The organism is Pseudomonas sp. 1176_21 (assembly GCF_052850635.1).
The window spans coordinates 1-89,208 of sequence record NZ_VXCV01000017.1 but is presented as its reverse complement, the minus strand read 5'-3'; the positions used below and the strand labels follow the sequence as shown (position 1 = coordinate 89,208).

Sequence of the window (89,208 nt, the reverse complement as noted above, 5' to 3'; positions counted from 1 at the left end):
TTGCAGGTAGGGGTTTTGTCTTTGTGGGCCGAAAAGCTGCAGGCCCTCGGTCTGTACGCAGACCGTGATAAGGTTCCCCCCAAAATCCGCACAGCCCAAGGGATGCCCCATGCCGCATGCAAGCACGCTTCAACCGGGATTCATGGTCGTTCACGGCAACCACCTGGATGAACTGCGTGGCCTGGTGGTGAGCCTGATGCGGCGTTATCCGCTGGCACCCCTGGAAAACGAGATGGTGCTGGTGCAGAGCAACGGTATCGCCCAGTGGCTCAAGCTGGCCCTGGCCGAAGACCCGCAGGACGATGACCAGGGCGGTTGCGGCATCGCGGCCGCCATCGATGTGCAATTGCCTGGTAGCTTCATGTGGCAGCTGTACCGCCGGGTACTTGGCCGCGAAGAGATTCCTGAAACCTCCCCGCTCGACAAGGCGCCCTTGACCTGGCGCCTGATGCGCCTGCTGCCGGAAGTGATCAATCAGCCGCATTTCGAGCCGTTGCAGCGCTTTCTTACCGATGACAGCGACCTGCGCAAGCGCTACCAGCTGGCCGAGCGCCTTGCCGACCTGTTCGACCAATACCAGGTGTACCGTGCCGATTGGCTGAAGGACTGGGCAGCCGGACGTCACGTGCTGAGCAACGCTCGTGGCGACTCCCGTGCGCTGGCCCCCGCCAACTGCTGGCAGGCAGAGCTGTGGCGTGCCTTGCTGCTCGATGTGGGAGAGGAAGGCATGGCCCAGAGCCGTGCCGGCGTGCACCAGCGTTTCGTCGAGCGCATCAATGCACTGGAACAAGCCCCCAAGGGCCTGCCATCGCGTGTCATCGTGTTCGGCATTTCTTCGTTGCCGGCCCAGGCCCTTGAAGCGCTGGCAGGCCTGGCACGTTTCAGCCAGGTGCTGCTATGCGTGCACAACCCCTGCCGTCACCACTGGGCCGATATCGTCGCCGACAAGGACCTGCTGCGCCATCAGTACAAGCGCCAGCAGCGCAAGCAAGGCATGCCCAGCCTGATCGACGCCGACACCCTGCACCAGCATGCCCATCCGCTGCTTGCGGCCTGGGGCAAGCAGGGCCGGGACTACATCAACCTGCTCGACAGCTACGATGACCCGGGCAGCTATCGCAATGTGTTCAGTGACGGGCGCATCGACCTGTTCACCGAAAACGGGCAGGCCACTCTGCTCAACCAGTTGCAGGACGACATTCTCGAACTGCGCCCATTGGCCGAGACCCGCGCCTTGTGGCCCGCCGTCGACCCGGCCAAGGACCGCTCGGTGCGTTTTCATGTGGCCCACAGCGCGCAGCGCGAGGTCGAGATCCTGCACGACCAGTTGCTCGCCCGCTTCAGCGCCGACCCCGGTCTGCGCCCGCGCGACGTGATCGTGATGCTGCCGGACATCAACACCTATGCGCCCCACATCCGCGCCGTGTTCGGCCAGCTTGGGCGCAACGACCCGCGCTACATTCCCTTCACCCTGACCGACCAGGGCCAGCGCGGCCGCGACCCGCTGCTGATTGCCCTGGAGCACCTGCTCAAGTTGCCGGACAGCCGCTTCCCGGTGAGCGAGATTCTCGATCTGCTGGATGTTCCCGCCCTGCGTGCCCGCTTCGCGATCAAGGAAAGCGACCTGCCCACGCTGCACCGCTGGATCGAAGGGGCCGGCGTGCGCTGGGGCCTCAATGCACAGCAGCGTGCCGGCCTGGGCCTGCCCGATGACCTCGAGCAGAATAGCTGGCGATTCGGCCTGCGCCGCATGCTGCTGGGCTATGCGGTGGGCACGGGCGACAGCTGCGACGACATCGAACCCTATGATGAAATCGGCGGCCTCGATGCTGCCCTGATCGGCCCGCTGGTGGCCCTGCTCGATGCGCTCGAGGTGGCCCATGCCGAGCTCTCGCAGCCAGCACCGGCGGCGCAATGGGGCACGCGCCTGCATGCCCTGCTGCAGGTGTTCTTCCTGGCCGAAACCGAACACGATGACTACCTGCTGGTGCAACTGCAGGGCCTGTGCGAAACCTGGCTGCAAACCTGCGAGTCGGTCGGGCTCGAGGACGCCTTGCCGTTGACGGTGGTGCGCGAAGCCTGGCTCGCCGGCCTGGACCAGGGGCGCTTGTCCCAGCGCTTTCTGGCCGGCTCGGTGAACTTCTGCACCCTGATGCCCATGCGTGCCATCCCCTTCAAGGTGGTGTGCCTGCTGGGCATGAACGATGGTGACTACCCGCGTGCGCAGCCGCCGCTGGACTTCGACCTGATGGGCAGCGACTACCGCCCCGGCGACCGCTCTCGACGCGAGGACGACCGTTACCTGCTGCTCGAAGCGTTGCTTTCGGCGCGTGAGCAGTTGTACGTCAGCTGGGTGGGCCGCAGCATTCGCGATAACAGCGAGCGGCCGGCGTCGGTGCTAATCGGCCAGTTGCGCGATCACCTCGCCGCCGGCTGGCGCAGCCCCAAGGCCAAGGCCGACGACCCTGTGGAGGGCGGTCTGCAACTGTTGCACGCCTTGACGCAGGAACACCCCCTGCAACCGTTCAGCGCCCGCTACTTCCACAAGCACAGCAACCTGTTCAGCTATGCCAGCGAATGGCGCGCCCTGCACCTGCCGCCAACGCAGCTGCCGACCGAGGCCGACCAACTGGAGCCTTTCGTGCCCGAAGAACCCCTGAGCCTGACCTTGCTCCAGGACTTCATGCGCCACCCCGTTCGGCACTTCTTCAGCCAGCGCCTGAAGGTGTTCTTCGAAGCCGCCGAAGCCCCCCTGGCCGACGAAGAGCCCTTCGTGCTCGACGCCCTGCAGCGCTACAGCCTGAGCGAAAGCTTGCTGGGCGCAGCCCTGGCCGACCCCACCAACAGCACCGACGCCCTGCAGGCCCAGGCCCGTCGCCTGCAACGCAGCGGCATGCTGCCGCTGGCCGGCTTCGGTGAATGCCTGCAGGCCGAACTGATCGAGCCATTGCCCGACCTGCTGTTGCGACACGCTCAACTGCTCGGCCAATGGCCAACTCTGATCGACAGTGCGCTGCCGATCAGCTTCGAGTATCGCCAGCTGCGGCTCGAAGGCTGGCTGGGGCGGGTGTACCAGCGTGACGACCAGGCGCTGCTGAGCATCACCACCTTGCCCAACGGCATCAGCAGCGGCAAATCGCTCAAGTGGCACCGACTGGTGGCGACCTGGGTCATGCACCTGGCAGCGTGTGCCGTGGGGCACCGGTTGAGCAGCGCAGTGGTCGCCACCGACGTGACCCTGTTGCTCGACCCGCTGGAGCAACCGCGTGCCGCGGAACTGCTCGGCGATCTGCTGGTGGCCCGGCAGGCCGGCATGAATGCGCCGCTGCCGGTGGCGATCAAGACCGCCTTCACCTGGCTCGGCCAGAGTGACCCTGAAAAAGCCCTGGCGGCCGCAGCCAAGGCCTACGACGGCGACGGCCAGAACACCCGCGGCGAGCGCAGCGAGAGCACCGCACTGGCCCGACAGTTCAGTGATTTCGCGGCGCTGACCGCGAGTGAAGAATTCGAGGGCTGGTGCGAGGCACTGTACCGGCCGATGTTCGAAGCCGCCTGGCAACGCCTGGGCAGTGAAGAGGCGCATCCATGACTGTCCACGCACACCAGCCGCCGCTGGCACTGACCTTCCCGCTGCACGGCAGCCAACTGATCGAAGCCAGTGCCGGTACCGGCAAGACCTTCACCATCTCTGCCTTGTACCTGCGCCTGGTGCTCGGCCATGGCGGCGAGCAGGGCTTCGGGCGCGAGCTGCTGCCGCCACAGATCCTGGTGGTGACCTTCACCGATGCGGCCACCAAAGAGCTGCGCGAGCGCATTCGCACCCGCCTGGCCGAAGCGGCGCGGTTCTTCCGTGGCGAACTGCCCGAAGCCGACCCCTTGCTGGTGCAACTGCGCGAGCACTACGCCCCGGACACCTGGCCCGCCTGCGCCAACCGCCTGGACGTTGCCGCGCAGTGGATGGACGAAGCCGCCGTCTCGACCATCCACAGCTGGTGCCAGCGGATGCTGCGCGAGCACGCGTTCGACAGCGGCAGCCTGTTCACCCAGACCCTGGAGACCGACCACAGCGAGCTGCTCGGCCAGGTCATGCGCGACTACTGGCGGCGCTTCTGCTACCCCATGCACGGCGAGGCCCTGGCCTGGGTGCGCAGCCACTGGAGCAGCCCCGAGGCATTGCTGCCCAGGGTGCGCGCGCTGTTCGGCCGCACGCGGAGCGAGGAAGACAGCGCCGACCCACAGGCGCTGATCGAAGCGGTGGTGCAACAACGTGCCGAACGGCTGCGCCAGCTCAAGGCGCCCTGGGCACAGTGGGCCCAGGAACTGCTGCAACTGTGCCATGCCGCACATGCCGCCAAGCAGGTGGACGGGCGCAAGATGCAGCCGCGCTATTTCGAACCCTGGTGCGAGAAGATCGCGGCCTGGGCCCAGGACGAGCAGGCGGTGGAGCTGGATATTGGCACCGGGTTCACCCGCTTCACCCCGCAAGGCATGGCCGAAGCCTGGAAGGGCGAGCCGCCCAGCCACCCGGCGCTGGATGCCATGCCCGGCCTGCGCCTGGAGCTGCAGGCGTTACCGACCCCGGACGCCCGCCTGCTCGAACACGCCGCCAACTGGGTGTCGAAACGCTTCGAGCAGGAAAAGCGCCGCCGCGCCGAAATGGGCTTCGACGACATGCTGCTGCGTCTCGACTCGGCCTTGGGCGGGACGGCCGGCGAGCGCCTGGCCGGGCTGATCCGCGAACAGTTCCCGGTGGCCCTGATCGATGAATTCCAGGACACCGACCCGGTGCAGTACCGCATCTTCCAGCGTATCTATCGTATCGAGGAGGACGTGCGCGAAACCGGGCTGTTCATGATCGGCGACCCCAAGCAGGCCATCTATGCCTTCCGCGGCGCCGACATCTTCACCTACCTGGGCGCCCGACGCGCCACCCACGGACGGCTGCACAGCCTGGATACCAACTACCGCTCAAGCCAGCCGATGGTCGATGCGGTCAACCATGTATTCATGCGCGCCGAACAGCGCGAGGCCGGTCGCGGGGCGTTCCTGTTCCGCGACGGCGCCGAGAACCCCGTCCCCTTCGTGGCGGTCAGGGCGCAGGGGCGCAAGGAGCACCTGCAGGTCGACGGGCAGCCCCTGGCAGCGCTCAACCTGTGGCACCTGGCAAGCGACGAGCCGCTGTCCGGCGCGGTCTATCGCCAACAGGTAGCCGCCAGCTGCGCCACCCAGATCGTCAGCCTGCTCAATGGCGGCCAACTGGGCACCAGCGGCTTTGTCCAGCCAGGCCAGGCGTTGCGTGGCTGTTTGCCATCGGACATTGCGATCCTGGTTCGCGACGGTCGCGAGGCCCAGCTGATCCGCGCCGAACTGGCCGCCCGCGACGTACGCAGCGTCTACCTGTCGGACAAGGACTCGGTGTTCGCCGCCCAGGAGGCACACGACCTGCTGGCGTGGCTCAAGGCCTGCGCCGAACCCGACAGCGAGCGCCTGCTCAAGGCGGCGCTGGCCAGCGTCACCCTCGACCTGCCGCTGACCCGGCTGGCCCAGCTCAACCAGGACGAGCGGGTGTGGGAACACTGGGTCATGAAGTTCCGCGACTATCGCCACCTCTGGCGCACCCAGGGCGTGCTGCCGATGCTGCGTCACCTGCTGCACGACTTCGACCTGCCCCAGGTACTGATGCGCCGCAGCGATGGCGAACGGGTGCTGACCAACCTGCTGCACCTGGCCGAGCTGCTGCAGCAGGCGGCCACCGAGCTGGACGGCGAGCAGGCGCTGATCCGCCACCTGAGCGAACACCTGGCCAGCTCCGGCCAGGCCGGTGAAGAACAGATCCTGCGCCTGGAAAGCGACGAGCAACTGGTCAAGGTGGTGACCATCCACAAATCCAAGGGGCTGGAATACCCGCTGGTGTTCCTGCCCTTCATCAGCACCGCCAAGCCGGTGGACGGAAAGCGCCTGCCCCTGGGCTGGCACGACGCCCAGGGCAATGCCCAGCTGACCCTGACCCCTGATGCCGAGCAGATCGCCCTGGCCGATGACGAGCGCCTGGCCGAAGACCTGCGTCTGCTCTACGTGGCCCTGACCCGTGCCCAGCACGCGTGCTGGCTGGGGGTGGCGGACCTCAAGCGCGGCACCGGCAAGGAGTCGCTGCTGCACCGCTGCGCGCTCGGCTACCTGCTGGGCGGCGGCGCTGTACTGCCGGCTTCCACCGCCCTTGAGGGCTGGCTGCAGGCATTGCAGGAAGGTTGCGCGACCATCCACAGCCAGGTATTGCCGATTGCCGACACCCAGCGCTACCAGGCCCCGCGCAACACCGCCGAGCTGCTGCCGGCCCGCCAGCCGCGCCGCCGCGCCGCAGAGAACTGGTGGATCGCCTCCTACAGTGCACTGCGCATCGGCGAGGAGCTGCTCACCGCCGACAGCTCCCAGGCCCAGCAACTGCTCGATGATGAACCGGCCGATCCGCAGGCCCTGCGCGAAGTCGTGGCGACGGGCGGCGACATCCACCGCTTCCCGCGTGGCCCCAACCCCGGCACCTTCCTCCACGGGCTGCTCGAATGGGCCGGTCACGAAGGCTTCGGCCAGGTGGTCGCGGCGCCCGAGCAACTGCACAAGACCGTGGCCCAGCGCTGCAACCGGCGCGACTGGACCGGCTGGATCAACACCCTCGGCAACTGGCTCGAACACCTGCTGAACGCACCGCTGCACCTGGCACCGGACAGTGCGCCGGTTGCCCTGGGCCAGTTGAGCCAGTACCAGATCGAGATGGAGTTCTGGTTCGCCAGCCATCAGGTCGACGTGCTGGCCCTCGACCGCCTGGTATGCACCCACACCCACGACGGCGCAGCCCGACCGGCCGCGCAGTCGGCGCTGCTCAATGGCATGTTCAAGGGCTTCATCGACCTGGCATTCGAGCACGACGGGCGCTACTACGTGGCCGACTACAAGTCCAACTGGCTGGGCACCGACGACCAGGCCTACAGCGAGCTGGCGATGGAGGGCGCGATCCTCGAGCATCGCTACGACCTGCAGTACGTGCTGTACCTGCTGGCCCTGCACCGTCAGCTGCGTGCCCGCCTGCCCGACTACGACTACGACCGGCATGTGGGCGGCGCGGTGTTCCTGTTCCTGCGTGGGGTGCACGCGGCCAGCCAGGGCTCGTACTTCATCAAGCCGCCGCGCGTGCTGATCGAGCGGCTCGATGCCCTGTTCAGCGGCGCAAGCGCACCGCAGCAACCTGATCTGTTTTCCGGAGACAGCGCATGAGCCGCACGTTCGACGACCTGTTGCCCACCCCTCTGGATGCCGGGCATCTGGCGGCCCTGGCGCCGTTGACGGTGGGCGCCGACCTGCTGGCGCTGCTCGATCGATGGGTCGAGCGCGGCTGGCTGCGAGCACTGGACCGCGCCTTCGTGGCTTTCCTCGGCGAACGCGACCCGCAGGCCGACCCGCTGGTGCTGTTGGCCGCCGCACTGGCCAGCCACCAGTTGGGGCACGGGCACGTGTGCCTGGACCTGGCCGAAACCCTGGCCGAGCCTGACTTTGCCCTGTCGTTGCCACCCGAGGGCGATGCCCTGGCCGGCCCCTTGCTGCTGCCTTCGCAACTGCTGGAGCGCCTCGATCTGGCCACCTGGTGCCAGCGCCTGCAAGGCAGCGCGCTGGTTGCCCTGGGCAGCAGTGAAGCGCAGGCCTCGCGCCCCCTGGTGTTGAGTGGGCAGCGCCTGTACCTGCGCCGCTACTGGGCCTATGAACGGCGCATCGACAGTGCCCTGCGCGAACGCCTGGAACAGGCCGAACCCACGCCCGCCGATTTGCGCGCCCGCCTGGATGCGCTGTTCGAAGGCTCGGCGCTGGCCGGTCAGGTCGACTGGCAGAAGCTCGCCTGCGCGCTGGCCACCCGCAGTGCGTTCAGCATCATCACCGGCGGCCCCGGCACCGGCAAGACCACCACCGTGGTGCGTCTGCTGGCCCTGTTGCAGGCCCCGGCCGTGGAGGTCGGGCGCCCGTTGCGTATCCGCCTGGCCGCACCGACCGGCAAGGCAGCGGCGCGTCTTACCGAATCCATCGGCCAGCAGGTGGAGCGGCTGGCCGTCAGTGACGCCGTGCGCAGCAACATCCCCAGCGATGTCTCCACCGTGCACCGCCTGCTGGGCAGCCGCCCGGGCTCGCGACATTTTCGTCACCATGCCGGCAACCCGTTGCCACTGGACGTGCTGGTGGTCGACGAGGCCTCGATGATCGACCTGGAAATGATGGCCAACCTGCTGGCGGCGATGCCGGGGCATGCGCGCCTGATTCTGCTCGGGGACAAGGACCAGCTGGCGTCGGTCGAGGCCGGCGCAGTGCTGGGCGACCTGTGCCGCGATGCCGAGGCCGGGCGCTACAGCGCTGCCACCCGCAGCTGGCTGGAGCAGGTCAGTGGCGAGTCGCTGGCCGGCAGCGGCCTGGTCGAGGGCGATGCCCAGCGCGACCCCTTGCCCCAGCAAGTGGTGATGTTGCGCCATTCGCGCCGCTTTGGTGAGGGCAGCGGTATCGGCCAGCTGGCGCGCCAGGTCAACGGCCAGCAGCCGGAGCAGGCCCGTGCGCTGCTCGAGCAAGGTCTTGCCGACGTGCACAGCCTGCGCCTGAGTGGCGAGCACGACCGCAAGCTCGATACCCTGCTGCTGCAGGGGCTGGGCCGCGGTGGCGACAGCCCGCAGGGCTATCGTGAGTACCTGCACCTGATTCGCCAGACCCGCCCGGCGCCGGATACCGCCGCTGACGATCCACGCTGGGAGGCGTGGGCACTGAAGGTGCTGCGCGCCTTCGAGCGCTTCCAGCTGCTGTGCGCGGTGCGCAAGGGCCCCTGGGGTGTCGAGGGCCTGAACCAGCGGGTCGGCAAGGTGCTGACGGCGGCCGGTCTGATCGATGGCGAACAGCCCTGGTACGAAGGCCGCCCGGTGCTGATGACGCGCAACGACTATGGTCTGGGCCTGATGAACGGCGATATCGGCATTGCCTTGCGCCTGCCGGACGCCCAGGCCTCCACACCGTTGCTGCGGGTGGCGTTTCCTCGGAACGATGGCCAGGGCGGCGTCAGATTCGTCCTGCCCAGCCGGTTAAGTGAGGTTGAAACCGTGTACGCCATGACGGTGCACAAGTCCCAGGGCTCGGAGTTCTCCCACACGGTTCTGGTACTTCCCGACGCCTTGAACCCGGTGTTGACCAAGGAACTGATCTACACCGGCATCACCCGCGCCAAGGACTGCTTCAGCCTGATAGAGCCGCGCCAGGGCATTTTCGAGGGAGCGGTGCGACGCAAGGTCAAGCGTATTTCCGGGCTGATGCTGGAACAGGTGTAAGACGCCGGCGCAGCCGACGATTCGGCTGATCCGCCCTTGGAGGCGACCTCGCGGGAAAAGCAGGCGTTATGCTATCTTGCCCCCACGCAAGGCATGGTCTTAAGAGATTTCCTATATGAAGGTCGCCGCCCTTACACCGGGACGTGTAAAACGCTGGAGGCTCATGCTGCTGGCGGCGTTGGTGCTGGTACTTCCGCTGCACGGCATGGCCCAGGGCGCCGCGGCCGCCACACTGGCCGAGCAGCGGGCCAAGGCCGTGACCCAGGTGGTACTGGGTATCCTCAGTTACGCGCGCTGGCCGGTGGAACCCGAACAACTGCGCCTGTGCCTGATCGGCCCTACCGAATATGCCGACGACTTGGTCAAGGGGACCACCCAGGCCACCGGCCGGCCGCTGACCGTACGTCGCCTGCTGGCGGGGGATCCGCGTATCCTCACCCAGTGCGACGCGGTGTACATCGGCAAGCTCAGTGGCGAGGCGCGCAGCCAGCTCATCAGCGCGATCAACGGCAAGCCGGTGCTGAGCATCAGCGAAGCGGATGACCCCTGTACGGTCGGCAGCCTGTTCTGCCTGCGGGTCAAGGACACCCAGGTGGCCTTTGACGTGAACCTCGACTCGGTGGCGCGCAGCGGCGTGCGCATCCATCCCAGCGTGCTGCAATTGTCGCGGCGCCGAGCGCTGCAGCCATGATCGGCTGGCTCAAGACACGCGAACGGACCACGTTGCGCGCGGTGCTCAGCCGCGGGCACCTGGGCGTGGCGTTGCTGGCCATCGGGCTGGCCGGCATCTCGCTGACCGTGTTGGGGGTGCTGGCATTGCGCGTCTATGCCAACCACAACCTTCACCTGATTGCCCGTTCGATCAACTACACCGTCGAGGCCGCGGTGGTGTTCAACGACAGCAGCGCCGCCAACGAAGCCCTGGCGCTGATTGCTGCGGCCGAGGAAGTGGCCAACGTCAAGGTCTTCGACGATGCGGACCAGTTGCTGGCCAGTTGGGAGCGCAGTGAAGGCGGCATGCTCGACCAGCTGGAGCTCAAGATCGCCCGGACCCTGCTCGAAGAGCCGATCCGGCTGCCGGTGGTGCACCAGGGCCAGCAGGTGGGGCGCATCGAGCTGGTTGGCCAGGGCGGCAGCCTGATGCGCTTTCTGCTCAGTGGTCTGGCGGGCATTCTGCTGTGCACGGCGCTCAGCGCGGTGAGTGCCCTGTACCTGTCGCGCCGGCTGTTCGCCGATATCGTGGGGCCCCTGCGCGGGCTGGCCAGCGTGGCCCATGCGGCGCGGCGCGAACGCAGCTTCGACCGGCGCGTGCCCTCCACCCAGATCGCCGAACTCAACGAGCTGGGCAACGACTTCAATGCCCTGCTCGACGAAATGGAAGCCTGGCAAAACCACCTGCAGAGCGAGAACGAGACCCTGGCCCACCAGGCCAGCCACGACAGCCTGACCGGCCTGCCCAACCGGGCGTTCTTCGAGGGCCGCCTGAGCCGCAGCCTGCGCAACGCGATCAAGCATGGCGACGGGCTGGCGCTGCTGTTTCTGGACAGCGACCGCTTCAAGGAAATCAACGACAGCTACGGCCATGCCGCAGGCGACGAGGTGCTGGTCGCCGTGGCCAGCCGGGTGCGTGCGCAGCTGCGCGAGCACGACCTGGTGGCGCGTCTGGGGGGGGACGAATTTGCGGTGCTGCTTACCCCTCTGCATCGCTTCGAGGACGCCCAGCGTATCGCCGACAAGATAGCCGCCAGCATGAGCCTGCCTATCCGCCTGCCGGACGGCCAGTGCGTCGTTACCTCGTTGAGCGTTGGCATCGCAGTGTTTCCCGATGACGGCCGTACCCCGGCCGAGTTGCTCAATGCCGCCGATGCGGCGATGTACCAGGCCAAGCGTCACACCCGTGACGGGCCCCAGTCGGCAGAGGCGGAGTTCTCTGCGTCCAGCGCAAAAACAGGAGCTGAACCGTGATTCACCTGACTCGATACCTTCGCTTGCACCTGGCCTTTCTGGCCCTGGCCCTTTTCGCCCTCGGCGGCTGCCAGACCCCGCCGCCCAAGGGCCTGACCCCCGAGCAGATAGCCGTGCTCAAACAGGAGGGGTTCACCCCCACCGACGAGGGCTGGACCTTCGGCCTGTCCGGCAAGGTGCTGTTCGGCAGCGACCTGGATGCACTCAACACCCAGAGCCGCGAGATCGTCGAGCGTATCGGCAAGGCGCTGCTGTCGGTGCACATCGAGCGGGTGCGGGTGGATGGCCATACCGATTCATCCGGCAAGGCCAGCTACAACGAACAGCTGTCGGCGCGCAGGGCGGCCAGCGTGGCCAGGGTGCTGGTGGGCGTGGGCATGCGCCCGGAGAACGTCGAGACCCGCGGCCTTGGCAGCCGCGAGCCGGTGGCCAGCAACGACACCGCCGCCGGCCGCACCGAAAACCGCCGCGTGGCGATCGTGGTCGCCTCCGACTAGTCGGCAAAACTCATCGTGTGCGACTCGCCCATCAGCAGGGGCGCGTTGCGCTCGGTCACGTCGCGGATGTAGTCCCACAGCAGCGTGATGCGCTTGAGCTTGCGCAAGTCTTCCCGGCAGTACATCCAGAACTGCCGGGTAATCTCCACTTCCCCCGGCAGCACCGGCACCAGCCGCGGGTCCTGTGCGGCCAGAAAACACGGCAGGATGGCCAGCCCGCGACCCTGCTGGGCCGCCACGTACTGGGCGATCACGCTGGTGCTGCGCAGGTGTGCGGTAGCGGTGGGCAGCAGGTTGGCCAGGTACAGCAGCTCGGAGCTGAATGCCAGGTCGTCCACGTAGCTGATGAACGGGTGCCGGGCCAGGTCGCTGCTGCGCAGGATCGGCTCGTGGTTGTCCAGGTAGTCGCGGGTGGCGTACAGGCGCAGGCGGTAGTCGCACAGCTTGCAGCACACATAGGGCCCGTGTTCCGGGCGCTCCAGCGCGATCACGATGTCGGCCTCGCGTTTGGACAGGCTGATGAAGTGCGGCAGCGGCAGGATATCCACCGAGATCGCCGGGTAGGCATCGACGAAGTGGCTCAACTGCGGGGTGATGAAGAAGCTGCCAAAGCCTTCGGTGCAGCCCATGCGCACATGCCCCGACAGCGCCACGCCCGAGCCGGACACCTGCTCGCAGGCCATGTGCAGGGTGCTCTCGATGGCCTCGGCATAGCTGAGCAGGCGCTGCCCCTCGGCGGTGAGCACGAAGCCGCTGGTGCGCGACTTTTCGAACAGCAACGTGCCCAGCGCCACCTCCAGCGAACTGATGCGCCGCGACACCGTGGTGTAGTCCACGCCCAGGCGCTTGGCGGCGCTGCTGGCCTTGCGCGTGCGCGCCACTTCGAGGAAGAACTTGAGGTCGTCCCAGTTCAGCGACCCCAGGGATGTGATGTTTTTTTGCATGTTGGTCCGGCTTTTATGTGCGTTCTTATTAGAAGTTTGCACATCTATACTCCAATTCAGCCCAGGACCCAAGCACCGTCGCGGCTGCCGCGTCGGCGTTTCTCTCCCTAACAATAAATCCAGGAGAACCCCTCATGAACGCATCCCTCACGCCCGGCCAGACCAAGGTCGACAGCGTCAAGCTGCTGATCGACGGCCAGTGGGTCGAGTCGAAAACCACCGAATGGCGCGACGTGGTCAACCCGGCCACCCAGCAGGTGCTGGCCCGCGTACCCTTTGCCACCGCCGAAGAAGTCGATGCCGCCATCGCTGCCGGCCAGCGTGCGTTCAAGACCTGGCGCGACACCCCGATCGGCGCGCGCATGCGCATCATGCTCAAGCTGCAGGCGCTGATCCGCGAACACTCCAAGCGCATCGCCGTGACCCTGAGCGCCGAGCAGGGCAAGACCATCGCCGACGCCGAAGGCGACATCTTCCGCGGCCTTGAAGTGGTCGAGCATGCCTGCTCCATTGGCACTCTGCAGATGGGCGAGTTCGCCGAGAACGTGGCCGGCGGCGTCGATACCTACACCCTGCGCCAGCCCATCGGCGTGTGCGCCGGCATAACCCCGTTCAACTTCCCGGCAATGATTCCGCTGTGGATGTTCCCGATGGCCATCGTGTGCGGCAACACCTTCGTGCTCAAGCCGTCCGAGCAGGACCCGCTGTCGACCATGATGCTGGTGGAGCTGGCGCTGGAAGCCGGTGTGCCGGCCGGCGTGCTCAACGTGGTGCACGGCGGCAAGCAGGTGGTGGATGCGCTGTGCACCCATACCGACATCAAGGCGATCTCGTTCGTCGGCTCCACCGAGGTCGGTACCCACGTGTACAACCTGGCCGGCCAGCACGGCAAGCGCGTGCAGTCGATGATGGGCGCCAAGAACCACGCCGTGGTGCTGCCCGACGCCAACCGCACGCAAACCCTCAATGCCCTGGTAGGTGCCGGTTTCGGCGCTGCCGGCCAACGCTGCATGGCCACCTCGGTGGCGGTGCTGGTGGGCAAGGCCCGCGAATGGCTGCCGGAGCTCAAGGCCCTGGCCGCCAAGCTCAAGGTCAACGCCGGCAGCGAGCCTGGCACCGATGTGGGCCCGCTGATCTCCAAGCGCGCCAAGGAACGTGTGCTGGGCCTGATCGAAAGCGGCATCAAGGAAGGCGCCACCCTCGAACTCGATGGCCGCGACGTGCAGGTGCCCGGCTACGAGCAGGGCAACTTCGTCGGCCCCACGCTGTTCTCCGGCGTGACCACCGACATGCAGATCTACACCCAGGAAATCTTCGGCCCGGTGCTTGTGGTGCTGGAGGTCGACACCCTCGACGAGGCCATCGCGCTGGTCAACCGCAACCCGTTCGGCAACGGCACCGGCCTGTTCACCCAGAGCGGCGCCGCGGCGCGCAAGTTCCAGAGCGAGATCGACGTGGGCCAGGTGGGCATCAACATTCCGATCCCGGTGCCGGTACCGTTCTTCAGTTTCACCGGTTCGCGCGGCTCCAAGCTGGGTGACCTGGGCCCCTACGGCAAGCAAGTGGTGCAGTTCTACACCCAGACCAAGACCGTCACCGCGCGCTGGTTCGACGACGACAGCGTCAACGATGGCGTGAACACCACCATCAGCCTGCGTTAAGGAGTCGACCATGCGTATTGCATTCATCGGGCTGGGCAACATGGGCGCGCCGATGGCGCGCAACCTGATCAAGGCCGGCCATCAGCTCAGTCTGTTCGACCTGAACAAGGAGGTACTGGCAGAACTGGCCGAACTCGGCGGGCAGATCAGTGCCTCGCCCAAGGACGCGGCCAGCGCCAGCGAGCTGGTCATCACCATGCTGCCGGCCGCTGCCCATGTGCGCAGCGTGTACCTCAACGAAGACGGCGTGCTGGCCGGCGTGCGCGCCGGTACCCCGGTAGTGGACTGCAGCACCATCGACCCGCAGACCGTGCGTGCGGTGCATGCAGCGGCGGCCAGGCAGGGTGTGGACCTGGCCGATGCACCGGTGTCGGGCGGCACCGGCGGCGCGGCGGCGGGTACCCTGACCTTCATGGTCGGCGCCAGTGAGGCGCTGTTCGCCACCCTGCAGCCGGTGCTGGCGCAGATGGGGCGCAACATCGTGCACTGCGGCGAGGTGGGTACCGGGCAGATCGCCAAGATCTGCAACAACCTGCTGCTGGGCATCTCGATGATCGGCGTGTCCGAGGCCATGGCCCTGGGCAATGCCCTGGGCATCGACACCAAGGTGCTGGCCGGCATCATCAACAGCTCCACCGGGCGTTGCTGGAGTTCGGACACCTACAACCCGTGGCCGGGTATCGTCGAGACGGCGCCGGCATCACGCGGGTACACCGGTGGCTTTGGTGCGGAGCTGATGCTCAAGGACCTGGGGCTGGCTACCGAGGCGGCGCGTCAGGCGCACCAGCCGGTGATTCTGGGCGCGGTGGCGCAGCAGCTGTACCAGGCGATGAGCCTGCGCGGGGAGGGTGGCAAGGACTTCTCGGCGATCATCGAGGGCTATCGCAAGCCCGAGTAGAAAGCATCGCGGGTCAAGCCCGCTCCCACAGGGACTGTGCTGTACCTGTGGGAGCGGGCTTGACCCGCGATCGAGTGCGCAGCACTCGCCTGGCCCTCAAGCCCACCAGTACCGTACAAAGTGAAAGAACACCGGCGCCGCGAAACATACCGAATCCATGCGGTCCAGCATGCCGCCGTGCCCCTCGATCATGTGCCCCCAGTCCTTCACCCCGCGGTCACGCTTGATCGCCGACATCACCAGCCCGCCAAAGAAGCCCATGACGTTCACGGTCAGCGCCATCAGCGCCGCCTGCCAGAAGGTGAACGGGGTGATCCAGAACAGTGTCGCGCCGATCAGCGTGGCCAGTGCCACACCGCCCAGCAACCCCTCCAGCGTCTTGGACGGCGACAGCCGCGGCGCCACCTTGCGCTTGCCGAACAGCTTGCCGCACACGTACTGCAGTACATCGGAAATCTGCACCACCAGAATCAGCCAGGCGATCAACAGCAGGTTGCGCCCCTCGAACCCGGGGATATCCAGCGTCATCAGGGCCGGTACCGACGACAGGCAGTACACCGCGATCATCAGCCCCCACTGCACCTTCGAGGCCCGCTCCAGAAAGCGCGTGGTATCGCCGCCGAAACTGGCCAGGATCGGCAGCAGCAAGAACAGGTACACCGGGATGAAGATACTGAACAACCCGTACCAGTCCATCGCGATCAGCAGGTACTGCACCGGCAGCGCCACATAGAACGCCGCCACCAGTGCCGGGTAGTCGCCACGCCGGGTGGGCGTGAGGGTGAGGAACTCGCGCAGCGCATAGAACGACACGCAATAGAACAGCAGGATGACCCCCAGCTTGCCGAACACGAAGGCCAGGCCGATCACCAGCACCATCACCCACCAGGCATTGATGCGCGCATTGAGGTTGTCGATGACCGCGTGCGGGGCCGGGCCCGCGCGCCATTTGAGCAGGCGCCCGATCAGGCTGGCGAGCAGCAGCAGGCCACCGATACCGGCAAACAGCAGAAGTGTGTTGTGGTCCATCTCAGGATTCCTTGGGGGCCAGGGCCAGCAGGGCAAGGCGTGCCCGTTCCAGAAACGCGTGCTTGCTGTCATCGGGCAAGCGTTGCAGCGGCTCGCCGAAGCTCAGGGTGCACAGCAGCGGCAGGGGCAGGGCACGGCCCTTGGGCATCACCCGGTTGAGGTTGGCGATCCACACCGGGATCAGCTCCACCTCGGGGTGGGCACTGGCCAAGTGGAACAGCCCGCTCTTGAACGCCAGCAAGGGCTCGTCGCCCAGGTTGCGCGTGCCTTCGGGGAAGAAGATCAGCGAGTCGCCCTGCTCCAGCGCCGCATGGATCGGCTGCAAGGGGTCGCTCTGAGCCTCGCTGTGCTGGCGGTCGATCAGCACGCCGTTGAACACCCGGTTGATCAGAAATTGGCGAATGCCCGGTTTTTGCCAGTAATCGGCCCCGGCCACCGGGCGGGTGTGCCGGCGCAGTTCCTGGGGCAGCGAGGCCCAGATCAGCACGAAGTCCCCGTGGCTGCTGTGGTTGGCGTAGTACAGGCGTTGCACCGGCTGCGGTGTACAGCCCAGCCACAGGGCGCGGGCGCCCGTGATCAGGCGGGCCACCGAGGTGATGCCGAAGGCGGTGAGGGCGGCTAGCATGACGAGGTCCTTATCCGACGAGAGAAAGCCAGGGCAGGCACAGTATGCCGGCAATCGCCAGCAGTACCTGCACGCCAAGGCACAGCAGTTGCTGGCGCATCAGGCGCAGTGCGGCCCGGCTGCGCGCCTGCCAGTCGCGGTCGTCGACCGGGGCGGGCTTGAGGCCCAGGTCGAACAGCGCCTGGTCCAGCACGCGGGTAGTTGGCGACAAGGTTGCGGCCTGGGTGGCCAGGTGCGCGAACAGCTCGGCGTCCAGCGCAACACGCATGCCCCAGTATTTTTGCAGCAGGCCGGCTGCCAGCAGCAGTACGCACAACAGGGCGCCAATCACAGGGGCCGGCGCGCCGGCAAGTGGCGCCAGGCCATAGGCCAGCGCCAGCAGGCTGATGCCGTCCGACAGGCGTTCCACCTGGCGCCCGCGCCGCAACAGGCTGGCCACCAGCGCCAGGTGGGTCTGGCTACTCACAGGCCGCCCCCCGCCGGCAGGCTGTCGATCACCTGGCGGTGCGCCGGGTGCAGCACGACCCCGGGGCGGGCCTGGGCGATCAGTTGCTGGGCCTGCTGCGCGTTCTGGCAGCGCCCGCCGAGTACCAGCCAGGCGGCCACGGCGCAGGCACTGCGCGAGTAACCCAAGGCGCAGCACACCAGTAGCGGGCCCTGCTGGCGCAGTCGCTCGATGGCCTGGGCCGCCTCGCGGCAACGTTCGGCACTGGGCACCACCAGGTCCAGGCAGGGCAGGCTGCAATAGGCCTGGCCCGGCGTGTGTGCCGCCGGCAGTTCTGCACACAGGTCGACCACCGCGGCAAACGATGCCGCCTGACCTCGTGCAGGCACCCGCCCCAGGTACACCCCCTCGCACACCTCGTCGGCCTGTGGATGGCGGCGCGTCCACCAACGCGAATTGAGCCAGGCGCCGATCAGGTACGGCGCCAGCAGCCAGCGCGCGGCATACGACAACTGGCCGCTCGGGCCTTTTTGAAAGCCCTCGGCGCCCAACACGGCATAGTTGAGCGCCACCATCAGCAGTGCGAGGGCGGGCCACAGCAGCAACAGGGCGATACCGCCGGCATACAGCGCCAGCCCACCCAGCACGGCGCTGCCCAGCGCGTAGTACGCGGCCAGGCGCCAGCGCCGGCGGTCACGGGTCGGCTGCAGGCTGCCCAGTACCGGCCGGCCCTCCACGGGCCACAGCCATACACACAGCGCGCCTGCCACTGCGCCACTGGGCACGTCGATGAAGTGGTGCTGCCAGGTGGTCAGCACCGACAAACCGATCAACCCCATCCAGCCATGCAGCAGCCAGCGCATCAGCCGCCCACGGGTGTGCCGGGCGAACATCGCCCAGATGATCACCAGCAGCGCGATGTGCAGCGAAGGGGCCTGGTTGAACGGCTTGTCGAAGCCCATCAGCACATCGAACAGCCAGCCGAACACGCCCTGCAGTTCAGGGCGCTCGAAGGTGAAGCGCAGCGGCCACAGCAGAAAGCCGGCGATGCAGATCAACTGTGCGCTCAGCAGGCGCAAGGCATGCCGGTCCATCTCCAGGCGGCTGAGCGGCAGCAGGAAGGACAACCCGTACAGCAGGTCGATGGACCAGTACGGCAGGATGGTCCACGGCCACAGCGGGATGCTGCTTTCCCAGGCGAACACCAGGCTGCCGACGTCGCTGCGCCCGGCGGTGAAGGTGTTGCTCAGGCCATAGCTCAAGAAGAACAGCGGCCCGAGCAACAGCAGCCATAGCACGCCGCGCCGGATCAGGCCCGGCTCGCGCACTGTGCTCATTCAGCAACTCGCTGGGCCAGGCTGACGCTGAAGATGCCCCACTCGTCGATGCGCTGGCACACCTTGCGAAAGCCTGCCGCTTCCACCAGCTGGTCCATCTCCACCTGGCTGCGCCGACGCATCACCCAGGCCTGACCGGCGCGGTGGCTGGTCAGGGCGCGGGCGATCATCTCCAGCTGCGGGTGCCACGGCTGGCCGGTGTACACCAGGTAGCCGCCCGGCGCCACGGCCTGGGCCAGGCCACCCAGCGAGTCGCCGACCATCTGGTTGCTGGCGAACAGTTCATACAGCCCCGATACCACCGCCAGGCTCGGACGCGGTTCAAGGGTGGCCAGGCTCTGCGCATCGAAGGCATCGCCCTGCACGAAGCGGGCGATGTCGGCCAGGCCTTTGTGTTCGATCAGCGCCGTGCCTTCGCGCACGTTGAGCTCGCTGTAGTCGCGCAGCAGGATCGAATCCGGGCGCTGCTCCAGGCCCTGCAGGGCTTCGAGAATGTAGCGGCCATGGCCGGCGGCGATGTCGACGATATGCACCGGTGCGCCTTGTTCGCGCAGGCGCTCGATGGCCAGGCGCAACAGCTCTTCCACATGCAGCTTGCGCTGGCGGATGCCCTTCCAGCCGATGGCGTCGAGGTAGTTGCGGTCGATCATGCGGCCCAGCTTGCCCTTGCCGGTGGCCTGGTTGCGGTAGACGTAGTCCAGCGTGCTGCCCGAATCGAAACCGGTGTCGAAGCCCAGCTTGACCCCGCTCGACAGGCCCTTGCCCAGGCGCAGGCCGGCGCGGGTTGCGCGCCAGTACAGGTCGGCCGGCGAGTTGCGTGGCAGCGGCGCGGCCAGGCTTTCGGCCTCGGCGCAGCTGGCGCCGAGCTGGTCGGCATCGAGCAGCGACGGGCGCTGGGGCGCCACACTGAAGCAGTGCTCCACGAAGCGCCGGATACGCGCCAGCGCATGCCCGCGATCACGCTCGCCGAGGGTGTCGTGGAAGAAGCCGGGCAGCACGTGCTTTTCCTTGTGTACGCTGCCCAGGCGCTCGAAGAACTGCTCCTGCGGCTGGCGCTTGACCACGAAGTCGGCGCCGGAAATCAGCAATTGGGTCGGCACCTGGATCGCCTGGGCATCGGCCACCACGCGATCGGCAGCTTCGTACAGCCCCAGCAGCATGTTCACCGAAATCGGCCGGCTGATCAGCGGGTCGTTTTCATACGAGGCGATGCGCTCGGGGTCGTGGCTGAGCAGGCGCGGCTTGACGTAGCTGTTGACGAAGAAGTTGCCGCGCCAGGCGCGCATCAGCTTGAGCCCCGGGCGGGCGAACGGCACGTACAGCTTGACCTTGAAGGCCGGCGAGGCGAGCACCAGGCAGCGTACCTTCGGCGCATAGTCATGCGCCCAGGTTGCGATCAGCACGGCGCCGACGCTTTGCGCCAGCACCGCCATGTCCTGTTCGTCGATGGCGTGCTCGCGGGCGATGTGCTCGATGAAGGTCTGCACATCGCGCACGCTGCACGCGAAGCTCGGGCTGTCGCCACGGGCCCCGGGCGACTTGCCATGGCCACGGGCGTCCCAGGCGAAGAAGTCATGGCCGGGCAGGTCGAGTTCATCCACCAGGTGGGCCATGCGCCCGCCGTGTTCGTGGCCACGGTGGAACAGCACCACGGCGCGGCGCGGTTGGCCGGGCTGGCGGTTGGCCGGCCAGTGGCGGTAATGCAGTTCTACGCCGTCATGGGTGGTGAAATGCAGGGATTGCGCGGTGCGCATGGCAAATATCCTTATCTGGCTCGGAGGGCTTCAGCGGGGTTGCGCCAGGCCTCGGCTCACCCGGTTGTAGAGGGTATGAAGCGACAGCAGCAGCACCACCAGCAATACGCCGTTGAGCCACGCTGCGCTCAGCAGGCCGGTGGCCACGCCGGCACCGAGCACACCGAACACGAAGGCACGGTCGCTCTTGCCCATCGGGCCGTCATAACGGCGTTCGGCGCCTACCAGGGGGCCCATCACCCCGGCGTATTCGCTCACCAGCGCGGCCAGCACCACGATCACCACCAGCGCCGGCGACACGCCCGGCAGCAGGGCGAAGGGCAGGTACAGTGCGCTGTCGGCGACCACGTCGCACAGCTCGTTGAGGTAGGCACCCAAGCGTGACTGCTGGCCGAATTCCCGGGCGAGCATGCCGTCGATGGCATTGAGCGCCATGCGCAGCAGCATCCAGGCCGGCACCAGGGCGAACAGCCAGGTGATGTGCGGTACGGCGGCTAGCAGCAGGCCGAGCGCCACGCTGACCGCCGCGGCGGCGACCGTCACCTGGTTGGCAGTTATGCCGCGCTCGTACAGACGCTTGACCATAGGGCGCAGCAGCGCCTGGAAGCGCGGTTTCAACTGGTAGATCGACGGCACGGAAAACTCCCTTTACGGCTCGTAGGCACGGCATTGTCTTGTTACATAGCGGTGCGCGAAGGCGATTGTGGGTGGATTGTCCCTGCCGGGGCAATAGCGCCTGCCGACAAGCTTTGCAGAAGTGTGCGCGTGTGCCCGGGAAGCGCCGAAAAATTGCGGCTGCACAGGCGCAGCTGGCGTTGTGCCCAGGGTTCGTCCAGCGCCAGGCTGTGCAGCGCCAGTACCCCTTGCCAGCGTTGCACGGCAGCCTGCGGCACGATGCCCAGGCCTGCGCCATGGGCCACCATGCGGATCACCCCGTCGAAGCCTTCGGCACGTACCCGCACCTGCAGCCGGCGCCCCAGGTGCAGGGCCTGTTCCTCCAGGTACAGGGCCAGGGCGCTGTCTGCCTGCAGGCCGACATGGCCATGTTCAAGGGTGTCGGCAAAGCGCAGGTGCGGGTGGCTGGCCAGCGGGTGATCCGGCGCCATGATCAGCACCAGCGGGTCGTCGCGAAACGCCACGCTCTGCAGGTGCTCGCTGGCCACGGCATTGGAGATGATGCCCAGGTCGGCCTCGCCCTGGGTGATCGCCTGCACGATACGCAGGCTGGGCAATTCGACCACGTCCACGTCGATGGCCGGGTGGTGGGCCAGAAACGTCGCCAGCAGTTCGGGCAGGTACTCGGTCAGCGCCGCGGTGTTGCACAGCAGCCGCACCTGGCCCTGCAACCCCTGGGCATACTGGCCCAGGTCGAATTGCAGCCGCTGCACCTGCTGGCCGATCTGGCGCGCATGGTTGACCAGGGCCTGGCCGGCGGCCGTGGGGTGCACGCCGCGCCGGTTGCGCTGCAGCAGCGGTACGCCCAGCGAGCTTTCCATGGCGCGAATGCGCGCGCTGGCCGCCGGCAGCGACAGGTGGCTGCGCTGGGCGCCGGCGGTGATGTTGCCGCACTCCACGGTGTGCAGAAACAGTCGTAGGTCAATCAGATCGAAATGCATGAGCCTCTGCCTGGGCAATAGTCTGGCTCAGTATATGGCAACTGTTCAGGGGCGTGCGGGCAGGGCAGCATGGGCCCATGACGACTTTATTCGGCTTCTATCAGGCTATCGGCCCGGCGCTGTCGCTGCTGGTTGTGCTTACCTTCGTGCTGGCAGGCACGGTCAAGGGCGTGATCGGCCTGGGCCTGCCCACCGTAGCCATGGGGTTGCTGGGTCTGGCTATGTCACCGGCGCAGGCTGCCGCGCTGCTGATCGTGCCGTCGACGGTCACCAACCTTTGGCAGCTGGCGGCGGGTGGCTACTTGCGTGCGTTGCTGCGCAGGCTCTGGCCGATGCAACTGATGATCTTCATCGGCACCTTGCTGGGCAGTGTCTGGCTGGGCATCGACAGTGGCGCGTGGGCGGCGCACGCATTGGGCGTGGCGTTGCTGGTGTATGCACTGTACGGCCTGTGCCACCCAGGCCTGCACCTGGCCCCCCGTCACGAGCGCTGGCTGGGCCCGCTGTGCGGGTTGGTGACGGGCATCATCACCGCCGCCACCGGGGTGTTCGTGATACCGGCCGTACCGTACCTGCAGGCCCTGGGCCTGCACCGTGAACAGATGGTGCAGGCGCTGGGCCTGTCGTTCACCGTCTCGACCCTGGCGCTGGCCGTGGGCCTTGCCGGGCAGGGCGCACTGGGCGGCGAGGCGCTGGGGGCCTCGCTGGTGGTGCTGATACCGGCATTGCTGGGCATGTGGCTGGGCCAGTGCCTGCGTCAGCGCATCAGTGCCGTGCTGTTCAAACGCTGCTTTTTCATCGGCCTGGCGCTGCTGGGCGCCCATCTGGCGCTCAACGGCTAGCCGAGGACGGGCTGAGCATCTCGATCAACTGGATGTCGAAGTCACGCTCAAGGTATTCCATGCGCCGCTCGGCAAACTGCTGCATGTGCGGCAGCGCCGAATGCACATCCAGTGCGGCCTTGCTGGCCCAGATTTCGTAGAACACGAACAGGCTTGGGTCCTGCCGGTCGCGCAGCATGTGGTACTCGATGCAGCCGGGCTCGGCACGGCTGGGTTCTACATAGCTGCGAAACAGCGCCTCGAACTCCTCGGCCTTTTCGGGGCGGGTCTTGGCTTTGAGGATGAAACCGTAGGGTTCGCTCATGGGGAGGCTCCTGTAAAAAGTGAGCCAATCTTATTTCAACAATAAGCGCTGAATTCGTGCTTTTTGGTCAAAAGCGTTTTGCCCGCGCGAGGGTATTTGCGCTGCGCTGAACTGATTAATCTGCCGCCATCACATTCACCGGGCCGCCCTTCTGTTGGCTGCCCCGAACACACATGAGGCAGATGATGAAGAAGATCCTGTTGCTCAACGGCGGCAAGCAGTTCGCCCACTCCGATGGCCGCCTGAACGAGACCCTGCACGAGGCCGCGCTGGCGTTTCTCGACCGCGCCGGTTTCGACGTCAGGAGCACCTACATCGATGGCGGCTACGACGTTGCCGAAGAAGTGCAGAAGTACCTCTGGGCCGACGTGGTCATCTACCAGATGCCCGGTTGGTGGATGGGCGCGCCGTGGACCGTCAAGCAGTACCTGGACGAAGTGTTCACCGCCGGCCACGGCAGCCTCTACGCCAGCGACGGGCGCACCCGCTCCGATGCGTCGAGCAAGTACGGCAGCGGCGGCCTGATCCAGGGCAAGCAGTACATGCTGTCGCTGACCTGGAACGCACCGCAGGAAGCGTTCGACGATCCGGCGCAGTTTTTCGAAGGCAAGGGCGTGGACGCGGTGTACTTCCCGTTCCACAAGGCCAACCAGTTCCTGGGCATGAGCGGTCTGCCGACCTACCTGGCCACCGACGTGATGAAGAACCCCAACGTCGAGGCTGCCGTGGCCGGCTACGAGCAGCACCTGGCCCGGGTTTTCCACACTGGCGCCTGATGAAGGGTTGCGCGGGCAACGCCAAGCGGCTATCTATCACGGCTGAACGCCACACCAGGGAACAGCCGTGAAAGCCAGGTCCGATGAATTGCAGATGTTCGTCTCGGTCATCGAGTGCGGCTCTATTTCCGCCGCCGCCGAACAGGGCGGGCAGACCCCGTCGGCCATCAGCCGCAGCCTGTCGCGGCTGGAGGCCAAGCTGGGCACCACGCTGATCAACCGCACCACGCGGCGCATGGACCTCACCGAAGAGGGGCGGTTTTTCTTCGAGCGTGCCAAGGCCATCCTGCAACAGATGGACGAACTCGAAGAGCGTCTGAGCCTGCACCGCCAGACCCCGTCCGGGCGCCTGCGCATCAATGCGGCGGCGCCGTTCATGCTGCATGCCATCGTGCCCTGGGTGGGGGAGTTCCGCCAGCTGTACCCGGATATCCAGCTGGAGCTCAACACCGACGACCTGATCATCGACCTGCTCGAACAGAGCACCGATATCGCCATTCGCATCGGCGAGCTGGCCGACTCCAGCCTGCACGCCCGCTCGCTGGGGTGCAGCCCGCTGCATGTGCTGGCCAGCCCCGCGTACCTTGCGCGGCGCGGTACGCCACGGCATGTGGAGGAACTGGCCGGGCATTCGCTGCTGGGCTTCACCCAGACCGAAACCCTCAATCACTGGCCGCTGCGCCACACCGAAGGCGACCGCCTGGCGATCCGCCCCGACCTGTGCGCCTCCAGCGGCGAAACCCTGCGCCACCTGGCGCTGGCCGGCGAAGGCATCGCCTGCCTGTCGCACTTCATGACCCACGAAGACCTCCAGGCCGGCCGCCTGCAACTGGTGCTGGCCGAGGCCAACAGCGGCTATCGCCAGCCAATCAACGCGGTGTACTACCGCAACTCGCAACTGGCCCTGCGTATCCAGTGCTTTCTGGATTTCATCCAGCACAAGCTGTCGATCTACGCCTGCTGAAAACCGCAGGCGGCATTTGAAAAATCCCTGGGCATGCGCCTTAATGGTTGTTCGATAAAAACAACACCAAGGAAACCCGCATGCGCACTCTGATGTTTCGAACGCTGACCTTGAGCGCTGCGATCGTCGCCAGCTCATCAGCCTATGCCGTGACGCTGGACGGCGGCGCGGTGGCCGCGCCCGATCAATATGGTGCACAGGTCGCCGCCGACATCCTCAAGAAGGGCGGCAACGCAGTGGACGCCGCGGTGGCCACTGCCTTCACCCTGGCCGTTACCTACCCCGAGGCCGGCAACATCGGCGGCGGCGGTTTCATGACCCTGTACATGGATGGCAAACCCTACTTCCTCGACTACCGTGAAGTGGCGCCCAAGGCGGCCAGCCGCAACATGTACCTGGACGACAAAGGCGAGATCATCGAGAACCTCAGCCTGGTGGGCGCCCGGGCCGCCGGGGTGCCGGGCACGGTGATGGGCCTGTGGGAGGCGCACCAGAAGTTCGGCAAGCTGCCCTGGGCCGAGCTGCTGACACCGGCGGTGGGCTACGCGAAGAACGGCTTCAAGATCGCCGCCAAGCAGTACCAGTACCGCGAAGATGCCCAGGGGCTGTTCAAGGACAGCACCAACTTCAACGACTATTTCGGCAGCATGAAGGTGGGCGAGACCTTCAGGCAGCCCGAGCTGGCGCAGACCCTGGAGCGCATTGCCGACAAGGGTGTGAGCGAGTTCTACCAGGGCAAGACCGCCGACCTGCTGGTGGCGCAGATGCAGGCCGACAAGGGCCTGGTCAGCAAGGAAGACCTCAAGGACTACAAGGCCGTGTGGCGTGAGCCGATGGGCATCGAATGGCGTGGCAACGTGGTCTACACCGCGCCGCTGCCCAGCTCGGGCGGCATCGCGCTGGCGCAGTTGCTGGGCATCAAGGAAAACCGCGCAGCCGACTTCAAGGGTGTCGAGCTGAACTCGGCACGCTACATCCACCTGCTTTCGGAAATCGAGAAGCGTGTGTTCGCCGACCGTGCCGACTACCTGGGCGACCCGGCGTTTTCCAAGGTGCCGGTGGCGCAGCTGATTGCCAAGGACTACCTGGCCAAGCGCGCGCAAGAGGTCAACCCGACCGCCATCTCCGACACCGCCAAGGTGCGCCCGGGGCTGGAGCCGCACCAGACCACGCACTTCTCCATCGTCGACAAGCAGGGCAACGCGGTCAGCAACACCTACACCCTGAACTGGGACTACGGCAGTGGCGTGGTGGTGAAGGGCGCGGGCTTCCTGCTCAATGACGAGATGGACGACTTCAGTGCCAAGCCGGGTGTGGCGAACGCCTTCGGTGTGGTCGGTGGCGATGCCAATGCCATCGAGCCGGGCAAGCGCATGCTGTCGTCGATGGCTCCGAGCCTGGTGACCCGCGATGGCAAGGTCACGCTGGTGCTGGGTACGCCGGGTGGCTCGCGGATCTTCACCTCGATCTTCCAGGTGCTCAACAACCTGTACGACTACAACCTGCCGCTGGAGAAGGCGGTGGCGGCGCAGCGTGTGCACCACCAGTTGCTGCCCAAGGACACTATCTACTACGACGCCTATGCGCCGCTCGATGGCAAGGTGGCCGAGGAACTGAAGAAGATGGGCTACACCCTGGAGGACCAGGGCTGGGAGATGGGCGATATCCAGGCGATCCGGGTGACGGGTTCGGCGCTGGAAACCGCGTCTGACCCGCGTGGACGCGGGGTGGGGCAGGTCGTCAAGTAAGGGCTGACAGCATCGCGGGCCAAGTCCGCTCCCACAAGGTTTCGCTGAACCTGGTGGGAGCGGGCTTGACCCGCGATGGCTACGCTGTCCTATTCGGTCAGACGCGGAAGTGGCTGACCAGCATCTGCAACTGATTGCCCAGGCGCGCCAGCTCGACGCTGGATGCCGCCGTCTCCTGGCTCGCCGCCGCCGTCTGCTCCGACACATCACGCACGTTCAGGATGCTGCGGCTGATCTCTTCGGCCACCGCGCTCTGCTGCTCGGCCGCCGCGGCGATCTGCTGGTTCATCGACTGGATGTTCGACACCACGCGGGTGATGTTCTCCAGCGAGGCACCCGCCTTGCGCGTCAGCTCCACGCTGCTGTCGGTCAGGCTGCGGCTGCCATGCATCACGTTGGCCACCTGCTGGGTGCCGCTTTGCAGGCCCGCCACCAGCACCTCGATTTCCTCGGTGGACTTCTGGGTGCGCTGCGCCAGGCCGCGCACTTCATCGGCCACCACGGCAAAACCACGCCCGGCTTCACCCGCCCGTGCCGCTTCGATCGCGGCGTTGAGCGCCAGCAGGTTGGTCTGTTCGGCCACCGACTTGATCACGTCCATCACGCTGCCGATCTTCTGGCTTTCCTGCTGCAACTGGCCCATGGCCTCGGTGGAACGGTTGACCTCGACCGCCAGGCGCTCGATCTGCGCGATGGCCTGGGCCACCACCTGGTCACCGGCGCGGGCCTGGCCGTCGGCGTCGGTGGCGGCCTCGGACGCCTGCTCGGCATTGCGCGCCACTTCCTGCACGGTGGCCGCCATTTCGTGCATGGCGGTGGCCACCTGGTCGGTCTCGACCTTCTGGCTGTTGACCCCGGCGTTGGTCTGCTCGGTGACCGCCGACAGCTCTTCGGCCGCACTGGCGATCTGGGTCACGCCGTCACGGATGCCGCCGATCAGGTCGCGCAGGGTTTCGCCCATGCGCTGGATGCCTTGTTGCAGCACGCCCAGTTCGTCACGGCGGGTGACGCGCAGGGTGTGGGTCAGGTCGCCGGTGGCGATCTTCTCCACCACTTCCAGGGTTTCGCGCAGCGGGCGGGTGATCTGGCGGGTGATGATGATCGCCGCCAGCACGCCGAACAGCAGCGCCGCCAGGGTGCTTGCCAGTTGCCAGGTACGCGCCTGGGCACTTTCGAGGTCGCGACGTTGCAGCTGGATGGCGTACAGCTCATCGCTCAGGCGCACGATGTCGTAGCCCTGGGTGGTCATTTCCTTGCGCGCCTCGCCGATCGCCGTGTTGGCGGCCTTGAAGCTGCGCACCGCTTCGGCGTAGTGCAGGGTGGCGGCCTCGAGCGGTCGGGCACGAGCATCGGTGGCGGCCAGCTGGCGGGTTTCGGCCAGGGTGGCGTCGAGCTGGCGGGCGGCGACCTGTTCGGTTTCCGGGGTGAGGTCGGCGATGTAGCCGCGCACCTCGAAGCGGGCCAGCAGCAGGTGCTGGCGCACGGTGGTCAGGCGCTTGAGATGTTCCAGGCGCTCGCTGTCACTCTGGCCAGAGGACAGGCTGTCGGCCAGCAGGGTTTCCATCAGGGCACCGGCCTCATTGGCGGTAACGCCCATGCTGCGGCGCGCTTCGCCACCCTGTTTGTAGGCGCTGCGCATCTTGGCCAGGGACACCTCGTAGGCGGCGACCACCTGCGCCTGTTCGCGCAGCAGCTTGACGTTCTCCGGGCTCTTGAAGGTGTTCAGCAGGTTCTGCTGGCGGGCCTTGAAGGTATCCAGCTTGGTCTGGACATTCTGCGCGAGCTTGTCGTCACCGTCGGCAATCATGTACTGCAGGCGGGCAATGCGCAGTTCGGTGAGCTCGTTGTTGAGCTGGGTGATGTCGCTCATCCAGTTGCTGCGGTCGATCAGACCGCCCAGGCTGGTCCAGCCGGTCAGGGCCAACAGGCCGGTCAGCAGCAGCACCAGGCCGAAGCCCAGGGCGAGTTTCAGGTTGACGCTGATATTGGCAAACCAGCTGTTCATGCGATCCCTCCAGGATTCTGTGCGCTCTTTGATCTAAATCGCTGGAGGTTGTTTTTCTTGGAGGCCAGCTGACGTGAGCTGCCTTTATCGGCGGGATGTTGCAGAGCTGAAACGCTTTTTCTCCAATTCCGACGAAAACCATCAACAAAATGTTTAGGGTGTTTGCGCCAGGCCGCAAACACCCGATTACAGGCGTCAGAGTCTGCTGGCGCCAAAGGTGTCGCACTGGTTGAGGTCGCCCTTGGCGAAGCCGGTCTTGAACCAGCGCACGCGCTGCGCGGAAGTGCCGTGGGTGAACGAGTCGGGCACCACGCGGCCTTTGCTCTGCTGCTGCAGGCGGTCATCGCCGATCGCGTTGGCGGCGTTCAGGGCCTCTTCGATATCGCCCGGCTCCAGCCAGTTATGGCGTTGCTGTGCCTGGTAGGCCCACACGCCGGCCAGGCAGTCGGCCTGCAGTTCCTGACGTACCAGCAGGCCGTTGTCGCCCTGCAGGCGCTGGCCGCTGCGACGGGCCTGGTCGATTCTGGCTGACACCCCCAGCAGGGTCTGCACATGGTGGCCGACCTCGTGGGCGATCACGTAGGCCTGGGCAAAGTCGCCCGCTGCCGCGAAGCGGGTTTCCATCTCCTTGAAGAAGCTCATGTCCAGGTACACCTGCTGGTCGGCCGGGCAATAGAACGGGCCGGTCGCCGACGAGGCAAAGCCACAGGCGGAGTTGACCTGACCGCTGAACAGCTTGAGGGTCGGGTCCTTGTACTGGCGCCCGGCCTGGGCAAACAGGGCGCGCCAGGTGTCTTCGGTGTCGCCCAGGATGCTGGCGACGAACTCGGCCTGTTCGTCGCCGGCCGGTGGTGCCTTGCGCTCGCCGGTGCTTGCCGGCGCGCTCTGTTCGCTCATCTGCCCGCTCAGCTGGCCAAGGATCTGCATCGGGTCCTGCCCGGTCAGCAGGCCGATCCCCACGATCAGTACCACCGCCGTCAGGCTCAGGCCCTTGCCGCCCAGGCGCATGCCACCACCACCGCCGCCTTCACCGCGAGCGTCGACCACGTTGTCGCTGCGCCTGCCTTTTCGCCAGAGCATGAGCGTTCTCCCAAGCTTGAAATATGAAGATAAAGATTAGTCCACCCGGCCCGGCGGCGTCAGCGCTTTGGACATAACCATACGGTTATGGGTTCAAGGATTCTTTTCAATGTTCGCCGGTGCATGCCTCGGCCACACTGCCCATCACTCCTGCCCGTACAGGCCTCCAAAAATCCAATAAGAGGAGAACGGCATGTCTGCACAAGACACCAGTCGTTTCGTTATCCGTGATCGGAACTGGCATCCGAAAGCCCTTACCCCCGACTACAAGACCTCCGTCGCGCGCTCGCCTCGCCAGGCGCTGGTGAGCATTCCACAGTCCGTCAGCGAAAGCACTGGGCCGGATTTCTCCCACCTGAAATTTGCCGAGCACGACAATGACCTGCTGCTGAACTTCAACCACGGCGGCCTGCCCATCGGCGAGCGCATCATTGTGGCCGGGCGCGTGTGCGACCAGTATGGCAAGCCGATCCCGCACACCCTGGTCGAAATGTGGCAGGCCAATGCCGGCGGCCGCTATCGCCACAAGAACGATCGCTATCTGGCGCCGCTGGACCCCAACTTCGGGGGTGTGGGGCGCGCGCTGACCGACAGCGAGGGCTACTACAGTTTCCGTACCATCAAGCCGGGCCCGTACCCGTGGCGCAACGGCCCCAACGACTGGCGCCCGGCGCATATCCACGTGTCGATCAGCGGCCCGTCGATTGCCACGCGTCTGATCACCCAGCTGTACTTCGAAGGCGACCCGCTGATCCCGATGTGCCCGATCGTCAAGTCGATCGCCAACCCGGACGCGGTACAGAGCCTGATCGCCCGGCTCGACATGGCCAATGCCAACCCCATGGACTGCCTGGCCTACCGCTTCGACATCGTTCTGCGCGGCCAGCGCAAGACCCACTTCGAAAACCGCTGAGGAGCCCCGCCATGCCTATCGAACTGCTGCCGGAAACCCCATCGCAGACCGCCGGCCCCTACGTGCACATCGGCCTGGCCCTGGAAGCGGCCGGCAACCCGACCCGTGACCAGGAAATCTGGAACCGCATGGCGCGCAGCGATGCGCCCGGCGAGCACATCCTGCTGATCGGTCACGTCTACGACGGCAACGGCCACCTGGTGCGCGACTCGTTCCTGGAGTTCTGGCAGGCCGATGCGGCCGGGCAGTACCACAGCGAATTCAACCTGGAACAACCGTTCAACAGCTTCGGACGCACCGCCACCACCTTCGATGCCGGTGAGTGGACGCTGCAGACGGTCAAGCCCGGTGTGGTCGCCAATGCCGCCGGCGTGCCGATGGCACCGCATATCAATGTCAGCCTGTTCGCACGCGGCATCAACATCCACCTGCACACGCGGCTGTACTTCGACGACGAGGGCCAGGCCAATGCCAAGTGCCCGGTGCTCAACCTGATCGAACAGCCACAACGCCGCGAGACCTTGGTCGCGCGGCGCTGCGAAGTGGATGGCAAGCTGGCCTACCGTTTCGATATCCGCATCCAGGGTGAAGGCGAAACGGTGTTCTTCGATTTCTGAGGCCGCCTAGCGGGGCACCGGGTTCAGGTCGAAGTGGTTGCGCTGGTACTGGAACAGCAGGCAAGGCTCCTTCTTGGCGGTCATCTTGCAACCGCTCTCATGTTCCAGCCCGGCCGGCAACTGGTAGTACGAACCGGCCGGGTACTCGGTCTCGACCAGCTTGCCGTTCTTGTCCTTGATGCGGGCGTAGAACACGCCGCTCAGCACCACGGTCGGCAACGTCTCGGTGTGGGTGTGGTAGCCATTGTCCACACCGGGACGGAAACTGACGAAGGCCTCGTAGGCACCATTGCCCAGGATGTCGCCCTGCACGTTGGCGTAGGTGACGTTGTTGTTGGTGCCCGGTACCACTTTCCAGGTCAGTGCATTTTTCGGCAGGGAGATGAGTGGGGCGGTGCAGTAGCAGACCGCAGCCACGGCGGTAGTGGCGCAAGCTGCCAGCAGCAAGCCGGCGGCGGTAACTCGAAGTGCTTTCATGGTTGAAACCCTCTGATGAACAATCGAAAGAAGGTTAATCAAACAACGAACGCACAAATACGGCAGAAGCAGCCCAGAACCTGTGTGCTTCTTGCACAGATCACATCTTGATTTCCCATCGTGGTTCAGCGTAGTACGCCCGCGCATACTCGACCAATGCCCGAACCTTGGGCGCCAGATAGCGGCTTTGGGGGAACATCGCGTACACGTGCCGGGAGGGCTGCTGCCATTCGGGCAGCACCTGTACCAGGCGCCCGTCGAGCAGGGCGTCATGCACGATGAAGCGGTCGAAGCTAGCGATACCCAGGCCGGCAATGGCCGCCGCACGCAACGCCATCGGCGAGTTGGCGCTCAGCCGGCCGGGCATTGCCACGTCCAGGCGCTGCCCGTCGGGCCCCTGCAGGCTCAGCCGTTGCGGCTGGGCCAGGCGGTTGTAGCCGAGCAACGCATGCTCGCCCAGGGTGTGCGGTTCGATGGGGGCCGGCCAGCGCTGCAGGTAGGCGGGGGCGGCTACCAGCACGACTTTGCTGACGGCCAGTTGCCGGGCCACCAGGTTGGAGTCGGGCAGGTGGGTGGTCACCCGCAGGCACACATCGACCCCTTCTTCGAGCATGTCCACAAAGCGGTCGGTGCAGATGAGCTCCACCTGCAACTGGTCGAAGCGCTCGACGAAGTCCGGTAGCCAGCGCCCCAGCTCCAGTTCACCGAATGCCGTGGCCACGCTCAGGCGCAGGGTGCCTGTGGGTTGCTGCTGGTGTTCGGAAATCTCCAGGCTCATGGCTTCGAGCTGCTCCAGCACCTGCACGCAATGGCGGTAGCACAGTGCGCCGGCTTCGGTGACGTGCAGGCGCCGCGTGGTGCGGCTGAGCAACTGGGTGCCGAGGTGGCGCTCCAGGTTCTTGACCTGGCGCGACAGCACGGTGTGCGATTGCCCGGTCAGGGCGGCAGCGGCGCTGAAACCACCACTCTCTACCACGCGGCGAAACGCCTGCATCGCGCTGATCTGGTCCATGGTCGGCTGGCTTTCATGAAGGAGTCGGGTCGCCAGTCTAGCAGCAGCCGGCGCGCCTACTCGTAGGCACTGACCCCCGCAATGTGCCGCCCGGCGATGTAGCCGAAGGTGGTCGCCGGCCCCAGATTGATCCCGCCCGCCGGGTAATGCCCGCCCATGATGCTGAGCATGTCGCTACCGGCGGCATACAGGCCGGCAATCGGCTGCTGCTGTGCATCCAGTACCTGGGCGTGGGCATTGGTCCTGAGCCCGGCAAAGGTGCCGAAGCAGCCCGGCTCCACCTTCACCGCATAGAACGGCCCCTGCTCGATGGGCGCCACGCACGGGTTGGGCCGGTGCAGCGCATCGCCCTGCTTGCGGTTGTAGGGCGTGCTGCCACGGCCGAACTGCGGGTCTTCGCCGTGGCGCGCATGGCGGTTGTAGTCGCTGAGCGTGGCACTCAGGCCCTGGGGGTCGATGCCGCAGGCGATGGCCAGCGCCTCGATGCTGTCGCCGCACTTGAGGTAGCCGCTGCGAATGAAGGGCTCCACCGGCAGTGGGAAGGGCCGGGAGATGCCCAGGCCGTAGCGGCGCTGAAAGGCGTGGCTGCAGATCAGCCACGAGGCCACCTGCTCGCCGGGCGCGCTGGCGACCATTGCGCTCACGTAGTCGTAGTAGCCGTTGGCTTCGTTGACGAAGCGCTTGCCGTTGGCCAGCACACCGATGATGCCGGGCTTGGCACGTTCGATGATGTGCGGGAAATGGCCGAAGGTGCCGTCCTTGTACGGCACTTTCGACACCGGGGCCCAGGCCACCGGGCTTGCCAGGTCGTCGACCACGTGTGCGCCCACGCTCTCGCCCAGGCGCAGGCCATCGCCGCTGGCGCCCAGCGGCGGCAAGGCCAGGTGCTCATGCCCGGTGGGGGTACGCGGGAACAGCGCCTTGCGCCGCTCGATATCGTTGGGGAAGCCGCCGGCTGCCAGCACCACGGCCTTGCGCGCATGAATGCTCACGTCGCCGTTGGCCGTCTGCACCACCGCCCCCGTCACCCGGCCAGCGTTGTGCAGCAGGCGCTGCGCCGGGGCCGATGCCCACAGCAGCACGCCGAGGTCTTCGGCCGACTTGGCCAGGCGCGCTATCAGGGCCACGCCGTTGACCAGCTGCATCGCCCGGCCGTAGCGTGCGAGGTCGAGCAGATGGCGTGCCAGGCGCTTGCCCACATGCAGCAGCGAGCGCCACGAACGGGTCAGGGTGAGAAAGGCGGTAAGGTCCTTGCCGGCCATGATCGGCATGCCCATGAATGAGGTTTCGCGCATCGTGCGGCGCAGCTGCCTGAGCAGCTTGCCGACCTTGCGCCCGTCATACGGTGCGGCGATCACCGAGCGCCCGCCCGTGCCGGCCCCAGGCGTGTCGCCGTGGATATCGGCAATGCCGTTGCCGTCGGCGAACTGCAGGGCGGTATGGCGTTCGAAGAACGACACCATGTGGGGCGCCGCCTCCAGGAACGCATCGATCATCGCCGGTTCGAAGCGTTCGCCCAGTTCGTGTTGCAGGTAGGTGCGCGGCAGCGAACGGTCCTCGACGATGCCGGCGCGCTGTGCCAGCGGGTTGCACGGTACCCACATCCAACCGCCGGACCAGGCCGTGGCGCCGCCGAACACCGGGTCCTTTTCGACCACGATGACCTTCTGCCCGTGAAAGGCGGCGGTCACCGCGGCGCTCAGGCCGGCAGCGCCGGAGCCGATGACCAGGACATCGCAGTCCACCGGGCGGGGGGTAGGGGTGTGGGCAGTCATGCTGGGTCCTCGCAGTGCGCGCAATTATTATTTTGGAACGAAGTTCCATATTCTATGATTGCACGTCGGCTGCCAAGGTCGTCGCCTGCAAAGTTGGGCGAAGATCGAACAGTGGTTTGCGCTTTGCCCGGCGCTCTTTAGAATCGGCGAAATTTTCAGGGACCGTGACCATGGCCGGCAGTCAGATCGAACGTGCTTTCAGCCTTCTCGAAAGCCTCACCAGCGAGCCGCGCGGGCTGCCGATGCAGACCCTGGCCGAGCAGCTGGACATCCCCAAGAGCGCGACCCATCGCATGCTCGCCGAGCTCATGCGCCTGGGCTACGTGCGCCAGAACCCGGAAAACAGCCGGTACCTGCTGAGCACCAAGCTGGTGGGCATGGGCTTTCGCTACCTGGCCCAGAGCGGTGCCGACATCGTCCAGCCGATTCTCGACCAGTTGGCCGCGCAGACCGGCGAGCTGGTGCGGCTGGGGATCATCGACGGCGAGCGCCAGGTGTGGATCGCCAAGGCCCAGGGCGCCCGCTCCGGCCTGCGCTACGACCCGGACATGGGGCGTGAGGCGCCGCTTTTCTACAGCGCCTCGGGGCATGCCTGGCTGGCCAGCCTGAGCGATGCCCAGGCGTTGCTGCTGGTGGAGCGCCAGGGCGTGGGCCGGCGCGAGGACTTCGGGCCGAACGCGCCGGCTTCCAATGCCCAGCTGCTGGAACGCCTGCGCATGGCGCGGGAACTGGGCTATGCGTGGGTGGTGGAGAGTTCGGCGCTGGGTACGTCGGCGTTGGCGGCGGTGGTACGTCACCCGCAGGATGGGCATGTGGTCGGGGTGTTGAGCGTGGCCGGGCCGACCGCGCGCCTGAACGAGGCGCGCCTGCACGAGCTGGCGCCGGCGTTGCTGGCGGCGGCGGCCGAGCTGTCGGCGGCCAGCCCGGCGTCGGAGCTGTTTGTCTAGACGCTTCGCTGGCAAGCCAGCGAAGCGGCCCTCAGGTAAACCAAGGCAGTTTTGTGGAGCGCAAAGCTGTTTTTTTTGTACTTGCATTGAAATTGGAACTAAGTTCTAAATAATGCAAATACAACAACGCACCCGAGACTCCTCCATGAACCCACGTGTCATGTCCCTGGCCGCCCTCACTGTCCTTGAGCTGTCCCCACCCCGGATGGTCGAAGTCGCCGCCCGGGCCGGCTACAGCCATGTCGGCCTGCGCCTCGAGCCGGCCACCCCCGAAGAACACCACTTCCCGCTGGCAAGCGACGCCGGCCTGCGCCGGCAGACAGCCGAGCGCCTGCGCGACACCGGCATCCGGGTGCTCGATGTGGAGATTCTGCGGCTCAAGCCCGACACCCTGGTCGCCAACTTCGAGGCCCTGCTCGCGGTGGGCGCCGACTTCGGTGCCAGTGAGCTGCTGGTTGCCGGCAACGACCCGGATGAACAGCGCCTGACCGACAACTTCGCGGCGCTGTGCGACCTGGCCGCGCCGTATGGCCTGCACCCGCACCTGGAGTTCATGCCGTGGACCGATGCCAAGGACCTGACCCAGGCCACCCGCATCGTCGAAAACGCCGGGCGCGCCAACGGCTGCGTGCTGGTCGATGCCTTCCACTTCGATCGCTCGGCGTCGCGCCTGGAAGACCTGCGCCGCCTGCCGGTCTCGCGCATCCGCTACGCGCAACTGTGCGACGTGGCGGGCCCGCGCCCCGACGACATGGCCGAGATCCTGCGTCAGGCGCGTAACGAGCGACGTTTTCCAGGGGATGGGGAGTGCGACCTGAGCGGGTTGCTGCACAGCTTGCCGGCCGACCTGCCGCTGAGCCTGGAGATCCCCACGCGCCAGTTGCTGGAGCAGGGGGTGAGTGCGCTGCAGCGCGCGCAGTGGGCGCTGGAGAAGGCCCGCAAGGTAATGAACGCCGGCTCCCTGTAGGAGCCAGCGTTGCTGGTGAAGGGCTGCATTGCAGCCCGGGCTTACGCCTCGACTGTCGGGATCTTGCGCGGTGCCATGAAATACATCCACAGCAGCGCGATGAAATACATCGCCGGAATCATGGTGAACAGCACGGTGTAGTTGTTGTTGGTGCTGGTCAGCACATGCCCCACGATCTGGGTCATGAACATCCCCCCGGTGGCCGCGCACATGCCGCCAAAGCCGAACACGGTGCTCATCATGTGCTTGGGCGTGTAGTCCATCACCAGGCTCCAGATGTTGGCGGTCCAGGCCTGGTGCGCGGCAATCGCCAGGGAGATGGCCAGTACCGCCACCCACAGGCTGCTGGCGCCTGCGGCGAAGATCACCCCGACGATGGTGGTGGCGAACAGCAGCATCGACAGCAGCCGCGCCTTCACCGGCGCCATGCCGCGGCCGATCATGAACGAGGACAGGATCCCGCCACCCACGCTGCCGAAGTCGGCACTGAGGTAGATCACGATCAGCGGGATGCCCATCTGCGTGACGCTGATGCCCAGGTTGTACTGCTGGTTCAGAAACGGCGGCAGCCAGTACAGGTAGAACCAGAACACCGGCGCGGTGATCGAGTAGGCCAGGGCAAAGGCCCAGGTGCCACGCATGCGCAGGATACGGGTGAACGGCACGGCCGCCTGTTCAGGCTCGACCTCGCTCTGGATGTACGCCAGTTCCGCCTTGCTCACGCTCGGGTGGTTTTCCGGGTTGAAGTACTTCAGGCCCCAGAACGTGGCCCACACCAGGCCCAGCGCGCCCATGGCCATGAACGCCGCCTGCCAGCCCCACACAGTGAGGATCAGCGGCAGCAGCATCGGGGTGAACATGGCGCCGACGTTGGTGCCGGCGTTGAAGATGCCGGTGGCCACCGCCCGCTCGCCCGCCGGGAACCACAGCCGGGTGGTCTTCACGCAAGCCGGGTAGTTGGCCGCTTCGGTCAGGCCGAGGATGAAGCGACAGACCATGAAGCCCACCGCCGAGGTGGCCAGGCCGTGGGCGCCAGTGGCCAGGCTCCACAGCAGCACCGCGCAGAAGAACACGCGCTTGACGCCGATGCGGTCGATCAGCCGGCCCTGCAGCACGAAGCCGATGGCGTAGCCCACCTGGAACCAGAAGTTGATGTTGGCGTAGTCCATCGCCGTCCAGCTCATTTCCTTGGCCAGGATCGGCTGCATCACGCCCAGTGCGGCGCGGTCGATGTAGTTCAGGGTGGTGGCGAAGAACACCAGCGCCAGCATCACCCAGCGGGTCTTGCCGACGCCCATGGCGCCACGGATCTTGTCGCCGATGCCGGCGTGCGGGGTACTGGCCGATGGCTGGGCCAGGGGAGTGCTTTGGCTGTGGATCATGTGGTGATTACCCGTATTTTTATGTTTATGGGTCAAGCCAGGATGACACGCGGTACACCAGTCGACTACGGCAGGTTCGTCGGTGCTTTTGGCAAGATGCTCGTCTGCCCGGTGGTAAGAAATGGTGCGCATTGGTCAAAAAAGGGTCAATTGATCTGGGCGGGTACTGGGCGATAATCGCACACAAAACTAACCAGTTCGTACCTTTTGATTGAGCTAGGATAAACCCCAGCCAATAATTCGTGCAGCTGGGCACTGCCTGCCCGTTGGAGCCTGAAGATGCAGCGTTCGATTGCCACCGTGTCCCTGAGCGGCACCTTGCCGGAAAAACTCGAAGCCATTGCCGCCGCCGGATTCGACGGCGTGGAGATCTTCGAAAACGACCTTCTCTACTACGACGGCAGCCCCCGCGAGATTCGCCAGCGCTGCACCGACCTGGGGCTGGACATCACCCTTTTCCAGCCGTTTCGCGATTTCGAGGGCTGCCCGCGCGGGCGCCTGGCGCGCAACCTGGAGCGCGCCGAGCGCAAGTTCGAACTGATGCAGGAACTGGGCACCGACCTGGTGCTGGTGTGCAGCAACGTGTCGGCCGACGCGCTGGGCAGCCAGCAACTGCTGGTCGACGACCTGAGCCTGCTGGCCGAGCGGGCCGCCGCCCACGGTGTGCGCATCGGCTACGAGGCGCTGGCCTGGGGGCGGCACGTGAACACCTGGCAGCAGGTGTGGGACATCGTGCGCCAGGCCGATCACGCCAACCTGGGCATGATCCTTGACAGCTTTCACACCCTGTCGCTCAAGGGCGACCCCAGCGCCATCGCGCAGGTGCCGGGGGACAAGATCTTCTTCGTGCAGATGGCCGATGCGCCGATCCTGGCCATGGATGTGCTGGAGTGGAGCCGGCATTTTCGCTGCTTCCCGGGGCAGGGCGAGTTCGACCTGCCGGGGTTTCTGGCGCCGATTCTGCAGGCCGGCTATCGCGGGCCGCTGTCGCTGGAGATCTTCAACGACGGTTTTCGTGCCGCGCCGCCACGGGCCAATGCCGCCGACGGCCTGCGTTCGCTGCTGTACCTGGAGGAAAAGACCCGTCAGTTGCTTGAACGCACCGCACCGCTGGCCGACCCCGAGCTGCTGTTCGCGCCGCCGCCGGCCAGCAGCTGCGATGGCATCGAGTTTCTCGAGTTTGCGGTCGACGACGCCTCGGGCGCCAAGCTGGGCAACTGGCTCGAAGGCCTGGGCTTTGCCCGTGCCGGCAAGCATCGCTCGAAGAATGTGAGCCTGCTGCGCCAGGGCGAGATCAACCTGATCCTCAACGCCGAACCCTATTCGTTCGCGCACAATTTTTTCGAAAGCCACGGCCCGTCGCTGTGCGCCACGGCGATCCGGGTCAGGCACAGCGCCCAGGCGCTGGCCCGGGCGGTGGCCTATCACGGCCAGCCCTATCGTGGCCTGGTGGGGCCCAACGAACGTGAGCTGGCAGCGGTACGCGCCCCCGACGGCAGCCTGATCTACCTGGTGGACCAGGGCGCGGATGGGCGCACCATCTACGACACCGACTTCAGCCTCAGCGAGCAACCCGCCCATGGCCTGGGCCTGACCCGCATCGACCACATGGCACTGGCCCTGCCGGCCGACAGCCTGGACAGCTGGGTGCTGTTCTACAAAAGCCTGCTCGACTTCAGCGCCGATGACGAGGTGGTGCTTCCCGATCCCTATGGCCTGGTCAAGAGCCGCGCCCTGCGCAGCCAGTGCAGTTCGATCCGGCTGCCGTTGAACATCTCCGAAAACCGCAACACTGCGATTGCCCACGCGCTGTCCAACTACCGCGGCTCGGGCGTGCATCACATCGCCTTCGACTGCCAGGACATCTTCGCCGCCGTCAAGCGCGCCAAGGAAGCCGGCGTGGCGCTGCTCGATATCCCGCTCAACTACTACGACGACCTGGCGGCCCGGTTCGACTTCGACGATCAGTTCCTGAGCGAGCTGGCCTACTACAACGTGCTGTACGACCGTGATGCCCAGGGCGGCGAGCTGTTCCACGTATACACCGAGCCGTTCGAGGAGCGCTTCTTCTTCGAGGTGCTGCAGCGGCGCAATGGCTACAGCGGTTACGGCGCGGCCAACGTCGCGGTGCGCCTGGCAGCGATGGCCAAGGCGCGCAGCGGCGGGCTGCGGCATGCCAAGCTGTAACGTGTCAGCGCCCGTCAGGCTTTCTTCTGGCGCACCCCGGGGCCATAATCGCGCGGTTAACCGACTGGTCAAGAGCCCCGTATGACGACAACTCCAGCACCCTTGGCGGCACCTGCCGAGGCGCCGCGCAAGAGCCGCAAGAACAATCCTGAGAAAACCCGCGAGAACATTCTGCAGGCGGCCATCAGCGAGTTCGTGCAGCAAGGCCTGGCCGGTGCCCGGGTCGATGCGATCGCCGAGCGCACCCAGACCTCCAAGCGCATGATCTACTACTACTTCAACAGCAAGGAGCAGCTGTATGTGGAGGTGCTGGAGAAGCTTTACGGCGATATCCGCAGCACCGAAAGCAACCTGCACCTGGCTGAACTGGAGCCGCGCCAGGGCATTCGCCGGCTGATCGAGTTCACCTTCGATCACCATGACCGCAACGTCGACTTCGTGCGTATCGTGTGCAACGAAAACATGCATCACGGCGAGTACGTCAAGCAGTCGGCCGCGATCCGCTCGATGAACAAGACGGTGCTCACCGCGCTGGACGAGATACTCCAGCGCGGGGCTGCCGAGGGGGTGTTCCGCCAGGGCCTGACGGCGCTGGACGTACACCTGCTGATCAGCTCGTTCTGCTTCTATCGCGTGTCCAACCGGCACACCTTTGGCGAGATCTTCCAGGTGGATTTCGAGGACAAGGCGCTCAAGGACAAGCACCGCGAGATGATCTGCGAGTCGGTGCTGCGCTACCTGCAGGCGTGATGCCGGGGAGCCTCCAGTCGCCGGCAGGGCCGGCACCTGCGGGTTGACCACCCTGTACAGGTGCCGGCTAAGCGTTCAATCCCCCAGGCTGTTGAAGTGCCCGATCATGCGCTGTGCATCCGGCACCACGCCGCTGAACAGCTCGAAGGCCTTCACCGCCTGAAACACCGCCATGTTGGCCCCGTTGAGCGTGCGGCATCCCAGTGCCCGCGCCTCGCGCAGCAATAGGGTCTCCAGCGGGAAGTACACGATCTCGGCCACCCACATTTCGGCGCGCAGCAGCGCCCTGGGCACCGGCATGCCCGGCAGCTTGGCCATGCCCATGGGGGTGGTGTTGACCAGCCCGCAGGCCTGGCCCATGGCCGCTTGCAGGTCATGCCCGCAGCGTGCCGGGCTGCCCTCGAAATGCTGGTTGAGGTTGTCTGCCAGTGCCTGGGCCCGGGCGGGCTCCACATCGAAGAGCGTCAGCTGGGCCACCCCTTCGCTGAGCAGCGCATGGGCCACCGCGGCACCCGCACCGCCTGCGCCCATCTGCACCACATGACGGCGTGAAACATCACCCAGGCCACGCCTGAAACCTTCGGCAAACCCCAGGCAGTCGGTGTTGTGGCCGATGCGTCGACCGTCCTTGAGCACCACGGTGTTCACCGCGCCGATACCACGCGCCTCGGGCGACAGCTCGTCGAGCAGGGGCACGATCGCCTGCTTGCACGGGAAGGTGATGTTGAGCCCGGTAAAGCCCATGTACTCGGCCGCGGTCAGCAGTTCTTCGAGGGCGCTGCTGTCCAGCTTCAGCTGGTCCAGGTCGATCAGCCGGTACAGGTAGTTGATGCCCTGGGCGGCGCCTTCGTGCTCGTGCAGGGCCGGGGTACGCGAGGCCTGGATGCCGGCGCCGATCAGGCCGGCGAGAATGCCGGAAGGGGAGGCCAAACTCATCGGTAAAACTCCATTGTTGTTCTTGGCAGGGGGAGGGAGCGTCACGACTAAAATGTACTGACTGGTTAATAGGGTCAATCGGGGCGGGCCGTGCATTGATCGTTTCTGTTCGCTGATCGAACAAGCTGTGCTAAACCTGTTGTTTTGCACGGCACCACGGAGGGCGACATGGCGGCGCAGTTCGAAGAGATGCGGGACGTTCACGACACCTGGCCGGGCCTGGCCAGCCTGACCCAGTCGGTTTTCGCCGGGTTGGGCGCCAGGGGCTTCAGGAATCCGTTCCGGCTCGAGCGCTCTACAGCCACCTGCCTGCTGTTGATCGACGGCTTGGGCTGGAACCTGCTCAAGGCGCACGCCGAGCATGCACCGTTCCTGGCCGCGCTGATGCAGCCCGACAGCCACTTCAAGGTCGGCTTCCCGGCCACCACTGCCGCCAGCCTGGCCACGGTGACCTCCGGCATGGGCAGCGGTGCGCATGGCATCGTGGGCTGCGATTTCGCCCTGGATGCACATTCGGTGTTCTCGCCGCTGTCATGGACCACTGCGGCCGCGCAGACGGGCAGCGTGCCGACCGCGGCGCCTGTCGCGGCCTCCTTCATCGTGCCGCAGACCGCCTGGGAAGACGCGGCCGCCCAGGGCGTACAGATCAGCACGGTCATGCTCGGGCGCTTTGCCGACTCGGACTTCACCCGTGCCATCTACAAGGCCGGCGGCATCCTTGCCGCGCCGGCCTACGATGCCTATCCCGAGCTGGTGCGTAGCGCACTGGAGGTGGAGGCGCCAGCCTTCTGCTTTGCCTATTTCGGTGACCTGGACTTTGCCGGGCACCTGTATGGGCCGGGCTCGCCCGACTGGTGCAGGCAACTGGAGATTGCCGATCAGCTGGCCCGCGACATTGCCGGGCGCCTGCCGCGCTCGGCGCGCATGCTCGTGATTGCCGACCACGGCATGCTCGACCTGGACCGCGCCCAGGTGCATGACTTCGATACCGACAGTGCCTTGCAGGACGGGGTGCGGGCGATGGCGGGGGACATCCGGGCGCGCTACCTGTACACCCACGAGCATCAGCAGGACCGCGTGCACGAGCGCTGGCAGAACCGCCTGGGGGATGAATACCGGGTGTTGAGCAAGGCGCAGGCGATTGGCGCGGGGTTGTTCGGGGACGTGATGCTGAGCCAGGCCGAAGGGCGTATCGGGGACCTGATCGTGGTTCCGACCGGGGCCGGCGGGATCATTCGCAGCGTGGAGGAGAAGCACCCCAGCCAGTGGCGCGGGCACCATGGGGCGTTGACGGACGCGGACCAGGTGGTGCCGCTGTTGATGTACTCAGGTTAGGGCCATCGCGGGCCAAGCCCGCTCCCACAGGTACCCCACTGCCCTTCAGAGCCGTGACATTCCTGTGGGAGCGGGCTTGACCCGCGATAGAACACCGCCGATCCGGGCCTAGCGCCGAACCAGCAGCACCCCGCTTTCCATATGGTGCGTATACGGGAACTGGTCAAACAGCGCACACCGCTCGATACGGTGCGTATCGCTCAACTGCTCGATGTTCGCCGCCAGTGTCTCGGGGTTGCACGAGATGTACAGGATGTTATCGAAGCGCCGGGTCAGCTCGCAGGTGTCCGGGTCCATGCCCGCGCGCGGCGGGTCGACGAACACGCTGCCAAAGGCATAGCTTTTCAGGTCGATGCCTTCCAGGCGCCGGAACGGCCGCACCTCGTTCAGGGCCTCGGTCAGCTCTTCGGCCGACAGGCGCACCAGGCGCACGTTATCCACGCCGTTGTCGTCCAGGTTGTGCAGCGCGGCGTTGACCGAGGTCTTGCTGATCTCGGTGGCCAGCACCTTGCGCACCCGCGTGGCCAGCGGCAGGGTGAAGTTGCCGTTGCCGCAGTACAGCTCCAGCAGGTCGTCCTCGCGCTCGCCCAGGGCCTCGTAGGCCCAGTTGAGCATCTTCTGGTTCACCGTGCCGTTGGGCTGGGTGAACGCGCCTTCAGGCTGGCGATAGCGGAAAGTGCGCCCGCCCACGGCCAGCTCTTCAACCGCATAGTCACGGCCGATCACCACGCGCTTGCCCTTGGAGCGCCCGATGATGCTCACGCCCAGGTCGGTCGCCAGTTGCCGGGCAGCGGCTTCCCAATGCTCGTCCAGTGGACGGTGGTAGCACAGGGTGATCATCGCGTCGCCCGCCAGGGTGGTCAGGAACTCCACCTGGAACAGCTTGAAGCTCAGCGCCGAACTGGCCTGCCACGCCGCCTTGAGCTGCGGCATCAACTGGTTGATGCGCTGGCTGGCGATGGGGAAGTCGTCGATCAGGATCGCCTGGTGCTTTTCACCCGGGGCGAACATCGCGTAGTGACGCTGCTCGTTCTCGCGCCACAGGCGAAACTCGGCACGCAGGCGGTAATGCTCGCGCGGCGAGTCGAACACCGCCGGCTCCGGTGCGCCGAATGGCGCCAGCAGTGCGCGCAGGCGCTCGACCTTGGCCTCAAGCTGCGCGGTGTAGGTAGTCGGGTCGTAGACGGAACTCATGCGGCGTACCAGCCCAGCTTGATCACGAACAGGATGGAGAGCACCACCAGCGCCGAGTTCAGTTCATGCCGGCGGCCCGAGATCAGCTTGATCACGGTCCAGGAGATGAAGCCGAAGGCGATGCCGTTGGCAATCGAATAGGTCAGCGGCATGGCCAGCGCGGTGACCACCACCGGGGCGGCCTCGGTCACGTCGTCCCAGTTGATTTCCGCCAGGCCCGAGGCCATCAGCACGGCGACGAACAGCAGTGCAGGCGCGGTTGCGAAGGCCGGAACGCTGCCGGCCAGCGGGGCGAAGAACAGTGCCAGCAGGAACAGCCCAGCCACCACGATGGCGGTCAGCCCGGTGCGTCCGCCGGCACTCACGCCGGCCGCCGATTCGATATAGCTGGTGGTGGTCGAGGTGCCCAGCAGCGAGCCGGCCATGGCCGCGGTGCTGTCGGCGATCAGGGCGCGGCCCATCTTCGGCATGTGGCCGTCTTTGCCCATCAGCCCGGCGCGCTTGGCCACGCCGATCAGGGTGCCGGAGTTGTCGAACAGGTCGACGAACAGGAAGGCGAAGATCACGCTGATCAGGCCGACATCCAGTGCGCCCTTGATGTCCAGCTGCAGGAAGGTCGGGGCCAGCGAGGGCGGCATCGACACGATGCCGTTGAACGGGGTGTAGCCCAGGCCGATGGAGGCGACGGTGACCGCCAGGATGCCGATCAGCACGGCGCCGCGTACCTTCATCGCCTCGAGCGCGACGATCAGGAAGAAGCCCAGGGTGGCCAGTACCGGTGCCGGGTTGCGCAGGTCGCCCAGGCCCACCAGGGTGGCCGGGTTGTCGACCACGATGCCGGCGTTGTGCAGGGCGATCAGCGCCAGGAACAGGCCGATGCCGGCGGCAATTGCCGAACGCAGCGGCAGCGGAATGCTGTTGACGATCCATTCGCGGATGCGAAAGATCGACAGCAGGAAGAACAGCACTGCCGAAATGAATACCGCCCCCAGTGCCACCTGCCAGGTGTGGCCCATGTGCAGCACCACGGTGTAGGTGAAGAAGGCGTTCAGGCCCATGCCCGGCGCCAGCGCGATCGGGTAGTTGGCGATCAGCCCCATCACCGCCGAACCGATGGCGGCAGCCAGGCACGTGGCGACGAAGATCGCGCCCTTGTCCATGCCGGTCTCGCCGAGGATGCTCGGGTTGACGAACAGGATGTAGGCCATGGCCAGGAAGGTGGTGACCCCCGCCAGGATTTCGGTGCGCACGTTGGTATTGTGCGCTTTCAGTTGAAACAGCCTTTCCAGCATGCCAGCTCCCCGTGGCGCACTGCGGCGCCTTGAATGTTCGACCCCATCAGCAAAGCACAGACTGTACCGGACACGGGGTGCCGGACTGAGTGATTTTTGAATGGGCCGCAAAAAAGCCGCGCATCATATCAGCAAGACCGCCACTTTTGGACCAGGACCATGACCGTGCAGCTGATTCACTACGATGCGCTGACCCCGGCCCAGCGCGCAGGCCTGCCCGGCATCGAGGTGCTGGCGGCGCAGCGGGCGTTTTGCGGTGACATCGAGGGTGCGCTGCATACCCTGCTGAACCGGCCCGGCGACGATGTGCGCGGGCTGGCGCTGCTGGTGGGGGGCGTGCCGCAGGGCTTCCTGCTGCTCAAGCGTGGTGCACACCTGCCGCCGTGGGCCCGCCATGATGCGGCCACCTTGCATGCCCTGCAGGTGGACTGGCGGGCGCAGGGGCAGGGGCTTGGCCGCTGGTGCCTGGCGGCGCTGCCGGCGCGGGTGCGCGAAGTGTGGCCGCAGGTGCGTTGCCTGCAACTGTCGGTGGATACCGACAATCAGGCGGCGTTGAGGCTGTACCGCGCGGCGGGGTGGGTGGACAGCGGCGAGGGGTATCGCGGGCGGGTGGGGTATGAGCGGCAGATGACCCTGATGCTTTGATCTGGCTGGCCTCATCGCGGGTCAATCCCGCCCCCACAGATTCAGTGAGGCCCTTGTGGGAGCAAGCTTGACCCGCGATTGGGTACGCGCGGTCAGCCCTTTTTCTGGGTATGCATGTGATCGCGCCCCGCCAGCGTCGGGAACAGCTTGATCCACACGCCCGTCACCACCAGCGTGCCCACCCCGCCCAGCACCACCGCCGGCACGGTGCCGAACCAGTGCGCCGTGACCCCGGACTCGAACTCGCCCAGCTGGTTCGAGGCGCCGATGAACAAGCCGTTCACCGCGCTTACCCGACCACGCATCTCGTCCGGCGTCTCCAGTTGCACGAACGCGCTGCGGATCACCATGCTGATCATGTCCGCCGCGCCCAGCACCGCCAGCACGCCCAGCGAGAACCAGAACGAGGTCGACAGGCCGAAGGCAATGGTCGCCACGCCAAAGACCCCCACCGCCGTGAACATCACCCGCCCGACCTTGCGCTCGATGGGGAAGCGCGCCAGCCACACCGACATCAGCAGCGCCCCCACCGCCGGCGCCGAGCGCAACAGGCCCAGGCCCCACGGGCCGGTCAGCAGGATGTCCTTGGCGAACACCGGCAGCAACGCCGTGGCGCCGCCCAGCAGCACCGCGAACAGGTCCAGCGACACCGCGCCGAGCACGTCCGGGCGGCTGCGAATGAAGCGAATGCCCGCCAGCAGCGATTCAAGGCTCGCCCGGCCCCGGTTGGCCGGCTGGCGGGCGGCGCTCAGGCGCAAGGTCAGGCCGCAGGCGATCACGTACAGCACCACGGTCGGGCCATACACCCACACGCTGCCAAACGCATACAGAAAGCCCCCCAGCGCCGGCGCGACGATGGTCGCCGACTGCATGGCCGAGGCCGACGCGGCCACTGCCCGCGGGAACAGCGCCGAGGGCACCACGTTGGGCAGCAACGCCTGGGTGGCCGGCATCTCGAAAGAGCGCGCACTGCCCAGCAGGAACGCCAGCACGAAGATCAGTTCGCGGGTCACGCTGTGGGTGCTGCTGCCCACCACCAGCGCCAGGGCGATCAGCGCCTGGGCGAACTGGCACAGCGCTGCCACCCGGCGCCGGTCATAGCGGTCGGCCACATGCCCGGTGTGCAGCATGAACAGCACCCGCGGGGCGAATTCCACCAGGCCCACCAGGCCCAGGTCGAGCACGTTGCCGGTCAGCTGATAGAGGTGCCAGCCGATGGCCACGGTGAGCATCTGGAAGCCGCTGGCAGTGAAAATTCGCGCGCACCAGAACGCCAGGAAGGGGCGGTGATGGCGCAGCAGGAGCGGGGCATGGTCTGACATGTGCGATACAGAGCCTTTGCGGGGGCGGCGGGGCAGATTATCACCAGTTTGTAACAGCAGGTTGCGAAAGCCGTCATCCCTGTGCGGTAGGCGCACCGATTCGTGTGTGCGTAAAGGGGGTGAGGCAACCGGTCACGCGGCAAACCACCACACAACCATGCGGCCCGTTCAGGACTATGCTTTCAGGCAATCGTTGATCTGGATCAATTGTTGTTTTTGCAACTGTTTCAAATGCAACGATGTGGCCGGAGGGCCGAATTCCCTGCGATTGCAAGTTTTCAGAACAATTCCAACTCGCCGCACTCAATGACGTAGGGGCAGTTGGCGCCAAGGCCGTGACCCTGACGCCGGATAACCTGACAGAGGAAGCACTATGTTCGGATTAGAGGCTCTAGATCTCGCCCGAATCCAGTTTGCGTTTACGATCTCTTTCCACATCCTGTTCCCGGCCATCACCATCGGCCTGGCGAGTTACCTGGCGGTGCTCGAAGGCCTGTGGCTCAAGACCCACAACAGCGTCTACCGCGACCTGTACCACTTCTGGTCGAAGATCTTTGCCGTCAACTTCGGCATGGGCGTGGTCTCCGGCCTGGTCATGGCGTACCAGTTCGGCACCAACTGGAGCCGCTTCTCGGACTTCGCCGGCTCGATCACCGGTCCGTTGCTGACCTATGAGGTGCTCACCGCGTTCTTCCTCGAAGCGGGCTTTCTGGGGGTCATGCTGTTCGGCTGGAACAAGGTCGGGCGCGGCCTGCACTTCTTCGCCACCATCATGGTCGCCGTCGGCACGCTGATCTCCACCTTCTGGATCCTGGCGTCCAACAGCTGGATGCAGACCCCGCAAGGTTATGAAATCGTCAACGGCGTGGTGATCCCGGTCGACTGGTTCGCGGTGATCTTCAACCCGTCCTTCCCCTACCGCCTGGCGCACATGGCCACGGCAGCATTCGTGGCCACGGCCTTCTTCGTCGGCGCCTCGGCCGCCTGGCACCTGCTGCGCGGCAAGGACAACCCGGCGATTCGCAAGATGCTCTCGATGGCCATGTGGATGGCGCTGATCGTGGCGCCGGTGCAGGCGGTGATCGGCGACTTCCACGGGCTCAACACCCTCAAGCACCAGCCGGTGAAGATCGCCGCCATCGAAGGCCACTGGGAAAACGTCGGCGACGAGCCGACCCCGCTGATCCTGTTCGGCATCCCCGATATGAAGAACGAGACCACCCACTTCAAGCTGGAGATCCCGGCGCTGGGCAGCCTGATCCTGACCCACAGCCTGGACAAGCAGGTGCCGGCGATGAAGGAGTTCCCGCCTGAAGACCGGCCCAACTCCACCGTGGTGTTCTGGTCGTTCCGCATCATGGTCGGGCTGGGCATGCTGATGATCGCCGTGGGCCTGTGGAGCCTGTGGCTGCGCAAGCGCGGCACCCTGTACAGCTCGCGCCCGTTCCTCTACCTGACCCTGTGGATGGGCCCGTCCGGGCTGATCGCGATCCTGGCCGGCTGGTTCACCACCGAGGTCGGTCGCCAGCCGTGGGTGGTGTACGGGCTGATGCGTACCGCCGATGGCGTGTCCAACCACAGCTATGCGCAACTGGGCATCACCCTGGTGATGTTCGTGGTGGTGTACTTCGCGCTGTTCGGCGCGGGGCTCGGCTACATGATGCGTCTGGTGCGCAAGGGGCCGGAAACCGGCGAGGGCGACGAGCCGACCCATGGCGGGCCTGGCCAGCAACGCACCCCGGCGCGGCCGTTGTCGGCTGCCGACGACGACCATGCCGACGACCACGCCAGCCTGAGCAAGGGGAACTGACTCATGGGTATTGATCTTCCGCTTATCTGGGCCGTGATCATCATCTTCGGCATCATGATGTACGTGGTGATGGACGGCTTCGACCTGGGCATTGGCATCCTGTTTCCCTTCGTCAAGGGCGAGCGCGACCGCGATGTGATGATGAACACCGTCGCCCCGGTCTGGGACGGCAACGAGACCTGGCTGGTGCTGGGCGGGGCGGCGCTGTTCGGCGCCTTCCCGTTGGCCTATGCGGTGGTGCTCTCGGCGCTGTACCTGCCGTTGATGCTGATGCTGATGGGGCTGATCTTCCGTGGCGTGGCCTTCGAGTTCCGCTTCAAGGCCAAGGCCGACAAGCGCCACCTGTGGGACAAGGCGTTCATCGGCGGCTCGCTGGCCGCGACCTTCTTCCAGGGCGTGGCACTGGGCGCATTCATCGAAGGCTTCAAGGTGGTCGAACGCAACTACGCAGGCGGCTCGCTGGACTGGCTGACGCCGTTCAGCCTGTTCTGCGGGGTGGGGCTGATCGTGGCCTATGCCTTGCTCGGCTGCACCTGGCTGATCATGAAGACCGAAGGCCCGTTGCAGAGCAAGATGCATGACCTGGCGCGCCCACTGGCCTTCGTGCTGCTGGCCGTGACCGGTGTGGTGAGTATCTGGACGCCGTTGGCGCATCCGGACATCGCCACGCGCTGGTTCAGCCTGCCCAACCTGTTCTGGTTCCTGCCGGTGCCGATCCTGGTGCTGGTCACTTTGTACGGGCTGGTGCGGGCGGTGGCACGCCATGCCCACTACACCCCGTTCCTGCTGACGTTGGTGCTGATCTTCCTGGGCTACAGCGGGCTGGGCATCAGCCTGTGGCCGAACATCATCCCGCCGTCGATCTCGATCTGGGACGCCGCAGCGCCGCCGCAGAGCCAGGGCTTCATGCTGGTGGGCACGCTGTTCATCATCCCGTTCATCCTGGGCTACACCTTCTGGAGCTACTACGTGTTCCGCGGCAAGGTGACCCACGACGACGGCTATCACTAGGAGGGCCTGGCAATGACTGGCAAAGACACCTTCGAACCGGAGAAAAAGCCGCTGATGCAGCGCCTGGGCTGGCTGCTGCTGATCTGGGCAGTGAGCGTGGCAAGCCTGGCCGTGGTGGCCTGGCTGATGCGGATGTTCATGGCGGCGGCGGGCTTGAGTACCCACTGAGCCAAGGTATTTCCCATCCCGCCCTGGGCGGGTTTACACCCTGCGCCGCGTGAGCTGCGCAGGTTTTTTTTTGCCTGTCTCGGCCGCCTGGCGCAGGAGCCGCTTGCCGGCGAAGGTGTCGGCTCCGTACCCGGCCTACTTGCGCGCCTTGAGCACCACGAACTTCGGCGTGGCTGCCACCTGCTCCACTCCCCGGAACAATCGCGCCAGCTTGCTGTGATAGCCCAGGTGCCGATTGCCCACGATGTACAGCGCCCCGCCCACCACCAGTGCCTCGCGTGCCTGCTGGAACATGCGCCAGGCGAGAAAGTCCCCCACTACCTGCTGCTGGTGAAACGGCGGGTTGCACAGCACCACGTCCAGGGACTGCGGTGCCTGCCCGGCCAGCCCGTCGTCGGCGCGCACCGCCACGGCTCGCTCGCCCAGCGCCGCCTGCCAGTTCTGCTCGGTCGACTGCACCGCCATGTACGACTCGTCCACCAGGGTGTAGTGCGCCTGCGGGTTGGCCAGCGCGCTGACGATGCCCAGCACGCCGTTGCCGCAGCCAAGGTCGGCCACCCGCGCATCGCCCAGGTCGCGGGGCAGATGTGGTAGGAAGGCACGGGTACCGATATCCAGCCCTTCGCGGCAGAACACATTGGCGTGGTTCACCAGCTCCAGCGGTGGTTGCTCCAGCTTATAACGGGTGGGGTAGGGCGAGGCTGCCGCCGCCCTGGGCTCGGCCGTGGCGATCAGCAGGCGCGCCTTCTTGCGCGCCAGCGATGCCTGCACCGGGCCGATGTACTTCTCCAGCAGGTCGCCGGCTGCCCGTGGCAGGTGCTTGATCATCGCCCCGGCGATTACCTGCGCGCCGGGTGCCAACTGGCCCTGCAGCCGGATCAACTGCTCTTCGAGCAGCGCCAGGGTCTTGGGTACGCGCACCAGCACCCGGTCGAACGGCCCCTGCCAATGCTGGCTGGCGGCGATGAAGGGCACGCTGTCGAATGCCTGGCCATTGCGCACCAGGTTCTTCTCCAGTGCCAGCCGGGCCAGGTAGGAGTCGCCGCTGCCCAGCACCTGGACATGTGCGCGCAGGCTGATGGCCAGCGCGCCGAAGCTGTCGTTGAGTACCAGTACCCGGCTCGTGGCAGGCAGCGCCTGCGCGGCCAGGTGTTCGAGCAGGTACTCGTCGGCCGCGTCGAAGGCCTGCAAGGGGTCGTTGGCGTATTCGGGCTGGCGAAGCAGCTCGAGCTCGGCGAAGGGGGTGATCAACAGGGGCATGGCGTAGGGCTCTGGGCTTTGGCGCGCGCGCTGGGGCTTGGCGCTGGACGGGCGCAGATTCTACAGCGTTTTTGCAGGTGGGGAGGGGGGTGTTGGCGAGCAGAACCTCAGATCAACCCGTACTGGGTGGCGATGGCGACCGCGCTGGTCTTGTTGGTGGTGTTGAGTTTGCTGGTGATGCTGCGGATATGAAAATTGACCGTGCTTCTGGACAGCGTGAGGATGCAACTGATGTCTTCGGCGGTCTTGCCGGCAGCGGTCCACTGCAGCACCTCGCGTTCCCGAGGCGAGAGTGCCTGCAAACGGGCCTTGGGCGGATGCAACTTGGCAACCATCAGGGTGTGCAGCAGGTTGCACAGCCACAGGGTCTGGGCCGACTTTTCGTACAGTTCCGCCATGCTCACTTCGCCCTGCCGGCGTGATACGCACAGCACGCTTTCGTTGCCGCGCAGGTCCTGGGTGCCCTGGCTCCAGCCATGGCACAGGCCATGTTCGCACGCCGTCTGTCGCAACTCGGGGGCTTGCTTGTACAACTGCGGGGACCACAGCACCGGCATGTTCGAATGATGGCAATGCACAAGCACCGGGTCGATGCGCTCGTACTCGTTCTTCTTGTAGAGCTCGTTCCATTCGGCCGGGTAGTTGTTGAACATCATGACCTGCGGGCCTTCGGCGACCGTCCTGCCGTTCAGGCGGTATGCCAGAAACTCCATGTCCAGTTGCTCGGCCAGTGACAGTGCAGTGGCAAACATCTGTTGCTGGTTTTCCTCCTGCGTCAGTTGTTGCAACTGCTCCTGCTTCCAATATGGCATTTGAGCCTCCGTGCACCTTTGCAATTAGTCACCCTGGATCGAGTGTAGGAAAAGTCGCACGCTGTTCTAGGTTTTTTTTGCTATAGAAATGTTCCAGTGCTCTACATAAAAATAGGGTTGTACAACCCGCGTTACATGTTTTGTTACGTGGTTGAAACACATGAGCGTAATGCCATTACATCGCGGCGGTGTTTATCCCGTCAGCTTTGCGCGACACTGTGTTTACCTGAATTGTGGAGCACACCATGACTGCCAGTGCGGAGAAGTTCACCCGCCAGACCCTGCTCGATGTCCAGCCGCTGACCCCCAACCTGTTCAGCCTGCGCGTAACCCGTGATCCCGGTTTTCGGTTCCGGGCCGGCCAGTTTGCTCGCCTGGGCGTGACCCGTGCCGATGGCAGCGTGGTGTGGCGGGCGTACTCGATGGTCTCGTCGCCGTTCGACGAGTACCTGGACTTTTTCTCGATCGTCGTGCCCGGCGGCGAGTTCACCAGTGAGCTGAGCCGGCTGCGCGAGGGTGACCAACTGTTGATCGACCGCCAGGCGTTCGGTTTCCTGACCCTCGATCGCTTCGCCGACGGGCGGGACCTGTGGTTGCTGGCGACCGGTACCGGCATTGCACCCTTCATGTCGATACTGCAGGACTTCGAAGCCTGGGAGCGGTTCGACACCATCAAGCTGGTCTATTCGGTGCGCGAAGCCAGGGAGCTCGCCTATCAGCAAGAGATCGCCGGCCTGGAGCAGCGCGACTACCTGGCCGAACATGCGGGCAAGCTGCAGTTCATTCCGGTGGTCACCCGCGAGCAACACCCGGGTGCGCTGAACGGGCGTATCACCACCCTGATCGAGAACGGCGAACTGGAGCGTGCGGCCGGCCTGGCGCTGACCCCCGAACATTCGCGGGTGATGCTCTGCGGCAACCCGCAGATGATCGACGACACCCGCCAGGTGCTCAAGGCACGTGATCTTCAGCTGAGCCTCAGCCGCCGGCCGGGCCAGGTGGCGGTGGAAAACTACTGGTAGACAGCACAACGGCGCCCGAAGGCGCCGTTACGGTGAGGCAGGCCCGGTTCAGGGCTGCTGGTTCTGCGCCTTGAGCAGGTCGCGGATTTCGCCCAGCAGTTCTTCTTCCTTGGTGGGTACCGGCGGCAGGGTCGGGGCCACCGCTTCTTCGCGTTTGAGGCGGTTGATCACCTTCACGCCCATGAAGATCGCGAAGGCCACGATCAGAAAGTCGATCACCGTCTGGATGAACTTGCCATAGGCCAGCACCACCGCCGGCGCGTCGCCCTCGGCCGCCTTGAGCACCACCGCCAGATCACTGAAGTCCACTCCACCGATCAGCAGGCCCAGGGGTGGCATCACCACATCGCCAACAAACGATGAAACGATTTTGCCGAACGCGGCGCCGATGATGATACCGACGGCCATGTCGACCACGTTGCCCTTGACCGCGAAGGCCTTGAATTCACTGATCACGCCCATGGTTTATTCCCTGTAACAGATGAGATTGGTCATCGCAGTGTAAATCAGCTATGCGCTTCATGCTCCGCGTTGCAGTAAAAGACCCCGGCTATGCCGAATAGTTTTGTCGCCCAGGCGGCGCCCCGCAGCTGGGTCGGCTCGGCTATCATGGCCCCTTTTTCCAGGAGACTGCCCCATGGCCAAGGCCAAGCGCATGTACGGCTGCACCGAGTGCGGCGCGACCTTTCCCAAGTGGGCGGGCCAGTGCGGCGAATGCGGCGCGTGGAACACCCTGGTCGAGACCATGATCGAAAGTGGCGGCGCCGCGGCGCCTGCCGGGCGCACCGGCTGGGCCGGGCAACAGGCGCAGATCAAGACCCTGGCCGAGGTCAGTGTCGAGGAGATCCCGCGTTTCAGCACCGCCAGCGCCGAGCTGGACCGCGTGCTCGGTGGCGGCCTGGTCGATGGATCGGTGGTGCTGATTGGCGGTGACCCGGGCATCGGCAAGTCCACCATCCTGCTGCAGACCCTGTGCAACATTGCCACGCGCATGCCGGCGCTGTACGTCACCGGGGAAGAATCCCAGCAGCAGGTGGCCATGCGTGCCCGTCGCCTGGGCCTGCCGCAGGATCAGTTGCGGGTGATGACCGAGACCTGCATCGAAACCATCATTGCCACCGCGCGGGTCGAAAAGCCCAAGGTGATGGTGATCGACTCCATCCAGACCATCTTCACCGAACAGTTGCAGTCGGCGCCCGGTGGCGTGTCGCAGGTACGCGAGAGTGCCGCCTTGCTGGTGCGCTATGCCAAGCAGAGCGGCACGGCGATCTTCCTGGTCGGCCACGTGACCAAGGAGGGCGCGTTGGCCGGGCCGCGGGTACTGGAACACATGGTCGACACCGTGCTGTATTTCGAGGGCGAGTCCGACGGTCGCCTGCGCCTGCTGCGCGCGGTGAAGAACCGCTTTGGTGCGGTCAACGAACTGGGCGTGTTCGGCATGACCGACCGCGGCCTCAAGGAAGTCTCCAACCCGTCGGCGATCTTCCTGACCCGTGCCCAGGAGGAAGTGCCGGGCAGCGTGGTGATGGCCACCTGGGAAGGTACCCGGCCGATGCTGGTGGAGGTGCAGGCGCTGGTGGATGAAAGCCACATGGCCAACCCGCGCCGTGTGACCCTGGGCCTGGACCAGAACCGCCTGGCCATGTTGCTGGCGGTGCTGCATCGCCATGGCGGCATCCCCACCCACGACCAGGACGTGTTCCTCAACGTGGTGGGCGGGGTCAAGGTACTGGAGACCGCGTCGGACCTGGCCTTGATGGCGGCGGTGATGTCGAGCCTGCGCAACCGCCCGCTGCCACACGACCTGCTGGTGTTCGGCGAGGTGGGCCTGTCTGGTGAAGTGCGCCCGGTGCCGAGCGGGCAGGAGCGCCTGAAGGAGGCCGCCAAGCACGGCTTCAAGCGCGCCATCGTGCCCAAGGGCAACGCGCCCAAGGAAGCGCCGCCGGGGCTGCTGGTGATTGCGGTGACGCGCCTGGAGCAGGCGTTGGATGCGTTGTTTGAATAAAATGTAATCAATTTGCCATGATGGCTAATTGGCACCATTGTTCTGTCTCTCTACTATCGCGCCTTCGTTTTTTGCTTCCAGGGATGGGAAGATGGCGTTTTTGGTATCTGGCACAAAGCTGTCCTGCTTCTGGCTGTTGTTGGGCATCCTTGCTGGCCCTGTATCGGCCGCGAGCTTGCCGGGTGACCAGGAACTGATTCGCGAGCGTCAGGGGCGGTTGCTTGAAGAGCAGCAGCGGCGCCTGCAGGAACTTAAGGAGCTGCCTGGCAGCACCGCCCCAACCCAGACTGCACCGGCGCCGGCCGATGCCCGCTGCTTTATTAAATATGGAGTTTTGCGATGAGTCTTACTATCTTGGAGTTTGCAAGATCGTATGTCGCAGGAAGACTGACAGCCAAAGTTTTTTCGGAGGCGTATATTGAGCTTTGGAAAATTGAGCGAGATAGGAATGTCCTTCAGCTCGATGAGCCTTCGTTGAGCGAGTGCTTGTCCAGCATTTTTTGTGCTGCGGATATGTACGAGCCAGATGAATCAAGGGAAGAGTATGAATTTGACGATGAAATGCTTAAATCTAAGGTCGCGAGCTTGATGCAAAAAATAGTCACTGATTAGTTTGTGCAAAAGCAACCTCTCCTCTCGCAGCAGATCTTGGAAAGGCTTCATTTGATGCTGCTAATGGGGGGCTAGCAATGTACTTCCCGAAAGTGACGATGAATGCCGGTGAGGTCATATTTGATGACTTTACTGTTGGTACACCGAAAGGTTTTATTGGCAATGGTCACGGTGGGGCTGCCGAGTTAGTCGGGCCGCTTAAAAAACTCCTACAACATACCCAATCTCAAGGAGGCAAGACGGTCACTATTAAAGGCTGTTATGCATGAGGAAGGCGCAGCATTAGGGGCTGGAAAAGTGGGGGCGGTTCTCTTTTAGTTTTCCCCGCTACCAAAGAAGGTCTTAGAGATTTTTTGAAGAGTCTCAAATAGATGGGTCATCAAAAAACAGTATGCAAGCATCTTGAAAGTCTTATTGTGTCTGGTTGTGGAGATTATATGTCTCTCAGTTATGATTTAAGTTAGGGGCGTATCGAATAGATTTCGATGGCGGCGTTTTGAAGTTTTTTGAAAAGGATATAATTGTAAGTCGTCAGAAATAAAACATTGAAGTGTTGTGTCCTGATATTTATAAAATTCGCTTTCCGATGGCCAACAGGCACACACAAAAAGGGCCGGTGCACGTGCACCAGCCCTTCCTCATCAACCGAGCACTATCAATGCTCAGCCACCGTCTCTCGCCTCACTACCTGCCCCTCATGCTCATCCTTCTCCAGCAACGGAATCTCCTTGCCCTCGGCATCGAACAGCTTGCCGTCTTCGAAGTAGTCGCCGTCACGCAGCCCGGAAATGTCCGAGTAGTTCAGCGTGCGCTCGGAGGCGGCCACGAACACCGACTGATGATCGGAGTTGCCGGTCTTGAAGTGGTTGAACACCAGGTTCAGCAGAATCGCCATGATCGCCGACGAGCTGATGCCGGAGTGGAAGATGGTCTCGAACCAGTTCGGGAACTGCGCGTAGAAGTTGGGCGCGGCAATCGGGATCATGCCGAAGCCCAGTGAGGCGGCCACGATGATCAGGTTCATGTTGTTGCGGTAGTCCACCTTGGACAGCGTGCGGATACCACTGGCCGCCACGGTGCCGAACAGCACGATCCCCGCGCCACCCAGTACCGAGGTCGGTACGGCGGCAATCACCCGGCCCATGATCGGCAGCAGGCCCAGCACCACCAGGATCACGCCACCGGTAGCCACCACGTAGCGGCTCTTCACCCCGGTCACGGCCACCAGGCCGACGTTCTGGGCGAATGCGCTCTGGGTGAACGAACCGAAGATCGGCGCCAGGATGCTCGAGGCCATGTCGGCACGCAGGCCATCGCCCAGGCGCTTGGAGTCGACCTTGGTGTCGATGATCTCACCTACCGCGAGGATGTCGGCCGAGGTTTCCACCAGGGTCACCATGATCACGATGCACATCGACAGGATGGCCGCGATATGGAAGGTCGGCATGCCGAAGTGGAATGGGGTAGGGAAGGCCACCAGCGGACCTTCGAGCACCTTGCTGAAATCAGCCATGCCCAGCGACCAGGCGATCAGGGTGCCGAACACCATCGCCAGCAGGATCGACAGCCGCGAGATCGCCGCGCTGCCCAGCTTGCTCAGTATCAGCACGATCAGGAAGGTCACCGCCGCCAGGCCGATGTTGGACATGCTGCCGAAGTCCGGTGCCTTGCTGTTGCCGCCCATGACCCAGCGCGCCGCGACCGGCATCAGGGTCAGGCCGATGGTGGTGATCACGATGCCGGTCACCAGTGGCGGGAAGAACTTGGTGATGCGCGAGAACACCGGGGTGATCAGAAACCCGATCAACGAGGCCGCCATCACCGCACCCAGCACCCCCGGCAGGCCGCCGCCGCCCTCGCTGCTGAGAATCGCGCCCATGGTGGCCACGCCGGCAAACGAAACGCCCTGTACCAGCGGCAACTGGCAACCGAAGAACGGCAGGCCCAGGGTCTGCAGCAGGGTCGCCAGGCCACCGGCAAACAGCGATGCGGCAATCAGCAGGCCGATGTCGGCCGGGCCCAGGCCGGCCGCCTGGCCGAGAATCAGCGGTACCGCGACGATACCGCCGTACATGGTGAGTACGTGTTGCAGCCCGTACGCCAGGTTGGCGCCGAGCCCCAGGTTCTCGTCTTCAGGACGTGATGCCGTGGACGTGTCGGGGGAGGACGTAGTCATGGGAGCAGGTTCTCTGTTTTATTGTTGTGGCGCTACTGTAGACAACTCGTGCCATTCATTGCCAGAACAATTGTATACAATTTTTAGATTGGCACAGGAACAGTCAGGTCATTGGTTTGGGTGCAGGCGTGGATGCAGTTATCGTTCCAACACGCAGCACCAGGCCCGCCAGGGCTGGGTCCGGTGGCATGAACGGCTGTTTGAAAGCTGTCTGGGTGGACAGGAAGGCGGGGCGGGGTCAGGTCGGTAGCGGGCTAAAAGATTTCAAATGTCGATGAGTTGATGGAATTCGCGCTCCAGTTCGGTGCGATCGGCCAGGTTGAGCTCCACCAGGCGGCACAGGTGCTCCAGCGAATCGAGGTCGATGTGCTCGCAGATAAACCCCAGCTGGGTGTCGTCGACATGGCGCAGTTCCACCGTCATGGTGACAAACGCCTCTTCACCCAGGCGTATCTGCGCAGCGAACGGCCGCTCGAGGTCGGCGTCCCAGGCCTTGGGCGCCTCGATCAGCAGGCCCTTGAGCGACAGGTCGAGCAGGTTGACCGGCCAGCGTCGTTCGCCCTGGAGCAGTTCGGTCGGTGCATCGAAGGGTATGCGCTGGAAGCGCCGGCGTTCTGGGTGATCGCTCATGGTGGAGGCCCTTTGCAGTAGAACCTGGCTGGAACCTGACTGACTATAGCTCAGGGCTTGCCAGCATGATCGCGAACGCGCATAACGAGACTGTGGGCGGGCCTGCAGGCTCTAGACCAAAGCAAGTATGGCAATGCGCCAAGACTCGCCCTAGACTCGATGGGCGGTCTTTCATATCCACTAGCTGGAAGCAAACCATGAACAACAATAATAGCCTGCTACGCCATATACCGTGGCTGCTGCTGGCAGTCCTGGGGGCCTGTGCGCTGGGTGTGGTTGCCCTGCGCCGTGGCGAAGCGATCAACGCCTTGTGGATTGTGGTTGCCTCGGTAGCCCTCTACCTGGTCGCCTACCGTTACTACAGTCTGTTCATCGCCACCAAGGTGATGCAGCTGGACCCGCGCCGGGCCACCCCGGCGGTGCTCAACAACGATGGTCTGGACTACGTGCCGACCAACAAGCACATCCTGTTCGGTCACCACTTCGCGGCCATCGCCGGCGCCGGCCCGCTGGTGGGCCCGGTACTGGCTGCGCAGATGGGCTATCTGCCCGGTACGCTCTGGCTGATCGCCGGCGTGGTACTGGCCGGTGCAGTGCAGGACTTCATGATCCTGTTCCTGTCCACCCGCCGCAACGGTCGCTCGCTGGGCGACATGGTGCGTGAGGAAATGGGCCGCATTCCCGGCACCATCGCCCTGTTCGGCTGCTTCCTGATCATGATCATCATCCTTGCGGTGCTGGCGCTGATCGTGGTCAAGGCCCTGGCCGAAAGCCCATGGGGCATGTTCACGGTGATGGCGACCATCCCCATCGCGATGTTCATGGGCGTGTACATGCGTTATATCCGCCCGGGCCGCATCGGCGAGATCTCGCTGATCGGTGTGGTGCTGCTGTTGCTGTCCATCTGGCTGGGGGGCCTGGTGGCCGCCGATCCGGTGTGGGGCCCGGCGTTCACCTTCACCGGCGTGCAGATCACCTGGATGCTTGTGGGCTATGGCTTCGTCGCCGCCGTGCTGCCGGTGTGGCTGGTGCTGGCGCCGCGTGACTACCTCTCTACCTTCCTCAAGATCGGTACCATCATTGCCCTGGCCATCGGCATCCTGGTGCTGGCGCCCGAGCTGAAGATGCCGGCGCTGACCCAGTTCACCGACGGCACCGGCCCGGTGTGGAAGGGCACCCTGTTCCCGTTCCTGTTCATTACCATCGCCTGTGGCGCGGTATCGGGCTTCCATGCGCTGATCTCCTCGGGCACCACGCCCAAGCTGCTGGACAACGAAGTCAACGCCCGCTACATCGGCTATGGCGGCATGCTGATGGAGTCGTTCGTCGCGATCATGGCCATGGTTGCCGCCTCGGTGATCGAGCCGGGCGTGTACTTCGCCATGAACAGCCCGGCCGCGGTGGTCGGTGCCGACGTGGTGTCGGTGGCGCAGACAGTCAGCAGCTGGGGCTTTGCCATCACCCCCGAGCAACTCGAGGCGGTCGCCCGGGACATCGGCGAGCACACCGTGCTGGCCCGTGCCGGTGGTGCGCCGACCCTGGCGGTGGGTATCGCACAGATCCTGCACCAGGTACTGCCGGGTGAAAACACCATGGCGTTCTGGTACCACTTCGCGATCCTGTTCGAAGCCCTGTTCATCCTCACTGCGGTAGACGCCGGTACGCGTGCCGGGCGCTTCATGCTGCAGGACCTGCTGGGCTCGTTCGTGCCGGCGCTCAAGCGCACCGAGTCGTGGGGCGCCAACCTGCTCGCCACCGCCGGCTGTGTGGCGTTGTGGGGCTACCTGCTGTACCAGGGCGTGATCGACCCGCTGGGTGGCATCAACACCTTGTGGCCGCTGTTCGGCATCTCCAACCAGATGCTGGCCGGTATCGCGCTGATGCTCGGCACCGTGGTGCTGATCAAGATGAAGCGCCAGCAGTACATGTGGGTCACCCTGGTGCCGGCGGTATGGCTGCTGATCTGCACCACCACCGCAGGCTTCATCAAGCTGTTCGACCCGAACCCGGCGGTGGGCTTCCTGGCCCTGGCCAACAAGTACAGCGCGGCGCTGGACGCCGGTCAGGTACTGGCCCCGGCCAAGGACATCGCGCAGATGCAGCACGTGATCTTCAACGCGTACACCAACGCGACGCTGACCGCGCTGTTCCTGTTCGTGGTGTTCAGCATCCTGTTCTTCGCGCTCAAGGTCGGTATCCGCGCCTTGAACAAGAAAGAACGTACCGACAAGGAATCGCCGTTCCAGGCCTTGCCGGACGCGTAAACCAAGAGGATTGCAGACATGTTCAACGATCTCGGTCGACTGGGTAAGTACCTGGGGCAGGCAGCCCGCCTGATGGTCGGCATGCCCGACTACGACAATTACGTCGAGCATATGCAAACCCGGCACCCCGACCTGCCGCCGATGACCTACGAGGAGTTCTTCCGGGAACGCCAGGAGGCGCGCTACGGCGGCAAGGGCGGGCCCAAGTGCTGTTGAAAGACGGCACCGCCCGCGTGTGACAAACCTGTGGGAGCCCGGGCAGCCGGGCTCCCACAGTCATTTCAGTGTTCAGGAGATTTTCCGTGCAACCCATTCCCGTCACCGTGCTCAGCGGTTTTCTGGGGGCCGGCAAGACCACCTTGCTGCGCCACCTGCTCAAGGCCGAGCACGGCCTGAAAATCGCCGTGATCGAAAACGAGTTCAGCGACGCCGGCATCGACACCCAACTGCTGGGCGACGAACCGGTGCAGGTCATGACCCTGGCCAACGGCTGCGTGTGCTGCACCATCCACACCGACCTGACCAAGGCGCTGTTCCTGCTGCTGGAGCGTCTGGACAGCGGCGAAATCGCCTTCGACCGGCTGGTGATCGAGTGCACCGGCCTGGCCGACCCGGCACCGGTGGCGCAGACCTTCTTCATCGACGAAGAGCTGCGCGAGCGCTACATCCTCGACGGCATCATCACCCTGGTGGATGCCGCGCATGCCGACCTGCACCTGACCCAGACCATCGCCCAGGCCCAGGTCGGGTTTGCCGATCGCCTGCTGGTGAGCAAGACCGACCTGGTCGATGCGACCGCGTTCGAGGCTTTGAGCCAGCGCCTGGCGCGGATCAACCGACGTGCGCCGATCCGTGTGGTGGACAACGGCAGGATCGACCTGGCCGAGATGCTGGATGTGCGCGGGTTCAACCTCAACGCCAGCCTCAACCTGCGGCCTGTTGTGGCGGCGGGCAACAGCCTGGACCGGATCTCCAGCATGGTGCTGCGTACCGATGTGCCGCTGGATATCGACCGGCTGAGCGAGTTCATGAACCAATTGCTGGAGGCGCATGGCAAGCAGCTGTTGCGCTACAAGGGCGTGTTGAACATTGCTGGCGAGGATCGGCGGCTGGTGTTTCAGGGCGTGCTGAAGCTCTATGGCTTCGACTGGGATACCGAGTGGGCCGAAGGCGAACAGCGCGAGAGTGTGATGGTGTTCATTGCCGATGACCTGCCCGAGGCGAAGATTCGCGAGGGGTTCGAGGCCTTGGGTCGCCCCTGAGGGCCCATCGCGGGTCAAGCCCGCTCCCACAGGTTTACTACCCATCTGGAGGGCTATGAAATCCTGTGGGAGCGGGCTTGACCCGCGATGCCACAAAAAAGCCCGGCTGGGAGCCGGGCTTTTTCACATCAGGTACCTGCGATCAGTTGCCGTACACCGGCAGCTTGGCGCAGATGGCCTTGACCTTCTCGCGAACGGCGTCGATCACCGCTTCGTTGTTCAGGTCGTCCAGGATGTCGCAGATCCAGCCCGCCAGTTCCTTGCACTCTGCTTCCTTGAAGCCGCGAGTGGTCACGGCCGGGGTGCCGAAGCGCAGGCCGGAAGTGACGAACGGGGAGCGTGGGTCGTTTGGCACGGAGTTCTTGTTGACGGTGATGAAGGCTTTGCCCAGGGCAGCGTCTGCGTCCTTGCCGGAGATTTCCTGCTTGATCAGCGACAGCAGGAACAGGTGGTTTTCAGTACCGCCCGACACCACGTCGAAGCCGCGCTCGATGAACACGCCGGCCATGGCCTGGGCGTTCTTCACCACTTGCTGCTGGTAGGCCTTGAACTCAGGCTGCAGCGCTTCCTTGAAGCAGATCGCCTTGGCCGCGATCACGTGCTCCAGCGGGCCGCCCTGGGCGCCCGGGAATACCGCGGAGTTCAGCTTCTTCTCGATGTCGGCGTTGGCACGGGCCAGGATCAGGCCGCCACGTGGACCGCGCAGGGTCTTGTGGGTGGTGGTGGTGACCACGTCGGCGAACGGCACCGGGTTCGGGTACACGCCAGCGGCGACCAGGCCAGCCACGTGGGCCATGTCGACGAACAGGTAGGCACCGACCTTGTCGGCGATTTCGCGGAAGCGCGGGAAGTCCAGCACCTGCGAGTAGGCCGAGAAACCGGCCACGATCATTTTCGGCTTGTGCTCGACCGCCAGGCGCTCGACTTCGTCGTAGTCGATCAGGCCGTTGGCGTCGATGCCGTACTGGATGGCGTTGTACAGCTTGCCCGAGGACGACACGGCCGCGCCGTGGGTCAGGTGGCCGCCGTGGGCCAGGCTCATGCCCAGGATGGTGTCACCGGCCGACAGCAGGGCCAGGTAGACGGCAGCGTTGGCCTGGGAGCCGGCGTGCGGCTGCACGTTGGCGTAGTCGGCGCCGAACAGCTGCTTGGCGCGGTCGATGGCCAGTTGCTCGACCACGTCGACGTATTCGCAGCCACCGTAGTAGCGCTTGCCCGGGTAGCCTTCGGCGTACTTGTTGGTCAGTACCGAGCCTTGAGCTTCCATCACCGCAGGGCTGGTGTAGTTTTCCGAAGCGATCAGCTCAATGTGCTCTTCCTGGCGCTGAGCTTCTTGCTCCATGGCGGCAAAGAGATCGGCGTCGTACTTGGCAATGGTCAAATCACGGCTGAACATGGCGGTCCTCAAGGATCGTGCTGAAATAGGCGGGCATTCTACCTCATCGGCTTTTGTCTGGCATATGAAAGGGCATCATGTCGCAGACAAGCGGGGCTCATTCAGGCTCGGTGTGAACTTATCGCGGGTCAAGCCCGCTCCCACAGGTCTGGTATCCGCTCTCGGGGGCCGAGAACATCCTGTGGGAGCGGGCTTGACCCGCGATGCGTCATTCGAACATGAACAACGTTTCGTTGCTGAACTGCGCCTCGAACTGGTTGGCCGGCATCGGCCGCCCGAACAGGTAGCCCTGCACCTCGTCGCAACCGTGCTCGCGCAGAAACTCCAGTTGCTCATGGGTCTCCACACCCTCGGCGATCACCGCCAGGTTCAGGCTGTGGGCCATGGCGATGATGGCGCGGGCGATCTGCGCATCCTGCTCGCCCTCGGGCAGACCGTCGACGAAGGTGCGGTCGATCTTGAGCACGTCGATGGGGAACTGCTTGAGGTAGTTGAGCGACGAGTAGCCGGTGCCGAAGTCGTCTACCGCAATGCTCAGCCCCAGATTCTTCAGGCTGTCGAGGATCACCATCGCCTCGTTCACCTCGCGCATCAGGATGCTTTCGGTCAGTTCCAGCTCCAGGCACGCCGGCGGCAGCCCGGTATCGGCCAGGATGGTGGCGATGCGCGTGCCCAGTTGGCCATCGGAGAACTGGCGCGCCGAAATGTTCACCGACACCTTGGGCACTCGCACCTTGGCCTGGTGCCAGGCCTTGAGCTGGCGGCAGGCTTCGCTGATGACCCAGTCGCCCACGTCCACCACCAGCCCCAGCTCCTCGATCACCGGGATGAAGTCGCCCGGCGGCACCAGCCCGCGGCGCGGGTGGCGCCAGCGCAGCAGGGCCTCGGCACCGGTCAGACGCTTGCCGTCGCCGCTGAACTGCGGCTGGTAGTAGAGGATGAACTCGTTCTGCTCCAGCGCATGACGCAGGTCGCTTTCCAGCTCCAGGCGCTCCAGCGCACTGGCGTTCATGTCGGCCTGGTAGAACTGGAAGTTGTTCTTGCCGCGCTCCTTGGCGTGGTACATCGCGGTGTCGGCGTTCTTCATCAGCTGGCTCAGCTCGCTGCCGTCCTGCGGGCTGAGGGCGATGCCGATGCTGGCAGTGACGAAGAACTCGCGGTTCTCCAGCACGAACGGTCGCACCAGGCTGCCCAGGATCTGCTCGGCCACGTGGATCGCGCGGTTGAGCGCGATTTCGCGGGTGGCCTTGGGTTGCAGCAGCAAGGTGAATTCATCGCCGCCCATGCGTGCCACGGTGTCGTCGTCGTGTACGCAGTCGAGCAGGCGTTCGGCCATGTCCTTGAGCATGCGATCGCCTGCGGCATGCCCCAGGGAGTCGTTGATCGGCTTGAAACGGTCCAGGTCCAGGAACATCAGCACCACCCAGGCCTTCTGCCGCTCGGCCTGCTGCAGCGCGGTGTGCAGGCGGTCCTGGAACAGCGTGCGGTTGGGCAGGTGGGTCAGGGCGTCGTAGTAGGCCAGGCGGTGAATGCGCTGTTCGCTGGCCTTGCGCTCGCTGATGTCGGTGAAGAAGCACACGTAGCTGGCCAGGTCACCCTCGTCGTCGAGCACCGCGGTGATGCCGACCCACGCCGGGTAGTGCTCGCCGCTGCGGCGCTTGAGCCAGACCTCGCCCTCCCAGGTGCCGCGCTGGTGCAGTTGCTTGAGCACGTAGTTGAGGTGGGCTTCCTGCTGTTCGTCGACGGTGAGCAGGCTCGGCAACTGGTCGAGCACGTCGCTCACCGCGTAGCCGCTGACCCGGCTGAAGGCTTCGTTGGCCTGCACGATGTAGCCGGCCGGGTCGGTGATCAGGATCGCCGAGGTGGAATGCTCGAACACCGTGGCGGCCATGCGCAGGTCTTTCTCGGCGCGGCGTTGCTGGCTGATGTCGCGGCCGACGCCCAGGATGCCCTCGAAATGGTTGTGCTCGTCCCACACCAGTACCACGCGCAGCTCGATCGGGATCTTGCGGCCGTCGGCGCGCAGACAGTCGAACAGGAACAGCTGGGTGGTCACCTCGGTGCGCAGGCGCTCCAGCGCGGCGGGTTCCTCGAGGGCCCGCTTGACCCGTTCGAACAGGGTGAACACGCCGGTCAGCTGCGCCGGGTTGGCAATGGTCGACTGCCAGCCGTTGGCGAAGATCCACGGCACGTCGTAGCCCAGTACCGTCTGCACCGAGGGGCTGACGTAGTTGAGCTGCAACTGCGGGTCGGTGGAGAAGATCACGTCGCTGATGCTCTCGGCGAGCATGCGGTAGCGCTGCTCGCTGTCGCGCAGCGACTCGCTCGCCTCGATCTGGTCGGTGACGTCCTTGCCCACCCCGATGATGCGCAGCACCGTGCCGTCAGGGTCGCGGGTCAGGGCCTGTTCGCGAATGTCGTAGCGCCGCCAGCTCTGGTCGTGGTGAAGAAAACGCAGTTGGCAATGCAACTGCTCCACATAGCCGCTCTGGCGCTGCTGCTGGCGCATCTGGCGAAACAGCTCGGCGTCCTGCGGGTGCAGCAGCACTTCCCAGAAGTACTCGCCCATCTGCGCCAGCTCGCTGCGCGAATAGCCCAGGGTCTGGCCCAGGTGGCGGTTGCTGAAGATCATGCGCAGGCTGTGCACATCCTGCACGTACAGCTGGTCGGGCACGGTGCGCACCACGTCCGACCAGAAGCTTTCGCGCTCCAGCAGCGACAGCTCCACGCGCTTGCGGCTGGTGATATCGCTGATGCTCAGGATCACGGCCTGGTAGTCACGCCGTGCCTGGGGGAAGCGCACCATCAGCCACAGGTGCTGGTCCTGGCCCTGGGGGTCGCTGAGCCGCACTTCCAGCTCCAGCAGGCGCAGGTCCTGCACCACTGCCTCGACCAACTGCATGCCCACCCCTTCGGCGCCCGGCGAGTGGCCTTCGATCAGGCGCTGCCAGGCGCTCTCGCAGCAGCCGGCGCCCAGCAGTTGCAGGGCCACCTGATTGACTTCGGTAACCTTCAGCTCGCCCAGCAGGCTGTGGCGCAGCGATACATCCCGGGCCAGGCGCTGGGCCAGCTCGGCTGTGCTGCGCAGGCGCAGGCGTTCCAGCAGTTCGGTCAGCCCCGACAGGTCGAGTACGCACAAGGCCACGCCCGTGCCTTCGAAGATGTCCTGATAGCGTCGCCGACCTTCCTGCAGGGCGCGGTGACGGCGGCGCATGCTGATCAGCGCCAGCAGCGGGATCAGCGCGCACACCAGGCCCAGCACGCACTTGCCGATCAAGGCCGGCAGCAGTTGCTGGCGGCTGTAGGCGGCATCGAACAGGCCGCGCAGTTGCCAGTCGCTGTTGTCCAGGTACGCCAGCAGCACGCTTTGCGGCGGCTCGATGCTGGCGTCGCGCGCATCGAGCGGCGGCGCGTGGCGATCGATGACCTGAGCCGTGCGGCTGTTTTCCAGCAGCCACAGCGGTGGCGCGGCGTGGTCCAGGGGTTGGCTCAGTTGCTGGTAGTACTCCGGGGCCAGGCGCAGCAGCCAATAGCCACGGGTGTCGCTGTCGGGGTGCTGCAGCAGCAGGTAGACCAGGCTGTTGTCGTCGCTGTTGCTGAAGTAGTACGGGCGCTCCTGGCCCAGGTGCAGCAGCTCCTGGAGCGCCTTGCGGTCGGCACTGATGCCCGCGCTGTCGCGCAGCAACGCGCCCTGGGCGTCCACCCACACCAGGCTGCGCAGGGCGGGCAGGCGTGCGTGCAGGTGTTCGAGCAGCGGCGGCAGGTCGGTGACGGCCGGTGCGGCAGGGTAGGGTTGCAGCAGGGTGAGGGCTTTTTGCGCGTTCAATGCCAGGCTCAGGTTGAGCTGGCTGGCCAGTTCGGCACTTGCATCCAGGCTCTGCTGGCGGCGATCGGCCTGGGTATGGCGGAACTGTTCGAACACCTGCCAGAACAGCAGCGCGAGCAACAGCAGCACCAGTATGGCCAACGCGCCTTTGAGCGAGCCACGCAAGGGCGAACCGGACGCACTCGTGGCTTTGCGCGGGGATGAAGGCTGAGTCAGATTGGTCAAACGCTGTTCCTGCGTGAGGCTGTGGCAGGTGATCGCTACGCAGCGACAAGCGGCGCAGTGTGCGGTAGTCCTGTCGCATCCCGGTTCCAGGCGCGCACTATAAGCTGCACGCCCGAAGGGCGGCTAGCATGCCTTGAAGTGTGGCAAAGTGCCAGTCCTGTTCGTCAGCGGAATGGTTTCCTGCTTTTTGATACAAATTGCACACGCTGTGTTGATTGCAATGTGCCATTTCCCTATCTAGGATGTGCCCCCTCACTTAAGGCAGCGAACCCACGGATGGGTGTTTGACGCTGTTTTGGTAGGCCCCGTGCCGCCTGGGCTTTTTCGGCCGGCGCGGGGCCTGCAGTCCAACTACAGGCCAAGGATGTCCTACTCAAGCAAGTTGCACGCTCGTTACCACGAGGTTGCCCGGCAGGCTGTATCACCAGACTGTTTTGCGGGCGAGGACGTGCGTTTTTCCAGTGAGTACGAAGCACTGGAAGGCGAGTTGAACAAGGCTCAGTCCGTTCACGAGAGCGGCCAGATCGACTGGCTCCGCGTGCTCGAGAACAGCGAGACGCTGCTGCGCACACAGTCCAAGGACCTGCGGGTTGCCGCCTGGTTGACGTGGGCGTTGTATCAACGCGAATCCTTCCCGGGCCTGCTGGCCGGCGTGGGGCTGTTGCAGCACCTGTGCGAGCAGCACTGGGCGCAGGTGCACCCGGCCAAGCCACGCACGCGGGCCGCGGCCATCGGCTGGCTGGTGCCGCGCCTGGAGCAGGTACTGGGTGAAAATGTCGCGATCAAGGAGCAACTGGCGCTGTTCCGCCGCCTGGTCGACAGCCTGCAGGCGCTCGATGCAGCCCTGACCACGCACCTGGGCGATGAGGCGCCGCTGTTGCTGCCGTTGTGCCGACGCCTGTCGAGCATGGTGCAACGTGCTGCCGACAATCAGCCCGAACCCGGTGCCGTGGGCGCGGTCGTGGCCCAGGTCAAGCAGGCCGCCACCCAGTTGCTCACCCCCGGCGCCCCCGTCGACAGCGAAAAAGACGCGCACAAGGTGTTACGCACCCTGCAGGATGGCGCTCGACCGTTATCGAACTGGTGGCTCAAGCAGAAGGCCACCGACGTGCGCGCCTTGCGCCTCAACCGCACGCTGTTGTGGTTGCAGATCGACGCGGTGCCCGAGCGCAATGCCGAACAGGTGACCGTGCTGCGCGGGTTGCCGGTCGACCGCCTGAAGATCTACCAGGAACGCTTTGCCAACGGCCAGTACGCCGACCTGCTGATGGAGCTCGAAGCCAGCCTGGCCAAGTCGCCGTTCTGGTTCGACGGCCAGCGCATGGTCTGGGAGTGCCTGCTGGAGCTCAACGCCGAGCAGGGCATGCGCGAGGTGGAGTTCCACTTCGCGCAACTGCTGCAGCGCCTGCCCGGGGTGGTGGAGCTGCGCTTTCATGACGGCACGCCGTTTGCCGACCCGGCGACGCGGGGCTGGATCAACGCCAGCGTCATGCCGCACCTGCAGAGCACCAGCGCACCGCGCAAGGTCGAGACCGACCTCGCGACCAGCCTGCCACCCTGGGAGCTGGCCCTGGAGGCGGTGCTGCCCGTGCTGCGCAAGGACGGCCTCAAGCCTGCCGTGCAGATACTCAAGCAGGGCATGCAGGCGGCTCAAGGCGGGCGTGTGCGCTTTTTCTGGCAGCTCAGCCAGGCGCGGCTGTGCTTTCTGGCCAAGAAGTACGAACTGGCCAAGACCCAGCTCGAAGCCCTAGATCACGAACTGCAACAGGCCGGCCTGCATCAGTGGGAGCCGGACCTGGCACTGGAAGTACTGCGTCTGCTGCACAGCTGTTGTGAGCTGCTGCCGCAGAACCACGCCGTGCGCGAACGCAAGGATGAGGTTTATCGCAGGCTGTGCCACCTCGACCTCGAAGTGGTACTCGACTAGGCCCCCGGGCCGCAAACGCAAGGAGAAAAGCCATGGCCAAAGAAGGCTCGGTAGCCCCCAAGGAACGCATCAACGTCACGTTCAAACCTGCCACGGGCGGCGCCCAGGAAGAAATCGAACTGCCCTTGAAGCTGCTCGCGATCGGTGACTACACCCAGCGTCCGGACGAACGCAAGGTAGAGGACCGCAAGCCCATCAGCATCGACAAGATGACGTTTGACGAAGTGCTCGCCAAGCAGGAGTTGAGCCTGACCCTCAGCGTGCCCAACCGCTTGCAGGACGACGAAAGCGCCAGCGATGAGCTGGGCATCAGCCTGCGGGTCAACTCCATGAAGGACTTCAACCCGGCCAGCCTGGTCGAGCAGGTGCCAGAGCTCAAGAAGCTGATGGAACTGCGCGATGCGCTGGTGGCACTCAAGGGCCCGCTGGGCAACGCACCGGCTTTTCGCAAGGCCATCGAAGGCGTGCTCGCCGACGATGCGTCGCGCACCCGCGTACTCGGCGAACTGGGCCTGAGCGCCACGCCGACCACCGACGCTTGAGCCTCCCCCGTCAAGGAAGAACACCATGAGCACCAGCGCAGCACAGCAAACCAGCAGCACCGATGGCGAGTACAGCATTCTCGACAACATCATCGCGCAAACCCGCCTGACGCCCGACGATGAAGCCTATGACATTGCCAAGCGCGGCGTGTCGGCCTTCATCGAAGAGCTGCTCAAGCCGCACAACGACGGCGAACCGGTCAAGAAGGCCATGGTCGACCGCATGATCGCCGAGATCGATGCCAAGCTCAGCCGCCAGATGGACGCGATTCTCCACCACCCCGACTTCCAGTCGCTGGAGTCGGCCTGGCGTGGCCTGCAGTTGCTGGTCGACCGCACCAACTTTCGCGAAAACATCAAGATCGAAATTCTCAACGTCTCCAAGCAGGACCTGCTGGACGACTTCGAGGACTCGCCCGAAGTCATGCAGGCCGGTCTCTACAAGCACATCTATACCGCAGAGTACGGCCAGTTCGGTGGCCAGCCGGTGGGCGCGATCATCGCCAACTACTTCATGTCGCCCAGCTCCCCCGACGTCAAGCTGATGCAGTACGTCTCCAGCGTTGCGTGCATGTCCCATGCGCCGTTCATCGCCGCTGCCGGTCCGAAGTTCTTCGGCCTCGAAAGCTTCACCGGCCTGCCGGACCTCAAGGATCTCAAGGACCACTTCGAAGGCCCGCAGTTTGCCAAGTGGCAGAGCTTTCGCCAGTCCGAGGACGCGCGCTACATCGGCCTCACCGTGCCGCGCTTCCTGCTGCGCAACCCTTATGACCCGGAGGAAAACCCGGTCAAGTCGTTCGTCTACAAGGAAACCGTGGCCAACAGCCATGAGCACTACCTGTGGGGCAACACCGCCTATGCGTTCGGCACCAAGCTGACCGACAGCTTCGCCAAGTTCCGCTGGTGCCCGAACATCATCGGCCCGCAGAGCGGTGGCGCGGTGGAAGACCTGCCGCTGCACCACTTCGAAAGCATGGGCGAGATCGAGACCAAGATCCCCACCGAAGTGCTGGTGTCGGACCGCCGCGAGTACGAGCTGGCCGAGGAAGGCTTCATTTCCCTGACCATGCGCAAGGGCAGTGACAACGCCGCCTTCTTCTCCGCCAGTTCGGTGCAGAAACCCAAGTTCTTCGGCATCAGCGCCGAGGGCAAGGCCGCCGAGCTGAACTACAAGCTCGGTACCCAGCTGCCCTACATGATGATCGTCAACCGCCTGGCCCACTACCTCAAGGTACTGCAGCGCGAGCAGCTGGGCTCGTGGAAGGAGCGCACCGACCTGGAGCTGGAACTCAACAAGTGGATCCGCCAGTACGTGGCCGACCAGGAAAACCCGAGCGCCGAGGTGCGCGGGCGTCGTCCGCTGCGCGCGGCCCAGATCATCGTCAGCGATGTGGAAGGGGAGCCGGGTTGGTACCGGGTCAGCCTCAACGTGCGCCCGCACTTCAAGTACATGGGCGCCGACTTCACCCTGTCGCTGGTCGGCAAGCTGGATAAAGAGTAAGCGGGGGCGCGTACATGAGCGGATATGGCAGCCTTTTCGAGCGTCTGGGCGGCGAAGCCGACAAGCGTCGCGGCTGGAGCCGCGAGAGGGCTGCCATGGCCTCGGTGGCGGTGCACCTGGGCAAGATGCTCAGTACCCGTGCGGGCAGCGTGCAGACGCTGCCCGATTACGGGCTGGCAGACCTCAATGACATGCGCCTGAGCCTGCATGACGCGCTTAGCCAGGCGCGTCAGGCCATCGAGCAGTTCATCGAAGCCTACGAACCGCGCCTGACCAATGTGCGCGTGGTGTCGCTGCCGCGTGATCACGATCAGCTCAAGCTGGCTTTCAGCATCGAAGGCCTGCTTGAGCTGGACGGGATCAAGCGTCAGGTCAGCTTTTCCGCGCGCCTGGAGGGCGGCGGGCAGGTGCAGGTCAACTGAGACGCGCACCGCGCTGTCGTCTCGCGAACAGGACGTTCCTGAGCATGCAAAACAGGTAACCGAGCATGTCCTTCAATCATTACTACCAGAGCGAGCTCACCGCGTTGCGCCAGCTGGGGCGACGCTTTGCCGAGCGCAGCCCGGCCCTGGCGCCGTTTCTGGGGCAGGCCGGGCGCGACCCGGACGTGGAGCGGCTGCTCGAGGGCTTTGCCTTCCTCACCGGGCGCCTGCGCCAGAAGCTCGATGACGAACTGCCCGAGCTGAGCCATTCGCTGATGCAGCTGCTGTGGCCCAACTACATGCGCCCGCTGCCGGCGTTCAGCATCCTGCAGTTCGACCCGCTGGGCCAGTCCGGCCCGCCCTTGCGGGTGGCGCGCGATACACCGGTCGAGAGCCAGCCGATCGATGAGGTGCGCTGCCGTTTTCGTACCTGCTACCCCACCGATGTCATGGCCCTGGACCTCACCGCGCTCAATTACTCGGTAAAGGGTGATGGGGCGCTGCTCAGCCTGCGCCTGGAGATGAGCTGCGACGGGCATGTCGGCGAGCTGGAACTGAGCCGCCTGCGCCTGCACCTGGCAGGCGAGCGCTACATCAGCCAGATGCTCTACCTGTGCCTGCTGCGCAACGTGGAAGGCATCGAGCTGGTGCCACTGGGGGGCGATGGCAAGCCGCTGGTGCGCGCCAGTGGCGAGAACGTGACAGTGCGCCTGGCTGGCAACCGTATCCATCCGGTCGGCTTCGCCGAGGAAGAAGCGCTGATTCCCTACCCGCTGAACACCTTTCGCGGTTACCGCTACCTGCAGGAGTACTTCGCCTTCCAGGACAAGTTCCTGTTCGTCGACCTCGACGGTTTGGAGGCACTCAAGTCCCTGGGCACGGAAACCCTCAAGCAGATGCGTGGGCTGGAGATACGTTTCGACATCCGCAGGGGCGGTATCCAGCGCATGCGCCCCACGCTGGACAACGTCAAGCTGTACTGCACCCCTATCGCCAACCTGTTCCAGCACGATGCCCTGCCGATTCGCCTGGATGGCAAGCAGGACGAATACCTGCTGCTGCCCGCCGAGTACGACCTGGAGAACTGCGGGGTGTTCTCGGTGCACAGCGTGACCGGCTGGAAGCCCGGCGGCGTGGGCTACCAGGCCTATGTGCCGTTCGAGTCGTTCGAGCACGACCCCAGTTTCGACGTGCCGCAGACCAGCCCGCACTACAGCATTCGCCAGCGCTCCTCGCTGTTGCATGACGGCCTGGACACCTACCTGAGCTTCGGAATACGCGATACCCGCACCCACGAGACGCTGTCCATCGAGCTCACCTGCACCAATCAGAACCTGCCGCGCCGGCTCAAGCTGGGTGATATCGACCAGCCGTCCGAGCAGACCCCGGAGTTTCTCACCTTCCGCAACATCACCCCGGTCACGGCCAGCTACGCGCCGCCCCTGAACCGGGATTTCCTGTGGAAGCTGATCAGCAACATGTCGCTCAACTACCTGTCGCTGGCCAACGTCGATGCGCTCAAGGTGATCCTGGAAACCTACGACTTGCCGCGCTACTACGACCAACATGCCGAGAAGGTCAGCAAGCGCCTGCTCGGCGGGCTCAAGTCGATCCGTCACGAGCATGTCGACCGACTGCATCGCGGCCTGCCCCTGCGCGGGCTGCGCACCGAACTGACCATCGACCCGCAAGGCTACATCGGCGAAGGCGACCTGTTCGTGTTCGCCTCGGTGCTCAACGAGTTCTTTGCCCTTTATGCCAGCCTCAACTCGTACCACGAGTTGCGGGTCAGAAGTACCCAGGGAGAGGTGTACCAATGGACACCACGTATGGGCCTGCAGCCCCTGCTTTGAGCGGGCTGAGCCACGCAATACGCGAATACTCGCTGTTTCAGGCCGTGCTGCTGGTCATCGACCGGCTGCGCGAGTTCCATCCGCACCTGAGCGAAGAGGAACTGTACGACCAGCTGGAGTTCCAGGCCAATCCGAGCCTGGGCTTTCCGGGCAGCGACGTCGATCGCGTCGAGTTCTTCGACGACCGCGGGCAGATGCGCGCACGCCTGCGCTTCAACCTGATCGGCCTGTGCGGCGCCAGCTCGCCGCTGCCGGCGTTCTACGTGGAGCAGGCGCTGGGCGATGGCGAGGACGGCAACACGACCCGGCAGTTTCTCGACGTGTTCCACCATCGGCTACAGCGCCTGATGCTGCCCATCTGGCGCAAGTACCGTTATCGCGCACGCTTCCAGAGCGGGGCGATGGACCCATTCTCGGCGCAGCTGTTCGCCCTGATCGGGCTGGGTGGCGAGCACATTCGCGAGGCCCGCGAACTGAACTGGAAGCGCCTGTTGCCCTACCTGGGCCTGCTGAGCCTGCGTGCCCACTCGGCGGCATTGATCGAGGCGGTGCTGCGCTACTACTTCAAGCATGCGCAGCTGGTCATCGAGCAGTGCATCGAACGTCGCGTGGTCATCCTGCAGGAGCAGTGCAATCGCCTGGGGCGCGCCAACAGCCTGCTGGGCGAGGACGTGGTGCTGGGCGAGCGGGTGCGTGATCGCAACGGCAAGTTCCGCATCCACATCACCCAGCTCGACTGGCAGCGCTTTCACGAGTTCCTGCCGATCGGCTTCGGCTATCAGCCGCTGTGTGCCCTGGTGCGTTTCACCCTGCGCGACCCGCTGGACTACGACATCCGCCTGGTGCTGCGCCAGGAAGAGATTCGCGAGCTGCGTATCGGCCAGGACAACGCCTGCCGTCTGGGATGGACGAGTTGGCTCGGTCACGAACGCGCCGATGGCGTGGTGACCCTGGGAAGCAAAATTCATTAAGGACCGATGAACATGATCACCGTAGACCTGCAACAACTCATCCAGGCGCTGGACGCCGACACCCGTCGTGACCTGGAGCGCTGCGCCGAACGTTGCGTGGCACGTGGCGGCAGCAGGATCCTGGTCGAGGACCTGCTGCTGGAATTGCTCGATCGCCCCGAAGGGCTACTTGAACGGGCCTTGCACGACGCCGACGTGGCGCCGGGCGAACTGCGCGCCACCCTGCAGGTGCAGCTTGAACACAGCGCTTCGCGCAACCCGGTGTTCGCCCCCGAACTGGTGCAGTGGCTGCAGGATGCGCTGCTGGTGGCCAACCTCGAACTGGGCAGCAGCCAGGTCGAACAGGCTGCGCTGATCCTGGCGCTGCTGCGCAACCCCGTGCGCTATGCCGGCAGCCATTACCAGCCGCTGCTGGCCCGCCTGAACATCGAGCGCCTCAAGGGCTTCGCCCTGGCGTCCCGGCCGGTTGCAGCGCAGGGTGCCGCGGGCGGCCAGGGCGAGTCGATGCTGCAGCGCTTTACCCACAACCTCACCCAGCAGGCCCGCGACGGCCGACTCGACCCGGTACTGTGCCGCGATGAAGCGCTGCGCCAGATGATCGACATCCTTGCCCGGCGGCGCAAGAACAACCCCATCGTGGTGGGCGAGGCCGGTGTGGGCAAGACCGCCATCGTCGAGGGCCTGGCGCTGCGCATTGCCGCCGCCGAAGTGCCGCCGGCACTGCGCGGGGTAGAGCTGCTGGCGCTGGACATGGGCCTGCTGCAGGCCGGCGCCAGCGTCAAGGGCGAGTTCGAGCGACGCCTCAAGGGCGTGATCGACGAGGTCAAGGCCGCGCCCCGACCGGTCATCCTGTTTATCGATGAAGCCCACACCCTGATCGGTGCGGGCGGCAACGCCGGCGGTTCGGATGCGGCCAACCTGCTCAAGCCTGCACTGGCGCGGGGCGAGCTGCGCACCATCGCCGCCACCACCTGGAGCGAGTACAAGAAGTACTTCGAGAAGGACCCGGCCCTGGCCCGGCGCTTTCAGCCGGTACAACTGCACGAGCCGACAGCGGACGAGGCGGTGACCATCCTGCGCGGCCTGGCCCAGGTGTATGAGAAGAGTCACGGTATCTACCTGCGCGATGATGCGGTGGTGGCGGCGGCGCACATGTCGGCGCGCTACCTGGCCGGGCGACAGTTGCCGGACAAGGCGGTCGATGTGCTCGACACCGCCTGTGCCCGGGTGCGCATCAGCCTGGCCGCCGCGCCGCAACGCCTGGAACGCCTGCGTGCCTCGCTGGCCGAGGGCGAGCGGCAGGTGCAGGCGCAGCAGCGCGACGCCGAAGCCGGCGTGGGCATCGACCAAGAGGCGCTGCACCTGTTGCAGGCGCAACTGCGCAGCGACCAGGCCGACCAGCAGGCCGTGCAGGCGCGCTGGGAACAGCAGCGCGCGCTGGCCGAGCAGGTGCTGGACCTGCGCCGGCAGTTGGCCGAAGCCCGCGAGCAGGGCAATGCACGGGATGACGTGGCCGTACTGCAGGCCAGCCTGGAGACCACCCGCAGCCTGCTGGAAGCGGCGCAGGCCGAAGAGCGCCTGGTCAGCTTCGAAGTGTGCCCGCGCCTGGTGGCCGAAGTGATCAGTGCCTGGACCGGCGTGCCGCTGGAGCAACTGGCCCGCGAGCACAACGCCAGGATCATGCGCTTTGCCGAAGACCTGCGTGCGCGCATCCGTGGTCAGGAGCAGGCCGTGCAGGCACTGGACCGCTCGATGCGGGCCAACGCAGCCGGCCTGGCAAAGCCCGATGCGCCGGTCGGGGTGTTCCTGCTGGTGGGGCCCAGTGGCGTGGGCAAGACCGAAACGGCCCTGGCCCTGGCCGACCTGCTGTATGGCGGCGAGCGCTTCATCACCACCATCAACATGTCCGAGTTCCAGGAGAAGCACACCGTGTCGCGGCTGATCGGCGCGCCGCCCGGTTACGTCGGCTATGGCGAGGGCGGCATGCTCACCGAGGCGGTGCGCCAGAAGCCCTATTCCGTGGTGCTGCTGGATGAGGTCGAGAAGGCCGACCCGGACGTGCTGAACCTGTTCTACCAGATCTTCGACAAGGGCGTGGCCAACGACGGCGAGGGGCGCGAAATCGACTTTCGCAACACCCTGATCCTGATGACCTCCAACCTGGCCAGCGAGCAGATCGCGAGCCTTTGCCAAGGCGCCGAACGGCCCTCTGCCGAGCAGCTGGAACAGGCCATACGGCCCGCCTTGAGCAGGCATTTCAAACCGGCCTTGCTGGCGCGCATGCGTGTGGTGCCCTACTACCCGGTGAGCGGCCCGGTTCTGCGCGAGCTGGTCGAGATCAAGCTGCAGCGCTTTGGCCAGCGGCTGCTGCGCCGGCAACTGGGTTTCACCTATGCCCCGGCGCTGGTCGAGCACCTGGCCGAGCGTTGCACCCAGGGCGACAGCGGCGCGCGGCTGATCGACCACCTGCTCGACCTGCACCTGATGCCGCAGGTGGCTGACCGGCTGCTGGCAGCGATGGCGGCCGGGGAGTCGTTGCAGCAGGTGCATGCCACGCTCGATGGCGATACGGGCGTGAGGTGCGAGTTTGCCTGAGGTGGGGGTGATGTTCACCCACGTGCCGCAGCCCTTGCGCTATGCCGAAGCCCTGTTGACGCACTTCGCCAGCCTGTCGCGTACGGGCCGGGAACCCGCGCTGCAGGAGCGCTTCGTGCAGGCGGTGGCCGAGCTCAGCGGTTGCGAGCTCAGTCAGCTGTACCTGCTCGATGCCACCCACACTTCGCTGAGCCTTGCCGCCGAATGGCTGGGCGGGGCCTTGCAGCCGCGTGCTGCCGCCAGCGTGCCGGTGGATTACAACGGCGAGCAACTGCTGCAGTTCGCGCTGTGTCAGAACCGTTCGGTAAGCCTTGCCGACCTGCCCGCCAGCCTGCTCGACACCAGTTTCCTGCCGGTGCTGCACAGCCCCTGGCAGTCGCTGCTGTGCGTACCGCTGCTCAACCCGCAGCAGGCCATCGCCGGCCTGCTGCTGTGTGCCAGCCGTACCAGCGTCGACCTGGGCGGCTTTGCCCAGTCGCTGGGACAGCTGGGGGCGTTCGTGCTGGTGCAAATGGAGTTGCTGCAACGCCTGCACCAGCCCGAGGCGGCGCTGGCGCCGCTGCCCGCCACGCGCGCAGGCGCCACCGACTACGGGCTGATCGGCAACAGCGCCGCGATCCGCCAGGCCTACCAGCTGATCAGCAAGGTGCTGCACAGCCCCTACACCGTCCTGCTGCTGGGCGAGACCGGCACCGGCAAGGAGGTCGTGGCCCGGGCGATTCACGACTACGGCCCGCGCGGTACCCGGCCGTTCGTGGTGCAGAACTGTGCGGCCCTGCCGGAAAACCTGCTGGAGAGCGAACTGTTCGGGTATCGCCGGGGCGCCTTCACTGGCGCACTGCGCGACCGCCCTGGCCTGTTCGATGCCGCCCACGGCGGCACCCTGCTGCTCGACGAGATCGGCGACATGCCGCTGTCGCTGCAGGCCAAGCTGCTGCGCGTGCTGCAGGAGGGCGAGATCCGCCCGCTGGGTTCCAACGACACCCACACCATCGATGTGCGCATCATCGCCGCCACCCACCGCGACCTGGCGGTGCTGGTCAGCGAAGGGCGCTTTCGCGAAGACCTGTACTACCGCCTGGCGCAGTTCCCCATCGAGTTGCCGGCCCTGCGTCAGCGCAGTGGCGATGTGCCAGTGCTGGCCCGGCATTTCTCTGCCAAGGCCTGCGAGTTTCTTGGGCGCAAGCCCCTGCAGTGGTCGCCGGCGGCACTGGCCTACCTCGACGGGCTCGCCTGGCCGGGCAACGTGCGTGAACTCAAGGGCCTGGTGGAGCGCGCGGTGTTGCTGTGCGACGGCGAGTGCCTGCTGCCTGAGCATGTTGCCCCGGCCAGCGAAGTACCGTCGGGGGACAGCGGGCTGAACCTGCGTGATCGCCTTGAAAACGTGGAGCGCCACTGGCTGCTCGACTGCCTGCGCAAGAACGCCGGCAACCAGACCCTGGCCGCACGCGAGCTGGGCCTGCCGCGGCGCACCCTGCTGTACCGCCTGGGGCGGCTGAACATCAACCTTGGCGAGTTCGAAGGTTGAGCGGCCATGGCGAGCAATGCTGCATTTTCCCTTACAACCGTGCGCTGCCCCCGGCGGGCGGCGCCCCGTGCAATGCCCACCAATGGAGATCTGCAAATGTCTGTTCGTCACTGGCCCGCCTTGCTGCTGGCGCTGATCGTGCTCAGCGGCCTGGGCGGCTGTAGCGGCAATTACAAATTCAACGACGACACCTATCGCCCGCTGGGCGATCCGCAGGCAGCCAACCGCGGCAAGTGAGTGCAAGGAGCATCAACATGGAACTGGTTCTTGAAACGCAGGGACGCAGCAAGACCTTCACCCGTGCAGGCGGCGTGATCGGGCGCGACGAGGCGTGCGACTGGATCATCAGCGACCCGCAGCGGCATGTCTCCAAGCGACATGCGCTGGTCACCTGTCAGGAGGGCGTGTTCTTCCTCACCGACATCAGCAGCAACGGCACCCGCGACGGACGCAGCGGTGCGCAGCTGCGCAAGGGGCAGGCGCAGCGAATCGAGCAGGACAGCGTGTACCTGCTGGGCGGCTTCGAGGTGCGCGCGCGCCTGGTCACCCGCACCGCAGCCGATGTCGAGGTCGGCCTGCCCAGCGCCGCGGGCAGCATCATCCCTGACGACGCCTTTCTTGAGCTGGACCCGTTCCATGCCCTCGACCAGCAGGACGTCGAGCCTTCGCCCCTCGACGCACTGAGTGCACTCGACACGGTTGCACCGGTGGCCCGCCAGCGCCCCGACTACGCGCGCATAGACATGGAAAGCCTGCTGGTACCCAACCTGGTGGCGCAGCCCGAACCCGACGATGAACCACAGGCGCCGCCGGCACCTGCATGTAACGAACGGTTCTGGGCAGCCTTTGGTACCGCCCTCGGGGTCGATCTGGGCGGGCTCGACCCTGGCGCCCGTGAAGCCCTGGCGATCAAGGCGGCCGGCCTGCTCAAGCAGAGCATCGGCGGCGTGCAGCAAAGCCTGCGCACCCGCAGCGAACTGAAGAACGAGTTGCGCCTGGCCCTGACCACCTCCCACCGCGCCAGCCACAACCCGTTGAAGTCGAGCGCCGATGCCGGCCAGGCGCTGGGCCTGTTGCTGCACCCGGCCGCGCCCGGCCAGCTCCCTGCGAGCCAGGCACTGACCCAGGCCTACCGCGACCTGCAGGCGCATCAGGTGGCGATGCTGACGGCCTGTCGCGCTGCGCTGCAGGGTGTGCTTGAGCACTTTTCGCCACGCCAGCTGGGCCTGCAGTTCGAGCGCGGCCGGGCACCGCTGCTGCGGACTGCCGGCAGCCAGTGGCGCGCCTACGTGCGCTACCACCAGGCCCTTGGCCAGGACGATGAATGGAGCGAGCGCCTGCTGGCGCGCGACTTCGCCCAGGCCTACGCCGAACAGGTTCGCCTGATCGGTACCCTTCACACCGACGCTCAAGGATGATCCCCATGCTGCGCTGCAAGACCTTTCTCTCCACCGGCCTGATGGCGCTGGCGCTGTTGCTGGCCGGTTGCTCCGCGCTGTCGCCGTACTCGGAACTGACCAAGCTGCAACTGACCCTCGACGCCGGTGACCAGCTCAACCCGGACCTCAATGGCCGGCCCTCGCCGATCGTGGTGCGCCTGTTCGAACTCAAGCACCCGGTGGCCTTCGAGCATGCCGACTTCTTCAGCCTGTACGAGCGGGCCAAGGAATCCCTGGCGCCAGACCTGGTGGTCAGCGAAGAGCTGGAGCTGCGCCCCGGTGAGCACGTGACGCTGCGCCTGAGCGTGGAACCTGGCAGCCGCTACGTCGGCGTGCTGGCGGCCTACCGCGACCTGGAGCAGACCCAGTGGCGCTACGTGGTCCAGATCACCCCGCAGGCACTCAACAGCGCCAGCCTGACGCTGGACCAGGCCGGCATTCGCAACAGCAACGCCACACTGGCCCGGACGGAAAACTGATCATGCATGTGCACAAAGTCATTTGGCAGGAAGGCATGCTGCTGCGTCCGCAGCACTTCCAGCACAACGATCGCTACTACGACTACCAGATGAAAACCCGCACCCAGCTGCTGGGCAGCTACAACTGGGGTTTTCTCAGCCTGGAGATCGACCAGCAGTTCCTGAGCATGGGCAAGCTGGTGGTCAGCCAGGCCAGCGGCGTGCTGCCCGACGGCAGCCTGTTCGAGCTCAGCAGCAACATCGAGCCGCTGGCCCTGGACATACCGCCCAACACCGGCAACACGCCGGTGTACCTGGCACTGCCGCTGGTGACCGGCAACCACATCGAGACCCGGCGACTGGAGCAGTCCGATGTGCTGGCGCGCTACATCGCCTACGAGACCCCGGTCAGCGATTCCAACGCCGGTGACGACATCAACAGCGACATCAGCTGTGCACGGCCGGACTTTCGCCTGCTGCTGGGCGAGCAGCAGGGCGATCAGGCCTACGTCAAGCTCAAGCTGTGCGCCGTGCTCGACACCACCCCGGACGGCGTGATCAGCCTGGACCCCGAGTTCGTGCCGACCTTCATTCACACCCACGCTTCAAGCTACCTGCTGTCGTGCCTCAAGGAGGTGATCAGCATGCTCGGCCACCGTGGCGACACCATTGCCGAGCGCATCCGTTCCAACGGCAAGGTCGGCGGCGCGGAGGTGGGCGACTTCATGATGCTGCAACTGATCAATCGTACCGAACTGCTGCTGCGTCACTACCTGGGCCTGGACCAGCTGCACCCCGAGGAGCTGTACCGCACCCTGCTGACCATGCTGGGGGACCTGGCGACCTTTGCCAGCGACACCAAGCGCCCGCGTACCGACAGCCGTTATCAGCACAGCGACCAGGGCGCGAGCTTTCGCCGGCTGATGGACGGCATACGCGAGGTGCTGTCGATGGTGCTGGAACAGCACGCCATCGAACTGGACCTGCAAACCCGCCAGTACGGCATCCTGGTGGCCGCCGTGCACGATCAGACGCTGCTCGCCTCGGCCTCGTTCGTACTGGCCGCCAGCGCCAACTGCGACAGCGAGACCCTGCGCACGCGCCTGCCCTCGCACCTCAAGGTCGGCCCGGTGGAACGTATCCGGCAACTGGTCAACCTGCACCTGCCTGGCATCAAGGTGGTGCCGTTGCCGGTGGCGCCGCGGCAGATCCCGTTCCATTCCAACAAGACCTACTTCCTGCTCGAATTCAACGCCGAAGACCAGGCCCTGCTGGAGCGCTCCGGTGGTTTTGCCTTCCACGTCTCGGGCGAGTTCGCCGAGCTCGAACTGAAATTCTGGGCCATCAGGAACTGACCGCATGCACAAGGACATCGAACACCGTCAGGACGACAAGACCGTGCTGGTGGACCGCCAGGGCAAGGCGCCCAGGCAGGTTCCGCTGACCGATGGGTTGGCCACGCCGCGCCTGGAGCAACTGGAAGACCGGATGATCTACTCGGCTCGCCTGGGCCCGGCCGAGGCCATCAACATCAGCCTCAACACCCTGGTGGCAGCCGCCTCGGACCTGCTCTCGCACGTGGTGCGGCTCAAGCACAGCGACAGCCGCGAAGACCTCGACGCCCTCAACCAGACACTCACCCATGGCATCAAGCTGTTCGAGGCCCATGCGCTGCACAACGGCGCCGAGCCCAGCCAGGTGATGACCGCGCGCTACGTGCTGTGCTCGGTGCTCGACGAGGCCGTGGTCACCACCTCCTGGGGCAACGAGAGCGAGTGGGCACAGATGAGCCTGCTCAGCACCTTTCACAACGAGACCTTCGGTGGCGAGAAGTTCTTCCAGCTGCTCGATCGTCTGTCGAAGAACCCGGTCAAGCACCTGCCGATGCTGGAGCTCATGTACCTGTGCCTGTCGCTGGGGTTCGAGGGCAAGTACCGCGTGATGGTACGCGGCATGCTCGAACTCGAAGGGATTCGCGACGCCTTGTTCCGCCAGGTGCGGCAACTGCGCGGGGATGCCCCGCGCGAACTTTCGCCGCAGTGGGAAGGGCTCAACGACCAGCGTCGCAGCCTGGTGCGGGTGGTGCCGTGGTGGATGGTCACGCTGTTCGCGCTGATCTGCCTGGTGGTGATGTATTCGGGGTTCGCCTGGGTGTTGGGCGAGCAGCGCGAGGCCGTGCTGCAACCTTTTCAGCAGCTTGACCCGGAAACGGTCCAGGCGCAGCAGTAGAACAGGGACGTGTGATGAAAAACTTCTTCAAGAAAGTCGGCGATTTCCTGCGCAAGACGTGGGTATGGACGCTGTTGCTGGTGCTGTCGCTGGTACTGCTGGTGTGGTTCGTGGGGCCGCTGCTGGCAGTCGACGACCACCGCTTCTGGGCCTCGGCCACCTCGCGCCTGCTGACCATCAGTGCGCTGTTCCTGTGCTGGGGGTTGGGCATGGTGTTCGCCAGCTGGCGCGCCGGGGTGCAGAAAAAGGCTGTCGAAGAGAGCGAGGACGGCCAGGAACGCCTGCGCCGTGAAGCGCGCATCGACGAGGACCACAAGGAACTGCGCAGCCGCTTCAGCGAGGCGTTGCGTACGCTCAAGGGCTCGAGCCTGTATGGCGGGCGCAGCGAGCGCTGGCGCAACGACCTGCCCTGGTACTTGCTGATCGGCCCCCAGGGCAGTGGCAAGACCAGCCTGCTGGACTTTTCCGGCCTGGAGTTTCCGCTCAACAAACTGGACCGCCAACTCACCCGCGACACCCGCGGTACGCGTCATTGCGACTGGTATTTCGCCGACCACGCGGTGTTGATCGACACCGCCGGACGCTACCTGACCCAGGAAACCGCCGAGGTCGACGCCAGTGCCTGGCGTACCCTGCTCAACCTGCTGCGTCGACGCAGCCGCAGCCGGCCGCTCAACGGCGTGCTGGTCAGCGTGCCGGTCGAGCTGCTGCGCAGTGGCGACGAGAAGGGCCTGGAAAACCTGGCGCGCCAGGTCCATGCGCGACTGCAGGAAATCCAGCAGACCCTGCATGTCCAGGTGCCGGTGTACCTGGTGCTGAGCAAGGCCGACCAGTTGCAGGGGTTCGACGATTTCTTCGACCAGCTCAGCCGTGAAGAAAGCGACCAGGTACTGGGCAGCACCTTCACCAAGGCGCAGAACGGCACCGATGTGGCTGTGCTGCGCCAGGCCTTCGAGGCGCTGCTGCGGCGCCTCAACAGCCAGGTGATCATGCGCATGCACCACGAGCGCGATACACAGCGGCGCGCGCGCATCCTTGACTTCCCGCACCAGCTGGCGCAGATCGGCGAGCAGCTGTGCCTGTTCGTCGACATCGCCTTCACCGGCAATCGCTACCAGCGCGCCAGCCAGCTTCGCGGGTTCTACCTCACCAGTGCGCCGCACCTTGTCCAGCAGCTGGACCCTGACACCGCCAGCATCGGGGCCAGCCTGGGCCTGCCCAGCACGGTGCTACCCACCTTGCGCAGCGGGCGTTCGCGGTTCATCCATCACCTGCTCAGCCGGGTCATCTTCCCCGAGGCCGACCTGGCCGGCCTCGACCAGCGCGAGCGGCGACGCATCGACTGGGGGCAGCGCGCACTGTATGTCGGCGCGCTGGGCGTACTGGTGTGCTGCGGGTTGCTGTGGGCGGGCGGTTTCAGTGCCAACCACGACCGCCTCGAGCAACTGCGCGGGCTCGGTCAGGTGTGGGCCGGGCAGCGTGCAGCGCTGACCCCGCAAAACGATGCCATGGCCGCGCTAAAGCCGCTGGACACCAGCTATGCCGCGACCCAGGTATTCCCGCCTTCGGGTGATGCGTCACTGCATGAACGCCTGGGCCTGTACCAGGGCGAGCAGAGCAATCCGTTGCTTCGCAGTGCCTACGAACAGGACCTGCACACCCAACTGCTGCCACGGGTGGCCAAACAGCTCGAAGGGCAGATTCGTGGCAACCTGCGCGACCGTGAGCGCCTGCTCAACAGCCTGCGTGCCTACCTGATGCTGAGCATGCCCGACCGCCGCGAAGCCGCCTGGCTGCAGGAGTGGGTAGCCGCTGACTGGTCGCGCCGCTACGCGGGCAACACGGCGGTGCAAAACGGGCTCAACGGGCATTTCGAACGCCTGCTGCAACTGCCATTCAGCTACCCGCTGGACCCGCAGCTGGTGGCCCAGGCACGCAAGGTGCTGCGCAGCGAATCGCTGGTCAACGTGGTGTACCGGGTACTGCGCGAGCAGGCCAGCAGCCTGCCCGACTACCGTCTCAGCCAGCACCTGGGCCCCCAGGGCGGGCTGTTTTTCGGCACCGACTACGTGATTCCGGGGTTTTACACCCAGCAGGGCTACGAGCAGTATTTCTCGGTACAGGGCTCGACCCTGGTCAGCGAGCTGCTGCGTGACAACTGGGTCCTGGGTGAGGGCAGCGGCATCAGCGACATGGACATGCGCCGCCTGCTGGTAGGATTGGAACAGCTGTACTTTCGCGACTACGCCAACCACTGGAGCGAGGCTGTCGGCCAGGTCGGCCTGCAACCGTTCGGCGATGCCGGCGAGGGCGCCGATCAGCTCGCCGGGCTCACCTCGGCCAACTCGCCGGTACTTCAACTGCTGGTGCAGGTGCGCGACAACACCCGTTTCGAGCCCGTGCCGGGCAGCACCGATGAGCCCGCCGAGGCACCGGCCAGCGACCCGGCCAAGGGGGTCAAGCTGGGCAAGAAGGCCAACACGGCGGTCGCCGTGGCCGGCAAGGTCCAGGGCGCCCTGGCGAGCAAGCCCGCCGTGGCGGCCAAGCCGCTGCCCGACACCGCGAAGAAGTCCCTGCAGCGGCGTTTCGAATCCCTGCATCGGCTGCTGGACGAAAACAATGGCCCCTCCGCCGACCTCACCCCGGCGCTGCAGGCGCTCAACGACCTGCAACTGCAGATGGCCGGCCTCGCGCGCGCCAGCCAGCCGGAGCAGATGGCCTTCGAGCTTGCCAAGACCCGCATGGGGGGCCAGCGCGATGCGCTCAGCGCCCTGCGCAACGCCTCCGGGCGTCTGCCGCGACCGCTCAATGGCTGGTTCAACCTGCTGGCCGAAGACAGCTGGCGGCTGGTACTCAACGATGCCTACCAGTACGTCAACGAGCGCTACCAGAGCGAGCTGTACGGCTTCTACGGTGAGTCGATCCAGCAGCGCTACCCGTTCGATGCCCACAGCACCAGTGACGTGGCGATCAACGACTTTCGCGAGTTCTTCAAGGCCCAGGGCATCGCCGAGCGCTTCTTCGACACCTACCTGCGCCCGTTCATCAGCGGCGACCCGGGCAGTTACCGCCTGCGCAGCATCGACGGCCAGAGCCTGCCGATCTCGCGGGTCTACCTGGACCAGATGGCCAGGACCCAGACGATTCGCCAGAGCTTCTTCGCCGAGAACCCGGCGCAGCCGCAGGTGCAGTTCAGGCTCGAGCCCTACACCCTGGACTCGGCGGTGAGCCGCGCCGAGTTCCGCTTTGGCGATCGGCAGCTGGACTATCGCCACGGCCCGGTGGTGCCCATGACCTTCAACTGGCCGACCGATGCCCAGGACGGTCGCGCAAGCCTGGTGCTCGAACGCATGGTCGAGCGCCCGATCGGCATCGAGAAGAACACCGGGCCGTGGTCGCTGTTCCGCCTGTTCGACCTGATGCAGACCGAGTACCTCAAGGGCCGCGACGTGCTGGTGCTCAAGGCCGAAGTGGGCGGGCTGCGGGCCAACTACCTGCTCAGCAGCCAGCGTGCGCCCAACCCTTTCGACGTTGGCGTGTTACGCGGCTTTCGTCTACCGGGGTCGCTCTAGATGCAGGTTGGAGCACGCTGGCGCAGCGCGGCGCGCACGGATGCTGGCAAGGTGCGCATGCGCAACGAGGACGCCTTTCTGGAGTGCCCGGCGCAGGGCCTGTGGGTGGTGGCCGATGGCATGGGCGGCTACCGCGGTGGCGACCTGGCCAGCCAGCTGATCGTCGCCAGCCTGGCCGAGTTGCCGGCCCATGGCAGTTTTGACGAGCGCCTGGAAGGGGTGCGCGGGTGCCTGCATTGGATCAACCGGCGCCTTGGCCAGGAACTGACCGTCACGGATGCACATCACGACAGCATCATGGGCAGCACGGTGGTGGCGCTGCTGCTCGAGGGCGAGCGTGCCGCGTGCATCTGGGCCGGTGACAGCCGCTGCTACCTGTGGCGCCAGCAGCGTCTTTATCAGCTGTCACGAGACCATTCGTTGCAGCAGCAGTTGATCGACCAGCGCCAGATGAGCGCGGAGCAGGCGCGGGCGCAACCGGGCGCTCGCGCCCTGACCCGCGCCCTTGGCGCCAGCGAGCAGCTGACCCTGGAGGTGCTGGAGCTGCAGGTATACCCGGGCGATGCGTTCCTGCTGTGCAGCGACGGCCTGTATCAGGAACTGAGCAGCGATGCACTGGGCAAGGCGTTGAGCCTGGCGTCGGCGCAGGTCGCGCTGGAGCGTCTGTTCGAAGGGGCATTGCGCGGCGCGGCGGGGGACAACCTGACCGCAGTGGTGATTCGCCAATGAGCAGACACCAGCCCGACCTCGGTGCCTTGCTGGCCACCGAATCCCGCGACGCCAACCTCACCTATTTCGCCTTCGTCAACGGCCAGTTGGCCGCCCCGGCGCCCGCTGCGGCCAAGCGCAAGGGGCGCCGCACAGGCAAGAAAAAGCCGGCGCCGACACCGCCGCTGGTGCCGCTGCCGCAGGTGCTGGCCGGGCGCTATAGGCTCGAACGCCTGCTCGGTGCCGGCGGCATGGGCATGGTCTATCGCGCCCGCGATCTGCTGCGCGAGCAGTTCGGTGACCCGCAGCCCTGCGTGGCGATCAAGCTCATGAGCGAGGCGCTGGCCGCCTCGCCGGATGCCAACGCGCTGCTGTTCAGCGAGTTTGCCCTGACCCGGCACGTGGCGCACCCGCAGGTGGTCAACCTGTACAGCTTCGAGATCGACCCGCCGAGCCAGCGCGCCTTCATCACCCTGGAGCTGCTGCGCGGGCCGGCACTGGACAAACTGCTGTGCGAGCAACCGCTGGGCCTGCACGGGCAGGCGTTGAACGCCATCGTGTTGCCGCTGCTGGAAGCCCTGGCCTACTGCCATGCCCGGGGCGTGTTTCACGGTGACCTCAAGCCGAGCAACGTGATGCTCGGCGAAGATGGCGTGCGCCTGTTCGATTTTGGTCTTGGCCAGGCCGACGCCGGTGTACTTTCGGGGCTGGCCCACCTCAGCCGCGAGCGCTTCAACGCCTGGACGCCCGGCTACGCAGCACCGGAACTACTTGAACACGGCACGCTGGGTGCGGCGGCGGATATGTATGCGGTGGCCTGCCTGATCTACGAGCTGGCCAGCGGCAAGCATCCCTATCGGCGCCTGCCTTCAACTCAGGCCCGCGCCGAGCAGCTCGATCGCACGCTGACGCGCCCGTCGAACCTGCCCGCGCACTGCTGGCCTGCGCTGAAAAATGCGCTGGCGTTCGACCCTGCCCAGCGCACGATCAGTGCGCGGCAACTGCAGGAGGCGATGGCGTCGAAAGGGGGCTGTTGGGGGCGTGTTTTTTCGCTTTTCAAGCGGTGAAAACCTACCCTGCCGTTTTTACCAACTGCGCAACTTCTTGCGCACTCAAATGTGGATAACCCTGTGCATACATTTCCCTAGGCCTTTGGGATAAAGGCCTACAGACGAGTGCGCAACTTCTTGCACAGTGCTGCGCAAGAAGTTGCGCACTTTTTCGGGTTTTCTCGCGTAAAAGTGCTCAAAAAACGTACAGCAAAAACACAAGCTACTGATTAACAACAACTAAATTTCAGTTGGCACGGGTCTTGAACTGTCTCCTTGCAGTCGCACGGCATTTTTCGCCTGTCCGGCTTCACTTTCTGCAAGGAGCAAACCCCCATGGCAACACCTGG

Annotated in this window: 73 protein-coding genes; 47 read left to right on the top strand and 26 right to left on the bottom strand. The window is 65.3% G+C overall.

What is annotated here, in order from left to right:
• The first annotated feature begins 109 nt into the window (after window positions 1–109).
• The 6 genes from recC (at window position 110) to FW760_RS25205 (ending at window position 11,806) form a co-directional block, all read left to right on the top strand.
• Window positions 110–3,589 (top strand): exodeoxyribonuclease V subunit gamma, encoded by a 3,480-nt coding sequence (gene recC / locus FW760_RS25230; protein WP_446444081.1) that lies wholly within the window; start codon window positions 110–112, stop codon window positions 3,587–3,589.
• Entirely contained in the window at window positions 3,586–7,269 is a 3,684-nt protein-coding gene (gene recB, locus FW760_RS25225) for an exodeoxyribonuclease V subunit beta (RefSeq protein ID WP_446444080.1), read from the top strand. The genes recC and recB overlap by 4 nt, the downstream gene beginning before the upstream one ends.
• On the top strand, window positions 7,266–9,344 hold the full coding sequence (gene recD, locus FW760_RS25220) for an exodeoxyribonuclease V subunit alpha (protein ID WP_446444079.1): 2,079 nt from the start codon (window positions 7,266–7,268) through the stop codon (window positions 9,342–9,344). Before recB ends, recD begins: the two co-directional genes overlap by 4 nt.
• Window positions 9,345–9,459: 115 nt before the next feature.
• Window positions 9,460–10,035: a YfiR family protein gene (locus tag FW760_RS25215; RefSeq protein WP_043860717.1), complete on the top strand. Its 576-nt coding sequence runs from the start codon at window positions 9,460–9,462 to the stop codon at window positions 10,033–10,035.
• Window positions 10,032–11,309 carry a diguanylate cyclase domain-containing protein gene (locus tag FW760_RS25210; protein ID WP_043860716.1) on the top strand — a complete coding sequence of 426 codons (1,278 nt, stop codon included), beginning with the start codon at window positions 10,032–10,034 and terminating at the stop codon, window positions 11,307–11,309. Before FW760_RS25215 ends, FW760_RS25210 begins: the two co-directional genes overlap by 4 nt.
• A 5-nt stretch (window positions 11,310–11,314) precedes the next feature.
• Window positions 11,315–11,806 (top strand): OmpA family protein, encoded by a 492-nt coding sequence (locus FW760_RS25205; protein ID WP_054916704.1) that lies wholly within the window; start codon window positions 11,315–11,317, stop codon window positions 11,804–11,806.
• Here FW760_RS25205 and FW760_RS25200 read toward each other — a convergent pair.
• On the bottom strand, window positions 11,803–12,750 hold the full coding sequence (locus tag FW760_RS25200; protein WP_043860715.1) for a LysR family transcriptional regulator: 948 nt from the start codon (window positions 12,748–12,750) through the stop codon (window positions 11,803–11,805). The two genes, FW760_RS25205 and FW760_RS25200, sit on opposite strands and share 4 nt — an antisense overlap.
• Window positions 12,751–12,884: 134 nt before the next feature.
• Here FW760_RS25200 and FW760_RS25195 point away from each other — a divergent pair, with 134 nt between their 5' ends.
• Window positions 12,885–14,411 (top strand): CoA-acylating methylmalonate-semialdehyde dehydrogenase, encoded by a 1,527-nt coding sequence (locus tag FW760_RS25195; protein ID WP_043860714.1) that lies wholly within the window; start codon window positions 12,885–12,887, stop codon window positions 14,409–14,411.
• A 10-nt stretch (window positions 14,412–14,421) separates the two neighbouring features.
• Window positions 14,422–15,309, top strand: coding sequence for a 3-hydroxyisobutyrate dehydrogenase (mmsB, locus tag FW760_RS25190; protein ID WP_043860713.1), 888 nt, complete (start codon window positions 14,422–14,424; stop codon window positions 15,307–15,309).
• A gap of 96 nt (window positions 15,310–15,405) precedes the next feature.
• Here mmsB and FW760_RS25185 read toward each other — a convergent pair whose 3' ends face one another.
• Genes FW760_RS25185 through FW760_RS25155 form a run of 7 tightly spaced genes read right to left on the bottom strand, consistent with a single transcriptional unit; the run spans window position 15,406 to window position 22,115 of the window.
• Window positions 15,406–16,338: a phosphatidate cytidylyltransferase gene (locus FW760_RS25185; RefSeq protein WP_043860712.1), complete on the bottom strand. Its 933-nt coding sequence runs from the start codon at window positions 16,336–16,338 to the stop codon at window positions 15,406–15,408.
• Window position 16,339: 1 nt separating this feature from the next.
• Entirely contained in the window at window positions 16,340–16,963 is a 624-nt protein-coding gene (locus FW760_RS25180; RefSeq protein WP_043860711.1) for a lysophospholipid acyltransferase family protein, read from the bottom strand.
• 10 nt (window positions 16,964–16,973) lie between these two features.
• Window positions 16,974–17,429, bottom strand: coding sequence for a hypothetical protein (locus FW760_RS25175; protein WP_043860710.1), 456 nt, complete (start codon window positions 17,427–17,429; stop codon window positions 16,974–16,976).
• A complete protein-coding gene (locus FW760_RS25170; RefSeq protein WP_123752300.1) occupies window positions 17,426–18,745 on the bottom strand; it encodes a phosphatase PAP2/dual specificity phosphatase family protein in 1,320 nt (439 codons plus the stop codon). The genes FW760_RS25175 and FW760_RS25170 overlap by 4 nt, the downstream gene beginning before the upstream one ends.
• Window positions 18,742–20,499, bottom strand: a complete 1,758-nt coding sequence (locus tag FW760_RS25165; RefSeq protein WP_116052691.1) for a bifunctional alpha/beta hydrolase/class I SAM-dependent methyltransferase — start codon at window positions 20,497–20,499, stop codon at window positions 18,742–18,744. Before FW760_RS25165 ends, FW760_RS25170 begins: the two co-directional genes overlap by 4 nt.
• Before the next feature lie 30 nt (window positions 20,500–20,529).
• Window positions 20,530–21,135 (bottom strand): CDP-alcohol phosphatidyltransferase family protein, encoded by a 606-nt coding sequence (locus tag FW760_RS25160; protein WP_043860707.1) that lies wholly within the window; start codon window positions 21,133–21,135, stop codon window positions 20,530–20,532.
• Between the two features lie 41 nt (window positions 21,136–21,176).
• Window positions 21,177–22,115, bottom strand: coding sequence for a LysR family transcriptional regulator (locus FW760_RS25155; RefSeq protein WP_116052694.1), 939 nt, complete (start codon window positions 22,113–22,115; stop codon window positions 21,177–21,179).
• Between the two features lie 77 nt (window positions 22,116–22,192).
• On the opposite strand from FW760_RS25155, the gene FW760_RS25150 reads away from it, so the two are divergent.
• Window positions 22,193–22,957 (top strand): sulfite exporter TauE/SafE family protein, encoded by a 765-nt coding sequence (locus tag FW760_RS25150; RefSeq protein ID WP_116052697.1) that lies wholly within the window; start codon window positions 22,193–22,195, stop codon window positions 22,955–22,957.
• Here the strand turns inward: FW760_RS25150 and FW760_RS25145 are convergent.
• Window positions 22,947–23,261: a putative quinol monooxygenase gene (locus tag FW760_RS25145; protein WP_043860704.1), complete on the bottom strand. Its 315-nt coding sequence runs from the start codon at window positions 23,259–23,261 to the stop codon at window positions 22,947–22,949. The two genes, FW760_RS25150 and FW760_RS25145, sit on opposite strands and share 11 nt — an antisense overlap.
• 185 nt (window positions 23,262–23,446) lie before the next feature.
• On the opposite strand from FW760_RS25145, the gene FW760_RS25140 reads away from it, so the two are divergent.
• From FW760_RS25140 to ggt, 3 genes are all read left to right on the top strand, one after another.
• On the top strand, window positions 23,447–24,037 hold the full coding sequence (locus FW760_RS25140; RefSeq protein WP_054916551.1) for an NAD(P)H-dependent oxidoreductase: 591 nt from the start codon (window positions 23,447–23,449) through the stop codon (window positions 24,035–24,037).
• Between the two features lie 67 nt (window positions 24,038–24,104).
• On the top strand, window positions 24,105–25,001 hold the full coding sequence (locus FW760_RS25135; protein ID WP_054916552.1) for a LysR family transcriptional regulator: 897 nt from the start codon (window positions 24,105–24,107) through the stop codon (window positions 24,999–25,001).
• A gap of 80 nt (window positions 25,002–25,081) precedes the next feature.
• A complete protein-coding gene (gene ggt, locus FW760_RS25130) occupies window positions 25,082–26,749 on the top strand; it encodes a gamma-glutamyltransferase (RefSeq protein WP_043860701.1) in 1,668 nt (555 codons plus the stop codon).
• Between the two features lie 97 nt (window positions 26,750–26,846).
• Here ggt and FW760_RS25125 read toward each other — a convergent pair whose 3' ends face one another.
• A complete protein-coding gene (locus tag FW760_RS25125) occupies window positions 26,847–28,754 on the bottom strand; it encodes a methyl-accepting chemotaxis protein (RefSeq protein WP_116052700.1) in 1,908 nt (635 codons plus the stop codon).
• A 195-nt stretch (window positions 28,755–28,949) separates the two neighbouring features.
• Entirely contained in the window at window positions 28,950–29,834 is an 885-nt protein-coding gene (gene ypfJ, locus FW760_RS25120; RefSeq protein WP_043860699.1) for a KPN_02809 family neutral zinc metallopeptidase, read from the bottom strand.
• A 193-nt stretch (window positions 29,835–30,027) separates the two neighbouring features.
• Between ypfJ and pcaH the strand changes: the two genes are divergently transcribed.
• Together pcaH and pcaG are read left to right on the top strand one after the other, a co-directional pair.
• A complete protein-coding gene (gene pcaH, locus FW760_RS25115; protein WP_043860698.1) occupies window positions 30,028–30,747 on the top strand; it encodes a protocatechuate 3,4-dioxygenase subunit beta in 720 nt (239 codons plus the stop codon).
• Between the two features lie 11 nt (window positions 30,748–30,758).
• Window positions 30,759–31,364, top strand: coding sequence for a protocatechuate 3,4-dioxygenase subunit alpha (pcaG, locus tag FW760_RS25110; protein ID WP_043860697.1), 606 nt, complete (start codon window positions 30,759–30,761; stop codon window positions 31,362–31,364).
• A gap of 6 nt (window positions 31,365–31,370) precedes the next feature.
• On the opposite strand, the gene FW760_RS25105 is transcribed toward pcaG, so the two are convergent.
• From FW760_RS25105 to FW760_RS25095, 3 genes are all read right to left on the bottom strand, one after another.
• Entirely contained in the window at window positions 31,371–31,841 is a 471-nt protein-coding gene (locus FW760_RS25105) for a cupin (protein WP_116052703.1), read from the bottom strand.
• 100 nt (window positions 31,842–31,941) lie between these two features.
• Window positions 31,942–32,853 carry a LysR family transcriptional regulator gene (locus FW760_RS25100; RefSeq protein ID WP_353230172.1) on the bottom strand — a complete coding sequence of 304 codons (912 nt, stop codon included), beginning with the start codon at window positions 32,851–32,853 and terminating at the stop codon, window positions 31,942–31,944.
• A gap of 56 nt (window positions 32,854–32,909) precedes the next feature.
• Window positions 32,910–34,628, bottom strand: a complete 1,719-nt coding sequence (locus FW760_RS25095) for an FAD-dependent oxidoreductase (RefSeq protein WP_116052708.1) — start codon at window positions 34,626–34,628, stop codon at window positions 32,910–32,912.
• A gap of 170 nt (window positions 34,629–34,798) precedes the next feature.
• Between FW760_RS25095 and FW760_RS25090 the strand changes: the two genes are divergently transcribed.
• Together FW760_RS25090 and FW760_RS25085 are read left to right on the top strand one after the other, a co-directional pair.
• A complete protein-coding gene (locus FW760_RS25090) occupies window positions 34,799–35,575 on the top strand; it encodes an IclR family transcriptional regulator (RefSeq protein WP_043860693.1) in 777 nt (258 codons plus the stop codon).
• 145 nt (window positions 35,576–35,720) lie between these two features.
• Complete coding sequence (locus tag FW760_RS25085) at window positions 35,721–36,542, top strand: sugar phosphate isomerase/epimerase family protein (protein ID WP_116052711.1); 822 nt, start codon at window positions 35,721–35,723, stop codon at window positions 36,540–36,542.
• A gap of 41 nt (window positions 36,543–36,583) precedes the next feature.
• On the opposite strand, the gene FW760_RS25080 is transcribed toward FW760_RS25085, so the two are convergent.
• On the bottom strand, window positions 36,584–37,924 hold the full coding sequence (locus FW760_RS25080; protein ID WP_116052714.1) for an MFS transporter: 1,341 nt from the start codon (window positions 37,922–37,924) through the stop codon (window positions 36,584–36,586).
• A 279-nt stretch (window positions 37,925–38,203) separates the two neighbouring features.
• On the opposite strand from FW760_RS25080, the gene quiC reads away from it, so the two are divergent.
• Window positions 38,204–40,111, top strand: coding sequence for a 3-dehydroshikimate dehydratase QuiC (quiC, locus tag FW760_RS25075; RefSeq protein WP_116052717.1), 1,908 nt, complete (start codon window positions 38,204–38,206; stop codon window positions 40,109–40,111).
• 81 nt (window positions 40,112–40,192) lie between these two features.
• Window positions 40,193–40,861 (top strand): TetR/AcrR family transcriptional regulator, encoded by a 669-nt coding sequence (locus tag FW760_RS25070; RefSeq protein ID WP_043860689.1) that lies wholly within the window; start codon window positions 40,193–40,195, stop codon window positions 40,859–40,861.
• A 75-nt stretch (window positions 40,862–40,936) separates the two neighbouring features.
• Here FW760_RS25070 and FW760_RS25065 read toward each other — a convergent pair whose 3' ends face one another.
• Window positions 40,937–41,797 (bottom strand): shikimate dehydrogenase, encoded by an 861-nt coding sequence (locus FW760_RS25065; protein WP_043860688.1) that lies wholly within the window; start codon window positions 41,795–41,797, stop codon window positions 40,937–40,939.
• A 168-nt stretch (window positions 41,798–41,965) separates the two neighbouring features.
• On the opposite strand from FW760_RS25065, the gene FW760_RS25060 reads away from it, so the two are divergent.
• On the top strand, window positions 41,966–43,132 hold the full coding sequence (locus FW760_RS25060) for an alkaline phosphatase family protein (RefSeq protein ID WP_104572305.1): 1,167 nt from the start codon (window positions 41,966–41,968) through the stop codon (window positions 43,130–43,132).
• A gap of 108 nt (window positions 43,133–43,240) precedes the next feature.
• On the opposite strand, the gene trmA is transcribed toward FW760_RS25060, so the two are convergent.
• Both trmA and FW760_RS25050 read right to left on the bottom strand, forming a co-directional pair.
• Entirely contained in the window at window positions 43,241–44,326 is a 1,086-nt protein-coding gene (gene trmA / locus FW760_RS25055; RefSeq protein WP_043860686.1) for a tRNA (uridine(54)-C5)-methyltransferase TrmA, read from the bottom strand.
• Entirely contained in the window at window positions 44,323–45,618 is a 1,296-nt protein-coding gene (locus tag FW760_RS25050; RefSeq protein WP_043860685.1) for an NCS2 family permease, read from the bottom strand. The genes trmA and FW760_RS25050 overlap by 4 nt, the downstream gene beginning before the upstream one ends.
• A 159-nt stretch (window positions 45,619–45,777) precedes the next feature.
• Between FW760_RS25050 and FW760_RS25045 the strand changes: the two genes are divergently transcribed.
• Window positions 45,778–46,263 (top strand): GNAT family N-acetyltransferase, encoded by a 486-nt coding sequence (locus FW760_RS25045; protein ID WP_054916561.1) that lies wholly within the window; start codon window positions 45,778–45,780, stop codon window positions 46,261–46,263.
• Between the two features lie 92 nt (window positions 46,264–46,355).
• Here FW760_RS25045 and FW760_RS25040 read toward each other — a convergent pair whose 3' ends face one another.
• A complete protein-coding gene (locus FW760_RS25040) occupies window positions 46,356–47,585 on the bottom strand; it encodes an MFS transporter (protein ID WP_116052719.1) in 1,230 nt (409 codons plus the stop codon).
• 373 nt (window positions 47,586–47,958) lie between these two features.
• Here FW760_RS25040 and FW760_RS25035 point away from each other — a divergent pair, with 373 nt between their 5' ends.
• The 3 genes from FW760_RS25035 to FW760_RS25025 are packed head-to-tail and all read left to right on the top strand — an operon-like array spanning window position 47,959 to window position 50,574.
• Window positions 47,959–49,395, top strand: a complete 1,437-nt coding sequence (locus FW760_RS25035; protein WP_043860578.1) for a cytochrome ubiquinol oxidase subunit I — start codon at window positions 47,959–47,961, stop codon at window positions 49,393–49,395.
• Window positions 49,396–49,398: 3 nt separating this feature from the next.
• Entirely contained in the window at window positions 49,399–50,406 is a 1,008-nt protein-coding gene (gene cydB, locus FW760_RS25030) for a cytochrome d ubiquinol oxidase subunit II (protein ID WP_043860577.1), read from the top strand.
• A 12-nt stretch (window positions 50,407–50,418) separates the two neighbouring features.
• Complete coding sequence (locus tag FW760_RS25025) at window positions 50,419–50,574, top strand: DUF2474 domain-containing protein (RefSeq protein WP_043860576.1); 156 nt, start codon at window positions 50,419–50,421, stop codon at window positions 50,572–50,574.
• Window positions 50,575–50,709: 135 nt separating this feature from the next.
• Here the strand turns inward: FW760_RS25025 and FW760_RS25020 are convergent, their stop codons facing one another.
• Window positions 50,710–51,834 carry a methyltransferase gene (locus FW760_RS25020; RefSeq protein WP_446444078.1) on the bottom strand — a complete coding sequence of 375 codons (1,125 nt, stop codon included), beginning with the start codon at window positions 51,832–51,834 and terminating at the stop codon, window positions 50,710–50,712.
• Window positions 51,835–51,941: 107 nt separating this feature from the next.
• Window positions 51,942–52,646: an autoinducer binding domain-containing protein gene (locus FW760_RS25015; RefSeq protein WP_274097299.1), complete on the bottom strand. Its 705-nt coding sequence runs from the start codon at window positions 52,644–52,646 to the stop codon at window positions 51,942–51,944.
• A 245-nt stretch (window positions 52,647–52,891) separates the two neighbouring features.
• Here FW760_RS25015 and FW760_RS25010 point away from each other — a divergent pair, with 245 nt between their 5' ends.
• Window positions 52,892–53,668, top strand: a complete 777-nt coding sequence (locus FW760_RS25010; RefSeq protein WP_043860573.1) for a ferredoxin--NADP reductase — start codon at window positions 52,892–52,894, stop codon at window positions 53,666–53,668.
• A 48-nt stretch (window positions 53,669–53,716) separates the two neighbouring features.
• On the opposite strand, the gene mscL is transcribed toward FW760_RS25010, so the two are convergent.
• Window positions 53,717–54,130: a large-conductance mechanosensitive channel protein MscL gene (gene mscL, locus FW760_RS25005; protein ID WP_054916565.1), complete on the bottom strand. Its 414-nt coding sequence runs from the start codon at window positions 54,128–54,130 to the stop codon at window positions 53,717–53,719.
• Between the two features lie 175 nt (window positions 54,131–54,305).
• On the opposite strand from mscL, the gene radA reads away from it, so the two are divergent.
• The 4 genes from radA (at window position 54,306) to FW760_RS24985 (ending at window position 56,554) form a co-directional block, all read left to right on the top strand.
• Complete coding sequence (radA, locus tag FW760_RS25000; protein WP_116052725.1) at window positions 54,306–55,673, top strand: DNA repair protein RadA; 1,368 nt, start codon at window positions 54,306–54,308, stop codon at window positions 55,671–55,673.
• Window positions 55,674–55,764: 91 nt separating this feature from the next.
• Window positions 55,765–56,016 (top strand): hypothetical protein, encoded by a 252-nt coding sequence (locus FW760_RS24995; RefSeq protein ID WP_043860570.1) that lies wholly within the window; start codon window positions 55,765–55,767, stop codon window positions 56,014–56,016.
• On the top strand, window positions 56,013–56,285 hold the full coding sequence (locus FW760_RS24990; RefSeq protein ID WP_104572301.1) for a colicin immunity domain-containing protein: 273 nt from the start codon (window positions 56,013–56,015) through the stop codon (window positions 56,283–56,285). Before FW760_RS24995 ends, FW760_RS24990 begins: the two co-directional genes overlap by 4 nt.
• Window positions 56,286–56,362: 77 nt before the next feature.
• A complete protein-coding gene (locus FW760_RS24985; RefSeq protein ID WP_146095003.1) occupies window positions 56,363–56,554 on the top strand; it encodes a hypothetical protein in 192 nt (63 codons plus the stop codon).
• A 386-nt stretch (window positions 56,555–56,940) separates the two neighbouring features.
• Here the strand turns inward: FW760_RS24985 and FW760_RS24980 are convergent, their stop codons facing one another.
• Together FW760_RS24980 and FW760_RS24975 are read right to left on the bottom strand one after the other, a co-directional pair.
• Complete coding sequence (locus tag FW760_RS24980) at window positions 56,941–58,461, bottom strand: nucleobase:cation symporter-2 family protein (RefSeq protein ID WP_104572300.1); 1,521 nt, start codon at window positions 58,459–58,461, stop codon at window positions 56,941–56,943.
• A gap of 264 nt (window positions 58,462–58,725) precedes the next feature.
• A complete protein-coding gene (locus FW760_RS24975) occupies window positions 58,726–59,091 on the bottom strand; it encodes a PilZ domain-containing protein (protein WP_058540734.1) in 366 nt (121 codons plus the stop codon).
• Between the two features lie 197 nt (window positions 59,092–59,288).
• Here FW760_RS24975 and FW760_RS24970 point away from each other — a divergent pair, with 197 nt between their 5' ends.
• The 3 genes from FW760_RS24970 to yjiA all read left to right on the top strand — a co-directional run bounded on the left by FW760_RS24970 (window position 59,289) and on the right by yjiA (window position 62,617).
• Complete coding sequence (locus FW760_RS24970) at window positions 59,289–61,355, top strand: carbon starvation CstA family protein (protein WP_043860566.1); 2,067 nt, start codon at window positions 59,289–59,291, stop codon at window positions 61,353–61,355.
• A gap of 18 nt (window positions 61,356–61,373) precedes the next feature.
• A complete protein-coding gene (locus tag FW760_RS24965) occupies window positions 61,374–61,571 on the top strand; it encodes a YbdD/YjiX family protein (RefSeq protein ID WP_043860565.1) in 198 nt (65 codons plus the stop codon).
• Between the two features lie 62 nt (window positions 61,572–61,633).
• Window positions 61,634–62,617, top strand: a complete 984-nt coding sequence (gene yjiA / locus FW760_RS24960; RefSeq protein ID WP_178083072.1) for a GTPase — start codon at window positions 61,634–61,636, stop codon at window positions 62,615–62,617.
• 142 nt (window positions 62,618–62,759) lie between these two features.
• Here the strand turns inward: yjiA and glyA are convergent, their stop codons facing one another.
• Complete coding sequence (gene glyA / locus FW760_RS24955) at window positions 62,760–64,013, bottom strand: serine hydroxymethyltransferase (protein ID WP_043860563.1); 1,254 nt, start codon at window positions 64,011–64,013, stop codon at window positions 62,760–62,762.
• Between the two features lie 208 nt (window positions 64,014–64,221).
• Window positions 64,222–68,064: a bifunctional diguanylate cyclase/phosphodiesterase gene (locus FW760_RS24950; protein WP_116052731.1), complete on the bottom strand. Its 3,843-nt coding sequence runs from the start codon at window positions 68,062–68,064 to the stop codon at window positions 64,222–64,224.
• Window positions 68,065–68,428: 364 nt separating this feature from the next.
• On the opposite strand from FW760_RS24950, the gene tssA reads away from it, so the two are divergent.
• The 16 genes from tssA to FW760_RS24870 all read left to right on the top strand — a co-directional run bounded on the left by tssA (window position 68,429) and on the right by FW760_RS24870 (window position 88,876).
• Window positions 68,429–69,991: a type VI secretion system protein TssA gene (gene tssA, locus FW760_RS24945; RefSeq protein ID WP_043860561.1), complete on the top strand. Its 1,563-nt coding sequence runs from the start codon at window positions 68,429–68,431 to the stop codon at window positions 69,989–69,991.
• 32 nt (window positions 69,992–70,023) lie between these two features.
• Window positions 70,024–70,533, top strand: coding sequence for a type VI secretion system contractile sheath small subunit (tssB, locus tag FW760_RS24940; protein WP_116052737.1), 510 nt, complete (start codon window positions 70,024–70,026; stop codon window positions 70,531–70,533).
• Between the two features lie 25 nt (window positions 70,534–70,558).
• On the top strand, window positions 70,559–72,034 hold the full coding sequence (tssC, locus tag FW760_RS24935) for a type VI secretion system contractile sheath large subunit (RefSeq protein ID WP_043860559.1): 1,476 nt from the start codon (window positions 70,559–70,561) through the stop codon (window positions 72,032–72,034).
• 14 nt (window positions 72,035–72,048) lie between these two features.
• Entirely contained in the window at window positions 72,049–72,456 is a 408-nt protein-coding gene (tssE, locus tag FW760_RS24930) for a type VI secretion system baseplate subunit TssE (RefSeq protein WP_043860558.1), read from the top strand.
• Window positions 72,457–72,521: 65 nt separating this feature from the next.
• Window positions 72,522–74,309: a type VI secretion system baseplate subunit TssF gene (tssF, locus tag FW760_RS24925; protein WP_116052739.1), complete on the top strand. Its 1,788-nt coding sequence runs from the start codon at window positions 72,522–72,524 to the stop codon at window positions 74,307–74,309.
• Window positions 74,273–75,280: a type VI secretion system baseplate subunit TssG gene (tssG, locus tag FW760_RS24920; RefSeq protein ID WP_043860556.1), complete on the top strand. Its 1,008-nt coding sequence runs from the start codon at window positions 74,273–74,275 to the stop codon at window positions 75,278–75,280. The genes tssF and tssG overlap by 37 nt, the downstream gene beginning before the upstream one ends.
• Before the next feature lie 6 nt (window positions 75,281–75,286).
• Complete coding sequence (gene tssH / locus FW760_RS24915; RefSeq protein ID WP_178083061.1) at window positions 75,287–77,875, top strand: type VI secretion system ATPase TssH; 2,589 nt, start codon at window positions 75,287–75,289, stop codon at window positions 77,873–77,875.
• A gap of 10 nt (window positions 77,876–77,885) precedes the next feature.
• A complete protein-coding gene (locus FW760_RS24910; protein WP_116052742.1) occupies window positions 77,886–79,403 on the top strand; it encodes a sigma 54-interacting transcriptional regulator in 1,518 nt (505 codons plus the stop codon).
• 96 nt (window positions 79,404–79,499) lie between these two features.
• A complete protein-coding gene (locus FW760_RS24905; RefSeq protein ID WP_058540727.1) occupies window positions 79,500–79,640 on the top strand; it encodes a hypothetical protein in 141 nt (46 codons plus the stop codon).
• 17 nt (window positions 79,641–79,657) lie between these two features.
• Window positions 79,658–80,821, top strand: a complete 1,164-nt coding sequence (gene tagH / locus FW760_RS24900) for a type VI secretion system-associated FHA domain protein TagH (protein ID WP_116052745.1) — start codon at window positions 79,658–79,660, stop codon at window positions 80,819–80,821.
• A 5-nt stretch (window positions 80,822–80,826) separates the two neighbouring features.
• On the top strand, window positions 80,827–81,321 hold the full coding sequence (gene tssJ, locus FW760_RS24895; RefSeq protein WP_043860551.1) for a type VI secretion system lipoprotein TssJ: 495 nt from the start codon (window positions 80,827–80,829) through the stop codon (window positions 81,319–81,321).
• A 2-nt stretch (window positions 81,322–81,323) separates the two neighbouring features.
• Complete coding sequence (gene tssK, locus FW760_RS24890) at window positions 81,324–82,655, top strand: type VI secretion system baseplate subunit TssK (protein ID WP_054916577.1); 1,332 nt, start codon at window positions 81,324–81,326, stop codon at window positions 82,653–82,655.
• A 4-nt stretch (window positions 82,656–82,659) separates the two neighbouring features.
• Entirely contained in the window at window positions 82,660–83,529 is an 870-nt protein-coding gene (gene icmH, locus FW760_RS24885) for a type IVB secretion system protein IcmH/DotU (protein WP_116052748.1), read from the top strand.
• Window positions 83,530–83,543: 14 nt separating this feature from the next.
• On the top strand, window positions 83,544–87,101 hold the full coding sequence (gene tssM / locus FW760_RS24880) for a type VI secretion system membrane subunit TssM (RefSeq protein WP_116052751.1): 3,558 nt from the start codon (window positions 83,544–83,546) through the stop codon (window positions 87,099–87,101).
• The gene (locus FW760_RS24875; protein ID WP_054916580.1) at window positions 87,102–87,830 is read left to right on the top strand and encodes a PP2C family protein-serine/threonine phosphatase; all 729 of its coding nucleotides are present in this window, start codon (window positions 87,102–87,104) and stop codon (window positions 87,828–87,830) included.
• A complete protein-coding gene (locus FW760_RS24870; RefSeq protein ID WP_116052754.1) occupies window positions 87,827–88,876 on the top strand; it encodes a serine/threonine-protein kinase in 1,050 nt (349 codons plus the stop codon). Before FW760_RS24875 ends, FW760_RS24870 begins: the two co-directional genes overlap by 4 nt.
• The last annotated feature ends 332 nt before the right edge of the window (window positions 88,877–89,208 follow it).

Bases quoted from the DNA above. Each gene is read 5' to 3' on its own strand.
- recC (WP_446444081.1), top strand. From the start codon at position 110: ATGCCGCATGCAAGCACGCTTCAACCGGGATTCATGGTCGTTCACGGC.
- recB (WP_446444080.1), top strand. From the start codon at position 3,586: ATGACTGTCCACGCACACCAGCCGCCGCTGGCACTGACCTTCCCGCTG.
- recD (WP_446444079.1), top strand. From the start codon at position 7,266: ATGAGCCGCACGTTCGACGACCTGTTGCCCACCCCTCTGGATGCCGGG.
- FW760_RS25215 (WP_043860717.1), top strand. From the start codon at position 9,460: ATGAAGGTCGCCGCCCTTACACCGGGACGTGTAAAACGCTGGAGGCTC.
- FW760_RS25210 (WP_043860716.1), top strand. From the start codon at position 10,032: ATGATCGGCTGGCTCAAGACACGCGAACGGACCACGTTGCGCGCGGTG.
- FW760_RS25200 (WP_043860715.1), bottom strand. From the start codon at position 12,750: ATGCAAAAAAACATCACATCCCTGGGGTCGCTGAACTGGGACGACCTC.
- FW760_RS25195 (WP_043860714.1), top strand. From the start codon at position 12,885: ATGAACGCATCCCTCACGCCCGGCCAGACCAAGGTCGACAGCGTCAAG.
- mmsB (WP_043860713.1), top strand. From the start codon at position 14,422: ATGCGTATTGCATTCATCGGGCTGGGCAACATGGGCGCGCCGATGGCG.
- FW760_RS25185 (WP_043860712.1), bottom strand. From the start codon at position 16,338: ATGGACCACAACACACTTCTGCTGTTTGCCGGTATCGGTGGCCTGCTG.
- FW760_RS25180 (WP_043860711.1), bottom strand. From the start codon at position 16,963: ATGCTAGCCGCCCTCACCGCCTTCGGCATCACCTCGGTGGCCCGCCTG.
- FW760_RS25170 (WP_123752300.1), bottom strand. From the start codon at position 18,745: ATGAGCACAGTGCGCGAGCCGGGCCTGATCCGGCGCGGCGTGCTATGG.
- FW760_RS25165 (WP_116052691.1), bottom strand. From the start codon at position 20,499: ATGCGCACCGCGCAATCCCTGCATTTCACCACCCATGACGGCGTAGAA.
- FW760_RS25155 (WP_116052694.1), bottom strand. From the start codon at position 22,115: ATGCATTTCGATCTGATTGACCTACGACTGTTTCTGCACACCGTGGAG.
- FW760_RS25150 (WP_116052697.1), top strand. From the start codon at position 22,193: ATGACGACTTTATTCGGCTTCTATCAGGCTATCGGCCCGGCGCTGTCG.
- FW760_RS25145 (WP_043860704.1), bottom strand. From the start codon at position 23,261: ATGAGCGAACCCTACGGTTTCATCCTCAAAGCCAAGACCCGCCCCGAA.
- FW760_RS25140 (WP_054916551.1), top strand. From the start codon at position 23,447: ATGAAGAAGATCCTGTTGCTCAACGGCGGCAAGCAGTTCGCCCACTCC.
- ggt (WP_043860701.1), top strand. From the start codon at position 25,082: ATGCGCACTCTGATGTTTCGAACGCTGACCTTGAGCGCTGCGATCGTC.
- FW760_RS25125 (WP_116052700.1), bottom strand. From the start codon at position 28,754: ATGAACAGCTGGTTTGCCAATATCAGCGTCAACCTGAAACTCGCCCTG.
- ypfJ (WP_043860699.1), bottom strand. From the start codon at position 29,834: ATGCTCTGGCGAAAAGGCAGGCGCAGCGACAACGTGGTCGACGCTCGC.
- pcaH (WP_043860698.1), top strand. From the start codon at position 30,028: ATGTCTGCACAAGACACCAGTCGTTTCGTTATCCGTGATCGGAACTGG.
- pcaG (WP_043860697.1), top strand. From the start codon at position 30,759: ATGCCTATCGAACTGCTGCCGGAAACCCCATCGCAGACCGCCGGCCCC.
- FW760_RS25105 (WP_116052703.1), bottom strand. From the start codon at position 31,841: ATGAAAGCACTTCGAGTTACCGCCGCCGGCTTGCTGCTGGCAGCTTGC.
- FW760_RS25100 (WP_353230172.1), bottom strand. From the start codon at position 32,853: ATGGACCAGATCAGCGCGATGCAGGCGTTTCGCCGCGTGGTAGAGAGT.
- FW760_RS25095 (WP_116052708.1), bottom strand. From the start codon at position 34,628: ATGACTGCCCACACCCCTACCCCCCGCCCGGTGGACTGCGATGTCCTG.
- FW760_RS25090 (WP_043860693.1), top strand. From the start codon at position 34,799: ATGGCCGGCAGTCAGATCGAACGTGCTTTCAGCCTTCTCGAAAGCCTC.
- FW760_RS25085 (WP_116052711.1), top strand. From the start codon at position 35,721: ATGAACCCACGTGTCATGTCCCTGGCCGCCCTCACTGTCCTTGAGCTG.
- FW760_RS25080 (WP_116052714.1), bottom strand. From the start codon at position 37,924: ATGATCCACAGCCAAAGCACTCCCCTGGCCCAGCCATCGGCCAGTACC.
- quiC (WP_116052717.1), top strand. From the start codon at position 38,204: ATGCAGCGTTCGATTGCCACCGTGTCCCTGAGCGGCACCTTGCCGGAA.
- FW760_RS25070 (WP_043860689.1), top strand. From the start codon at position 40,193: ATGACGACAACTCCAGCACCCTTGGCGGCACCTGCCGAGGCGCCGCGC.
- FW760_RS25065 (WP_043860688.1), bottom strand. From the start codon at position 41,797: ATGAGTTTGGCCTCCCCTTCCGGCATTCTCGCCGGCCTGATCGGCGCC.
- FW760_RS25060 (WP_104572305.1), top strand. From the start codon at position 41,966: ATGGCGGCGCAGTTCGAAGAGATGCGGGACGTTCACGACACCTGGCCG.
- trmA (WP_043860686.1), bottom strand. From the start codon at position 44,326: ATGAGTTCCGTCTACGACCCGACTACCTACACCGCGCAGCTTGAGGCC.
- FW760_RS25050 (WP_043860685.1), bottom strand. From the start codon at position 45,618: ATGCTGGAAAGGCTGTTTCAACTGAAAGCGCACAATACCAACGTGCGC.
- FW760_RS25045 (WP_054916561.1), top strand. From the start codon at position 45,778: ATGACCGTGCAGCTGATTCACTACGATGCGCTGACCCCGGCCCAGCGC.
- FW760_RS25040 (WP_116052719.1), bottom strand. From the start codon at position 47,585: ATGTCAGACCATGCCCCGCTCCTGCTGCGCCATCACCGCCCCTTCCTG.
- FW760_RS25035 (WP_043860578.1), top strand. From the start codon at position 47,959: ATGTTCGGATTAGAGGCTCTAGATCTCGCCCGAATCCAGTTTGCGTTT.
- cydB (WP_043860577.1), top strand. From the start codon at position 49,399: ATGGGTATTGATCTTCCGCTTATCTGGGCCGTGATCATCATCTTCGGC.
- FW760_RS25025 (WP_043860576.1), top strand. From the start codon at position 50,419: ATGACTGGCAAAGACACCTTCGAACCGGAGAAAAAGCCGCTGATGCAG.
- FW760_RS25020 (WP_446444078.1), bottom strand. From the start codon at position 51,834: ATGCCCCTGTTGATCACCCCCTTCGCCGAGCTCGAGCTGCTTCGCCAG.
- FW760_RS25015 (WP_274097299.1), bottom strand. From the start codon at position 52,646: ATGCCATATTGGAAGCAGGAGCAGTTGCAACAACTGACGCAGGAGGAA.
- FW760_RS25010 (WP_043860573.1), top strand. From the start codon at position 52,892: ATGACTGCCAGTGCGGAGAAGTTCACCCGCCAGACCCTGCTCGATGTC.
- mscL (WP_054916565.1), bottom strand. From the start codon at position 54,130: ATGGGCGTGATCAGTGAATTCAAGGCCTTCGCGGTCAAGGGCAACGTG.
- radA (WP_116052725.1), top strand. From the start codon at position 54,306: ATGGCCAAGGCCAAGCGCATGTACGGCTGCACCGAGTGCGGCGCGACC.
- FW760_RS24995 (WP_043860570.1), top strand. From the start codon at position 55,765: ATGGCGTTTTTGGTATCTGGCACAAAGCTGTCCTGCTTCTGGCTGTTG.
- FW760_RS24990 (WP_104572301.1), top strand. From the start codon at position 56,013: ATGAGTCTTACTATCTTGGAGTTTGCAAGATCGTATGTCGCAGGAAGA.
- FW760_RS24985 (WP_146095003.1), top strand. From the start codon at position 56,363: ATGTACTTCCCGAAAGTGACGATGAATGCCGGTGAGGTCATATTTGAT.
- FW760_RS24980 (WP_104572300.1), bottom strand. From the start codon at position 58,461: ATGACTACGTCCTCCCCCGACACGTCCACGGCATCACGTCCTGAAGAC.
- FW760_RS24975 (WP_058540734.1), bottom strand. From the start codon at position 59,091: ATGAGCGATCACCCAGAACGCCGGCGCTTCCAGCGCATACCCTTCGAT.
- FW760_RS24970 (WP_043860566.1), top strand. From the start codon at position 59,289: ATGAACAACAATAATAGCCTGCTACGCCATATACCGTGGCTGCTGCTG.
- FW760_RS24965 (WP_043860565.1), top strand. From the start codon at position 61,374: ATGTTCAACGATCTCGGTCGACTGGGTAAGTACCTGGGGCAGGCAGCC.
- glyA (WP_043860563.1), bottom strand. From the start codon at position 64,013: ATGTTCAGCCGTGATTTGACCATTGCCAAGTACGACGCCGATCTCTTT.
- tssA (WP_043860561.1), top strand. From the start codon at position 68,429: ATGTCCTACTCAAGCAAGTTGCACGCTCGTTACCACGAGGTTGCCCGG.
- tssB (WP_116052737.1), top strand. From the start codon at position 70,024: ATGGCCAAAGAAGGCTCGGTAGCCCCCAAGGAACGCATCAACGTCACG.
- tssC (WP_043860559.1), top strand. From the start codon at position 70,559: ATGAGCACCAGCGCAGCACAGCAAACCAGCAGCACCGATGGCGAGTAC.
- tssE (WP_043860558.1), top strand. From the start codon at position 72,049: ATGAGCGGATATGGCAGCCTTTTCGAGCGTCTGGGCGGCGAAGCCGAC.
- tssF (WP_116052739.1), top strand. From the start codon at position 72,522: ATGTCCTTCAATCATTACTACCAGAGCGAGCTCACCGCGTTGCGCCAG.
- tssG (WP_043860556.1), top strand. From the start codon at position 74,273: ATGGACACCACGTATGGGCCTGCAGCCCCTGCTTTGAGCGGGCTGAGC.
- tssH (WP_178083061.1), top strand. From the start codon at position 75,287: ATGAACATGATCACCGTAGACCTGCAACAACTCATCCAGGCGCTGGAC.
- FW760_RS24910 (WP_116052742.1), top strand. From the start codon at position 77,886: ATGTTCACCCACGTGCCGCAGCCCTTGCGCTATGCCGAAGCCCTGTTG.
- FW760_RS24905 (WP_058540727.1), top strand. From the start codon at position 79,500: ATGTCTGTTCGTCACTGGCCCGCCTTGCTGCTGGCGCTGATCGTGCTC.
- tagH (WP_116052745.1), top strand. From the start codon at position 79,658: ATGGAACTGGTTCTTGAAACGCAGGGACGCAGCAAGACCTTCACCCGT.
- tssJ (WP_043860551.1), top strand. From the start codon at position 80,827: ATGCTGCGCTGCAAGACCTTTCTCTCCACCGGCCTGATGGCGCTGGCG.
- tssK (WP_054916577.1), top strand. From the start codon at position 81,324: ATGCATGTGCACAAAGTCATTTGGCAGGAAGGCATGCTGCTGCGTCCG.
- icmH (WP_116052748.1), top strand. From the start codon at position 82,660: ATGCACAAGGACATCGAACACCGTCAGGACGACAAGACCGTGCTGGTG.
- tssM (WP_116052751.1), top strand. From the start codon at position 83,544: ATGAAAAACTTCTTCAAGAAAGTCGGCGATTTCCTGCGCAAGACGTGG.
- FW760_RS24875 (WP_054916580.1), top strand. From the start codon at position 87,102: ATGCAGGTTGGAGCACGCTGGCGCAGCGCGGCGCGCACGGATGCTGGC.
- FW760_RS24870 (WP_116052754.1), top strand. From the start codon at position 87,827: ATGAGCAGACACCAGCCCGACCTCGGTGCCTTGCTGGCCACCGAATCC.